104 protein-coding genes and 4 pseudogenes (2 of these 108 cut by a window edge) are annotated in these 112,825 nt (G+C 66.2%); 53 read left to right on the forward strand and 55 right to left on the reverse strand.

Translation table 11 applies throughout. The features are described 5' to 3' along the window. Positions 1–55: the 5' end (the start) of a hypothetical protein gene (locus E5P3_RS04015; protein ID WP_162584782.1), read on the reverse strand. 428 nt of this gene lie to the left of the window's left edge; the window shows 55 of its 483 coding nt (coding positions 1–55); its start codon is at positions 53–55; its stop codon lies off the left edge, out of view. Positions 56–137: 82 nt separating this feature from the next. On the opposite strand from E5P3_RS04015, the gene E5P3_RS04020 reads away from it, so the two are divergent. The 3 genes from E5P3_RS04020 (at position 138) to E5P3_RS04030 (ending at position 1,950) form a co-directional block, all read left to right on the forward strand. Continuing rightward, complete coding sequence (locus E5P3_RS04020) at positions 138–323, forward strand: hypothetical protein (RefSeq protein WP_162584783.1); 186 nt, start codon at positions 138–140, stop codon at positions 321–323. A 46-nt stretch (positions 324–369) separates the two neighbouring features. Further along, on the forward strand, positions 370–1,206 hold the full coding sequence (locus E5P3_RS04025; RefSeq protein ID WP_162584784.1) for an HDOD domain-containing protein: 837 nt from the start codon (positions 370–372) through the stop codon (positions 1,204–1,206). A 174-nt stretch (positions 1,207–1,380) separates the two neighbouring features. Further along, on the forward strand, positions 1,381–1,950 hold the full coding sequence (locus E5P3_RS04030) for a GAF domain-containing protein (protein ID WP_162584785.1): 570 nt from the start codon (positions 1,381–1,383) through the stop codon (positions 1,948–1,950). Positions 1,951–1,970: 20 nt separating this feature from the next. Here E5P3_RS04030 and E5P3_RS04035 read toward each other — a convergent pair whose 3' ends face one another. The 15 genes and pseudogenes from E5P3_RS04035 to E5P3_RS04105 form a co-directional block, all read right to left on the reverse strand. Continuing rightward, positions 1,971–2,351 (reverse strand): VOC family protein, encoded by a 381-nt coding sequence (locus tag E5P3_RS04035; protein ID WP_162584786.1) that lies wholly within the window; start codon positions 2,349–2,351, stop codon positions 1,971–1,973. Positions 2,352–2,373: 22 nt separating this feature from the next. After that, the gene (locus tag E5P3_RS04040; protein ID WP_162584787.1) at positions 2,374–3,837 is read right to left on the reverse strand and encodes an SRPBCC family protein; all 1,464 of its coding nucleotides are present in this window, start codon (positions 3,835–3,837) and stop codon (positions 2,374–2,376) included. After that, the gene (locus E5P3_RS04045) at positions 3,837–4,277 is read right to left on the reverse strand and encodes an SRPBCC family protein (protein ID WP_162584788.1); all 441 of its coding nucleotides are present in this window, start codon (positions 4,275–4,277) and stop codon (positions 3,837–3,839) included. Before E5P3_RS04045 ends, E5P3_RS04040 begins: the two co-directional genes overlap by 1 nt. A gap of 3 nt (positions 4,278–4,280) precedes the next feature. Continuing rightward, complete coding sequence (locus E5P3_RS04050; protein ID WP_162584789.1) at positions 4,281–5,981, reverse strand: flotillin family protein; 1,701 nt, start codon at positions 5,979–5,981, stop codon at positions 4,281–4,283. An 18-nt stretch (positions 5,982–5,999) separates the two neighbouring features. Further along, complete coding sequence (locus E5P3_RS04055; protein WP_162584790.1) at positions 6,000–6,830, reverse strand: phosphoenolpyruvate hydrolase family protein; 831 nt, start codon at positions 6,828–6,830, stop codon at positions 6,000–6,002. 5 nt (positions 6,831–6,835) lie between these two features. Further along, the gene (locus E5P3_RS04060) at positions 6,836–8,038 is read right to left on the reverse strand and encodes a Tm-1-like ATP-binding domain-containing protein (protein ID WP_232073422.1); all 1,203 of its coding nucleotides are present in this window, start codon (positions 8,036–8,038) and stop codon (positions 6,836–6,838) included. A gap of 579 nt (positions 8,039–8,617) precedes the next feature. Then, positions 8,618–9,115: pseudogene (locus E5P3_RS36120) on the reverse strand (ABC transporter ATP-binding protein); the annotation flags it as partial. Then, positions 9,115–9,930: an ABC transporter ATP-binding protein gene (locus tag E5P3_RS04070; RefSeq protein WP_162584792.1), complete on the reverse strand. Its 816-nt coding sequence runs from the start codon at positions 9,928–9,930 to the stop codon at positions 9,115–9,117. The pseudogene E5P3_RS36120 and the gene E5P3_RS04070, both read right to left, overlap by 1 nt. Before the next feature lie 22 nt (positions 9,931–9,952). Further along, the gene (locus tag E5P3_RS04075; protein WP_162584793.1) at positions 9,953–11,206 is read right to left on the reverse strand and encodes an ABC transporter substrate-binding protein; all 1,254 of its coding nucleotides are present in this window, start codon (positions 11,204–11,206) and stop codon (positions 9,953–9,955) included. Further along, on the reverse strand, positions 11,203–12,351 hold the full coding sequence (locus tag E5P3_RS04080; RefSeq protein WP_197893936.1) for a branched-chain amino acid ABC transporter permease: 1,149 nt from the start codon (positions 12,349–12,351) through the stop codon (positions 11,203–11,205). The genes E5P3_RS04075 and E5P3_RS04080 overlap by 4 nt, the downstream gene beginning before the upstream one ends. Positions 12,352–12,391: 40 nt before the next feature. Continuing rightward, entirely contained in the window at positions 12,392–13,333 is a 942-nt protein-coding gene (locus E5P3_RS04085; RefSeq protein ID WP_162584795.1) for a branched-chain amino acid ABC transporter permease, read from the reverse strand. Positions 13,334–13,403: 70 nt separating this feature from the next. Next, positions 13,404–14,687 (reverse strand): metal-dependent hydrolase family protein, encoded by a 1,284-nt coding sequence (locus E5P3_RS04090; protein ID WP_162584796.1) that lies wholly within the window; start codon positions 14,685–14,687, stop codon positions 13,404–13,406. A gap of 66 nt (positions 14,688–14,753) precedes the next feature. Continuing rightward, positions 14,754–16,043 carry a metal-dependent hydrolase family protein gene (locus E5P3_RS04095; protein ID WP_162584797.1) on the reverse strand — a complete coding sequence of 430 codons (1,290 nt, stop codon included), beginning with the start codon at positions 16,041–16,043 and terminating at the stop codon, positions 14,754–14,756. 4 nt (positions 16,044–16,047) lie between these two features. Continuing rightward, a complete protein-coding gene (locus E5P3_RS04100) occupies positions 16,048–16,845 on the reverse strand; it encodes an alpha/beta fold hydrolase (RefSeq protein ID WP_162584798.1) in 798 nt (265 codons plus the stop codon). Positions 16,846–16,857: 12 nt separating this feature from the next. Beyond that, positions 16,858–17,724, reverse strand: coding sequence for a fumarylacetoacetate hydrolase family protein (locus tag E5P3_RS04105; protein ID WP_162584799.1), 867 nt, complete (start codon positions 17,722–17,724; stop codon positions 16,858–16,860). Between the two features lie 175 nt (positions 17,725–17,899). Between E5P3_RS04105 and E5P3_RS04110 the strand changes: the two genes are divergently transcribed. Genes E5P3_RS04110 through E5P3_RS04120 form a run of 3 tightly spaced genes read left to right on the forward strand, consistent with a single transcriptional unit; the run spans position 17,900 to position 19,880 of the window. Then, positions 17,900–18,610 carry a TetR/AcrR family transcriptional regulator gene (locus E5P3_RS04110; RefSeq protein WP_162584800.1) on the forward strand — a complete coding sequence of 237 codons (711 nt, stop codon included), beginning with the start codon at positions 17,900–17,902 and terminating at the stop codon, positions 18,608–18,610. Between the two features lie 35 nt (positions 18,611–18,645). Further along, positions 18,646–19,581: an alpha/beta hydrolase gene (locus E5P3_RS04115; RefSeq protein WP_162584801.1), complete on the forward strand. Its 936-nt coding sequence runs from the start codon at positions 18,646–18,648 to the stop codon at positions 19,579–19,581. Then, positions 19,578–19,880, forward strand: a complete 303-nt coding sequence (locus E5P3_RS04120) for a hypothetical protein (RefSeq protein WP_162584802.1) — start codon at positions 19,578–19,580, stop codon at positions 19,878–19,880. Before E5P3_RS04115 ends, E5P3_RS04120 begins: the two co-directional genes overlap by 4 nt. Before the next feature lie 114 nt (positions 19,881–19,994). On the opposite strand, the gene E5P3_RS04125 is transcribed toward E5P3_RS04120, so the two are convergent. Further along, the gene (locus E5P3_RS04125; protein ID WP_162584803.1) at positions 19,995–21,122 is read right to left on the reverse strand and encodes a sensor histidine kinase; all 1,128 of its coding nucleotides are present in this window, start codon (positions 21,120–21,122) and stop codon (positions 19,995–19,997) included. Between the two features lie 37 nt (positions 21,123–21,159). After that, positions 21,160–21,318 (reverse strand): DUF3309 family protein, encoded by a 159-nt coding sequence (locus E5P3_RS04130; protein ID WP_162584804.1) that lies wholly within the window; start codon positions 21,316–21,318, stop codon positions 21,160–21,162. Positions 21,319–21,798: 480 nt separating this feature from the next. Here E5P3_RS04130 and E5P3_RS04135 point away from each other — a divergent pair, with 480 nt between their 5' ends. The 3 genes from E5P3_RS04135 to E5P3_RS04145 all read left to right on the forward strand — a co-directional run bounded on the left by E5P3_RS04135 (position 21,799) and on the right by E5P3_RS04145 (position 24,806). Further along, the gene (locus tag E5P3_RS04135) at positions 21,799–22,821 is read left to right on the forward strand and encodes an alpha/beta fold hydrolase (protein WP_162584805.1); all 1,023 of its coding nucleotides are present in this window, start codon (positions 21,799–21,801) and stop codon (positions 22,819–22,821) included. Between the two features lie 24 nt (positions 22,822–22,845). Then, entirely contained in the window at positions 22,846–24,297 is a 1,452-nt protein-coding gene (locus E5P3_RS04140) for an aldehyde dehydrogenase family protein (RefSeq protein WP_162584806.1), read from the forward strand. A 134-nt stretch (positions 24,298–24,431) separates the two neighbouring features. After that, a complete protein-coding gene (locus E5P3_RS04145) occupies positions 24,432–24,806 on the forward strand; it encodes a helicase SNF2 (RefSeq protein ID WP_162584807.1) in 375 nt (124 codons plus the stop codon). Between the two features lie 99 nt (positions 24,807–24,905). Here the strand turns inward: E5P3_RS04145 and E5P3_RS04150 are convergent, their stop codons facing one another. The 5 genes from E5P3_RS04150 to E5P3_RS04170 form a co-directional block, all read right to left on the reverse strand. Beyond that, positions 24,906–26,417 carry a tripartite tricarboxylate transporter permease gene (locus E5P3_RS04150; protein ID WP_162584808.1) on the reverse strand — a complete coding sequence of 504 codons (1,512 nt, stop codon included), beginning with the start codon at positions 26,415–26,417 and terminating at the stop codon, positions 24,906–24,908. Positions 26,418–26,430: 13 nt separating this feature from the next. Next, positions 26,431–26,919, reverse strand: a complete 489-nt coding sequence (locus E5P3_RS04155) for a tripartite tricarboxylate transporter TctB family protein (RefSeq protein ID WP_162584809.1) — start codon at positions 26,917–26,919, stop codon at positions 26,431–26,433. Between the two features lie 888 nt (positions 26,920–27,807). Next, positions 27,808–28,986 carry an acyl-CoA dehydrogenase family protein gene (locus E5P3_RS04160; RefSeq protein ID WP_162584810.1) on the reverse strand — a complete coding sequence of 393 codons (1,179 nt, stop codon included), beginning with the start codon at positions 28,984–28,986 and terminating at the stop codon, positions 27,808–27,810. Positions 28,987–29,075: 89 nt separating this feature from the next. Then, complete coding sequence (locus E5P3_RS04165; RefSeq protein ID WP_232072976.1) at positions 29,076–30,731, reverse strand: hypothetical protein; 1,656 nt, start codon at positions 30,729–30,731, stop codon at positions 29,076–29,078. A gap of 16 nt (positions 30,732–30,747) precedes the next feature. Next, positions 30,748–31,521 carry a type III pantothenate kinase gene (locus E5P3_RS04170; RefSeq protein ID WP_162584811.1) on the reverse strand — a complete coding sequence of 258 codons (774 nt, stop codon included), beginning with the start codon at positions 31,519–31,521 and terminating at the stop codon, positions 30,748–30,750. A gap of 183 nt (positions 31,522–31,704) precedes the next feature. Here E5P3_RS04170 and lysM point away from each other — a divergent pair, with 183 nt between their 5' ends. Beyond that, positions 31,705–32,169 carry a peptidoglycan-binding protein LysM gene (lysM, locus tag E5P3_RS04175; protein ID WP_162584812.1) on the forward strand — a complete coding sequence of 155 codons (465 nt, stop codon included), beginning with the start codon at positions 31,705–31,707 and terminating at the stop codon, positions 32,167–32,169. Between the two features lie 89 nt (positions 32,170–32,258). On the opposite strand, the gene E5P3_RS04180 is transcribed toward lysM, so the two are convergent. Beyond that, positions 32,259–32,723 carry a rhodanese-like domain-containing protein gene (locus E5P3_RS04180; RefSeq protein WP_162584813.1) on the reverse strand — a complete coding sequence of 155 codons (465 nt, stop codon included), beginning with the start codon at positions 32,721–32,723 and terminating at the stop codon, positions 32,259–32,261. Between the two features lie 163 nt (positions 32,724–32,886). Here E5P3_RS04180 and E5P3_RS04185 point away from each other — a divergent pair, with 163 nt between their 5' ends. From E5P3_RS04185 to E5P3_RS04235, 11 genes are all read left to right on the forward strand, one after another. Then, positions 32,887–34,002 carry a TRAP transporter substrate-binding protein gene (locus E5P3_RS04185; RefSeq protein ID WP_162584814.1) on the forward strand — a complete coding sequence of 372 codons (1,116 nt, stop codon included), beginning with the start codon at positions 32,887–32,889 and terminating at the stop codon, positions 34,000–34,002. A gap of 73 nt (positions 34,003–34,075) precedes the next feature. Further along, positions 34,076–34,696 carry a TRAP transporter small permease subunit gene (locus tag E5P3_RS04190; protein WP_162584815.1) on the forward strand — a complete coding sequence of 207 codons (621 nt, stop codon included), beginning with the start codon at positions 34,076–34,078 and terminating at the stop codon, positions 34,694–34,696. Further along, the gene (locus E5P3_RS04195) at positions 34,693–36,651 is read left to right on the forward strand and encodes a TRAP transporter large permease (protein WP_162584816.1); all 1,959 of its coding nucleotides are present in this window, start codon (positions 34,693–34,695) and stop codon (positions 36,649–36,651) included. The genes E5P3_RS04190 and E5P3_RS04195 overlap by 4 nt, the downstream gene beginning before the upstream one ends. A 52-nt stretch (positions 36,652–36,703) precedes the next feature. Then, positions 36,704–37,663, forward strand: a complete 960-nt coding sequence (locus E5P3_RS04200; RefSeq protein WP_232072978.1) for an extracellular catalytic domain type 1 short-chain-length polyhydroxyalkanoate depolymerase — start codon at positions 36,704–36,706, stop codon at positions 37,661–37,663. A gap of 115 nt (positions 37,664–37,778) precedes the next feature. Beyond that, positions 37,779–39,734 carry a DUF6600 domain-containing protein gene (locus tag E5P3_RS04205; protein WP_162584818.1) on the forward strand — a complete coding sequence of 652 codons (1,956 nt, stop codon included), beginning with the start codon at positions 37,779–37,781 and terminating at the stop codon, positions 39,732–39,734. Positions 39,735–39,820: 86 nt separating this feature from the next. Beyond that, positions 39,821–41,179, forward strand: coding sequence for a glutathione-disulfide reductase (gene gorA / locus E5P3_RS04210; RefSeq protein WP_162584819.1), 1,359 nt, complete (start codon positions 39,821–39,823; stop codon positions 41,177–41,179). 13 nt (positions 41,180–41,192) lie between these two features. Further along, on the forward strand, positions 41,193–41,540 hold the full coding sequence (locus E5P3_RS04215) for a hypothetical protein (protein WP_162584820.1): 348 nt from the start codon (positions 41,193–41,195) through the stop codon (positions 41,538–41,540). Positions 41,541–41,662: 122 nt separating this feature from the next. Continuing rightward, a complete protein-coding gene (locus E5P3_RS04220) occupies positions 41,663–41,839 on the forward strand; it encodes a hypothetical protein (protein WP_162584821.1) in 177 nt (58 codons plus the stop codon). Positions 41,840–41,857: 18 nt separating this feature from the next. Further along, entirely contained in the window at positions 41,858–43,141 is a 1,284-nt protein-coding gene (locus tag E5P3_RS04225) for a phospholipase D-like domain-containing protein (RefSeq protein ID WP_162584822.1), read from the forward strand. A gap of 74 nt (positions 43,142–43,215) precedes the next feature. Then, positions 43,216–44,733: an AMP nucleosidase gene (locus tag E5P3_RS04230; RefSeq protein ID WP_162584823.1), complete on the forward strand. Its 1,518-nt coding sequence runs from the start codon at positions 43,216–43,218 to the stop codon at positions 44,731–44,733. A 142-nt stretch (positions 44,734–44,875) separates the two neighbouring features. Next, complete coding sequence (locus tag E5P3_RS04235) at positions 44,876–45,868, forward strand: Bug family tripartite tricarboxylate transporter substrate binding protein (protein ID WP_162584824.1); 993 nt, start codon at positions 44,876–44,878, stop codon at positions 45,866–45,868. 34 nt (positions 45,869–45,902) lie between these two features. Here E5P3_RS04235 and E5P3_RS04240 read toward each other — a convergent pair whose 3' ends face one another. Continuing rightward, positions 45,903–46,595, reverse strand: a complete 693-nt coding sequence (locus E5P3_RS04240) for an ArsR/SmtB family transcription factor (RefSeq protein WP_162584825.1) — start codon at positions 46,593–46,595, stop codon at positions 45,903–45,905. Positions 46,596–46,601: 6 nt separating this feature from the next. Between E5P3_RS04240 and E5P3_RS04245 the strand changes: the two genes are divergently transcribed. Then, a complete protein-coding gene (locus E5P3_RS04245; RefSeq protein WP_332107366.1) occupies positions 46,602–47,804 on the forward strand; it encodes a cytochrome P450 in 1,203 nt (400 codons plus the stop codon). 16 nt (positions 47,805–47,820) lie between these two features. Here the strand turns inward: E5P3_RS04245 and E5P3_RS04250 are convergent, their stop codons facing one another. Then, positions 47,821–48,774, reverse strand: coding sequence for a pyridoxamine 5'-phosphate oxidase family protein (locus E5P3_RS04250; protein ID WP_162584826.1), 954 nt, complete (start codon positions 48,772–48,774; stop codon positions 47,821–47,823). Beyond that, positions 48,771–49,415 carry a glutathione S-transferase family protein gene (locus tag E5P3_RS04255; RefSeq protein WP_162584827.1) on the reverse strand — a complete coding sequence of 215 codons (645 nt, stop codon included), beginning with the start codon at positions 49,413–49,415 and terminating at the stop codon, positions 48,771–48,773. Before E5P3_RS04255 ends, E5P3_RS04250 begins: the two co-directional genes overlap by 4 nt. 106 nt (positions 49,416–49,521) lie before the next feature. Between E5P3_RS04255 and E5P3_RS04260 the strand changes: the two genes are divergently transcribed. The 3 genes and pseudogenes from E5P3_RS04260 (at position 49,522) to E5P3_RS04270 (ending at position 52,553) form a co-directional block, all read left to right on the forward strand. Continuing rightward, a complete protein-coding gene (locus E5P3_RS04260) occupies positions 49,522–50,406 on the forward strand; it encodes a LysR family transcriptional regulator (RefSeq protein WP_162584828.1) in 885 nt (294 codons plus the stop codon). A gap of 349 nt (positions 50,407–50,755) precedes the next feature. Then, positions 50,756–51,610, forward strand: a pseudogene (locus E5P3_RS04265) (ATP-binding cassette domain-containing protein); the annotation flags it as partial. Between the two features lie 103 nt (positions 51,611–51,713). Continuing rightward, positions 51,714–52,553 carry an ABC transporter permease gene (locus tag E5P3_RS04270; RefSeq protein WP_162584830.1) on the forward strand — a complete coding sequence of 280 codons (840 nt, stop codon included), beginning with the start codon at positions 51,714–51,716 and terminating at the stop codon, positions 52,551–52,553. A gap of 110 nt (positions 52,554–52,663) precedes the next feature. Here E5P3_RS04270 and E5P3_RS04275 read toward each other — a convergent pair whose 3' ends face one another. Together E5P3_RS04275 and argE are read right to left on the reverse strand one after the other, a co-directional pair. Further along, positions 52,664–53,767, reverse strand: coding sequence for a DUF445 domain-containing protein (locus E5P3_RS04275; RefSeq protein ID WP_232072979.1), 1,104 nt, complete (start codon positions 53,765–53,767; stop codon positions 52,664–52,666). A gap of 119 nt (positions 53,768–53,886) precedes the next feature. Then, positions 53,887–55,098 carry an acetylornithine deacetylase gene (gene argE / locus E5P3_RS04280; protein ID WP_162584831.1) on the reverse strand — a complete coding sequence of 404 codons (1,212 nt, stop codon included), beginning with the start codon at positions 55,096–55,098 and terminating at the stop codon, positions 53,887–53,889. Positions 55,099–55,373: 275 nt separating this feature from the next. On the opposite strand from argE, the gene E5P3_RS04285 reads away from it, so the two are divergent. Both E5P3_RS04285 and E5P3_RS04290 read left to right on the forward strand, forming a co-directional pair. After that, positions 55,374–56,588: a M20 aminoacylase family protein gene (locus E5P3_RS04285; RefSeq protein ID WP_162584832.1), complete on the forward strand. Its 1,215-nt coding sequence runs from the start codon at positions 55,374–55,376 to the stop codon at positions 56,586–56,588. Next, positions 56,585–57,709: a M14 family metallopeptidase gene (locus E5P3_RS04290; RefSeq protein WP_162584833.1), complete on the forward strand. Its 1,125-nt coding sequence runs from the start codon at positions 56,585–56,587 to the stop codon at positions 57,707–57,709. The genes E5P3_RS04285 and E5P3_RS04290 overlap by 4 nt, the downstream gene beginning before the upstream one ends. A 3-nt stretch (positions 57,710–57,712) precedes the next feature. Here the strand turns inward: E5P3_RS04290 and E5P3_RS04295 are convergent, their stop codons facing one another. Beyond that, entirely contained in the window at positions 57,713–58,837 is a 1,125-nt protein-coding gene (locus E5P3_RS04295) for an ABC transporter substrate-binding protein (RefSeq protein ID WP_162584834.1), read from the reverse strand. A gap of 71 nt (positions 58,838–58,908) precedes the next feature. Here E5P3_RS04295 and E5P3_RS04300 point away from each other — a divergent pair, with 71 nt between their 5' ends. From E5P3_RS04300 to E5P3_RS04310, 3 genes are all read left to right on the forward strand, one after another. Next, positions 58,909–60,939 carry a molybdopterin-containing oxidoreductase family protein gene (locus E5P3_RS04300; RefSeq protein WP_162584835.1) on the forward strand — a complete coding sequence of 677 codons (2,031 nt, stop codon included), beginning with the start codon at positions 58,909–58,911 and terminating at the stop codon, positions 60,937–60,939. A 69-nt stretch (positions 60,940–61,008) separates the two neighbouring features. Further along, positions 61,009–62,151, forward strand: a complete 1,143-nt coding sequence (locus E5P3_RS04305) for an aminopeptidase (protein ID WP_162584836.1) — start codon at positions 61,009–61,011, stop codon at positions 62,149–62,151. After that, positions 62,144–62,482, forward strand: coding sequence for a polyhydroxyalkanoic acid system family protein (locus E5P3_RS04310; protein WP_162584837.1), 339 nt, complete (start codon positions 62,144–62,146; stop codon positions 62,480–62,482). Before E5P3_RS04305 ends, E5P3_RS04310 begins: the two co-directional genes overlap by 8 nt. A 27-nt stretch (positions 62,483–62,509) precedes the next feature. Here E5P3_RS04310 and E5P3_RS04315 read toward each other — a convergent pair whose 3' ends face one another. From E5P3_RS04315 to E5P3_RS04350, 8 genes are all read right to left on the reverse strand, one after another. Continuing rightward, positions 62,510–62,767, reverse strand: coding sequence for an acyl-CoA-binding protein (locus E5P3_RS04315; RefSeq protein ID WP_162584838.1), 258 nt, complete (start codon positions 62,765–62,767; stop codon positions 62,510–62,512). A 72-nt stretch (positions 62,768–62,839) separates the two neighbouring features. Further along, a complete protein-coding gene (locus tag E5P3_RS04320; protein WP_174263034.1) occupies positions 62,840–63,670 on the reverse strand; it encodes a hypothetical protein in 831 nt (276 codons plus the stop codon). A gap of 7 nt (positions 63,671–63,677) precedes the next feature. Continuing rightward, the gene (locus E5P3_RS04325) at positions 63,678–64,352 is read right to left on the reverse strand and encodes a TetR/AcrR family transcriptional regulator (RefSeq protein ID WP_162584839.1); all 675 of its coding nucleotides are present in this window, start codon (positions 64,350–64,352) and stop codon (positions 63,678–63,680) included. A 113-nt stretch (positions 64,353–64,465) separates the two neighbouring features. Further along, positions 64,466–64,960: a phasin family protein gene (locus E5P3_RS04330; protein WP_162584840.1), complete on the reverse strand. Its 495-nt coding sequence runs from the start codon at positions 64,958–64,960 to the stop codon at positions 64,466–64,468. 94 nt (positions 64,961–65,054) lie between these two features. Next, positions 65,055–67,124, reverse strand: coding sequence for a hypothetical protein (locus E5P3_RS04335; RefSeq protein ID WP_162584841.1), 2,070 nt, complete (start codon positions 67,122–67,124; stop codon positions 65,055–65,057). Continuing rightward, positions 67,121–67,717 carry a hypothetical protein gene (locus E5P3_RS04340; RefSeq protein ID WP_162584842.1) on the reverse strand — a complete coding sequence of 199 codons (597 nt, stop codon included), beginning with the start codon at positions 67,715–67,717 and terminating at the stop codon, positions 67,121–67,123. Before E5P3_RS04340 ends, E5P3_RS04335 begins: the two co-directional genes overlap by 4 nt. Continuing rightward, positions 67,714–68,124: a GtrA family protein gene (locus tag E5P3_RS04345; protein WP_162584843.1), complete on the reverse strand. Its 411-nt coding sequence runs from the start codon at positions 68,122–68,124 to the stop codon at positions 67,714–67,716. The genes E5P3_RS04340 and E5P3_RS04345 overlap by 4 nt, the downstream gene beginning before the upstream one ends. Continuing rightward, entirely contained in the window at positions 68,121–69,068 is a 948-nt protein-coding gene (locus E5P3_RS04350) for a glycosyltransferase (RefSeq protein ID WP_162584844.1), read from the reverse strand. Before E5P3_RS04350 ends, E5P3_RS04345 begins: the two co-directional genes overlap by 4 nt. A gap of 224 nt (positions 69,069–69,292) precedes the next feature. Here E5P3_RS04350 and rfbB point away from each other — a divergent pair, with 224 nt between their 5' ends. The 19 genes from rfbB to E5P3_RS04445 all read left to right on the forward strand — a co-directional run bounded on the left by rfbB (position 69,293) and on the right by E5P3_RS04445 (position 90,255). Further along, positions 69,293–70,354 carry a dTDP-glucose 4,6-dehydratase gene (gene rfbB, locus E5P3_RS04355; RefSeq protein ID WP_162584845.1) on the forward strand — a complete coding sequence of 354 codons (1,062 nt, stop codon included), beginning with the start codon at positions 69,293–69,295 and terminating at the stop codon, positions 70,352–70,354. Beyond that, a complete protein-coding gene (rfbD, locus tag E5P3_RS04360; RefSeq protein WP_162584846.1) occupies positions 70,351–71,241 on the forward strand; it encodes a dTDP-4-dehydrorhamnose reductase in 891 nt (296 codons plus the stop codon). The genes rfbB and rfbD overlap by 4 nt, the downstream gene beginning before the upstream one ends. Positions 71,242–71,263: 22 nt before the next feature. Further along, a complete protein-coding gene (rfbA, locus tag E5P3_RS04365) occupies positions 71,264–72,151 on the forward strand; it encodes a glucose-1-phosphate thymidylyltransferase RfbA (protein WP_162584847.1) in 888 nt (295 codons plus the stop codon). Next, entirely contained in the window at positions 72,148–72,696 is a 549-nt protein-coding gene (gene rfbC / locus E5P3_RS04370; protein WP_162584848.1) for a dTDP-4-dehydrorhamnose 3,5-epimerase, read from the forward strand. The genes rfbA and rfbC overlap by 4 nt, the downstream gene beginning before the upstream one ends. Positions 72,697–72,766: 70 nt before the next feature. Beyond that, positions 72,767–73,456: a WbqC family protein gene (locus E5P3_RS04375; protein WP_162584849.1), complete on the forward strand. Its 690-nt coding sequence runs from the start codon at positions 72,767–72,769 to the stop codon at positions 73,454–73,456. Further along, positions 73,453–74,391: a glycosyltransferase family 2 protein gene (locus E5P3_RS04380; protein WP_162584850.1), complete on the forward strand. Its 939-nt coding sequence runs from the start codon at positions 73,453–73,455 to the stop codon at positions 74,389–74,391. The genes E5P3_RS04375 and E5P3_RS04380 overlap by 4 nt, the downstream gene beginning before the upstream one ends. Further along, on the forward strand, positions 74,388–75,218 hold the full coding sequence (locus tag E5P3_RS04385) for a phytanoyl-CoA dioxygenase family protein (protein WP_232072982.1): 831 nt from the start codon (positions 74,388–74,390) through the stop codon (positions 75,216–75,218). Before E5P3_RS04380 ends, E5P3_RS04385 begins: the two co-directional genes overlap by 4 nt. Further along, a complete protein-coding gene (locus tag E5P3_RS04390) occupies positions 75,215–76,045 on the forward strand; it encodes a class I SAM-dependent methyltransferase (RefSeq protein WP_197893938.1) in 831 nt (276 codons plus the stop codon). Before E5P3_RS04385 ends, E5P3_RS04390 begins: the two co-directional genes overlap by 4 nt. Beyond that, positions 76,038–76,676, forward strand: a complete 639-nt coding sequence (locus E5P3_RS04395; RefSeq protein ID WP_162584851.1) for a class I SAM-dependent methyltransferase — start codon at positions 76,038–76,040, stop codon at positions 76,674–76,676. Before E5P3_RS04390 ends, E5P3_RS04395 begins: the two co-directional genes overlap by 8 nt. After that, on the forward strand, positions 76,673–77,338 hold the full coding sequence (locus E5P3_RS04400; protein WP_162584852.1) for an acetyltransferase: 666 nt from the start codon (positions 76,673–76,675) through the stop codon (positions 77,336–77,338). The genes E5P3_RS04395 and E5P3_RS04400 overlap by 4 nt, the downstream gene beginning before the upstream one ends. Beyond that, complete coding sequence (locus E5P3_RS04405) at positions 77,335–78,255, forward strand: hypothetical protein (protein ID WP_162584853.1); 921 nt, start codon at positions 77,335–77,337, stop codon at positions 78,253–78,255. The genes E5P3_RS04400 and E5P3_RS04405 overlap by 4 nt, the downstream gene beginning before the upstream one ends. Next, a complete protein-coding gene (locus E5P3_RS04410; RefSeq protein ID WP_162584854.1) occupies positions 78,252–78,629 on the forward strand; it encodes an EamA family transporter in 378 nt (125 codons plus the stop codon). The genes E5P3_RS04405 and E5P3_RS04410 overlap by 4 nt, the downstream gene beginning before the upstream one ends. Continuing rightward, positions 78,622–80,232, forward strand: a complete 1,611-nt coding sequence (locus E5P3_RS04415) for a hypothetical protein (RefSeq protein WP_162584855.1) — start codon at positions 78,622–78,624, stop codon at positions 80,230–80,232. Before E5P3_RS04410 ends, E5P3_RS04415 begins: the two co-directional genes overlap by 8 nt. Positions 80,233–80,271: 39 nt before the next feature. After that, positions 80,272–81,420 carry a dTDP-4-amino-4,6-dideoxygalactose transaminase gene (rffA, locus tag E5P3_RS04420; RefSeq protein WP_162584856.1) on the forward strand — a complete coding sequence of 383 codons (1,149 nt, stop codon included), beginning with the start codon at positions 80,272–80,274 and terminating at the stop codon, positions 81,418–81,420. Positions 81,421–81,614: 194 nt separating this feature from the next. Further along, positions 81,615–82,667 carry a polysaccharide biosynthesis protein gene (locus E5P3_RS04425; RefSeq protein ID WP_162584857.1) on the forward strand — a complete coding sequence of 351 codons (1,053 nt, stop codon included), beginning with the start codon at positions 81,615–81,617 and terminating at the stop codon, positions 82,665–82,667. A 4-nt stretch (positions 82,668–82,671) separates the two neighbouring features. Further along, complete coding sequence (gene wbjC, locus E5P3_RS04430) at positions 82,672–83,799, forward strand: UDP-2-acetamido-2,6-beta-L-arabino-hexul-4-ose reductase (RefSeq protein WP_162584858.1); 1,128 nt, start codon at positions 82,672–82,674, stop codon at positions 83,797–83,799. Between the two features lie 11 nt (positions 83,800–83,810). Next, entirely contained in the window at positions 83,811–84,947 is a 1,137-nt protein-coding gene (wecB, locus tag E5P3_RS04435) for a non-hydrolyzing UDP-N-acetylglucosamine 2-epimerase (protein ID WP_162584859.1), read from the forward strand. A 173-nt stretch (positions 84,948–85,120) separates the two neighbouring features. Then, positions 85,121–88,498, forward strand: coding sequence for an O-linked N-acetylglucosamine transferase family protein (locus tag E5P3_RS04440; protein WP_162584860.1), 3,378 nt, complete (start codon positions 85,121–85,123; stop codon positions 88,496–88,498). 128 nt (positions 88,499–88,626) lie between these two features. Beyond that, entirely contained in the window at positions 88,627–90,255 is a 1,629-nt protein-coding gene (locus tag E5P3_RS04445) for a hypothetical protein (protein WP_162584861.1), read from the forward strand. Between the two features lie 40 nt (positions 90,256–90,295). Here E5P3_RS04445 and E5P3_RS04450 read toward each other — a convergent pair whose 3' ends face one another. The 14 genes and pseudogenes from E5P3_RS04450 to gmd all read right to left on the reverse strand — a co-directional run bounded on the left by E5P3_RS04450 (position 90,296) and on the right by gmd (position 103,253). Then, a complete protein-coding gene (locus E5P3_RS04450; protein WP_162584862.1) occupies positions 90,296–92,047 on the reverse strand; it encodes a sugar translocase in 1,752 nt (583 codons plus the stop codon). 31 nt (positions 92,048–92,078) lie between these two features. After that, positions 92,079–92,450, reverse strand: coding sequence for a GtrA family protein (locus E5P3_RS04455; RefSeq protein WP_232073426.1), 372 nt, complete (start codon positions 92,448–92,450; stop codon positions 92,079–92,081). A 9-nt stretch (positions 92,451–92,459) separates the two neighbouring features. After that, on the reverse strand, positions 92,460–92,963 hold the full coding sequence (locus E5P3_RS36415; RefSeq protein ID WP_443083279.1) for a sugar 3,4-ketoisomerase: 504 nt from the start codon (positions 92,961–92,963) through the stop codon (positions 92,460–92,462). After that, positions 92,952–93,068: pseudogene (locus E5P3_RS36420) on the reverse strand (WxcM-like domain-containing protein); the annotation flags it as partial. The pseudogene E5P3_RS36420 and the gene E5P3_RS36415, both read right to left, overlap by 12 nt. Next, a pseudogene (locus E5P3_RS36425) lies at positions 93,054–93,407 on the reverse strand (acyltransferase); the annotation flags it as partial. The pseudogenes E5P3_RS36425 and E5P3_RS36420, both read right to left, overlap by 15 nt. A gap of 3 nt (positions 93,408–93,410) precedes the next feature. Next, positions 93,411–94,346: a glycosyltransferase family 2 protein gene (locus E5P3_RS04465; protein ID WP_162584865.1), complete on the reverse strand. Its 936-nt coding sequence runs from the start codon at positions 94,344–94,346 to the stop codon at positions 93,411–93,413. A 9-nt stretch (positions 94,347–94,355) separates the two neighbouring features. Next, positions 94,356–95,447, reverse strand: coding sequence for a DegT/DnrJ/EryC1/StrS family aminotransferase (locus tag E5P3_RS04470; protein WP_162584866.1), 1,092 nt, complete (start codon positions 95,445–95,447; stop codon positions 94,356–94,358). Then, on the reverse strand, positions 95,444–96,793 hold the full coding sequence (locus tag E5P3_RS04475; RefSeq protein WP_162584867.1) for a glycosyltransferase family 4 protein: 1,350 nt from the start codon (positions 96,791–96,793) through the stop codon (positions 95,444–95,446). Before E5P3_RS04475 ends, E5P3_RS04470 begins: the two co-directional genes overlap by 4 nt. After that, positions 96,790–97,827: a glycosyltransferase family 4 protein gene (locus tag E5P3_RS04480; RefSeq protein ID WP_162584868.1), complete on the reverse strand. Its 1,038-nt coding sequence runs from the start codon at positions 97,825–97,827 to the stop codon at positions 96,790–96,792. Before E5P3_RS04480 ends, E5P3_RS04475 begins: the two co-directional genes overlap by 4 nt. Then, positions 97,824–98,858 carry a glycosyltransferase family 4 protein gene (locus tag E5P3_RS04485; RefSeq protein WP_162584869.1) on the reverse strand — a complete coding sequence of 345 codons (1,035 nt, stop codon included), beginning with the start codon at positions 98,856–98,858 and terminating at the stop codon, positions 97,824–97,826. The genes E5P3_RS04480 and E5P3_RS04485 overlap by 4 nt, the downstream gene beginning before the upstream one ends. Further along, on the reverse strand, positions 98,855–99,958 hold the full coding sequence (locus E5P3_RS04490; RefSeq protein WP_162584870.1) for a DegT/DnrJ/EryC1/StrS family aminotransferase: 1,104 nt from the start codon (positions 99,956–99,958) through the stop codon (positions 98,855–98,857). The genes E5P3_RS04485 and E5P3_RS04490 overlap by 4 nt, the downstream gene beginning before the upstream one ends. A 4-nt stretch (positions 99,959–99,962) precedes the next feature. Continuing rightward, positions 99,963–100,592: an acetyltransferase gene (locus tag E5P3_RS04495; RefSeq protein ID WP_162584871.1), complete on the reverse strand. Its 630-nt coding sequence runs from the start codon at positions 100,590–100,592 to the stop codon at positions 99,963–99,965. Then, positions 100,592–102,028 carry an FkbM family methyltransferase gene (locus tag E5P3_RS04500; RefSeq protein WP_162584872.1) on the reverse strand — a complete coding sequence of 479 codons (1,437 nt, stop codon included), beginning with the start codon at positions 102,026–102,028 and terminating at the stop codon, positions 100,592–100,594. The genes E5P3_RS04495 and E5P3_RS04500 overlap by 1 nt, the downstream gene beginning before the upstream one ends. Before the next feature lie 187 nt (positions 102,029–102,215). Then, on the reverse strand, positions 102,216–103,253 hold the full coding sequence (gene gmd, locus E5P3_RS04505) for a GDP-mannose 4,6-dehydratase (protein ID WP_162584873.1): 1,038 nt from the start codon (positions 103,251–103,253) through the stop codon (positions 102,216–102,218). A 205-nt stretch (positions 103,254–103,458) separates the two neighbouring features. Here gmd and E5P3_RS04510 point away from each other — a divergent pair, with 205 nt between their 5' ends. From E5P3_RS04510 to E5P3_RS04525, 4 genes are read left to right on the forward strand one after another with little or no spacing between them, the layout of a single operon-like run. Next, the gene (locus E5P3_RS04510; protein WP_162584874.1) at positions 103,459–106,092 is read left to right on the forward strand and encodes a glycosyltransferase; all 2,634 of its coding nucleotides are present in this window, start codon (positions 103,459–103,461) and stop codon (positions 106,090–106,092) included. Beyond that, complete coding sequence (locus tag E5P3_RS04515) at positions 106,089–107,237, forward strand: glycosyltransferase (protein ID WP_162584875.1); 1,149 nt, start codon at positions 106,089–106,091, stop codon at positions 107,235–107,237. Before E5P3_RS04510 ends, E5P3_RS04515 begins: the two co-directional genes overlap by 4 nt. A 54-nt stretch (positions 107,238–107,291) precedes the next feature. Further along, on the forward strand, positions 107,292–108,248 hold the full coding sequence (locus E5P3_RS04520) for a GDP-L-fucose synthase family protein (protein WP_162584876.1): 957 nt from the start codon (positions 107,292–107,294) through the stop codon (positions 108,246–108,248). Further along, the gene (locus E5P3_RS04525) at positions 108,241–110,388 is read left to right on the forward strand and encodes a glycosyltransferase family 4 protein (RefSeq protein WP_162584877.1); all 2,148 of its coding nucleotides are present in this window, start codon (positions 108,241–108,243) and stop codon (positions 110,386–110,388) included. The genes E5P3_RS04520 and E5P3_RS04525 overlap by 8 nt, the downstream gene beginning before the upstream one ends. On the opposite strand, the gene E5P3_RS04530 is transcribed toward E5P3_RS04525, so the two are convergent. The 3 genes in view from E5P3_RS04530 to E5P3_RS04540 are tightly spaced (at most 56 nt apart) and all read right to left on the reverse strand, a layout consistent with a single transcriptional unit that may run on beyond the window. Continuing rightward, positions 110,357–111,103: an ABC transporter ATP-binding protein gene (locus E5P3_RS04530; protein ID WP_162584878.1), complete on the reverse strand. Its 747-nt coding sequence runs from the start codon at positions 111,101–111,103 to the stop codon at positions 110,357–110,359. The genes E5P3_RS04525 and E5P3_RS04530 overlap by 32 nt on opposite strands. 7 nt (positions 111,104–111,110) lie before the next feature. Continuing rightward, positions 111,111–111,914, reverse strand: coding sequence for an ABC transporter permease (locus E5P3_RS04535; protein WP_162584879.1), 804 nt, complete (start codon positions 111,912–111,914; stop codon positions 111,111–111,113). Between the two features lie 56 nt (positions 111,915–111,970). Continuing rightward, positions 111,971–112,825: the 3' portion of a mannose-1-phosphate guanylyltransferase/mannose-6-phosphate isomerase gene (locus E5P3_RS04540; protein WP_162584880.1), read on the reverse strand. It continues 567 nt past the right edge of the window; only the last 855 of its 1,422 coding nucleotides appear in the window; its start codon lies off the right edge, out of view; it ends in the stop codon at positions 111,971–111,973.

Consider the following 112,825-nt stretch of genomic DNA (forward strand, 5'->3'; position numbering starts at 1 on the left):
CCCAGACGGGCGCGAGGCCGCCGAGTCCCAGGTTGAAGTGACGGCGATCGATCATGCAGTCCCCGCTTTCTGAAGAAGATGAGGTTGGGGAATCAGGCGCTCACGGTCTTGTGCGCGTCCTCGACCGGCATCTAGCCATGCGGTTCAGGTCGATGGCCTTCAAGCCGGCGATGCTGGTCACCAGCACCGGGAAGAAGGTGAGCATGCGGCCGAGCGCCGCCACCCGGCCCCGCAAGCCGCCCGTGGCCGCCAACGCCGGCGCACATCCACAGCGACATCCCTGGCTTGACCTGATGGCGTGCCGAAGTCCCCCGGTGGTGTAGGAGAATGGCGCCTTCTCCAAAGAAATTCACTCGAGCCCACCGAGACATGACCGCAGCAAGCCTGGACGAGCTGTTTGCCGAGAGCCATTCGCTTCCTTCGGTCCCGAAGGTGGTCCGCGACCTGATCGAGGTCTTGAGCAACGACAACGCCACGCTCTCGCAGGTGGCCCGCAAGATCGATGTCGACCAGGTGCTCACCGCCAGGATGCTGCGCCTGGCCAACTCGCCGTTCTACGGCGTGCGGCGGAAGATCTCGACGATGGAGGAGGCGATCCGGATGCTGGGCCTGTCGTCGATCCGGACCCTGGTCATCAGCTCCAACCTCACGGGAACCTTCAAGAAAGTCCCCCACGTGGACCTGCCGAAGTTCTGGCGCCATAGCCTGCGCGTCGCTTCCGCCGCCCGCCATCTGGCCGGCGCAAGCCGCGCCGCCGACCCGAACCTTGCCTTTACCGTGGGCAGCATGCATGCAATCGGGCACCTGATCATGTGCATCGTGATGCCCGACGAAATGGGGCCGCTCAACACGGCCTGCCCGGTCGACGCCATGGGCCGGCTCGAGGCCGAGGAGCAAGCCTTCGGCTACCACTTCGGCGATGTCAGCGCGAGGCTGGCCTCGCGCTGGAATTTCTCCGACGAGTTCGTCACCGCGCTGGGCGGGTTCGCGCGGCCGCTGCGCGTGCAGCCCTTCGATGCGCTGGCCGGCATCGTGCACCTGGCCGTCTGGCGCGTGGCGCTGGATCGCGACGGGCCGGCGCTGTCGTCCGACTTCGAGGCCTGGCCTTCGGAGGTCGGGCGCGCGGTCGGCCTCTCGCGGGAAAGCCTCGAGGACATGCCGACGCCCTCGGAGCTGGCCGCCGACCTCGAAGTCATGATCGCCTGAGCCACGAACGGACTGCCTCAGCCGTCTGCCGACCCACGCGCTAGAACTAATGCCCGACGACGGAAATCACGTCGACGCGACAAGTTGCAGCGCCGGCCAAATTTTTGCGTCGTCCTTCACACCCGGCGAAGCAAGCCTGCACTTACGATTGCCGCACTCTCCAGATCGTTATACATGGAAACCTACCCGGACCCTCGCACCAACCCCGCCCCGGAGGCATGGGTCGAGCAGTTGCGCATCGTCACCGCGGCCGGGCGCTTTCATGCCGGAGAGGTGTCGGTGCAGCGCGCGATCGGCGAATTGCTGAGCCTCGTGCGCGATCTGCTCCAGCTCGAGGTGGTGTTCGTCAGCGAGATCGTGGATGGCCGGCGCGTCTTCCGCCATATCGAGTCGCAGGACGGGACGGCGACCATCCGTCCCGGCCAGTCCGCCCCGCTCGAGAAGACCATCTGCCAGCGCATCCTCGACGGCCGCATGCCGAACGTGGTACGCGACGTCAACGCCGTGCGCGAGGCACAGGGGCTGCCGCGCAACTTCGAGGGCATGGGCACGCACATCGGGGTGCCGGTCCGGATGGCGGACGGCAGGCTCTACGGCATGCTGTGCGGCTTCAACATGAGAGGCGTGACCGAGCTGGACGAGCGCGACGTGCGGCGCCTCGAAGTCGCCGCGGGTGCAGCCGCGCGCCTGCTCGCGAGCGCGGATGGGCGCGAACACACGCCTTTCGATCCCGCGCTGAGCTAGCCCCGGCCTTCAGTCGGCCTTCAGTCGGCCTTCTCGGACGCGTCGAAGTCCAGCTCCACCTTGGCCCCGTTGGGGTCGTGGCAGAACAGCTGCCAGGTCCCGGCACCCGCCTGCCGCCGCAGCTCGTACTTCGTGCCGCTTTCATCGAAGCGCCCCTTCACCGTGCGCAGGTCGCGTGCCGTGAATGCCATGTGGTCGATCACGCCCGCGCGCTGCGCCGGCACGGGGCGGTCGAAGTAAAGGTGCACCAGCGCCTGCGGCCCCTCGCCGTAGAGCCAGGCCCCGGGGAAGCCGAGGTCCGGCCGGTGGCCGATCCGCAGCCCGAGCAGGCCGGTGTAGAAATCCAGCGTCTTCTTCTCGTCCTCCGCGATCACGGTGAAGTGGTTCATGCCGACGATCATGGGATGGCTCCTTCTTGGTTGTTCAGGGCAGCAGGACCAATGCGCCCAGCGTGGCGCGCGATTCGAGCCGCGCGTGCGCCTGCGCCGCGGCCTCCAGCGAATGGCGCTCGATCGGCGGCAACCGGATGCTGCCGTCGGCGAGCGCATCCCAGACGCGCTGCGCCCGCTCGGCCAGCTGCGCCTGGCTCGCCACGTAGTCGAACACCACCGGCCGCGAGAAGCTCAGCGACTTCGCGACCAGCGCATCGGGCGGCAGCGGCGCCAGCGGGCCGCTGGCCTGGCCGAGGCTGATCCAGTGGCCGCGTCGCGCCAGCGCCGCCAGGTTCTCGTCGCGGGCCGCATCGCCCAGGCCGTCGATCAGTACGTCGGCACCGCCGCAGGCGCGCTGCACGGCATCGGCGAAGCGGTAGTCGCGTGTGACGATCGCATGCTCGCAGCCGTGGTCGCGCGCGACGCGGGCCTTCTCCTCGCTGGATACCGTGCCCAGCACCGTCGCGCCCAGCCTGCGCGCCCAGGTGCAGACCAGCAGGCCCACGCCGCCGGCCGCCGCGTGCACCAGCAGCCGCGTGCCGCGCTGCACCCGGCCCAGGTCGTGCAGCAGGTAGTCGGCGGTGATGCCCTTGAGCAGCAGGGCGGCCGCGGTCTCGTCCTCGATCGCCGCGGGCAGGCGCACCACCCAGTCCGCCGGCACGCAGCGCACGCCGCAGTAGGCGCCGGGCGCCGGGCCGAGGTAGGCCACGCGATCGCCCGGCAGCAGTCCGCTCACCTGCGGCCCGACATCGAGCACGCTGCCCGCGGCCTCCATGCCCGGCACCAGCGGCAAGGCCGACGGGATCCAGCCGCGCCGCAGGTAGATGTCGATGAAGTTGACGCCGATCGCGCGCTGCCGGATGCGCACCTCGCCCGCGCGCGGCGCCGGGGCCTCGCCCTCCTGCGGGTGCAGCACCTCGGGGCCGCCGTGATGTTCGACCACCACGCGGCGCGTGGGCAGGGGCAGGGCGGCCGGCATCGCCTCCGAACTACCGCTCCCGCGCAGGTCGCCGCCCTGGCGCAGGTAGCGCCGCAGGTTCTCGAAACCCGTCTCGTACACGCCCTTCGCCACCATGTCGCGCAGCTCGCGCTCCATGCCGGGCGGCGTGGCAAAGCGCGATTCCCAATGCCAGAAAGTGCGGTTGCCGTCGGTCACCGTCTTCAGCGTGACGGTGGCCACGTAGCGCTGCAGCGGCACCGTCGCCTCGACGATGCAATAGGTGCTCTTGTGCTCGCTGTCCGACAGCGTCAGCAGCTGCTCGCGGATGCGGTTGCCGTCCCTGAGCGTGAAGCTGCGCACGCAGCCCACCTGGTCGCTGCGCTCGCCGCCCTCGATGCGGCTGGCCTCCACGGCCTCGTGCCACTGGTCGTGGCTGTTGAAATCGCGCAGCACCGCCCAGACGCGCTCGATCGGCGCATCGATGATGGTCGAGCGAACGACGCGCTGCAGCATCATCAGCGATGCCCGAAGTGGCGCTTCAGCGCCTCGAAGCCTGCCTGGAAGACGCCTTGCCCAATCGACTCGGCGAGTTCACGCTCGCGGCCCTCGTCGCACTCGAACTCCGCGCTCCACTCCGCAAAGCAGCGCCCCCCGTCCGTCACCGGCGTGAGCTTGAGCGTGGCGATGTAGTTCGCCACGCCCATCGGGCTCTCGAGGATCTCGTAGCTGCAGCTGTACTCGTAGTCCGACAGGGCCAGCAAGCGCTCGCGGATGGCGCCCCCGTCCTTGGTGTGGAACTGCCGGATACAGCCCACGCGGTCCGCCGGCTGCCCGTTCTCGATGCGGCTGTCCGCGATCGACGGGTGCCATTGCGGCAGGCCGTTGAAGTCGCGAATGCGCGACCACACGTTGTCGGCGCTGGCATCGATGACGCTCGAGACATAGACCTGCACCATCCCTCATTCCTTCTTCTTGCCGACGCCGGAAAGCAGCGCAGCCTGCGTGCCCGCGGGGTCGCCCACCAGGCGCTGGATATCGCCGCCTTCGATGCCGATCTCGCGTAGCAGCTGGTCCACCAGCGGCGCCTGCGCGCGGAAGCGCAGCGCGGAGTTCACCAGCCCGTCGGCAAAGCCCCCGTTCGCGTCGCCGTTGGGAATGCCCCCGTGCGACCCGCCTCCGCCCAGTCCCTCCACATGCAGGATCTTGATGCCCTCGATGCGCTCCATCGGCCGCACCGACTCGCGGATGATGGCCTCGGCCTTCTCCACCAGCTTCATGCGCAGCGCCGACATGCGGGCATCGGCCGACAGCATGTTGTGCGCCTCGTTCATCATGCGCTGCGCCTCGGCCTCGATCTCGGCGCGCACGCGCATCGCCATCGACTTGATCTTGTCCGCATCGGCATCCGCCTCGGCCTGGGCGCGCAGCGCGGCGCCACGGTCGGCGCTGGCCTCCTTCTCGGCCTGCGCGGCGGTCGTCAGGCGCAGCGCATCGCGCTCGGCCGCCTGGGCCGCGCCGATCAGCTCGATGGCCTTCCTGCGCTCGGCCATCTCCACCTCGCGTGCGGTGAACACCTTCTCCTCGGCAGAGACGGCCTGTGCGCGCGCGGATTCCGCCTCGGCCTGGGCCTCGCTCTGCGCCTTGCTCTCGCGCGCCACCGCGATTGCGCGCTGCTGCTCGGCCAGCTCCAGCGACAGCCGGCGCTCGATCTCGGCGCCCTGGATCGCGCGCTCCTTGGCGATGCGCTCCTGCTCGATGGTCTGCTCGGCCCGGATGCGGGCGGCGTCGATGCTCTGCTTGGCCGCGATCTGCGCGCCCTCGGCGTCCTGGTCGCGCTGGGCCCGCTCGGTCGCCAGTTCGGCGCGCTGGCGGGCGCGCGCGATCTCCACTTCGCGCTGCTGCGTGAGGCGCGCGTGCTCGCCCTCGCGGTCGATCTCCAGCGAGAGCTTCTCGGCTTCGAGGTTCTTGTTGCGGATCGCGATCAGCGTGTCCTGCTCGACATCGTTGCGCTGCTTCTTGCGATGCTCGATCTGCTCGGTCAGGCGCGTCAGGCCCTCGGCGTCGAAGGCGTTGCTCGGGTTGAAGAACTCCATGCCGGTCTGGTCCAGCTGCGTCAGCGAGGCGGCCTCCAGCTCCAGGCCGTTCTTGGTCAGGTCCTCGGCCACCGATTCGCGCACCGACTTCACGTAGGCGCCGCGCTTCTCGTGCAGCTGCTCCATCGTCATCTCGGCGGCGGCGGTGCGCAGGGCATCGACGAACTTGCCCTCGACCAGCTCCTTCAGCTGCTCGGGCTCCATGGTGCGCAGGCCCAGGGTCTGCGCGGCCGCGGCGACCGCGTCGGGATGGGCAGCCACCCGCACGTAGAACTCGGCGATCACGTCGACGCGCATGCGGTCCTTGGTGATGAGCGCCTTGTCGCGGCCGCGGCTCACCTCGAGCCGCAGCGTGTTCATGTTGACGGGGATCACGTCGTGCACGATGGGCAGCACGAAGGCGCCGCCGTCGAGCACCACCTTCTGCCCGCCCAGGCCGGTGCGCACGAAGGCCCGTTCCTTCGAGCTGCGCAGGTAGAGCCAGTGGAGCAGCCAGACCGCGATCGCGACCACGATCGCGACCACGATCAGCCCCAGGATGAAGTTGCCGAATTGAGCGCCTGACATGAATGAGGTCTCCTCTGTTTATCGCGTGATCTGGACGAAGCGGCGCGTGGTCTCCATCAGCGCCGTTTCGGTGGGCAGCCGCTCCATCGAGCTGGCGCCGTAGAAGCCGTGGCACGCGGGGCAGCGGGCGAGCACATGCCGCGCGTCATCGGGCGTGGCGATGGGGCCGCCGTGGCACAGCACGATGGCTTGCGGGTTCACCGCATGCGCCGCCGCCGCCCAGGCGTTGATGCGGCCCACGCAGTCGTCCAGCGTGAGCGCCGTCTCCGCGCCGATCGCTCCGCCGGTGGTGAGGCCCAGGTGGCACACGATGATGTCCGCGCCGGCCGCGGCCATGGCGTGCGCATCGGCCTCGCTGAACACGTAGGGCGTGGTCAGCAGGTTCATCGCGTGGGCGCGCGCGATCAGCTCGACCTCCAGCGCGTACCCCATGCCGGTTTCCTCGAGGTTGGCGCGAAAGGTGCCGTCGATCAGCCCCACCGTGGGAAAGTTCTGCACGCCGGAGAAGCCCAGCGATATCAGCCTCCGCAGGAACTCCTCCGGGATCATGAAGGGGTCGGTGCCGTTGACGCCCGCCAGCACCGGCGTGTGCTTCACCACCGGCAGCACCTCGTGCGCCATCTCGCAGACGATCTCGTTGGCGTTGCCGTAGGCGAGCAGGCCCGCCAGCGAGCCGCGGCCGGCCATGCGGTAGCGGCCCGAGTTGTAGATCACGATCAGGTCGATGCCGCCGGCCTCCTCGCACTTGGCCGAGAGGCCCGTGCCGGCGCCGCCGCCGATGATCGGCCGGCCGTCGGCAATCTTCGCGTGGAAGCGTTCGAGCAGCGTGGATCGGGCGATGCGGGGCATGGTCGTCAGGCGCGTCGCGCGCGGGTGGGGGTCATGGACAGCTCCTGCCAGGCCGCCACCAGCGCATCGGCGAAGGCCTCGTCGTTGATGTGCAGGGGCAGGCGCTGCAGCTTGCGATCCGCTCCCGCCCGGAACGATTGCTCGATGGCGGCGAACAGCGCCCGGTCGGCCTCGGGGTCGTGGAAGGGCTGCCCTGGGCGGTCGATCGCCGACACGCCGCCCTCCGGAATCAGGAAGCGCAGCGGCCCGCGCATGGCGTTGAGCTTGGCGGCGATGAACGCGCCGATCGCGCGGCACTCCTCGGGCGTGGTGCGCATCAGCGTGACGGTGGGGTTGTGGCGGTACAGCTTGCGGGCCCTGTAGCGCTCCGGCACCGTGTCCCAGGCGCCGAAGTTCACCATGTCGAGTGCGCCGCAGGAGCCCACGTAGGGCACGGCGTGGCGCGCGAACACGTCCATGCGCGTGGGCCCGGCGGAGAGCACGCCGCCTGCGATCTCGTCGGCGATCTCGGTGGTCGTCACGTCGATCACGCCCGCGAGCAGGCCCGAATCCACCAGCTTCTCCATCGACTGGCCGCCGACGCCGGTGGCATGGAAGATCAGGCAGTCCCAGGCCTCCCCGAGGCGCTTGGCGACGGCCTGCACGCAGGGCGTGGTCACGCCGAACATGGTGAGGCCGAGCGCCGGCTTGCTGTCGGCCGAAACGGTGGGCGGATGCGCGATCATCCCCGCCAGCGCATGCGCCGCATTGGCCAGCACGCGCTCGCTGATGCGATGGATGCCCTGCACGTCGGTGACGGAATACATCATGCAGATGTCGCTCGGCCCCACGTAGGGCCGCGTGTCGCCGCTGGCCATGGTCGAGACCATCACCTTCGGCACGCCGATCGGCAACGCGCGCATGCCCTGCGTGGCCATCGAGGTGTTGCCCGAGCCGCCGGCGGAGATGATCCCGCCGAGGTCGCGCCGCGTGCCCACGAAAGCCTCGAACGCCTGCGCCATGGCGGTTGTCGCGCTGCCGCGGTCGCCGCTGAAGACGGCCGCCTCGCCCTGCGGGTGGTGGCGCGCCACCTCGCGCGGGTGCACGCTGGCCGGCGAGGTCTTGCCGGAAGTCGAGAGGTCCACGGTGACCACCCGCAGGCCCAGCCGCTCGAGGCATTGGCGCAGGAAGAAGAGCTCGCGGGCCTTGGTGTCGAAGGTACCGGCGATGTAGGCGGCGCGGGTGCTGCCGGCGGCAACGGGAAAATCGAAGAGCTGTCCGGCGGGGCGGGCGCCGTGCGCATCCGCCGGCGCGGTGCTCCCAATCGCGCTTGCGGGAGCGGGCTGGGGCGAGGGCGCGACCGTTGGCCCCGCGCGCACGATGTCCACCACCGGCGCTGCCGCGCCGCCCGCATTCCAGCGCGTGAAGCCGCGCACCCTGCCCGGCGCGACGTCGTCGAGCGAGGGAGCGCCTTCGCCGTGCGCGCGGCGCACCGTGTAGACCTGCACCGGCGCGGGACCGCCGGCCTCTGCCTCCGGTCCCGGCTTGGCGGCTTCCTCGTCATGCCCGTTCGAGCGCACGCCCAGCAAGCGCTCCTGCAGCTCGCGGTCGCTGGCCAGCTGCGCGGCCGGCATCTGCTGCGTGATGCGTCCGTTGACCATGACCCCGATGCGGTCGGCCACCGAGATCGCGACGCCCAGGTTCTGCTCGATCAGCAGCACCGAGATGCGGCCCTCTGCCGCGAGCTCGCGCAGCGCCTCTGCCACCTGTTCCACGATCACCGGCGCCAGGCCCTCGGTAGGCTCGTCCATCACCAGCAGCCGGGGGTTCAGCAGCAGCGCACGCCCGATCGCCAGCATCTGCTGCTCGCCGCCCGAGAGCTGCGCGCCGCCGTGGCCGCGGCGCTCGGCCAGGCGCGGGAACATGGCGTAGATGCGCTCGACCTCGCGCCGGTGGGTGGCCACGAGCCGCAAGGTCTCGTCGACCGACAGCGAGGCCCAGACGCGCCGGCCCTGCGGCACGTAGGCGATGCCGCGCTTCGTGATCTCGTTCGGCTTGAGGCCCAGGATCTGTTCGCCCGCCAGCCGGATGCTGCCGCGGGCCGGCACCAGGCCGGTGATGGCGTTGCACAGCGTGGTCTTGCCCATGCCGTTGCGGCCCACGATGCCGAGCACGCCGCGCTCCAGCGCCAGGCTCACGCCCTGCAGCGCGTGGGCGCGGCCGTAGAACACATCCAGCGCTTCGATCGCCAGCACCGGTGCGGTGCTGCTCGCCGGTTTGTCGGGGGTGCTGCCGAACCAGGCCATCAGTGCCGGCTCCCCATGTAGATGGCCTGCACCTCGGCATCGTTCTCGATCTCCTCGGGGCTCCCGGTGCGCAGCGTGCGGCCGTTGTGCATCACCGTGACCTTCTCGGTCACGCGCAAGGCGATGTCGAGGTCGTGCTCGATCAGGACGAAGCTCATGTGCGCCGGCAGCGAGCGCAGCAGCGCCACCAGCTCGCGCCGCTCGGCCGGCGAGAGGCCGGCGGCCGGCTCGTCGAACAGGATCAGGCGCGGCGCCCCCGCCAGCGCCATGCCGATCTCGAGCTGGCGCTGCTGGCCATGGGCCAGGTTGGCCACGCGTTCATCGGCCAGATGGGCCAGCCGCGTGCGCTCCAGCAGATCCTGCGCCGCGAGCGTGGAGGCATGCCCCCGACCGGCCCGCAGGAGGCCGAAGCGGCCGCTCGCGACGCCGCGCACCGCGAGGAAGAGGTTGTCGCGCACCGTCAGTTCGCGGAACAGCAGGGACGATTGATAGGTGCGCCGCAGCCCCTTGCGGATGCGCTCGAAGGGAGGCAGCGCGGTGATGTCCTCGCCGAAGAAATGGATGCGGCCGGCGGTGGGCGGGAAGTCGCCGGTGATGGCGTTGAAGAGTGTGGTCTTGCCCGCGCCGTTGGAGCCGAGGATCGCGTACTTCTGGCCGGCCGCGACGGTGAGCGACACATCGTCGACCGCGCGCAGTGCGCCGAAGGCGCGCGTCACCCCCGCCAGGCGCAGCGCATCGCCCGACAGCAGCTGCGCGCCGCCGCCGCTGCCGCTGCTGCGCGGCACAGGCGGCCGCAGGGAAGTGATCGTGGCCATCGTGCCGCGCGCTTTCTCGCCCCTACTTGCGGCAGTCCGGGACGTCGCGCGTGCCCAGGCCCATCTTCTTGAACTCCGCTTCGGGCAAGCCCAGCGTCTGCGAGATGTCGGGGACCGACTTCACCACCTTGTTGTAGAAGGAGCCGTCCGGCGCCTTCGTCACCTCGGTGATGTAGGTGGTGCCGACGCCGTTGCGGTTGGCATCGATCTTCACCGGGCCGGCCGGGCCCTTGAAGTTCGTCTTCTGCAGCGCGTCCCGGTACGCCTTCTGCCCGCCGGAAAGATCGCCCTTGACCGCATCGAGCGCATCGAGTGCGGCCTTGGTGTTGATGTAGTAAAGGTACGCGAACAGCGACGGGCTGGGGAAGCCGTCCTTGAAGTTGGCCTTGTAGTCGGCCACGAACTTCTTCCACTCGGGCGTGTCGATCGAATCGGCCATCGGGCCCGCGGAGGCGGTGCCCAGCAAGGACTCGCGGCGCTTGCCCTTGAAGTTGAGCACCGTCTGGTCCACCGTGATGGAGCCGCCGATCATCGGCTTGTCGCCGCCGGCCTGCTCGTACTGCGTGAGGAAGTTCACCGCGTCCGAGCCGCCCAGCACCACCACCAGCGCGTCCACGTCCTTCGGGATCTTGGCGATCACCGAGGCATAGTCCTTGGTGCCGAGCGGCACCCAGGCCTTGTCCACCACCTTGCCGCCCTTGGCGCAATAGCTGGCCATGAAGCCCTGCACCTGCGAATAGGGGAAGCCGTAGTCCTCCGCGATCAGGAAGGTCTTCTTGTAGCCCTTGGACAGCGCGTGCTCGCCCAGGCCCACCATCCACTGCGCGCCCTCGGTGTTGAAGCGGTAGAAGTTGGGCGCCGGGTCGGTCAGCGTCGCCGCCTGCGCGCCGGAGGAGCCGTTGATGAAGGTGATGTTGGGCTGCGTCTTGGCGTAGTTCTTGACCGCGATGCCTTCGTCACCCGACAGCGGGCCGATCATGACCTGCACCTTGTCCTGCTCCACCGCCTTGCGCGTGGCGTTGACCGCCTTGTCGGGCGTGGCGTCGGAGGACACCTTGACGAACTCGATCTTCTTGCCGCCGGCCATGCCGTTCTTCTGCTTGAGCGCAAGCTCCGCGCCGCGCATGCCGTCCTGGCCCGGTGCCGCGAAGGGGCCTTCCAGCGAGGCCAGCAGGCCGACCTTGAGGGTCTCCTGCGCCTGCGCCAGGCCGACCGCCGCGATCAAGGCCGCGGCGCCGACGAGGCTGCGTCCGAACACTCTTCTGCTTGTCTTCATGTCTCGCTCCTGGTTGTCATTGATGAACGAATACGGCCGAGGCCGCGGGCGGTGAACGGGCCGCCTAGGCGCGTGCGCAGGCTCTGCCACAAACCCAGCAGCCCATCGGGGGAGAACAGGACGATGGCGAGGAACACGCCGCCGATGACGAGGTTGAAGCGCTCGCGGTCGACCAGGTCGATCGCGAAGTTCTGCAGGAGCACGAACACGATCGCGCCGACGAAGGCGCCGATCGGGTGCTTCATGCCGCCGAGCACGGCGATGATGAGGATGTTGATCATCGCGCCGGTGCCGACCGTGCCGGGCGAGATGCGGCCGTTGTACCAGACCATCAGCACGCCGCCGACTGCCGCGAGGAATCCCGCCACGGCATAGGCGGCGACCCGGTGCGCGGTCACGTCGTAGCCGAGCGCCGACATGCGGCGCGGGTTGTCGCGGATGCCTTGGAGCGCCACGCCGAAGGGAGCGCGCACCAGGTACTTGACGAAGAAGTAGCCGCCGAGCGCGCACGCCAGCGCCAGGAAGTAGAAGGGCAGGGGCTCGCGCAGGTCGAGCTCGAAGAGCGTCGGCGCCGCGATGCGGCTGAAGCCCTGGAAGCCGTTGAAGAGCGTGTAGTTCTGCTGAGCCAAGTAGAAGAAGGCCACGCCGACCGCCAGCGTGATCATGATGGTGTAGATGCCCTCTGTGCGCACCGAGAGCCAGCCCACCGCCGCGGCGAACAGCGTGGCGAGCGCGACGGCGATCCCCAGCGCCAGCCACCAGGGCCAGCCCAGGCTGATCGCGACGTTGCTGCTGGTGCCGAAGATGGCCAGCATGTAGGCCGCGAAACCCGCCACCGTCATCTGCGCCAGCGACACCATGCCGCCATAGCCGCCGAGGAAGGTGAGCGAGAGCGCGATCAGGCCGAGCGCGAGCGATTGCGCGCCGATCTGGAAAGTGAAGAAGGGCGAGGCGAAGAAGGGGTAGGCGAGGACGAAGGCCATGACGATGACATGGCGCGGGCGGATCGCGCCCAGCACATCGCGCAGCCGCTGCGCCCAGCCTGCGCCGGTCGGCACGGCGACCGCGCCTGGTGCCGGGGCCGGCCGCAGCGGCGCCGTGCCGGACGGCCGCCGCGCCGCGCTCGCCGCCGCCGAGGAATTCATCGCCCGTCGCCATTGAGCGGCGCTCATGGTGCCCCCACGCTCATGATGCCTTCCCCATCAGCCCGCGCGGCTTGAAGGCCAGCGCGACGACCATGATCACGAAGGTAAAGACCACGCTGTAGGTCGGCGCGTAGGCCTGGCCGAACTGCTCGGCGAGCCCGATCAGCAACGCGCCGATCGCGGCGCCCACCACGCTGCCCATGCCGCCCACGATCACGACCACCAGCGAGGCCAGCAGGTAGCGCGTGTCCTCGCCCGGCGAGATCGACAGTGCCGTGCCGCCGACCACGCCGGCGAGGCCGGCGAGGCCGGCACCGATCGCGAAGGTCAGGGCAAATACGCGCTGCACGTTGACCCCCGAGGCCGCGAGCATGCCGCGGTCGTCCACGCCGGCGCGGATCATCATGCCGATGCGGGTGCGCGCCAGCAGCAGCCACAGGCCGACGCCGATCAGGATCGAGGCGAGCAGCACGAACAGGCGATAGGTCGGAAACTTGTCGACCAGCGGCAGCGTGGTCGAGCCGTAGATCCAGGCCGGCGGGTCGAAGGTGTAGATCTCGGCACCCCAGATCCACAGCGCGACGTCGGCCAGCACGATCGAAAGGCCGATGGTCACCAGCGTCTGCCGCAGGTCCTGCCCCTGCATGTGGCGGAACACCAGCAGCTGCATGAGCAGGCCCAGCACCGCGGCCGACAGGAAGCCAGCGAACACGGCCAGCACCCAGGAGCCGGTGCGCTCGCCCACCATCCAGCCGACGTAGGCGCCGATCAGGTAGAGCGAGCCGTGCGCCAGGTTGACGTTGCGCATCAGCCCGAAGACCAGGGTGAAGCCGCTGGCGACCAGGAAGTAGAGGGAAGCCAGCGTCAGGCCGTTGAGCAGGGTCTTGAAGAAAAGCGGCGAGTTGTCGGCGACGGCCCAGGCCGCGAACACCGCGACGGGCAGGCCGAACAGCAGCCACGGGATCCAGCGCGACTTCTTCATGGAGTACCTTCGCCTTCGGCTGCGGTGCCGTGCTCCACCACGCCACAGCAGCGGGTTGACACAGGATGTCTCATGCGGCGCGCTCCCAGGTCCGCTGCGAGGCGACTTCCGGCGCCTTGGCGAACTCGCCGTCCTTCATCACCGCCAGGATGCGCTTCGGGTCGCGCAGGATCGCCAGGTTGGCCAGCGGGTCGCCGTCGACCAGCAGCAGGTCCGCGAGGTAGCCGTCCTGGATGGTGCCGAGCTCGTCGCCGCGCTTCATGATCTGGCCGCCGTAGAGCGTGGCGCAGCGGATCGCCTCCATCGGCGTGAAACCCAGGTAGCGCACGAAGAACTCCAGGTCGCGCGCGTTCTGGCAGTGCGGCGTGAAGGCGAAGCCGTAGTCGCCCCCGGGCAGGATGCGCACGCCGCGCCGGTGCATGGCCTTGAGCGATTCGAGCGCCGCATCCCATTCGACCTGGTAGCCCATCGCCACCGCCTTGTCGTGGGTGATCCCGAAGGGCTCGGCCTCGTGCAGCATGGCGTACAGGATGGCGATGCCGGGGGCGACGAAGATGCGGTCCTTCGCCGCCTCCAGCATGTCCAGCGTCTCCTCGTCGGTGAAGCTGGCGTGGTAGATCACCTCGATGCCGTGGCGCAGTGCCTGCTTGACGGACGCGGCCGAGCGCGCATGCGCGGTGCCGCGCTTGCCGCGCACGCGGACCTCCTCCATCGCGGCGGCCACCTCGGCGTCGCTCATCCAGGTGGTGTCGGCCGGCGAGTCGGGCGTGAAGTTGTCGCCCGAGAGGTTGAGCTTGATCGAATCGACGCCGTACTTGAGGAACATGCGCACGACCTTGCGCATCTCGTCCGCGCAGTTCACGTTGACGCCGAAGCTGAACTCGGGGAAGGGCAGGTGCGGCAAGGTCTCGTCGCCCAGGCCGCCCGGCACGGTGATCTCCTGGCTCGCCGCCAGGTAGCGCGGGCCGGGGATCTGGCCGGCGTTGATGGCATTGCGGATCACCACGTCCAGCCGCGGCTTGGCGCAGGCGGCCCCGACGCAGGAGGTGAAGCCGGCCTCCAGGTATCGCCTGGCGACCTTTGCGCACCACAGGACGTGTTCCTCCAGCGGCATGCGCTGGATCGCCGACAGCGTGGCCGCGTCGTTCCAGGAGAAATGCGTATGGGCCTCGCACATCCCGGGCATCAGCGTGGCGCCGGCGCCGTCGACCACCATGGCGCCGCCGGGTGCGATCGGGGCTGTGCTGCGGCCCACCTGGCGGATGCGGTTGCCGCGGACCAGCACGCTGCCGGTGTAGGGGTTCTGGCCCGTACCGTCGAGGATACGGACGTTGGTGAAGACGACATCGCTCATGTGCTTCTCCCGTTTGACTCCCTGTCCCGGAGGGAGAGGGAACAAGACAGCGAACCCGGTGCCATCTCAAGCCGCCCAGCGCGTCATGTGCGCGCGCCGCACCGGCGGCGCACGGTGGAACTCGCCGTCCTTCATCACCGCCAGGATCCGGGCCTTGTCCTGCAGCACCGTGATGTCGGCCAGCGGATCGCCGTCGATCAGCAGCAGGTCGGCGAGATAGCCTTCGCGCACATAGCCCAGCACCTTGCCCATGCGCATCATCGGCGCGCCCCAGGCGGTGGCCGACAGCAACGCTTCCATGGTGCTCATGCCGACGTACTTGACGAAGTACTCCAGGTCCCTGGCGTTGGTCCCGTGCGGCGTCCATGCAAAGCCGTAGTCGCCGCCGGGCAGGATGCGGATGCCCCGCTTGCGCATCGCCCGCATGCTCTCGACGGCGGCCTCGAGCTCGCGGTGGTAGCCCATGCGCCGCGTCACCTCGGGCGTCAGTCCCCATTCGCTTGCGTGATGGCAGGTGTTGATCAGCCAGGCCAGGCCGGGCGCGATGAAGTGCTCGAACTTGTGCGCCTCGAGCATGTCCAGCGCCTCCTCGTCGGTGAAGCTGGCGTGGTAGATCACCTCGATCCCGTGCCTCACGCACTGCTTGATCGACCAGGTCGAGCGCGCATGCGCCGCCACCCGCTTGCCCCAGGCCTTGGCCTCCTGCACGCACACCGTGATCTCTTCCTCGGTGAACTGGCTCATCTCGCTGGACATGCCGGTGATGGACTCGCCCGAGAGATTGATCTTCAGCGAGTCCACGCCGTACTTGGCGAACATGCGCACGCAGCGGCGCATCTCCTCGGCGCCGCTGACCACGGCGCCGAAGGCGAACTCGGGCTGCGGCAGGTGCGGCTGGGTGGTGTCTCCCAAGCCGCCCGGCACGGTGATCTCCTGGCTGGCGGCCAGGTAGCGCGGGCCGATGATGGTCCCGTCGGCGATGGCGTTGCGGATGACCACGTCAAGCCGAGGCTTGGCCGCGGCGGCGCCCACGCAACTGGTCCAGCCCATGTCGAGATAGCGCTTCGCGACCTCGGCGCACCAGAGGATGTGCTCCTCCGGCGGCATGCGCTGGATGGCATCCAGGCTGGGCTGGTCGTTCCACGAGAAGTGCGTGTGCGCCTCCACCATGCCGGGCATGAGGAAGGCGCCGGCGCCGTCGATCGTCTGCGCGCCCATGACCGGCGCGGCGCGCTGCCCGTAGCCCGTCTTGACGACGCGTGCGATGCGGTTGCCCTGCACCAGCACGTCGCCGGTGAAGGGCGCCTCGCCGCCGCCGTCGAAGACACGGACATTGGTGAAGAGAACGTCCGCCATGGTTTCAGCTCCTCGCGTTCGCGGCCAGGAAGTCGCGCAGCTCGCGCTGGCATTCGTCGGGACGCTCGACCGGCGTCCAGTGGCCGCAACGCGACAGCACCACCACGCGCTTGCGCGCCGCGTTGTGCAGCCGGTCGGCCATGGCGCGCACCGACTGCGGCGGCGCCACGCCGTCCTCGTCGCCGGTGACCAGCAGCACCGGCGCCTCGATGCGCTCCACTGCCGCGGCCTGCGCGCCGGCCAGCGCCTCGCAGCTGCGCGCATAGGCCTCGCCTTCCTGCCGCATCAGGCTCTCGCGCACGAAGGCCACGGCGAGCGGCAGGCGCTGGCGCGTGTCGGCGGAGACCGCGGCCTGGAGCAACCCCTGCGTGATCTCGTGCATCCCGGCCGCGCCTTCGCGGGCCCTGGCGGCGCGCGCCTTCATCGCCGTGCGCGCGGCGTCCGGCGGCGCGATCAGCGGGCCGAAGAGGGCGACGCTCGCCGCCAGCTTGGGGTGCGCGGCCGCGATGTGCTGGCAGACGATGGTGCCCATCGAATGCCCCACCCAGTGGGCGCGCGCGACGCCGAGGCGATCGCAGATGCGCAGCAGCACTTCGACGTAGCGTTCGATCGAGAGCTCGCCCTCGGCCCGCTGCGAACGCCCGCTGCCCGGCAGGTCCACGCGCAGCACGCGGTGCCGCGCCAGCGCAGGCATCAGCGGCGTGAAGCTGTTGGAGCTGCCGCCGAGGCCGTGGACGCAGACCACGGCCGGGCCTTCGCCTTCCTCTTCCACCGCGACACGGTCGATCAGTTGGAATGACATCGTCGGGCCTGCCTACTCGAAGGGGTTCTCGATGACGCCCACGCCATCGATCTCGATGCGCACCACGTCGCCGGACTTCAGCCACTGCGGCGGTGTCTGCCCCATGCCAACGCCGGCCGGCGTGCCGGTGGCGATCACGTCGCCGGGGTGGAGCGTGATGCCGCGCGAGCAGGTCTCGATCAGCGTGGGGATGTCGAAGATCATGTCCCGGGTCTGGCCGTCCTGGCGCAGCGCGCCGTTGACCCAGCCGCGCACGCGCGTGGCGCGGCCGTCGAGTTCGTCGGCCGTCACGATCCACGGGCCCATGGGGCAGAAGCCGTCGAAGCTCTTGCCCAGCTCCCATTGCTGGTGGCGCATCTGCACGTCGCGCGCGGTCACGTCGTTGACCACCGTGTAGCCGAACACATGGTCCATCGCGCGCGACCGCGGGATGTCGCGCCCGCCGCTGCCGATGACCACCGCGAGCTCCGACTCGTAGTCGATCTGCACCGAGGTGGCGGGCGAGGGCAGGCGCACCACGTCGCGCGGACCGATCACGCATTCGCCCAGCTTGCCGAAGACGATGGGCCAGGGGTCGCTCTGCGGCATGGACTCGCGGAACACGGTGCCGGCGAGCTCGCTGGCATGCGCGCGGTAATTGCGACCGACGCAGAACAGGCTGCGCAGCGGGCGCGGCAGCGGCGCGCGCAGCGTGAGGACCTCGACCGGCAGCCGGGCGCCGGAAGGGGAGGGCAAGGGTTCGTCGCGCGCGAGCGCCTGGATCAGCGGCAGCACGCCGGCCGATGCGTCGCGCACGGCCAGCGGCGTGGCCTCGCGGCCGTCGGCCGAGACCATGCCCGCGTAGTCGCGGCCGCCCCAACTCCAGCTTGCCAGGCGCATCGCCGTTGTCTCCGTCTTGTCTCGAATGTCATGCGGGGCTCGCGCCGCGCCGCCTCGAGATCAGGGAATCGTGGTTTTTGAGACTTGCGTCTCAAATCGGGATCGGTGCATCATACGTGCCGAGCTCGGCACTCCACAAGCAAGGCAAAGCCCTTCCGCACTCCGTACAAACCCCATGACGCGACTGAAGCACAAGCTGAGCGAACCTCCGGTGCCGCCCGAGCGCGGCGTCAAGGCGGCGACCTTCAAGCTGCTGCTCGATACCGCCATGGACATCATCCGGCAGAGCGGCCATATCCCTTCGGTGGCGGAGGCGGCGGCGCGCTCGAAGGTCTCGCGCGCCACGGCGTATCGCTATTTCCCGAGCCGCAGCGCGCTGGTCACGGCTGTCATCGACAGCTCGCTGGGGCCGGTGCGCAGGCTGGCTTCCGACAACCCGAGCGGCCGCGAGCGGGTGCACGAGCTGTTCCTGCAGACCTTCCCGCGCTTCAAGGAATTCGAGGCCCAGCTGCGCGCCGCCGCCCAGCTCTCGCTCGAGCAGTGGGGGCTCGAGCGCGCCGGGCTGCTGGAGGAGGAGCCTTACCGGCGCGGCCATCGCGTGCGCATCCTCGAGCACGCGATCGAGCCGCTGGTGCCGCAGCTGCGGCCCGCCGTGCGCAAGCGGCTGCACCATGCCCTGTCGGTGGTGTACGGCATCGAGCCCTACGTGATCCTGAAGGACATATGGGGCCTCGGCGACCGCGAGGTCGAGCGCACCGCGCTGTGGATGGCCGATGCGCTGATCGATGCGGCGCTGCGCGAGTCCGAGCAGAAGCCCGCGTCCAGCGGCCGCCCGAAGCCGAACGGTGCACGGGTGCCGGCAGCGGCCGCTGCGAAGCGGCGCTGAATGCGGCCGAAGTTTCGCCGCAGCTGTGCCTGAACATGGCCGAAGTCATCCCACCCCCTGCCTGGTACGACGCGCAGTACAACAACCGCGCGCGCATTCCCGGGCATCCCGCGATCCTGCAGCACTGGGCCGAGGCCTCGGCCCGCGCCTATGCGCGCCCGGGCTGGGTGCTCGATCTCGCCTATGGGAACGACGCCAGCGAGCGCCTCGATGTGCTGCCTGCCGCTCGACCGGGCGCGCCCGTGCTGGTCTACATCCACGGCGGCTACTGGCGCGCGCTCGACAAGCGCGACCAGAGCTTCGTGGCGCCGCCCTTCGCCGACGCGGGCGCGATGGTCGTGCTGGCCAACTACGCGCTGTGCCCGGCGGTCGCGATCGAGCGCATCGTGCTGCAGCTGGTCCAGGCCGTGGCCTGGGTCTATCGGAACGCGCCCGGGCATGGCGGCGATCCCGCCCGCATCGTGGTTGCCGGCCATTCGGCGGGCGGGCACCTGGCAACGATGCTGCTGGCTTGCGACTGGAAAGGCGTGGCGCCTGACTTGCCCGGGGACTTGGTGAAGGCAGCGCTCTCGATCTCGGGCCTCTACGAGCTGGAGCCGCTGCGGCATGCGCCCTTCCTGGCAGGCGATATCGGCCTGACAGCGGCATCGGCCCTGCGGCTCAGCCCCGCCGCCATGCCCGCGCCGGAGCGCGGCGCACTGGTCACCGTGGTGGGCGGCGACGAGAGCGAGGAGTTCCTGCGGCAGGCCGACCTGATCGCGCAGGCCTGGGGGCCGGGCGTGGTGCGCGCGTCGGAGTGCGTCCCAGGGCGCAACCACATGGACGTGCTGCACGAACTCGCGGACCCGCGCTCGCGCACGCACCGGCGAGCCCTGCAACTGCTCGGCCTCGAATCGTGGGACGTGACTGCCAACGGCAGCAGCGCGCCGACCGCAAAGCTCGACGCGGAGACTCTTCTCGAAATCCGTTGACGCAGATCAAGAACGGCTGCTCAGCGTCGATGGCCGTCGATGTTCAAGCGCTCTCGCAGGCAGACAATGGTGTGCGGCGCCGAGCCGAAGGAGTTGCAATGACTACAGAAGAATCGATCCCCACGTTGGAAGAACGTATCTCCAAAGCTGTTGCCGACTGCGAGGCATGGAGGCAAACCGGGTTCAGCGAAAGCTACATGGAGGCGTACGACCTTGTAGAGGCGTTGCAGTTGCAACTGCGAAGACGTCTGCGGCTACCTGCCGCTGCCGCTGCCGCTGGTGATGGGCGAGACCGTTAGCGTCAGGCGGGTCGCGCGCCGGCGCGGTCTCCGTACCGGCGCGCACGGCGATCGGCTCGATGGCCAGCCACACCGCATCGATGCCGACCAACGCGGGCGCTCGCGCACTCCTTGCTAGCCAAGCGCCCTGCGCGGAAGTTTGATGGTGAACACACACCCTGTGCCAGGTTCGTCCCGGACGGTCAAGGAGCCTCCATCAGCCGCAACGCTTTGTCGCGCGATGGACAGACCAAGTCCCAACCCGCTCTTGTTCTCGCCGACCTGAACAAAGGGCTGGAAGATGCGTGAGGCAGCGCCTGGAGGAAGCCCTCCGCAGTGGTCCCTGACGTCGATCAGAACATGGTCTCCCTCGGCGTAGGCGCCAAGTGTGACCTCGGTGTGGGCGTGGGTGAACTTGAATGCGTTCTGCAGCAAGTTCACCAAGGCCGCGAGGAGACGCTCCCTGTTTCCGGAGATGCCCAGTGCGGCATCGACATCGAGGACCGAGAACGTGCAGCCCTTGGCACTCGCGTCGAGTGCAGCGGCATTCGCGGCCTCCGCGACGAACGATGCGACTGAAAACGCAGGCTCCCGCGGCGGCTCGACCGTGCCCCTCACCTGGGACAGCGACAGGTTGAGCAGGGCCGTCATCGAAGTCAGGCTCCTTTTCAACACGGCGCCGATTGCACCATTGAATGGAACCTTTCCCGCTTCCAGGGCGGCGAAGGCAAGCGTTGCGGTATGCAAGTAGTTCCGCAGCTCATGCACCAGGACGCCGAGGCGCTCGTTCTCCTCGGCGGTCTGCTGAAGTGCGACGTGCGCATCCCGCCAGGCGTCGAAGTCCGTGACCGCATCGGCGACGGCGTTGTCGAGGCAACGACTCAACGTGCGGAACTCTTTGACGGAGAAGGGGGCATCGCGCTCAACCGCGAGGTCTGTTATGGCTTGGCACAGCGCTCCGTAGTCATGCACCACCTGGTCAACGGAAAAGCCGAGCTCCAGGAGTTTCTTGCCGTGCGCAGCGGCGCCCTGGTCCATCTCGGACAAGGCGACTGAGTCACCGCCAGCGGCACCTGAAATCCTGGAACTCTCGTCGACCTCACCCATCTCCTGTGACGCCAGTGTTCTGATCAACTGGTCCAGGAACATCGGAATGCCATTGGCGAGTTGCGCGGCCGTCGCGGCTCGCCGGGGCCGCTGGGCGACCTTGGCCTTGCACCGCTCGATGAGCTCGTCCCGATTGTTATGGAGGAATCGATGCATGGAGGGGTCCACGTCGGCGAAGCCCAGCCAAGGCTTCCTAGATGCGTCCCAGCACCAAAAGCACGATCAGCACCAGCAGCACGAGACCGAGCACGCCGCTAGGCGCATAGCCCCAACTTCTGCTGTGGGGCCAAGTCGGAATGGCACCGATCAGCAAAAGAATTAGAACAATCAGCAGAATGGTGCCTAAGGTCATGATGTTCCCTTGAACGGTTTGAGACGAAACTGCAGGCCAGCGCCCGCCAGAACCAGTCTAGAAGGAAGGCGGAGGGCCATCGGTACGCTACCGCACACAAGGCGACCCAACGTTGACGTGGATCAAACGGGGGGGCCTTGAGCCGACCCTACAAGCACGAACGACCAAGGCCGGGACCGCCGCGCCCAGTGCGCCGCCGGCGTGGCAATCACGTTCGTCCCTGGATGCCAGCCGGCCGGTCTTCCCCTGTAGGCGAGTGTGTCCTGGCTTCGTCCTGCGACCTTCATTTGCAAACGGCGTGCGCCTTGATGAGCGTCTGCATTGAAATTTAGTGTTTGCGACGCCGGGCTCAGATACAGAGGCATACGCAAACCGCCCGCCGGGCCGTCTCCCCGCCGAACAATCGCGCCATCAGTTCGGCAAGCGCATGCGATCCGGCTGACAACCCCTACTCAATCAATTCAGATCCAGGAGATCTCAATGACCGCTTCGCAACAGTTGCCCCGTCGCTCGTTCCTCGGCAAGGCCGCGCTTGGCATCGCCGCCGCCCAGCTGGCTTCGGTCGTGCCTGCTTTCGCCCAATCCGCCGGCCCAGGCAGCGTCAAGCGCCTCGAGCCGCTCAAGAGCATCGAAGCCGGTGGCCTGCGCATCGGGTATGTCGAGGCAGGGCCGGCCGACGGTGCCCCGGTGATTCTTCTTCACGGCTGGCCCTACGACATCCACATGTTCGTCGACGTCGTACCGCTGCTGGCCGCCGCGGGCTTCCGGGTGGTCGTGCCGTATTTGCGCGGGTACGGCAGCACCCGCTTCCTGTCGGCCGACACGCCGCGCAACGGGCAGCAGTCGGCGGTCGCCGTCGACATCATCGCCCTGATGGATGCGTTGAAGATCCAGGTCGCCACTGTTGCCGGCTGCGATTGGGGCGCTCGTACGGCGTGCATCATGGCCGCGCTGTGGCCGGAGCGCGTGAAGGCGCTGGTCTCTGTCAGCGGCTACCTGATCGGCAGCCAGGAGGCCGGCAAGATCCCCTTGCCGCCGCAGGCCGAGTTGCAGTGGTGGTACCAGTACTACTTCGCGACCGAGCGCGGCCGCGCGGGCTACGAGAAGAACCGCAACGACTTCGCTAGGCTGATCTGGCAGCTCGCATCGCCGAAGTGGAACTTCGATGCGGCCACGTTCGAGCGCAGCGCCGTGGCGCTCGAGAACCCCGATCACGTTGCCATCACGGTCCACAACTACCGCTGGCGCCTCGGCCTGGCCGACGGCGAGGCGAAGTACCAGGCGCTCGAGAACCGGCTCGCCAAGGCGCCGGTGATCGGCGTGCCGACGATCACGCTCGAAGGCGATGCCAACGGCGCACCGCATCCGGACCCCAGCGCCTATGCGAAGAAGTTCTCGGGGCGCTACGAGCATCGGCTGGTCAGCGGCGGCATCGGCCACAACCTGCCGCAGGAAGCGCCCCAGGCCTTCGCGAAGGCCGTGATCGACGTGGCGCGCGGGTGAGCCCGGGAGGCAGGGGAAGCGGCCATGTGGCACATCGATCAGGCATACATCGACGGCGCCTTCGTGCCCGTGCAGGGCAGCGAGCGGCTGGAGATCGGCAACCCGGCGACCGAGCAAGTCATCGGCACGGTGACGCTGGCGAATCGCGAGGATGCGAAACGCGCGATCGCTGCCGCGAACCGGGCCCAGCCGGCGCTGGCGCGAAGCACCAGGGCACAGCGCATCGAGATGCTCAGGCGCCTCGAGGCTGCCATGGTGGCGCGCACCGACCAGATCTGCGAGGCCACGATCGAAGAGTACGGCGGCCCGCTGGCCCGTTCGCAATGGGTCAGCAACTACGCCGCGCAATGCTTCGCCAGCACGGCGCAAATGCTGCAGGACTACGCCTTCGAACGCCGCCTGGGCGATGCCACGGTGGTGATGGAACCGGTCGGCGTCGCCGGCCTCATCGCGCCGTGGAACAGCGCTGCCGGCAGCATCTGCAGCAAGCTGGCTTCGGCCATTGCCGCGGGCTGCGCGTCGGTCGTCAAGCCCAGCGAACTGGGCCCGCTGCAGGCGCACGTCGTGACCGAGGCGCTGCATGACGCGCGTCTTCCGGCCGGCGTCGTCAATGTGCTGCTCGGGCGCGGCAGCGACGTGGGCGACGAGATTGCCACCAGTTCGGGGATCTCGAAGATCTCGTTCACCGGTTCGACGCAGACTGGAAAGCTCATTGCGCGCGCGGGCCTGGAGACCATGAAGCGCGTGAGCCTCGCGCTCTCGGGCAAGTCGGCCACCGTGGTGCTGGACGATGCCGACTTGGCCACCGCGTTGCCCATGGCGCTGAACGCCGCCTTCATGAACAACGGCCAGGCCTGCGTGGCCGGCACGCGCCTGCTGGTCCCGAGCCTGCACATGGCGCAGGCCATCGAACGCGTGCGGGCAGCGGTGGCCGCCCTGCGCGTGGGCGATCCGCGCGACGCCGCCACCGCGGTCGGACCGCTCGCGAGCAAGGCGCAGTTTGAGCGCGTGCAGCATTTCATCCGCCGCGGGCTGGCGCAGGGAGCGACGCTGGTGGCCGGCGGCGAGGGCCGCCCGGACGGTCTCGCCAAGGGTTGGTTCGCCCGGCCCACGGTGTTCGCCGGCGTGCGCAACGACATGGACATCGCGCGCGAGGAGATCTTCGGACCGGTGCTCTCGATGATCGGCTATGGCGACGAGGACGAAGCCGTCGACATCGCGAACGACTCGCCGTACGGCTTGCAGGCCTACGTCTTCTCGTCGCAGCCGCAGCGTGCCTTTCGCGTGGCCTCGCGACTGCGCGCCGGCACCGTGCTGGTCAACCGCATCGCACCCGAGTTGAGCGCGCCCTTCGGCGGCGTCAAGCAATCGGGCATCGGCAGGGAGTTCGGCGTCTTCGGCATGGAAGCTTTCCTGGAGCCGAAGACGGTTGCCACCGCGAACGGCCATGCGCAGACGACCCCTGCCACAGCGTGAACGACACCGCTGCATCGCCGCGCATTGTTTCCACGACATGAACGCCGGGGTGCGAAAACGCACATCCGCAAGGTGCCTTGCGGGCGCAAACTTCATTCCACACCAACCCATTCAACTCCTTGAAGGAATCCGACATGAACACCGCTTCCAAGCTCCTCTCCGGCTTTGCGCTCGCGATCCTCGCTGCCGCAGGCGTGCAGGCAGAAACCTATGACGGCGTCGCCAAGGTCACGTCGACCCAGGCCCGTGCCGCGGTCCGCGCCGAAGGCGTCGCGGCTGCGCGCAGCGGCGATCCATTCAGCGATGTGGCCGGGCAGGGCGTGACCAGCATCGCCAGTTCGGTCGAGCGTGCTTCGGTTCGCTCGGAAGGAATCGCTGCCGCTCGCAGCGCGAATCCGTACGCGGAAGGCTACGGCCAAGGCGTGACGCGTGTCGATTCGACCGTCGACCGCGCCAGCGCGCGCATCCAGGCCCGCGCAGCCGCGCGCGGCGATCGCCTGGCGATCTGAAGCGCAGCGCTCCACAAAGAGAAGAGCCGGGCTGGGCCCGGCTTTTTTGCGTGGAGGTGTTGCCCCGGAAGGGATGACGTGCCCCGCAAGTATGAGAGCCTAGTCCTCGACGAATGCCTCTTCGCGCTTCGCCTTGATCGACGGCAGCAGCACGATCCCCAGCAACAGCAGCGCCGCAGCCAGCAGCCCCGCAGACAGCGGCCGCGACACGAACACGCTCCAGGTCCCGCGCGACAGCAGCAGCGCGCGCCGCAGGTTCTCTTCCATCATCGGCCCCAGGATGAAGCCCAGCAGCAGCGGCGCCGGCTCGGTGCGCAGCTTGAGGAAGGCGTAGCCCACGAAACCGAAGATCGCGACCATCCAGACATCGAAGGTGTTGTTGTTGGTCGAGTAGACGCCGATCGCGCAGAACAGCACGATGGCCGGGAACAGGAACTTGTAGGGCACGGTGAGCAGCTTGATCCACATGCCGATCAGCGGCAGGTTCAGGATGATCAGCATCGCATTGCCGAGCCACATGGAGGCGATCAGGCCCCAGAAGAGTTCCGGGTTGCTGGTCATCACCTGCGGACCGGGCTGGATGTTGTGGATGGTCATCGCCCCCACCATCAGCGCCATCACCGCGTTGGGCGGAATACCCAGCGTCAGCAGCGGGATGAAGGAGGTCTGCGCGCCGGCGTTGTTGGCCGACTCGGGAGAGGCCACGCCGCGGATGTTGCCCTTGCCGAATGCGACTTCGCCGGGGCGCATCTTGATCTTCTTCTCCAGCGCATAGGCCGCAAAGGCCGCCAGCAGCGCGCCGCCGCCGGGCAGGATGCCCAGCGCCGAGCCTAGCGTGGTGCCGCGCAGCACCGCGGGCGCCATGTTCTTGAAGTCCTCCTTCGTCGGCCACAGGCCCTTGACCTTGGAGGTGAACACCTCGCGCTCGTCGTCGGGCTGGGAGAGGTTGCCGATGATCTCGCCGTAGCCGAACACGCCCATGGCGATCACCACGAAGCCGATGCCGTCGGTCAGTTCCGGGATGTCGAAGCTGAAGCGCGCCACGCCCGAGTTCACGTCGGTTCCGACGATGCCCAGCAGCAGGCCCAGCACGATCATCGCCACGGCCTTGAGCAGCGAGCCGGAGGCCAGCACCACCGCGCCGATCAGGCCCAGCACCATCAGCGAGAAGTACTCGGCCGGGCCGAACTTGAAGGCAAGTTCGGTCAGCGGCGGTGCGAAGGCGGCCAGGATCAGCGTGCCCACGCAGCCGGCGAAGAAGGACCCCAGGCCGGCCGCCGCGAGCGCTGGACCCGCGCGTCCCTGCCGGGCCATCTGGTAGCCGTCGATGCAGGTCACCACTGAGGACGACTCGCCCGGCAGGTTGACCAGGATGGCCGTGGTGGAGCCGCCGTACTGCGCCCCGTAGTAGATGCCCGCGAGCATGATCAGCGCCGACACCGGCGGCAGCGCGTAGGTGGCCGGCAGCAGCATGGCGATGGTCGCCACCGGGCCGATGCCGGGGAGCACGCCGATCAGCGTGCCGAGAATGCAGCCGATCAGGCAATACAGCAGATTGGTGAAGGTGAAGGCGACACCGAAGCCGGTCGCCAGGTTGTGGATCAGGTCCATGGCGCTCTCGTCCTCAGCCCGAAATGAAGGTCGGCCAGACCTGGATCTGCAGCTTGAGCGCCCAGATGAAGGCCACGTAGCTGCCCACCGCCAGGATGGTGGCGAGGACCAGCACGTCGCGCAGCTTGAAATGCGCGCCGGCCATGCTGGAGATGATCGTCAGCGCATAGATCGCGATGATCATGCCCATGGCCGGCAGGCCGATGGAGGGCAGGCCGCCGAGCAGCACGCCGAAGGCGAGGTTGGCGCCGAGCACGTAGGTGAGCGGCTTCCACGCCCACTTGCCGATCTTCTCGCCGTCTGCCGTTTCGATGACCAGGGCCTGGAACATGATGCCGGCGCCTAGGAGTGCCAGCAGGATGCCCAGCATGAGCGGGAAATAGCCGGGGCCCATGCGGGCGCCGTCTCCGATGTTGTAGCTGGTGGCGCCGATGGCGAAGCTCCCTCCGACCACGGTGAACATGACCCCCGAATAGAAGTCAGCCTGACTCTTGATACGCATTGTCTCGATCCTCGTTGTGAACCGTTCGAGGGTCGTCGGGGGCGGCTGACTGCTGGCTGACCGGGGGTGTACGGACTTCCACGTAGTGGGCTCTGCTGGCTTGCTCTTTCTTTTGGAGGCCGGGGGGGCCGTCGGGTTGTCGATTTCGTACGGTGCTGTTCTGTTGAGGCCGGAGCCGGGATTTCGCCCCGGCGGGCGAGTCACTTTCTTTGTCTCGCCAAAGAAAGTAACCAAAGAAAGGCGACCCCACTGCGCGCGTCCCTCCGCTTCGCTACGGGCAACCTGCGGTGCTCGCTTCAGGCGGGGTCCGCGCAAACTCGCTTCGCTCAAACACGCGCGGCCCTTTTTCCGCCTGAAGCTGCGCTTCTCGGCACGCGCAGAGGGGATATGGGACGGGCCTTTGCTTCGCTCGGCCATCAACGGCCTCGCTGCGCGAGGCCTCGAACAGGTGTGTGCGTATGGGTACGAACGTGAGCACGAGCACGAGCACGAGCACGAGCACGTGCGTGTGCGCGAGTGTCAGCATGAGCGAAGACCCGGAGCTCACGCCAACCTGCACACCACACAAGGACGCGCCATGGCGCGTTGGATTCCAAGTCCCCTCTGGCCGCGCCGAGGAGCGGAGCTTTTCGCGGATAAAGGGCCGCGCGTGTTTGAGCCGAAGGCGAGTTTGCGCGGACCCCGCGAAAAGCGAGCACCGCAGGTTGCCCGCAGCTTCGCTGCGGGTCGCGGCCAGTGGGGTCGCCTTTCTTTGGTTACTTTCTTTGGCGAGACAAAGAAAGTGACTCGCCCGCCGGGGCGAACTTCCGGCTCCTGCCTCAAACCCAAGCGCACCGTATGAAATCAGACTGAATCAGACGAACTCCCCCAAAGGGGAAGGGATCCAAGTCAATCGCGCAAAGGCCGCTTCGCAATCCCCATCGTCTTCGCCAGAATCCCCAGCATCACCTCATCGGCCCCTCCCCCGATCGAGGCCAGCCGCCCGTCCCGATAAAGACGCGAAACCCGGTTCTCCCACGTGAACCCCATGCCTCCCCAGAACTGCAGGCAGGTATCCGCCACCTCCCGCGTGAGGCGCCCGCACTTGAGCTTGGCCATCGAAGCCAGCGCGGTCACGTCCTCCCCCTGCACATGCAGGTCGCAGGCGCGGTAGGTCAGGGCACGCAGCGCCTCCACCTCGGTCTGCAGCTCGGCCAGCTTGAACTGCACCCACTGCTGGTCGGCCAGCGTGCCGCCGAAGAGGCGGCGCTCCTGCGCCCATTCGATGGTCTCGCGGATGCAGTCCTCCATCGGCTCGAGCGAGCTGGCGGCGCACCACATGCGCTCTTCCTGGAACTGCTGCATCTGGTAGACGAAGCCCTGGCCTTCCTCGCCGATGCGATAGCGCTGCGGCACCCGCACCTCGTCGAAATAGATCAGGCCGGTGTCGCTCGAATGCATGCCGATCTTGCGGATCTTCTTCGCACGCTCGATGCCGGGGCTGTCCATCGGCACGATCACCAGCGACTTGTTGCGATGAGGACTGCCGCCCGCTTCTCCCGTCCCGTCCCCGGTGTTGACCAGCATGCACATCCAGTCGGCCTGCAGGCTGTTGGTGATCCACATTTTCTGGCCGCTGATGAGGTAGTCGCCGCCGTCCTTGCGCGCGCGGCTCTTCAGCCCGGCCACGTCGCTGCCGGCGCCGGGCTCGCTGACGCCGATGCAACCCACGGTCCGGCCCGCGATCGCGGGGGCCAGGAATTCGCGCTTGAGCGCATCGCTGCCGAAGCGCGCCAGCGCGGGCGTGCACATGTCGGTCTGCACGCCGATGGCCATCGGCACGCCGCCGCAGCGCACATGGCCGAGCGCCTCGGCCATCGCCATCGCGTAGGAGTAGTCGAGGCCGGCGCCGCCGTAGTCCTCGGGCTTGTTGAGCCCCAGCAGGCCCAGCGCGCCGAGCCGCGCGAACACCGCGTGCGCGGGGAAGCTCTCTGCCGCCTCCCACTCGTCCACATGCGGGTTGATCTCCTCGTCGATGAAGCGCCGCAGCGTCTTCTGGATCGCGACGTGTTCGTGGGTGTACTGCATGCCCCACTCTAGGCGCGCCGCCGGCACGCCGCTTGCGCCAATTGGCTATGCGCGGCGCGGCGTGCCCACCTTAGGCTCATCCAGCGCGATCAGCGCTGCGGCCGGATCCGATAGAGCCCGTTGTCGCGATCGGCCGATAGGTAGATGGTGCCGTCGGCACCCACCGCCACGCCGGTCGGCACATAGGACGGCGGCAGGCCCGGGCCGCCGGCCAGGCCGATCGGCAGGTTCTCGGCAACCGTGCGGCGCGTGCCGTTCGCGGGGTCGATCTCCACCAGCCGCCGTGCCGCACTCTCCGCGACGATGAAGCTGCCCCAGGGCGTCTGGGCCAGGCCTTCGGGCAGCGCCAGCCCGTTGGCGACGACGCGCAGCGGGGCGCTCGCGTCGAGCGGGATGCGCGTGAGCTTGCCCGCGGCCTCCGTCAGGTAGAGCGCGCCGTCCCGACCCATCACCATCTGCACCGGCCCGCCCAGGCCGCTGGCGACGAGCTGGCGGGTCTCGAAGTTGGGGCCGCTCGCACGGGTCACGCTGCCGGTGGCGATCTCGGCATAGAGCAGGCTGCCGTCGGGCATCGGGATCGCATCCACCGGCGCCTTCAGGCCGTGCAGCACGGCCGTGGTCTTGAGCGTCCTGCGATCCACCAGCTGCACCGATCCGGTGAACCAGGAGGACAGCGCGATCTGCGAGGCCGACAGCCCCACGCTGAACGGATAGTCGAGCTCCGGGTCGCGTTGCATGCGGAAGATGTCGCGCACGGCGCCGGTCTTCGCATCGACCTGGCGGAAGCCGAAGATGTCGGCCACGAAGAGCGTATCGCCGTCGATCTTGAGGCCGGCCGGCACCGCCAGCTGCCCACCGGTCAGCAGGCGCGAGGTGCCGGTCTCCGGCTCGAAGGCCTCCACCGAGTTGTCGGCCATGTTCGAGACGTAGATCGTTCCTTCGGGCGCGATCGCGAGGTTGTCGATCGAGGGCTTGAACTGCTTCGCGACCGTCTTGCGCCCGCTGGCGAGCTCGACGCGCACCAGCTCGCCGCTGCGGGCGTCGACCACCCACAGGTTGCCCTTGCCGTCGAGGTTGGCAGCGGCCGGCACCTGGAAACCCTCGGCGATCACTGTGAGCCGGCCGTCGGCGGGGTCGATCTTCGCCACCTGGCCCTTGAACCACAGCGGACCGTAGAGCAGGCCGTCCGGCCCCACCTCGAAGCCGTTGAAGCCGCCCATGTCCTTCTTGATCAGGCGCGGCGGCTTCTGGCCGGCGACGTCGATCTCCCACAGCGCGTCGCCGAGGAAGACCTGCGAGGCGTAGAGCTTGCCGTTCCTGCGGTCGAAATCGAGCGAATTGATGCCGGGCAGGTCCTTGGCGAGCACGCGTATGGGCGCGCCGTCGTGCTCGCGCAAGCGCACCATGCCCGTCAGGTAGTTGGTCCAGGCGAGCTCGCCCCGGGGGCCGACCGCGACGTCGTCGGCCTGCCCGTCGGGCGCATCGATCAGCACACGCGCGGCGCCGGTCGCGCGGTCGACGACCCACAGCTGGCTGCCGACCACCGTGCCGGCGAGCAGGCGGCCCTGGCGATCGATCGCCAGGCCGTGGACGCCTGAGAAGGAAGAGGGCGCCACCAGCGCCTCCGGCGGGCCCCAGCTCGCGGGGCGGGTGGGTGCAGAGGTGGCGGTGCGCGGGGCCGGAACGGTGCAGGCGCCGAGCGCGAGCATCGAAGCGAGCAGGGCGGCGGCGAAGGCACGAGGCACTCTTGGCTCCTTGACATCAAGACGCCAGCAAGCGTTCCTGCGCGATCACCAGCAGCCCGTCCATGATCAAGCTGTCCACCAGCTCGAAGTTCCCGTTCATGCTCGGCGCCATCTTCCATGCCGCGCCACCCGTCATGTAGCAGGCCGGCTCGGCGCCGCCGTGTGCGCGCACATGCTGCACCATGCGCTCCACCGCGCCGGCGATGGCATAGGTGCCGCCGCTGGTCAGCGCGTCGCTGGTGTTGGTGGGGAACTCGCGCACCTCGCCGGTGGGCACATGCAGGCCGGCAGTGCCCGACTCGAGGGCGCGCAGCATGATGCCGTGGCCCGGCAGGATCAGGCCGCCGAGGAACTTGCCGTGGACATCCACCGCCTCCACCGTGACGGCGGTGCCGATCATCACCACCACCATCGGGCGCGCCGGGCCCTGGGCGAGCATGCGGTGGCGCGCGCCGATCATCGCGACCCAGCGATCGGCACCCAGCCGCGTCGGGTGGTCGTAGCCATTGACGATCCCGGCCTCGGCCGCGCTCGACACCACCCAGCGCGGCGAGCAATCGAAGCGCTCGACCACCTGTTCTTCCGCGCGCCGCCGCACCGCGTCGCCGGCCACCGCGCAGCCCAGCATCGACGAAGGTCCGGGCAGCTCGGCCCAGGGTCCGTCGGCCAGCCGTTCGATGTGGTCGAGGAACTCGGCGCCGTGCGCAAGCAGCGATGCACCCGGCCTGGCCGCGTCGTAGAGCGACCACTTGAGCCGGGTGTTGCCGATGTCGATTGCGAGGAATGCCATGCGGCGCATTATTGCGGCGTGGGCCGTAACAGTCGATTCGGGAGTGAAGGCAGGCACTTCCGAATTGGCTGTTGCGGTCCCTAGTCCTGACAGATGCTTGCAGTTGCGATGCCCGCCTACGTGGGGGCGTCACGGCCAGCCGTTACAGTGGGCGTCCCTCAACCTAGGCACAAGGAGAAACCCATGGGATTGCTCAGTTTCATCAAGGAGGCCGGAGAAAAACTGTTCGGCGGCTCGTCCGCCCAAGCCGCCGAGCCTGATGCCAACAAGGTGGCGGGCGCCGCCATCAAGACCTACATCGAGACGCAGAACCTCGGCCTCACCAATCTCGAAGTGACCTACGTCGCTGCCGAAGGCCTGGTGACGCTCAAGGGCAGCGCGCCCTCGCAGGAAGCCAGCGAGAAGGCCACGCTGGCCGCCGGCAACGTGGCCAACGTGACGAAGGTCGACAACCAGCTCGTCGCGCCTGCCGCCGACCCGGCGCAGTACCACGACGTGGTGAAGGGCGACACGCTCTCAGCCATTTCCAAGAAGTACTACGGCGACGCGAACAAGTACAACGCGATCTTCGAGGCCAACAAGCCGATGCTGACGCATCCGGACAAGATCTATCCGGGCCAGAAGCTGCGGATTCCGCCCCAGAAATGAGCGCAGCGTCGCGCGGCGGGTAGAGACTTCCACATGCCGCCTCGTCGGCGCACTGGATGGCCGGCAACTGGACTTCGGGTTTCTCGCGCCTAGTTCTGCTTCCAGGGCAGGCCGCGCAGGCGCCAGCCGCCCTTGCGCCCGCGGTGGCCCTCGGCGTCGGCGTCGCCCTCGAAGCCCTCGAGGATGTTGTAGGCCTCCAGGCCCAGCTCGGTGGCGCGGCGCGCGGCCGCGATCGAGCGCACACCGCTGCGGCACAACAGCACGGCCTTCTTGCCGGGCGGCACGGCAGCGCGCAGGCCAGCATCGAAGCCGGGGTTGAAGGCCATGCCCGGCCACTGCTTCCAGGCCAGGCCGATGGCGCCAGGCACATAGCCCACCCACTCGCGCTCCGCGTCGCTGCGCACGTCGACGAGCACGGCCTCGCCATGGGTCATCCAGGCGTGGGCCAGTTCGGGCAGCACGTCGCCGGCGTAGCCCTCCGCGGGCCGGATGTCCGGCTGTTCACCAGCCGATGTGCTGTCCGCGGCTGGCGAGTTGGAGGCTGCTGGGGTCATGGCGCTTTCTTCCTTTCAGTGGACTAGGGTTTGTGCGTAGAGCGGGGCACAGCCCGATAGATGATTTTTCACCAGTTCGTGAAAACCCTCTTTGTCACGCTTGTTCACGTGTCAAAGATGGGAGTCTGGGTTTTTTCCAGTCACATCTACGGAGACATACACAATGACCGACACCAAACCGAACCGCCGCCGCAGCCTCCTCAAGGGCGCAGCTGTGGCGGCCGGCGCCATGTCCGCGCCCATGGTCAGCATGGCGCAGACCACGTCCTTACGCTTCCAGAGCACCTGGCCGGCGAAGGATATCTTCCACGAGTACGCGCAGGATTTCGCCAAGAAGGTGAACGACATGGCGGGCAGCCGTCTCAAGATCGAGGTGCTGCCCGCCGGCTCCGTGGTGCCGGCCTTCCAGCTGCTGGATGCCGTGGCCAAGGGCACGCTCGATGGCGGGCACGGGGTGGTCGCCTACTGGTACGGCAAGAACTCGGCACTCGCGCTGTGGGGCTCGGGCCCGGGCTTCGGCATGGACGCCAACATGGTGCTCGCCTGGCACAACTACGGCGGCGGCAAGGCGCTGCTGGACGAGATCTACAAGGGCCTGAACCTGGATGTCGCCTCCTATCTCTACGGTCCCATGCCGACCCAGCCACTGGGCTGGTTCAAGAAGCCGGTGGCCAAGGTCGAGGATATGAAGGGCCTGAAGTTCCGCACCGTGGGCCTGGCAGTGGACGTCTTCACCGACATGGGCACGGCGGTCAATCCGCTGCCGGGCGGCGAGATCGTGCCTGCACTGGACCGCGGTCTGATCGACGCTGCCGAGTTCAACAACGCCTCCAGCGACCGCGTGCTCGGCTTCCCCGACGTGGCCAAGAACTGCATGCTGCAGAGCTTCCACCAGTCGGGCGAGCAGTTCGAGATCCTGTTCAACCGCTCCAAGCTCAACGCGCTGCCGCCCGAGCTGAAGGCGATCATCGAGTACGGCGTGCAAGCCGCAAGCGCGGACATGAGCTGGAAGGCGATCGAGCGCAATTCGGCGGACTATATCGAGCTCAAGAAGGCCGGCATCAAGTTCTACAAGACGCCCGACGCGATCCTGCGCGCGCAGCTCGCCTCGTGGGACAAGACAGTGGCCAAGAAGGCGACGGAGAACCCTGCGTTCAAGAAGGTGCTGGATTCGCAACGAGCCTTCGCGGAGCGTGCAGGCCAGTGGTACAACGACTACACCGTCGATTTCAAGATGGCCTACAACCACTACTTCGGCCGCCAGGCCAAGAAGTCCTGACCTTCACCGGCCATGGCAAGGGGCACTGCGGTGCCCCTCCTTTTTTCCGCGCCCCGGGCGCCAGGGTTTCTCAATGCAATCTTTTCTGTTGGCGGTCGACCGCTTCTCGACCTGGGTCGGCAAGACCTTTGCCTGGTGCGCGGTGCTGCTCACCGTGCTCATCAGCTGGGAGGTGTTCTCCCGCTACGCGCTCAACCGGCCCCATGCCTGGGTGCTCGACGCGCAGATCATGCTGTACGGCACGCTGTTCATGACCGCCGGCGCCTACACGCTCGCCAAGAACGGCCATGTGCGCGGCGACGTGCTCTACGGCTTCTTCCGGCCGCGCACGCAGGCGATCGTCGACCTGACGCTGTACATCCTCTTCTTCCTCCCGGGCATCGTCGCGCTGACCTGGGCCGGCTGGATCTATGCCGGGGAGTCGCTGTCGATCCGCGAGCAGACTTTCTCCGCGGATCCGCTCCCGCTCTATCCGTTCAAGTACGTCATCCCGCTCGCCGGCGTCACCCTGCTGCTGCAGGGCGTCGTCGAGATCGTGCGCTGCGTGCAGTGCATTCGCGACGGCGTATGGCCCTCGCGCGAGCAGGACGTCGAGGAAGTGGACGTCGCGAAGCTCAAGGAAATGGTGCACGTGGACGATGCCGACATCCGGGCTCTGGACGCGGTGGTGGTTGCCAAGGAGGCCAGGCCATGATCCGGCGCGAACTCTGGTTCGGCCTGTCGTTCATGGTGCTGATCGTCGCCGCGGCGGGGATCATGCTGCTGCGCGCCGACACGATCACCAACGGCCACCTCGGCCTGCTGATGCTGTCGCTGGTGGTGGTCGCGATCATGCTGGGCTTTCCCACGGCGTTCACGCTGATGGGCATGGGCATGATCTTCACCTGGTTCGCCTATGACAGGAACATCACGCACACGCTCGACCTGATGGTGCAGGCGGCCTACAAGACGATGGCGAACGACGTGCTGATCGCGGTACCGCTGTTCGTCTTCATGGGCTACCTGGTCGAGCGCGCCAACCTGATTGAGACCCTCTTCAAGAGCCTGCACCTGGCACTTGCCCGGCTGCCGGGCGCGCTGGCGGTGGCAACGTTGGTGACCTGCACGATCTTCGCCACGGCCACCGGCATCGTCGGTGCCGTGGTGACACTGATGGGGCTGCTGGCGTTGCCTGCCATGTTGCGCGCCGGCTACAGCATCCCGCTGTCCGCGGGGGCGATCACGGCGGGCGGCTGCCTCGGCATCCTGATCCCGCCTTCGGTGCTGCTGATCGTCTACGGCGCTACCGCCGGCGTATCGGTGGTGCAGCTGTACGCCGGCGCTTTCTTTCCCGGCGTTTTGCTGGCGTCGCTGTACGTGCTCTACGTGATCCTGGTCGCCAAGCTCAAGCCCGCCTGGGCGCCCCCGCTTTCGGCCGCCGATCGCGCGGTGCCGCTGCCGCCGCTGACGCAGCTGATCACGCCCGATCCGACGCGCCACGCGTTCGCGGGCTTGGTGGCCGGGCTCAAGGGCCGCCGCAATGCCGAGGTGCCCGCCGGGTTCCTGCTGCGGCAACTCGGCATCGTCTTGCTGCCCGGCCTGCTCTTCGCGCTGATGGCCGTCACCACCTATCGCGCCGTGACCACCGTGGAGGCGGCGGAGCAGTACGACATTCAGGAAATCGGTGCCCGGCGCAGCGCACCCGAGCCGGCCTCGGGCGGGTTGCAGGAGCCGCCCGCCGAGAACGAGGGCGGCCTCCAGGAGCCACCGAGCGAGGGCGGGCTTGCCGAGCCGCCAGGCGCCGGCGCCGTGCAGGAGCCCCCGGGTGCGGGCACACGCGCCGCGCAGCTGCCGTCCGGCAGTGCTGCGGTAGCCCCCGTCGCGAAGCCCGGCGCCGCGGAGGGCGCCACCACGCGGCCGGCGCCCACCTGGTGGTGGGTCTGCTTCGCGCTGATCGGTGCGATGGTCGCGCTGTTCTACCTGTTTCTCAGCTTCGCGCGGCTCGAGATCTTCAAGATGCTGCTGGCCTCGTTCTTCCCGCTGATGATCCTCATCGTGGCGGTGCTCGGGTCGATCGTGCTGGGCCTGGCCACGCCGACGGAGGCGGCAGCCATGGGCGCCCTCGGGGGCTTCCTGCTGGCCGCCGCCTACCGCCGGCTGACGCTGGATGTGCTCAAGGAATCGGTCTTCCTCACGGCCAAGACATCGGCCATGGTGTGCTGGCTGTTCGTGGGCTCGGCCATTTTCTCGGCCGCCTTCGCGCTGCTCGGCGGCCAGCAGCTGGTCGAGGAATGGGTCCTGAGCATGAACCTCTCGAAGGTTCAGTTCCTGGTGCTGAGCCAGGTGATCATCTTCATCCTGGGCTGGCCGCTGGAATGGACCGAGATCATCGTGATCTTCATGCCCATTTTCATACCGCTGCTGGACAACTTCGGCGTCGACCCGCTGTTCTTCGGGCTGCTGGTGGCCATGAACCTCCAGACTGCCTTCCTGTCGCCACCGGTCGCCATGGCGGCCTTCTACCTGAAGGGCGTGAGCCCGCCCCATGTGACGCTGAACCAGATCTTCCTCGGCATGCTGCCCTTCATGGGCATCCAGGTGCTGGCGATCCTCATGCTGTACATCTGGCCGCAGATCGGATTGTGGTTGCCGCAGCTGCTGTACAAATAGGCAGGCAGGGGGCACGAGGGCCGACAATCGGCCCTTTTTGCCCGCCCCTCCCTTGACATCCCTGTTCGAACGAATTGCACGCTGGGCGCGCGCCGTGCCGCGCGCCTTGCGGCGCATCGGCCTGCTGCCGCCCGCGGCGCCGGACCAGTGGCTCGATGGCCATTTCGAGCACCAGCACCGCAACGTGGACTACAAGCTCTTCGTCCCCGGGCGCGGTGCCGGCAGGCCCCGCCCGCTGCTGCTGATGCTGCACGGCTGCACCCAGGATCCGGAGGACTTCGCCACAGGGACGCGGATGAACCGGATCGCCGCCGAGCTCGGCTTCCTCGTGATCTATCCGACACAGACCCAGAGGGCCAACGCGGGCAAGTGCTGGAACTGGTTCCTGCCGCAGCACCAGCAGGCCGGGCGGGGCGAGCCCGCACTGCTGGCGGCGCTTACGCAGGCGGCCATGCGCGAGCACGGGGCCGATCCGGCACGCGTCTACGTGGCGGGCCTGTCCGCCGGCGGCTCGATGGCCGACATCCTGGGCCGGACCTATCCCGGGCTCTTCGCCGCCGTGGGCGTGCACTCGGGCCTGCCGAGCGGCGTGGCGCGCGACCTCCTCTCGGCGCTCGGCGCGATGAAGAACGGCCCGGGCAAGGCGAGCGCCGGCGGTCCGATGCGGCCGACCATCGTCTTCCACGGCGACGCCGACGAGACGGTGCATCCGCGCAACGGGGCGCAGGTGGCGGCGGATGCGGTGGGGGCGCTGCTGGGGGGCGGCGGTCATCCGCCGGCGCACGAGATGCGGGGACGCTCGGAGGGTGGCCGCGCCTTCACCCGCTGGACCTATGCCGATGCCCGCGGCGGCATCATGGTCGAGCACTGGCTGCTGCACGGCACCGGCCACGCCTGGGCCGGCGGCAGCGCCGACGGCTCCTTCACCGACCCCGCCGGGCCGGATGCGAGCGCCGAGATGCTGCGTTTCTTCCTCAGCCATCCGATGAGCAACCGGACTGGGATGCGATAAGCCCCTTGCTTACACGCGGTTGCGCCGCTCGCGGGATAGTTCCAAAGCTTTGCAATGCAGTTGCCAGCGCCGGCCCGCCCTGGCGCGTTGCAGGGTCTGGACCCGAGGACCGATCATGAAACATCGCACCACTTCACACGGCGCCCGCCGCGCCGTCGGCTGGCTGCTGGGCCTGGTGCTGCTGCTCGCCGCCGGCGCCGCGGCCTGGGCGCAGCAGGACCCCCCGGGCCGCGTGGCTCGCCTCGACGAGCAGCAGGGCACCGTCAGCTTCTCGCCGGCGGGCGACGACAGCTGGTACGACGCAGTGCCCAACCGGCCGATCACCACCGGCGACCGGCTCTGGACCGACCGCAACGCGCGGGCCGAGCTGCATGTGGATTCGACCGCGCTGCGCCTGGACGACCAGACGATGCTGGTGGTGTCCGAGCTCGAAGACGACAGCGCCCGCTTCACCGCGACCCGCGGCCGCCTGCAACTGCGCGTGCGCGAGGCCCCGGCCGGGCAGCGCCTGGAGATCGACACCGCCAACCTGGCGGTGGTGGTCGAGGCCCCCGGCGACTACCGCATCGAGGTCGACCCGGCCGCCGGCACCACGCGCGTGGCGGTCGCTGCCGGCGGCCTCACGCTTTATGGCGAGAACGGCGAATCGGTGGCCCTCGGCGCCCACCAGCAGCTCACGGTGTCGGGACGCCAGCTGGCGGCGGTGAGCAGCACTCCCGTGCGCGCCGGCGACGCGTTCGACCGCTGGGTGGCCGAGCGCGACCGGCTCGAAGACCAGTCGATCTCTGCGCGCTATGTCTCGCGCGACGTGCTGGGCTACCAGCAGCTCGACCGCTATGGCGACTGGCAGAGCGATCCCACCTACGGCAACGTCTGGTATCCGCGCAGCGTCGATGCCGACTGGGCGCCGTACCGCGACGGCCAATGGGTGGACATCGCGCCCTGGGGCTGGACCTGGGTCGACGCCGCACCCTGGGGCTTCGCGCCTTCGCACTACGGCCGCTGGGCGCGCATCGGGCCGCGCTGGGCCTGGGTGCCGGGGCGGGCGAACACGCGGCCGGTGTATGCGCCGGCGCTGGTCGGTTTCGTGGGCGGCGGCGTGCATGCCAACGTGGCGGCTGGCGGACGCCCGGGCGTCGGGTGGTTCCCGCTCGCGCCCGGCGAACCGTGGCGCCCGGGCTACCGCGCCAGCCAGCGCTACATCGACGAGGCCAACCGTGCCGTCGCCTACCAGCGGCAACTTGCGCGCGCGGACTACCTGCACCGCAATACGCCGGGTGCGCTCTCGCTGGTGCCGGTGGACATCTTCGGCCGCGGGCCCATCGCCCGCCGCGACTTCCTGCGCACGCCGGAGGGTGCCACTGCGCAACTGCCGATCGTCGCCACCGCGCCGATCCCGGCGCGCGGCGACCGGCATGTCGGCGGCTTCGGGCGTTCGGCGAGCGCCCTGCCGCCGCCCGACCTGCGCGGTCGACAGCAGCAGTTCCAGCAGGCGCAGCAGTTGCAGCAAGCCCAGCAGGCGCACCAAGCCCAGCAGGCGCAGCAGCAACTTCAGTTTCAGCAGCGCGCCGTCCAGGCGCAGGCCCAGGCACAGCAGCAGCTTCAGTTGCAGCAGATGCAGCGCTTCCAGCAGATGCAGCAAGCGCAGCAGCCGCAATCCGGCCAGCAGCTCCAGCAGATGCAGCAACGCGATGCGCTGCGCCAGCAGCAAGAGTTCCAGCAGCGCGCCGCGCAGGCTCAGGCCCAGCAGCAGTTCCAGCTGCAGCAGCAACAACAGCAACAGCAGGCGCTGCGCGCCCAGCAGGAGATGCAGCAGCGCGCCGCCCAGGCCCAGGCCCAGCAGCTCCAGCTGGTTCAACAGCAGCAGGCCCTGCGCGCGCAGCAGCAGATGCAGGCTCAGCAACAGATCCAGCAGATGCAGATGCAGCAACAGAACACGCTGCGCCAGGCGCAGGAACACCAGCAGCGTGCCTTGCAGCAACAGCAACAACAGCAGCAGCGTGCGGGCGGCAGCGATCCGCGGCAGCGCTGGACCTCGCGGGATTCCGGGCCGCAGTTCGACCGGCCCTGAGAGGCTGTGAAAGCGTGAGCGAACCCGCTCATGCGGCGGCAGCATTTCCTTCGGCCGGCTACAGTCGGCCGCAAGGAGCGGCTTCCATGCAAACATTCGACTTCGACCTCTTCGTGATCGGCGGCGGCAGCGGTGGCGTACGCGCGGCACGCATGGCGGCCCAGCGCGGCGCACGCGTTGCGCTGGCCGAATGCGCGGAGCTGGGCGGCACCTGCGTCAACGTGGGCTGCATTCCCAAGAAGCTCTACAGCTACGCGGCCGGCTATGCAGAGTCCTTCGAGGAGGCGGCCGGCTACGGCTGGACGCTCGACGGCGCCCCGCGCTTCGACTGGAACCAGCTCAAGGCCAATCGCGCCAAGGAGATCGCCCGCCTCAACGGCGTCTACCGCAACCTCCTCGAGGGCGCGGGCGTCAGGCTGATCCAGGGCTGGGCGTGCCTGGCCGATGCGCACACCGTTCAGATCGGCGAGAAGAAGCACACTGCGCGCCACATCCTGGTGGCCACCGGCGGCATGCCCTTCGTGCCGGAGCTCCCGGGCCGCGAGCTCGGCGTGGTGTCGGACGCGATGTTCGACCTCGACCCCTTCCCCAAACGCCTGCTGGTGGTGGGCGGCGGCTACATCGCCTGCGAGTTCGCCTCCATCTTCAACGGCCTGGGCGCGCAGGTCACGCAGCTGTACCGCGGGCCGCACCTGCTCAACGGCTTCGACGAGGACGTGCGCCAGTTCCTGGCCAAGGAGATGGGCCGCGCCGGCGTCGACATCCGCTTCAACTGCGAGATCGACATGATCACGCGCCTCGACAGCGGCCTGTGCGCGCTGCTCTCGCGCGGGGAGCGCGTGGAGGCCGATGTCATCCTCTATGCCACCGGCCGGGTGCCCAACACCGAGGGCCTGGGCCTGCAGGCGGCCGGTGTCGAGCTCGACGAGCGCGGCGGCGTGGTGGTCGATGCGCACTACCGCAGTTCCGTGCCCTCGGTCTACGCCGTGGGCGACGTGTCGACGAAGCAGCAGCTCACCCCGGTGGCGCTGGCCGAGGCCATGGTGGTGGTGGACACCCTGTTCGGCCCGGGGCCGCGCGAGCTGGACTACGAGTTCACGCCCACGGCCGTGTTCACCCATCCCAACATCGGCACCTGCGGCTACACCGAGGCCGAGGCGCGCGCGAGGTTCGGCAAGGTCCGGGTGTTCTCGAGCGAGTTCAAGGCGCTGCGCCACACGCTCTCGCAAAGCGGCGAGCGCACCTTCATGAAGCTGGTGGTCGAGCGCGACACCGACCGCGTGGTGGGCCTGCACATGGTGGGGCCCGATGCGGGCGAGGTGGTGCAGGGCTTCGCGGTCGCGATGCGCGCGGGCGCGACCAAGCGGTTGTTCGACAGCACGATCGGCATTCATCCGACCGTGGCGGAAGAGTTCGTCACCATGCGCGAACCGATGCCGGGGTAGAGGCTTCGTCCCGATGACCCCCTCCGAGGAAAGTGCCCGCGCGGGCTCGGTCTGGATCCGGTTCTGGTGGCCCAATGCCGCGTTGGAGCCGACGCCGGCGCATGTGAGCGCGCCCGAGCGTGCGGCGATCAGGACCCGGAACTACGTGTGGCTGAAGACGTACATGGACATCTACATCCTCCGCTGGGGTTTGCTGTGGGCTGCCTGCCTGGTGCTCGCGCTCCTCGCGGCGGACGATGCGGTTCCAAGTGTCCTCTTCGCCGGCGCGCTGACCGCCACCATGATGTCCTTCTTTGGCCTTTTTTCCATGATCCTGATCTATCGCCGGGCAAGCAGGGCGCTGGAGGACCGGGCCGTGTAGCTGACGCACGAACTTCTTCTTGCCTGACAGCGCGCCGCCGTCGCCTTGACGATGCTGTGGATGCGCCGGAGGATCCGCACGATGCCACGCTGCGGACCGGGCGCCCACCTGAAGGAGCTGCCATGAACACGAAGGAGCCGTCGCAAACGACCGACCGCGAGAGCGTCAAGGACAACATGGAGAAGAGCACCGAGAAACAACCCGGCGAGTTTCGCGACGAGGCCAACGAGGACAAGGTCGTGGAGATCGGGAAGGATGTGCGGAAGGATCCGATCAAGGGCATCGATCCCAAGCGCTGACACGCGGCTGCGGTCGGCATGGGCCCCGGTTTGCTCGATTGGCTGAGGTCCGGGTGGGCCCTGCTGGCGCTGGCAACGCTCGTCGTCGTGCTCGGGCTGGTCATCTGGTCCATCCGCAGGCATCGTGATCCCCGGCTGGTGGTCGAGTGCGATGCTTCCATCGCCGACCTCCTGCCGTCGCTTTCGGGCTTGACGCAGGGCACGGTCTACGAAGGCAACGCGGTCGAACTGCTGGAGAACGGCGCGTTCTTCGACGCGATGTTCGAGGAGATCGCCAAGGCCCGGGCTTCCGTCCACTTCGAGACCTTTCTCTGGAAGGAAGGCAAGCTGGGTGAGCGCCTGGCGAACGCGTTGATCGAACGCCGGCGTGCCGGCGTGAAGGTGCGCGTGCTGGTCGATGCCGACGGCGGCAAGGAGATGGGCCGCGATGCAGAGTGCCTGCGCTCCGGAGATTGCAATCTCCGCATGCATCACCCCCGGCACATACGCAACATCGGCGTCTTCAACGACCGTGATCATCGCAAGCTGCTGGTCGTGGACGGCCGCGTGGCGATGGTGGGCGGCCATTGCATCGTGGACAGCTGGCTCGGCAACGGCGAGAGCCGCGAGCACGTGCGCGACCTGGGCGTGCGTCTGCGCGGGCCGATCGTGCATGCCGTGCAGGGCGCCTTCAGCGAGAACTGGGTGGAGGACACCGGCGAGCTGTTCGTCGGTGACGAGGTGTTTCCGCCGCTCGCCCGTGTGGGCGAGGTTGCCATTCACGTGGCCAGTCTCAAGCCGGAAGGGTCCCCGCCGGCCGTGAAGATCCTGCACCACCTGGTGCCGTGCATCGCGCGCAAGCGGATCTGGATCCAGAACCCCTACTTCCTGCCGGACAGCGAGGCGATCGAGGCCTTGTGCGATGCGGCGAAGCGCGGCGTTGACGTCCGGGTGATGGTGCCGTCCGCCGAAGCCTCGGACATGCCCATGGTCCAGCATGCGGCGCATCGGAACTTCCACCTCCTGCTGGCGGGCGGCGTGCGGATCTTCGAGTATTCGAAGTGCCTGCTGCACCAGAAGGTGATGACCGTGGACACGGCGTGGTGTGCGATCGGATCGAGCAATTTCGACGACCGGTCCTTCGAGACCAACGACGAGATCACGCTCGGCCTGCGCGACGACGCCCTGGCCGCGCAGCTCGAGGCGATCTTCGAGCGCGACATGCATGACTGCAGCGAGCTGAACGGCGACGCATGGGCCCGGCGTGGACTGCGGCATCGGTGCAAGGACAACCTGCTGTATGTCTTCAACGAGCTGCTGTGAGGCGGAGACAGCGCGGGCGCCGAGCACTGCGGTGCACCCGGATCAGGCCCCGGCACTGGCGGCACAATCGTGCCATGCCCTACATGCCCACCTTCATCGCCCCGGCCCGCTTCGCCGATCCCGTCGCCGTGCTCGAGCAGGTGCGGCTGATCTATGACAGCGGCCTCGCGCACCTGCGAGAGGCGATGCAGCGCTTCGTCGCCGGCGAGAGCCTGCCGGGCCGGGTGCGCGCCTGCTATCCCTTCGTGCGGGTGCACACCCACACGGTCTCGCGCCGCACCCCGGCGGCCAACGCCTGGCTCAGCTATGGCTTCGTGGCCGGCCCGGGCCGCTACGAGACCACGCTGACGCGTCCCGACCTCTTCGAGCGCTACTACCGCGAGCAATTCCGCCTGCTGCTCGAGAACCATGAAGTCGAGCTCGAGGTCGGCACCAGCACCCAGCCGATCCCGATCCACTTCTCCTTCGCCGAGAACGAGCACATCGAGGGCACGATGAGCGAGGAGCGGCGCGTGCTGATGCGCGACGTCTTCGACCTGCCCGATCTGGCCGCGATGGACGACGGCATCGCCAACGGCACCTTCGAAGCCCGGCCGGGCGAGGCGCAGCCGCTCGCGCTCTTCACTGCCGCGCGGGTGGACTACTCGCTGCACCGGCTGCGCCACTACACCGGCACCGCGCCCGAGTGGTTCCAGAACTTCGTGCTCTTCACCAACTACCAGTTCTACATCGACGAGTTCGTGCGCCTGGGGCGCGAGGCCATGGCCGACGAGAACAGCGAGTACATCGCCTTCATCGAACCCGGCAACGTCGTCACGCGCCGGCGCGGGCTGGCGGCGGGCTCGAGCGCCTTCTACGGCGCGTTGCTCGACGGCAGCCAGGGCACGCCGCCCGGGCGCCTGCCGCAGATGCCGGCCTACCACCTCGTGCGGGAGGACTGCAGCGGCATCAGCATGGTCAACATCGGCGTCGGCCCGGCCAATGCCAAGACCATCACCGACCACGTCGCGGTGCTGCGCCCGCATGCCTGGATGATGCTGGGCCATTGCGCCGGCCTGCGCCAGGGGCAGCAGTTGGGCGATTACGTGCTGGCCCACGCCTACGTGCGCGAGGACCATGTGCTCGACGAGGAACTGCCGCTGTGGGTGCCGATCCCCGCGCTGTCGGAAATCCAGCTCGCGCTGGAGAGCGCGGTGGCCGATGTCACCGGGATGCAGGGCACCCAGCTCAAGAAGATCATGCGCACCGGCACCGTGGCGAGCACCGACAACCGCAACTGGGAGCTCCTGCCCGGCAACCAGCCGCAGCGCCGCTTCAGCCAGAGCCGCGCGGTGGCGCTGGACATGGAAAGCGCCACCATTGCCGCCAACGGCTTCCGCTTTCGCGTCCCGTACGGCACCCTGCTGTGTGTCAGCGACAAGCCGCTGCACGGCGAGATCAAGCTGCCGGGCATGGCCAACCATTTCTACCGCGAGCGCGTCGAACAGCACCTGCGCATCGGCATGGCGGCGATCGACGTGTTGCGGCGCGAGGGCTCGAGCCGCCTGCACAGCCGCAAGCTGCGCAGCTTTGCGGAGGTGGCATTCCAATAGCCTCCGTACGCCGCCCCGATTCCGAGATTTTGTTGGCAGGCGGCGGCTGTTTCTTCACGACAGCAGCCGTGGCGATTTCGCAAGCCGTCGGTACGATTCCTTCCGTTGCAACAAATTGACACACTTGTCAGGGAGGACTCGAATGGTGGATTCAACTCGACGCATCTTCACTTCGTGGCTCGCAGCCACGGCAGCCGGCATCGCACCGGCATCGGTGCTGGCCCAGGCCTCGAAGCCCGCGGCCGCCGCAGTTGCGATACCGCGGCTGCGCATCATCATTCCCGCCAACGAGGGCGGCGGCTGGGACCAGACGGGCCGCGCGCTCGGCGCGGCGATGATGGCCGCCGGCGCGGTGGCGCAGGTCGAGTACGAGAACATCGGCGGCAAGGGCGGCACCATCGGGCTGGCGCGCTATGTCGAGAAGTACGACGCCGACCCCGATGCCGTGCTGATGAGCGGCATGGTGATGGTCGGCGCCATCGCGCTGCAGAAGCCCGCGGTGGACATGAGCCGCATCGCGCCGCTGGCGCGGCTGACCAGCGACTACGAGGTGGTGGTGGTGAAGGGTGACTCGCCGATCGTGACCGCCAAGGACCTGATCGCGAAGATGCGCGCCGATCCGGCCAATACCGCGATCGCGGGCGGCTCCGCCGGCGGCGTCGATCACATGTTCGCGGGCATCCTGTCGCGCGCGGCCGGCAACACCTCCGCGCTGGTCTACCTGCCCTTCCCGGGCGGCGCGCAGGTGGTGTCGGCGGTGGAGTCGGGCAAGGCCATCGCCGGCATCTCCGGCTACAGCGAATTCAGCGAGCACATCGCCAGCGGCAAGCTGCGTGCGATCGGCGTGTCATCGCGAAGTGCGTTCATGGGCGTGCCCTCCGTGCGGCAGCAGGGCGTCGACGCCGACCTGGCCAACTGGCGCGGGGTGTTCACCGGCAAGGCGGTGCCGACATCGCGTCAGGCCGTGCTGCTCGACGCCGTGAGGCGCGCGGTCGCCACCGACGTCTGGCAGAAAGCCCTCAAGCGCAGCAACTGGGACAGCTACTGGATGGAAGGCTCGGACTTCCAGGGCTTCCTCGATCTCGACCAGTCGATGGCCGGCGTGCTGACCTATATCCTGAAGCTGAAAAGCTGAACCATGTGGACGGCTCGATCAATTCCCTGGATCTCTAGTCGAGCCCGAACAGCTCAGGCATCTCGCGCTGCGCCTTGGGCGTGAGCGCGAGCGCGCGACCGTCGAGCGCCTGCCGCACCCAGCCGCGGCGCAGCGACAGCTGCAGGCAGGCGGCGCCCAGCGCGCCACCGAGATGCGGCCGCCGCTCGCTCCAGTCGAGACAGGCGCAAGCGAAGCGTCGGCGCGAACGGCGCGCGCCGTCGATGTCGATGCCCAGGCTCTCCAGCGCCACCGCGCCCTCGGCCGTGAGCTCGTAGTCATCGCCTTCGGCTGTGGCCCGCAGCCAGCCCTGGGCATGCAGCCGGTCGTGCAGCGCGACGCCGGCCGTGCCGGCCATGTGGTCGTAGCAGGTGCGCGCGGCGCGCAGCCGGCTCGGCGTGCCGGGCTGGAACTTGCTGCGCGGCGCACCGGCCACCACCAGCAGTCCCTCGAGCACCGCGGCCACCTCGCTGCCGGCAAGACGGAAGTAGCGGTGCTTGCCCTGCGCGACCGATTCGACCAGCCGCTGCTCCTTCAGTCGCGCCAGGTGTGCGCTCGCGGTCGAGGCCGCGACCTCGCCGACCGCCGCCAGCTCGGTGGCCGTGCGGGCGTGGCCGTCCAGCAGGCAGCAGAGCATGCGCGCTCGGGCCGGCTCGGCGATCGCGCCGGCCAGGCGCGCCAGGTGCGTGTCGGCATTCGATGCATCCATACTTCGATGCTAAGCGAAGTGTGGATGTGCGAGAAGGCCGACACTGCGCATATGCAGCAACCGCACATCGACCCGCCCGCCGGCGCCATCGCCGCCGTCACCCACCCCGACCCCTATCCCTGGTACGCGCGCTTGCGGGAAGGCCCGGCGCTCGCGCGCGACGAGCGCCTGGGCCTCTGGGTCGCGAGCCGGGCCGAGGTGCTGCGGGAGGGCTTCGCCAACCCCGCGCTGCGGGTGCGCCCGCCGGGCGAGCCGGTGCCGCGCGCCATCGCGGGCGCGCCGGCCGGCGAACTCTTCGGCCAACTGGTGCGCATGAACGACGGCGCAACGCATGCCGCCCACAAGCCGGTGCTGCAGAAAGCGCTGTGCAGCCTCGATCTCGGCGGCGTGCGCGCGGCCATGCCGCGCATCGCGGCGCAGGTCCCGGCATCCACCGTGGCCGAGGCCTGCTTCGCCTGGCCGGTCGCGGGCGTGGCCCATCTGCTGGGCTTCGCGTACGAAGAACTGCCCGTTCTCGCGGATTGGACGCGCGATTTCGTCGCCTGCCTCTCGCCGCTGTCCACCGAGGCCCAATTGGGCACCGCCAGCGAGGCGGCGGCCGCTCTGATGGCGCGCTTCGAAGCCCTGGTGACGAAACGGCCGGCGCACGAGGGCAGCCTGCTGGCGGCGGTGCGCGCGCAGGGGCCCGGCGATGTATCGCGCGCGCTGCTGGCCAACCTCGTCGGCCTGTTGTCGCAAACCTGCGAGGCCACGGCCGGGCTGGCGGGCAACAGCCTGGTGGCACTGGCGCGCGAGCCGGGCCTCGGCGATGCGATCGCCGTGCGTCCGGAATGGCTCCCGGCGCTGGTGGAGGAGACGGCGCGCCACGACCCCTCGGTCCAGAACACCCGCCGCTTCGTCGCCGAGCCGACCACGGTGGCAGGGACGCGGCTCGAAGCGGGCGACGCGGTGCTGCTGGTGATGGGCGCGGCGAACCGCGATCCGCTGCTGAACGCGCAGCCCGAACGCTTCTTGCTCGAGCGCGATGGTCGCCGCATGCTGGGCTTCGGCCGCGGCCCGCATGGCTGCCCCGGCCAGGCGCTGGCTTGCGCGCTGGCGGCGGCCGGCGTCGAGGCGCTATTGGCGCGCGGACTCGATCTTGCCGCGCTGCGCGAGCGCGGCTGGCACTACCGGCCCTCGGCCAACGCGCGCATCCCCGTCTTTCATTGAGGCGGAGCGCATCCCGTCAGGGCTCCTGCGGCCAGCGGCCCGTCGCCTCCAGAAAGGGCGAGAGGTGCGCAGACCCGAAACGCAACGGCAGCGCTGCCCGGGCGTGCTGGGCAGCCAGCACTTCCATGCGCAGCAGCCGCTCGGCGCCCGCGAAGGCATCGACCTCCGGTCCGTCCCAGAGGATCTCGGCCCGCACCGACAGCTGCAGCAGGTCGCCGGTCTCGAAGTCGACGAAGAGCAGTCCAGCCACCGGATTCAGCGCAATGTTGCCGAGGGTGTTGAAGAAGGTGTTGCCGGTGAAGTCCGGCACGGTGAGCGTGCCTTCGCCTTCGACCCGCACGAAGCCCGGCCGTCCGCCGCGGTGCGAGACGTCGACGCCTTCGGCCGGCGAGCGCGCATCGCCGGCCGAGGGATGCGCCGTGGCGATGAAGAAGGTATCGGCCGCGCGCACCATGCGTCGGGCTTCCGCGTCCAGGCCATGCACACGCGGCCCGAAGCCCGCCGCCGACGCGCCGCCGACGAACACCGGCTCGCGCGCCTGGATGTACTTCGGGCAATTGCCGAAGCTCTGGCCCACCTCCACGGAGAAGCCCCGCGCATCGAGCGCATCGACCGCGCCGTTCATCCGGTTGCGCCGCCGCGTATGCGGCTCGATGCCGAGCAGCCCGACGGGCGCGCCGACCGTCAGCGCTGCCGCCAGCGGATCGTTGGTCTGCGGCAGCGCGTCGATGCGCAGATGCCGCGGGTCGGGCGAGTGCGCAAAGCCGGGCGGGGCCGCCAGCACGCTGGCCCAGGGCCGGCCTTCGCCGTCCAGGCTGCCCGCGATCAGGAAGGGCAGTTGGGCGAAGAAGCTGCGGTGCTGCTCCGGCATGTGGTCGCGCAGCACGCGAGGCCCGATCTCGGCCATGCGCTCGGCGATGCCGGCACGCGCTTGCAGCACGCGCTCGCCTTCATGCCAGGCGGCGGTCATGCAGCCAGCCCGATGCGAGATGCCGCCATCGGCACGAACCCCGGAAAGGCCTCGATGCGCTGCAGCCACTGGCGGACCTTCGGATAGTCCTGCAGCGACACATTGCCTTCGGGCGCGTGGGCCACGTAGCTGTAGTTGGCGATATCGGCCAGGGTCTCGCTTTCGCCGGCGAGGAAGGGACGATTGCCGAGCTCGCTTTCCATGACGCGCAGCAGGTTGTGCGATCGCGCGATCACATCGGAGGGGTCGGTGGCGAGGCCGAACAGCACGATCACGCGCGCCATCGACGGCCCCTGCGCCAGCGGGCCGGCGGCCACGGAAAGCCAGCGCTGCACGCGGGCCGCGCCGAGCGCATCGCGCGGCATCCACCGCGCCGGGTCGGGCGCGTAGCGCTCGTTGAGGTAGTGCAGGATCGCGTTGGAATCGGCGAGTGTCACGTCGCCATCCTCGATCACCGGCACCTGGCCGAAGGCATTGCGGCGCAGGAACTCGGGACGGCGCTGCTCGCCCGCGCGCAGATCGACCTCGACGGTCTCAAAGGGCAGATCCAGCAGCGACAGGAACAGGCGCACGCGATGGCTATGGCCGGAAATGGACGAGCTGTACACCTTGATCGGGCGAGCGGGACGGATGGCGGTCATCGGCTTATCCTGGTGGGTTGATGAAGCCGATTGTTCGTTGATCCGAAAGCCGGAGTAATGGGGCAGGCTGCATTTCACTGCTCCGATCTGCGGTCTAATCGCGCCCATGGACCGTCTCAAAGCCATGCAGACCTTCGTGCAGATCGCCGAGCAGGGCAGCCTGACCAAGGCTGCCGATGCGCTGGAGAGCTCGCTGCCCGCGGTGGTCCGGTCCCTGGCTGCTCTGGAGGCGCACCTGGGCGTGCGCCTGTTCCACCGCACCACACGCCGCATCTCGCTGACCGAGGAAGGCCGCCAGTACCTGCAGAGCGCGCGCGAGGTGCTGGCCGCGGCCGACGCCGCCGACCGGGCGCTGAGCCTGGAGGCGGCCGAGCCTGCCGGCCAGCTCACCGTCACCGCGCCGGTGCTCTTCGGCCACATGTACGTGGCGCCGGCCATCGTGCGTTTCCTGAAGCGCTACGACAAGATGCGCTGCAGCGTGCTGCTGCACGACCGCACGGTGAACCTGCTGGAAGAGGGCATCGATGTCGGCATCCGGATCAGCCCGCTGGAGGACTCCTCGCTCGTGGCCCAGCAGCTCGGCACCATCCGCCGGGTGGCGGTCGCGAGCCCGGACTACCTGCGCGCCCATGGCACGCCGCGGCATCCGCGCGAGCTGCTCGAGGCCAACTGCGTGCGCATCCAGCCGGGCGCGCCGGTGCACTTCCGCGAGAACGGTCGCAACTTCGCGGTCGCGGCCCGCGGCAACCTGGAGTTCAACCACATCGCGCCCGCGGTGGAGGCCTGCGCCGCGGGCATGGGCTTCGGCTTCTTCTTCTCCTACCAGGTGCTGCCGCTGGTGCGGGCGGGGCGGCTTCGCATCGTGCTCGAGGACTTCGAGCAGGCGCCGCGGCCGGTAAGCGTGATCTATCCGCATGCGCGGCTGCTGCCGGCGCGCACACGGGCCTTCATCGACTGGATGAAAAACGAGTTCGAGGGCCTGCATATCTAGCTCGCCCCCAGGTTGGCTCACTTCGTGTAGCCGCCCACCCCCTACCGGGGGCAACACCGGCGGCCCGGCAAAGCCGCGGTGGGGATGTTGCTCGCCCCCAGGTTGGCTCACTTCGTGTAGCCGCCCACCCCCTACCGGGGGCAACACCGGCCGCCCGGCAAAGCCGGTTCCGCGGTGTTCCCCGAATGTTTGCGCGTTTCATGGGTCGGCGAAGACGCGTAGCTTCATGGAGCCCGGTGAATTTGGCCCCTTGCGCCACAATGCCCCGGTGCCCAGCCCTTCCGCCCCTCTTTTCCAAGCGAACCACCTGCACAAGCGCTACGGCGCGACCACCGTGGTCGACGACCTCTCGTTCACCATCGCGCCCGGCGAATGCCTGGGTGTGATCGGCCCCAACGGCGCCGGCAAGACCACCACCATCCGCATGTGCCTGGGGCTGACCGCGCCCGACGGCGGCAGCATCGAGGCGCTGGGCGGGCTCTCGATGCCGCGCGACGCGCGCGCGATCAAGGCGCAGCTCGGCGTGGTGAGCCAGTTCGACACGCTGGACCCCGACTTCAGTTGCGCCGAGAACCTGATGGTCTATGCCCGCTACTTCGGGATGAGCCGGCGCCAGATCACGCCGCGCATACCGCAGCTGCTGGAGTTCGCGGCGCTGTCGCACAAGGCCGACGCCAAGCCGGGCGAGCTGTCGGGCGGCATGCGGCGCCGGCTGTCGCTGGCACGGTCGCTGGTCAACGACCCGAAGCTGCTGATGCTCGACGAGCCCACCACCGGCCTGGATCCGCAGGCGCGCCATCTCATGTGGGAGCGCCTGCAGCTGCTGTTGCAGCAGGGCAAGTCCATCCTGCTGACCACTCACTTCATGGACGAGGCCGAGCGGCTGTGCTCGCGGCTGATCGTGATCGACCACGGCCGCAAGATCGCGGAAGGCCGGCCACGCGACCTGATCGCCGAACATCTGGAGCCCGACGTGGTCGAGGTCTACGGCAACGGCGCGCTGGCGCTGGCGCAGTCGCCGCTCAAGGACTACGCCGCGCGGGTCGAGGTCAGCGGCGAGACGGTGTTCTTCTATACGCAGGATGCGCGTGGCCTGCTGAACGCGCTGGATGGTCACAAGGGCTTGCGCACCTTTCATCGGCCGGCCAACCTGGAGGACCTGTTCCTCAAATTGACGGGCCGGCAGATCCGCGAAGACGGTTGAAATTAAGCTCTCCCCCAGGTTGGCTCACTTCGTGTAGCCGCCCACCCCCTCACCGGGGGCAACACCAGCGGCCCGGCAAAGCCGGTTCCGCGGTGTTCCCCGCATGGAGAAATACGTGAGCGCCCTGATCAATGACGCGTTGCCGCCCCCACCCTCCGTGTGGCGCCCGCCCGAGCTCTCGATGCGCTGGTGGCCGGTGTTCCTGCGCAACCTGCTGGTGTGGCGCAAGCTTGCGATTCCCAGCCTGATCGGCAACATCGCCGAACCGCTGATCTGGCTGGTGGCCTTCGGCTATGGCATGGGTGCGCTGGTGGGGCAGGTGTCGGTGGATGGGGTCCAGGTGCCATACATCCTCTTCCTTGCGAGCGGCTCGATCTGCATGAGCTCGATGAATGCCGCTTCCTTCGAGGCGCTCTACTCGGCCTTCTCGCGCATGCACGTGCAGAAGACCTGGGACGGCATCATGAACGCGCCGGTGGGGCTGGACGACGTGGTGCTCGCGGAGATGCTGTGGGCCGGATTCAAGGCCATCTTCACCACCACTGCGATCCTCTTCGTGATGCTGGGGCTGGGCATCAGCCACAGCCCCAAGCTGCTGGTCGCGTGGCTGGTGCTCGCGGGCGTCGGCGTGACGTTCTCATGCATTGCGCTGATCTTCAACGCGCTGGCGAAGGGGTATGACTTCTTCACCTACTACTTCACGCTGTTCATGACGCCGATGATGTTCCTGTCCGGCGTGTTCTTTCCGCTGGAGCAGCTGCCGGAGATGGTGCGCGGGGTGGCGAGCTGGCTGCCGCTTGCCAATGCGGTGGCGCTGGTGAGGCCGTTGTTCATGGATCAGTGGCCGAAGGATTGGTGGTGGCCTGCGGTCGTGCTGGTGGTCTATACGGTGGCGGCGTTCTGGGTGGCGTTGGCGTTGACGCGGAAGCGGTTTAGGGCTTGATGCCTTTTTGCTCCCTCTCGCTGAGGTGAGGGGAAGGCACTCGTTTGCTTGACTTCGTTCGAATCGCCAGCCCGCGCACCTTCACCTCTTCAAGGAGCAAGAGAGCGAGTTCAAGCCAGCGCCTGCGTGACCCAATGGATCAGCAGCCCCACCAAACCCCCCACCAACGTCCCATTGACCCGTATGAACTGCAGATCCCGCCCGATGTGCTTCTCCAGTTCCACGCTCATCTCCTCGGCATTCCATTGCCCCACCCGCTCCACGATATAGCGCCGGATGTCCTCCCGGTACCGCTCGATGGCGCGAGGCGCGGCATCCACGATCTGCTCATTGATCCAGCGCCGCATCGCCTCGTCGGCCTCCAGGCGCGCGCCCAGCGTCCCGGCCATTGCGACGATGCGCCGCCGGATCTCCGAGTCGCTCTTCGCGAGGTCCTCGTGCAGCCAGGCCAGCAGCTCGCTCCAGAGCCCGTGCAGGTATTCGCCGATGGCCGGGTGCGCCTGCAGCTCCGCACGGATGGCTTCGCCGCGGCGCTTGAACTCGGGGTCGGTCTTGAGCTTGTGGACGAACTCGTGCATGAATGCGTCGAAGCGCTGCCGCACCGGGTGCGCGGGATCGCCCGCCATCTCGGCGACGGTTCGCGCGGCTGCGGCCACCACCTTGCGCGTGGCCAGCCGGGCCGTGACCTGGTCGAGGCCGACGTAGCGCAGCGCCCGGATCTCGCGCGCGATGGCCTCGGTGATCTGCACCTGCACCTCCTCGCCCTCGACCGCTGCCGCGACCTGGGCCAGCAGGTCGTCCAGCAGGGCCTGGTGCCGCCCGTGGGCCGTCAATGCATCCAGGGCCTGGCCCGACAGCCGCGCGATGTCGACCTGGGCCAGGCCCGCGGCCGCCGCGCGGCCCAGGAATTCGCGCACGCGCGCGTCGTCGAAGGCCGCCAGGCCGTAGCGCGCCGCGCTCACCAGGTGGTCGCCGAGCGTCGCGGCATGCGCGGGTTGCGAGAGCCAATGGGCCAGCCGCGCGGCCGGGTCGAGCTGCTCCAGCTTGGCCAGCACCTGCTGCGTGCTCAGGAAGTTGTTGCAGATGAAGCCGGCCAGACGCGCGCCGATGCGGTCCTTGTTGGACGGGATGATCGCCGTGTGCGGGATGGGCAGCCCCAGTGGGTGGCGAAAGAGCGCGACCACCGCGAACCAGTCGGCGATCGCGCCCACCATCGCGGCTTCTGCGAAGGCCGCGACGTAGCCCCAGGCGGGATCGGGATGACGCGCCGCGAGCGCCGTCGCCGCCGCATAGAGCAGGGCGGCGGCGCCGAGCAGGGCGAGGGCGACGCGCTTCAGCGGATCTCCCGGGTCTGCGCGAGCCCCTGCAGGAACTGCTCGCAGCGCGCGAGTTGGGCCAGCGTCACGTACTCGTCGGGCTGGTGCGCCTGGGTGATGCTGCCGGGGCCGCACACCACCGTCGGAATGCCGGCCTGCTTGAAGAGGCCGGCCTCGGTGCCGAAGGCCACGAGCGTGGTGCCGGCTTCGCCCGCCAGGCGCTGCGCGAGGCGGGTGACGGGGTCCTCGGCCGTGGTCAGGAAGCTGGGGATCTCGCAGATGGTCTCGAAGCTGAAGCCCGCCTCGGGCGCAATCTTCTTCATGCCGGCCTCGAGGCGGTTGGCGTGCAGCCGCATTTCCTTCTGCATCTTCTGCGCGTCGGCAGTGGGCAGGTCGCGAAACTCGTAGCGGAACTCGGCGTCGCGCGGCACCACGTTGTCCGCGATGCCGCCGTGGAACTGGCCGACGCTGGCGGTGCTGTAGGGCACGTCGAAGCCCGCGTAGCGAGGCTCGTCGCGCTCGAAGCCCTCGGCCATGTCGCGCAGCTTGCCGACCAGGCGCGCCGCCATCTCGATCGCGTTGACCGACCGCGGCGTCAGCGAGGAATGCGCTTCCTTGCCCCGCACGCAGCAGCGGTAGCGGTAGACGCCCTTGTGCGCGATGGCCGGCACCATCATCGTCGGCTCGCCGACGATGCAGGCCAGCGGGCGGATCCCCTGCTCCTTCATGTCGGCGATCAGCTCGCGCACGCCGAAGCAGCCCACCTCCTCGTCGTAGCTGAAGGCGAAGTGCACCGCGAAGGGCGAGTCGCTCTCGATGAAGCGCTGGGCATTGGCCAACGCGATCGCGATGAAGCTCTTCATGTCGGCCGAGCCGCGGCCGTAGAGCCGGGGCTCGACCTGCATCGCCTCGCCGTCGTGCTCGTCCTGGGGCCAGTCCTGGACCAGGGCCGAGAGCGGGTCCACGCTCCAGGCCTGCCCGTCCCAGGGCACGGTGTCGGTGTGGCCGGAGACGATCACGCCCGCCGGCTTGCCCGCGCCCAGCGTGGCGAACAGGTTGGCCTTGGTCCGGTCGGCGTTGTAGGTGAGGCGGCTGCGCACGCCCAGCCCGGCCAGGTGCTCCCGCGCGAACTCGATCAGCGCCAGGTTGCTGCGGGTGCTCACGGTGTTCATGCGCACCAGGGTCTGAGCGAAATCGAGGCTGCGGCTGGAGAGGAGGGGGGTCGGCATGCCGGCGATTGTCCCCGGAAGTCCCGCTTCGGCGCGCCGACATTCGGGAACACCGCGGAACCGGCTTTGCCGGGCCGCTGGTGTTGCCCCCGGTAGGGGGTGGGCGGCTACACGAAGTGAGCCAACCTGGGGGCGAGCAACATGCCCACCGCGGAACCGGCTTTGCCGGGCCGCTGGTGTGCCCCCGGTGAGGGGGTGGGCGGCTACACCAAGTGAGCCAACCTGGGGGCGAGCTTAATCTGGCACGTACTTTCGGCTGAGCCTAGACTCCTCTTATGAAACTCATCGACTCATTGGTCACCCAGGCGGCCGGCATTGCCACCGTCCGCCGCGACCTGCATGCCCATCCCGAACTCTGCTTCCAGGAGCAGCGCACCGCCGACGTGGTGGCGGCCAAGCTCACCGAATGGGGCATTCCCGTCCACCGCGGCCTGGCCACCACCGGCGTGATCGGCATCGTGAAGAACGGCAGCAGCCCGCGGGCCGTCGGGTTGCGCGCCGACATGGACGCGCTGCCGGTCACCGAGCTCAACACCTTCGCCCATGCCAGCAAGCACCCCGGCAAGATGCACGCCTGCGGCCATGACGGCCACACCGCGATGCTGCTGGCGGCAGCGCAGCACCTGGCGAAGCACCGCAACTTCGACGGCACGGTCTACCTGATCTTCCAGCCGGCCGAAGAGGGCGGCGGCGGAGCGCGCGAGATGGTCAAGGAAGGTCTCTTCGAGCAGTTCCCGATGGAGGCCGTGTTCGGCATGCACAACTGGCCCGGCATGAAGGCCGGCCAGTTCGCCGTCAGTCCCGGGCCGGCGATGGCCTCGAGCAACGAGTTCACCATCACCATCCGCGGCAAGGGCGGTCATGCAGCGCTGCCGCACACCGGCATCGATCCGGTGCCGATCGCCTGCGAGATGGTGCAGGCCTTCCAGACCATCATCACCCGCAACAAGAAGCCGACGGAGGCCGGGGTGATCTCCGTCACGATGATCCACGGCGGCGAAGCCAGCAACGTGATCCCCGACTGCTGCGAGCTCAAGGGAACGGTCCGCACCTTCACGCTGGAGGTGCTCGACCTGATCGAGGCGCGGATGAAGAAAATTGCCGAGCATGTGAGCGCGGCGCACGAGGCCGAGTGCGACTTCCATTTCCATCGCAACTACCCGCCCACCATCAACACCGCCGCCGAGGCGAACTTCGCGCGCCGCGTGATGGCCGGCATCGTCGGCGAGGAGAACGTGCTGGTGCAGGAGCCCGCGATGACGGCGGAGGACTTCGCCTTCATGCTGCAGGCCCGGCCCGGCGCCTATGCCTTCATCGGCAACGGCGACGGCAGCCACCGCGACCTGCACCACGGCGGCGGCCCCTGCATGCTGCACAACGCGAGCTACGACTTCAACGACGACCTGATCCCCCTGGGCGCGACCTGCTGGGTGCGGCTGGCCGAGGAGTTCCTCGGCGGCCCCGCGCTGCCCGGGGAGCGCGCTGCATGATCGGCGTCGGCGAAGCCTTTGCGCCCCGCTACGCGCTGGCTCGCCAGAAGTTCCTGCAGGGCTGCGCCGCGGCGGGACTGGCGGTGCGCTCCCATGTGCACCCGCTCCTGGGCCGCGATGGCGAGGAGCTGGCCATCGACGTGGCGCTCGACGGCGACGCGCAGGCCGAGAGCCTGCTGATCGTGAGCAGCGGCTGCCACGGCGTGGAGGGCCATTGCGGCAGCGGCGTGCAGGTGTTCGCGCTGCACGACGCCGAGTGGCGCGAGAAGGCGCGCGACCAGGGCGTGGCAGTGCTGTACGTGCACGCGCTGAACCCGTACGGCTTCTCGCACAGCCGGCGCGTCACGCACGAGAACGTGGACCTGAACCGCAATTTCCTCGACTTCTCGCAGCCGCTGCCGGTGAACGAGGCCTACGCCAGCCTGCATGCGCTGCTGCTGCCCGAGCAGTGGCCACCGTCGGCGGCCAACCAGGCGGAGATCGATGCCCTCATCGCGCGCGAGGGGCTGGGCTTCTACCAGGCCGCCGTGACGCGCGGGCAGTACCAGTTCCCCGACGGTCTGTTCTACGGCGGCAATGCGCCCACGTGGAGCAACAGGGCCGTGCGCGAGGTGCTGCGCACGCATGCGGGCCGGGCGCGTCGCGTCGGCTGGATCGACCTGCACACCGGCCTGGGGTCCAACGGCATCGGCGAGCGCATCTTCGCCGGCCGGGACGACAAGGTCGCGTATGCAAGGGCGAATGCGTGGTGGGGCACGGCAGCGGCGCCGGTCACCTCGATGTATGACGGCTCCTCGACCTCCGCCTACCTGACCGGGCTGATGTGCTACGCCCTGGACGACGAATGCCCCCAGGCCGAGCACACCTCGATCGCACTGGAATACGGCACCGAGCCGATGCTTGAAGTGACCGCGGCGCTGCGCGGGGACCATTGGCTGCATCGCCACCCCCGGGCACCGGCCGAGCTGGCCGAGGCCATCCGCACCCGCATGCTCGCCGCCTTCTACAGCGACACCGACGCCTGGCGCGGGCAGGTGATCAGCCAGGCGCGGCAAGCGATGTTCCAGGCGGTGGATGGCCTGGCGGGGGTTGCTCCCTCTCCCGCAGAGAGAGGGAGTTGAACCTCAAGTCCGGATGCGACCGTCGCCCGTGATCATCGACAGCTCCACGAACTTCGACGCGACGTGGTTGCGCGGCGAGAAGGAGACCTCGAAGCCGCCGAACTGCTGCCGGTCGATGCTCTCCAGCCCCGCGATCAGGCCCTCGCGCGTGAGCTTGCCGGGAGCGCGGCGCAGGCCCTCGGCCAGCACCTTGGCGGCCAGGTAGCCTTCCATGCTCGAGAAGTTGGACTGCACCGTGCCGCTGCTCTTCTTCACCGCCTCGTTGAACTCGCGCGTGATGCCGTTCGCCGCGTAATAGGGAGAGGGCACGACCTGCGTGACGACCACCCCGGCGCCGTCCTTGCCCAGTTCGTCGGCCAGGGCCTGCGTGCCGACGAAGGACACGTTGTAGAAGGTGCCGCCATAGCCCGCCTTGCGCGCCTCGCGGATGAAGGCGGCGCAGGACTTGTAGGCGCTGACCTGGACCACGGCGTCCGGCTTGGCCGCCACGATGGTCTTCACCGCCGCCGCGACGTCGACCGTGTTGCGCTCCACCGTGGCCAGGGCCGCCGGCTTCAGGTCGAGCTGCGAGAGCGCGAGCGTCACGCCGTCCAGGCCGGCCTTGCCGTAGGCATCGTTCTGGTAGAAGACCGCGATCTTCTTCAGGCCCAGGTGGGTGAGCTGCTTGACGATCAGCGCCGTCTCGTCGTTGTACGAGGCGCGCAGGTGGAACACGTTGCGGTGGAAGGGCTCGCGCAGCGCCATCGCGCCGGTGAAGGGCGCGATGAAGGGCACCCTGGCATTCACCGCCAGCGGCAAGGCGGCCAGGCTGGTGGGCGTGCCGATGTAGCCGAAGAGTGCGAATGCCTCCTCGTCGATCAGCTTCTTCGTGTTGGCGGCGCAGCGCTCGGGTTCGTAGCCGTCGTCCAGGAACTTGATCTGCACGTCGCGGTGGCCGGGCTGCGCGTTGTACTGGTCGAGGTACAGCTTGGCGCCCTGGTGGAACTGGATGCCCAACTGCGCCGCCGGCCCGCTGAAGGGCGCCGACTGGCCCAGCATGACGGGCGCTTCGCTCTGGGCCCTCGCAATGCCGAAGCCGCCGAGTGCCGCAGCACCCGCCGCGATTGAAAAGTGCCTGCGATGGATCATCGTGAAAACTCCAGAGCGCCGCCGCGGCGCAGAACTTAGACTCGACCGGTCCACTCATCGCCCGGCCACCCATGAATTCCCCGACCCAGGTGCTCGGCGCCTGTCCCCACGACTGCCCCGACACCTGCTCCCTCGTGACCACCGTGCAGGACGGCCGGGCCGTCAGGCTGCAGGGGAACCCGGCGCATCCGCACACGGCCGGCGTGCTTTGCACCAAGGTCTCGCGCTACATCGAACGAAACGACCATCCCGAACGGCTGCTGCAGCCCTTGAAGCGGGTCGGGCCCAAGGGCGGCGGCCGGTTCGAACCCGTGAGCTGGGACGCGGCCCTCTCCGACATCGCCGAACGCCTGAATCTGCTATGGCGTAACAATTCGTCAGAATCGATTCTGCCCTACAGCTATGCGGGAACGATGGGTCTTGTGCAGGGCGAGTCGATGGATCGTCGTTTTTTCCACAAGTTAGGTGCGTCGCTGCTGGACCGCACCATCTGCTCGACCGCCGGGGGTGAGGCTTTAAGTTTTACTCTGGGTGGCAAGGTCGGCATGCGCGTCCAGTTCTTCGCCGAGGCGAAGCTGATCCTGATCTGGGGCAGCAACTCGATCGCCAGCAATCTGCATTTCTGGCGCCATGCGCAGGCCGCCAAGCGCGCGGGTGCCAGGCTGGTGTGCATCGACCCGCGCCGGACCGAGACCGCCGACAAGTGCGACGAGCACATCGCGCTCCTGCCGGGCACCGATGCGGCGCTGGCCTTCGCGCTGATGCACGAGCTGATCGTCAACGACTGGCTGGACCACGACTACATAGAGCGTCACACCCTCGGCTGGGAGCAACTGCGCGAGCGCGCCCTGCAATGGTCGCCGGCCCGCGCCGCAGCGGTCTGCGGCGTGCCCGAGGCACAGATCGTCGCGCTGGCCCGCGCCTACGGCACCACGAGGCCGGCGGCGATCCGGCTCAACTACGGCATGCAGCGGGTGCGCGGGGGCGGCAATGCGGCGCGCGCCATCGCCTGCCTCCCTGCGCTGGTCGGCGCCTGGCGCGAGCGCGCGGGCGGGCTGCTGCTGAGCAGCTCGGGCCAGTTCCCGGTGGACCGCGCCGCGCTGCAGCGGCCCGACCTGCTGGCGGGGCGGCGGCCGCGCACCATCAACATGAGCGCGATCGGCGATGCGCTGCTCGACACCGCAAACCCGATCCGGGCGCTGGTGGTCTACAACAGCAACCCGGTGGCGGTTGCGCCGGATTCGGCCAGGGTGGTGGCTGGCTTCGCGCGCGAGGACCTGTTCACCGTGGTGCTCGAGCAGTTCCAGACCGACACCGCCGACTACGCCGACTACCTGCTGCCGGCCACCACCCAGCTCGAACACTGGGACATCCACACCAGCTACGGCCACACCGATGTGCTGCTCAACCGGCCCGCGCTGGCGCCGCGCGGTGAGGCGCGCAGCAACGCCTGGGTGTTCCGCGAGCTGGCGCGCCGCATGGGCTTCGACGAGCCCTGCTTCTCCGACGACGACGAGACGCTGTGCCGCACCGCCTTCGCGCCCGGCGCGATCGACGTCGAGGAACTGCAGGCCCAGGGCTTCACCAGCCTGAAGCTGCCGGAGGCGCCGTTTGCCGAAGGGGGCTTTCCCACGCCCTCGGGCCGCTGCGAATTCTTCAGCGCGAGCCTCGCGGCCCAGGGCCAGGACGGCCTGCCCGACCACGTCCCCAACTACGAGCCGGCCGGCAGCTCGACGGAGTTTCCGCTCGCGATGATCTCGCCGCCGGCGCGCAACTTCCTCAACTCGAGCTTCGTGAACGTGAAGAGCCTGCGCGCGATCGAGGGCGAACCGCTGCTCGAGATCCACCAGGACGATGCTGCCGCGCGCGGGATCGTCGACGGCGCGATGGTGCGCGTGTTCAACCGCCGCGGCGAGCATCGCTGCCGCGCGGAGGTCTCGCGCCGCGCGCGGCCCGGCGTGGTGCACGGGCTGGGGATCTGGTGGCGCAAGCTCGGTGCGGACGGCACGAACGTCAACCAGCTCACCAGCCAGCGGCTGACCGACATCGGTCGCGGGCCCACCTTCTATGACTGCCTGGTCGAGGTCATGCCCGATGCCTGAGGTGCCGGCATGAGCCCCCGCCCGGCCGCTCCGAAGCGGGCTCGTGCCGGAGCCGAAGGCGGTTGCCTGATGAGCAAGGGGCGCGCGGCCTTTGCTGCCGTGGCCGTGCTGGCCCTGGCCGGCTGCGCCGACCTGGGCTACTACTGGCAGTCGGCCAGCGGCCATCTGGCGCTCATGCGCGCGGCGCGGCCGGTGCCGGAGTGGCTGCAGGACCCGGCCACCACCGACGCGCTCAAGGCCAAGCTGCAACTGGCGGAGCGCATCCGTCGCTTCGCAGTCGCCGAGCTCGGCCTGCCGGACAACCCCAGCTACAAGGCCTACGCCGACCTGCACCGGCCGGCCGCGATCTGGAACGTGGTGGCGTCGCCCGCGCATTCGCTCACCCTCAAGACCTGGTGCTTCCCGGTCGCGGGCTGCGTCGGCTATCGGGGCTACTACGACGAGGCGGCAGCCCGCGCGGAGGCCGCCACGCTGGTCGCCCAGGGGCTGGAAGCGGCCGCCTACCCGGTGCCGGCCTACTCCACGCTGGGCTGGATGAACTGGGCCGGCGGCGATCCGCTGCTGTCCACCTTCATCGGCTACCCGGAAGGCGAACTGGCCCGCATCGTGTTCCATGAGCTGGCGCACCAGGTGCTCTATGTGCCCGGCGACACGATGTTCAACGAGTCCTTCGCGACCGCGGTGGAGCGCATCGGCGGCGCCCGCTGGCTGCAGACCCAGGCCGGCGATGCGGCGCGCGTCGAGTACGCGCAGTTCGACCGCCGGCGCCAGCAGTTCCGCGCCCTCACCGCCGACACGCGCCGGGTGCTCGCGGACATCTACGCCTCGAAGGCGGCACAGGCCGGCGACTGGGCGACGGTCGATGCGCAGAAGAAGGCCGTGATGGAAGACTTCCGCCAGCGCTACGCCGCCCTGCGGGCCGGCTGGAGCGGCCCACGGCAGGGCGCCTACGACGGCTGGGTGGCGCGGGCCAACAACGCCCTGTTCGGCGCGCAGGCCGCGTACGACGAACTGGTGCCCGGCTTCGAGGCGCTGTTCGAGCGAGAAGGCCGGGATTGGCCGCGCTTCTATGCGGCAGTCAAGCGCCTGTCCGCGCTGCCCAAGGACGAGAGAATGCTGGCGCTGCGGACCGGGGACGCCACGGCGCCCGCGGCCCGCAGGCCGACCGAAGAACCCGGCCAGCACGGCCGACAGGGAGGGCCCGGTGCCTGATATCCACATCGAACGCAGCCATCAACTCGGCATCGAGGCCGCGCGCGCGATCGCGCGCAAATGGGTCAGCCAGGTCGAGCAGGACTATGGCCTGGCCTGCAGCTACGAGGAAGGCCAGGCCCGTGACGTCGGCCGCTTCAGCCGCGCAGGCATCGACGGCAGTGTCGAGGTCAGCGGCGGCAGCTTCACGCTGCGGGCGACCCTGTCCGGCCTGTTCGCCGGCTTCAGCGGGCAGATCGAAGAGCGCTTGCGGCGGAAGCTGGACGACCTGCTGGGCCGGCCCGACGATGACGATGACGACGACGCCTACAACGACAAGGACTGGCGTTGAACGCCGCGCCGGCGCGGCCGTAGGCGTTCAGCCGCGCAGCGACTCGATCAGGTCGATGTACTTCTGCTTGGCCTCGTCCGCGCTCAAGCCCTTCCGGGCGGTCCAGGCGTCCCACTTGGCGCGCGCGACGATGTCGCTGAAGCTCGGCTTCTTCTCGGTGTTGTCGCCCAGTGTCGCCTGCTTGAAAAGGCCATAGATCTTGAGCAGCGTCGGGTTGTCCGGGCGCTCGGCGAGCAGTTTGGAGTTGGCCTGGGCGGCTTCGAACAGGGCGTTCAGGTCGGACATGATGGGGATGGTGTGGCTGGGGCTCGCATCTTAAGTGACGATTTCGTTGATAAAGCGGGCGAATCAGTCGGATCAGTCGGACAGCCCGGCGCGCGCCAGCTCCACGTCGAGCCGCTCGCGCGCATCGGCCGGTTCCGTGGCGGCGGCCCGCTCGTAGAGGCTGGTGGCCTCGGCCAGGCGCGCATCGCCTTCCAGCATCAGCATTCCGCGGGCGTATTCCATCATCGCGCCGGGCGAGCGCGGATGGAGTTCCAGGCCGCGCTCGAAGAGCTCGATCGCGGTCTCGGCGCGCACGCCGTAGGTCATGCGGCCGACCAGCGCGCCGACCTTGTCGATGACCTCGGCGTGGAAGGCCGCGAGCGCCACATGGGCTGCGGCATGCCGCGGCTCGAGCGCGATCACGCGTTCGAGCGCGCCCTTGACCTTGGTGCCCAGGCCCTGCGCCAGCGCCCGTGCCACGCTGATGCCCTGGCTGTAGCGGCCAAGGGCATAGGCTTGCCAGTAGAGCGCGTGGCAGTTGTCCGGCTCCTCCGCCGCCTGGCTGGCAGCGCGCTCGGCCACCTGCTTGAACAGGGCCTGGCGCATCGCCTCGCGCGGCTCGAGGTAGTTGGCATAGATGGCCGTGGCCTGGTTGGCCAGCATCAGCCCCTCGGCGCCGTGCCGCAGTCCCAGCTTGGCCGCGCGTTCGAAGTCACCGCTGTGGTAGAGCGCCCAGCCCTCGGCCAGTGGACCGGGTGCCGGCGGCGGCAGCCCGTGCCCGCCGTGCAACCTGCCCCATTCCTGCAGCACTTCGGCGGCGTCGAAGCGCGGCGCGTCACGGTAGGGCATCGGGACCCATGGCTCCGAAGCGGGCACCGTGCCGGTAGCCAGCAGCGAGAGAGGTTGGAGATCGGGATGGGCCATGCGATGCTCAGACGGTTGTCGGCTGATCTTCGCCCGCGTAGGCGTTGCTCAGCGTAAGCAAATGCTGTCGCTGCTCGGCCGCGAGGTAGGGCGCGAGCAGATGGAGCGTGTGGTGCGCGCCGCGCAGCAGGGCGCTCTGGGCATGGCCCGGCTCCAGCGCCTCCCGCGGGTTGCGCACGTACTCGTAGCTCAGCCAGTAGGTCAGCACCACCACCATGCTCTGGGCCAGCGGATCGACCTCGGGCGCGTCGATGTCCAGGTGGCCGGACCGGCTCATGCCGGCGAGCAGGGTCCGGATCGCGCGTGCCTTGTTCTGGAGCACCAGCTGGAACTGGGTCTCCAGGTGCCGGTTCTTGGAGAGCAGGTCGTTGAGGTCGCGGTACAGGAAGCGGTAGCGCCAGATCAGTTCGAACAGGCTGTGCATGAAGAACCAGGCATCCTCCACGTCGCGCACGCCTTCGCTCGCGTGGAGCAGTTCGTTGAGCTCGGTTTCGTAGTTCTCGTAGAGCCGGTTGATCAGCTCATCCTTGGCGGGGTAGTGGTAGTAGAGGTTGCCGGGACTGATGTTGAGCTCACCCGCCACCAGCGTGGTCGAGACGTTCGGCTCCCCGAACCGGTTGAACAGGTCCAATGCGGCTTCGAGGATGCGTTGTGCAGTGCGGCGTGGCGCCTTCTTGGCCATGAACTCGTAGCCCCCGGTTGTCTCCTGAGGCCACTCTAGCGCAAGTCCCGGGCCGCGGGGCGATTGCTGCACTGCGGTGCGCGTCGCGGGCGGCCGATCAGGGCCGCCGTGGATCAGGCGTCGCTGCCCGGCTTGCGCCGCCGAGAAGGCTTGGCCGCGGCTTCGGCCGGATGGCGCGCTGCCGTCTTGCGTGGCGTCCGTGCGGGCCGGTCGGTCGAGTCCTTGCGCCTGAGCTGGGCTTCGAGCGCCTCGACCCGCGCCTGCAGTGCCGCCACCTCCTGCGCCGAGGGCATGCCGAGCTTCTCGAGCGCGCGCGCCACGCGGTCCTCGAAGATGGATTCGAGCTTGCCCCATCCACCCGCGGCCTTGGTGCCGAACTCGCTGGCGAACCCGGCCATGCGGGCCTGGGCCTGGGCCAGCGTTTCCTCGGCGGCGTGCTGGGTCTTCTTCTGCACGCCGAGGCCGTCCTTCACCAGCGCCTCGAAGGCCTTGCTGCCCTCCTGCTGCATCTTGGCAAAGGCGCCGAGGCCCGCGAGCCAGATCTGCTGGGCGGAGTCCTTGATGCGGTCGGTCTTGTCGTCGGGTTTGTCGTCGTCCGTGCTGGCCATGGTCCGTTCCTGAGAGTGAATGGCGAAACTCTAGCTGCGCCTGCGGCCCTGCGTGTAGAGCCCGCGGCCTAGCGGCGCGCCGATGGGCATGCCCCTACTTGGCGGCAGGGCCGACGGCGACGGGGATGTGCGGGACCGGCATGTCCATTTCATGCAGGTACCGATAGCCCTCTGCAGCAATCGAGAACTGCAGGTCGTAGGTGCCTTCGGCCGAGGGCTTGGGAATCATGACGCTGATCGCTTCCTCCTCGCCGGGGGCAAGGGAGAAGTTCAGGTCCTGCCGGGCCAGCCATGCGGGTGCAGGCGCGGCAGCCGCTGGATCGGCGGAGGCGGGTACGAAGCGCCAGGTCAAGCGCAACGGATGCCCGACGCGCGACAGCGAGTGGAGAGGCTGCGCGCCGTCGTTCCGAATGCGCACGGCTACCTTCAGCTCGCGCGCGTCGGCCTCGGTTGCCGTGGGAGTGAGTTGGATCTGCCTGGCCTGTGCCTCGTCCGGGGGGCGAGGCGCGGCGTCGGTGGGCAGGTGGACCCCCGGGCAGGGCTCGAGCGACACCCAGGCCGTTCGCGCCAGCAGCGCATCCGGGACGAGCCTTCCTGCAGCCCATGGCGCCGGCGCCATGCTGTAGATCCGCGCCGCGGCCGAATGGCAGGGCAAGGGGTGGATGTAGCCCGGCGGCGCATTGCCCGAATAACCGTTCAGGGTCGGCATCCTGCGGTCCTGCGCGAAGACCATGCCGTCGAGCTCGGTCATGTAGAAGGGCTCGTTCGCGCGTCCGGTGAGATACAGCACGGCATCGGGCTTGAAGGCCGTGGCGCCAGCTGCCTGCTCCACCGCGGCCATGCGGCCGCGCCACTGGTCGAAGCCGGTGAAGTACGGACGATAGGCCAGGGTCTCGAGGGAGAACGCGAGGACGATCAGGCTCGAGACCAGCCATCGGAGGCCGCGATGCCGCTGCAGGTGCTCGACGCCGATGGCCGCCATGACGGCGACCGGCAGTGCCATGACCAGGACGACGCGGCTCACCGCCCGCAAGGAAGAGATGCCGGGCAGCGCCATCGCGTGCTGGTACAAGGACTGCCCGTTCACATGCAGGGTAAAGGCCACCAGCAGTGCCAGCGCCGCCAGCGAAAGCCCGAGAAGCCGGCGCCAGCGCGCCGCCGCTTCGGTTGTTGCCGTGACCAGCGCCCAGAGGGCGAGCACGAGCGGAACGAAGCCGATGAACATCTGGTGCTCGTTGCGGGCCTCCAGGCCGGACACCGCAGCCCCGAGCCATCGGTAGCCCAGCACCGCGTCCGCCAGCAGGTAGCTCTGCGGCCGGGGCAGCATGACCAGCACCTCGTCGGGCATCCGGCTGAAGCCATAGATGCGGCTGATGGCGTGGTACTTCAGCAGCAGGTAGCCGACCGCGGCAGCGGATGCCGCGATGACCAGGAGCGCTGTGCATTCGAACAGGCCTGCGGAGGTCCCGGGCCTGCGCCGGGCAGCTGGCGGACGGAACGCGGGGACCAGCATGGCCACGGCCGTTGCCGCGAGCAAGTAGGCCATGAAGACGCCCAGATAGATCGAGCAGTAGAACTGCAGCGCACCCCACGCCGCGAGCCGGGCCAGATGCGTGAGGCGCCGCTCCTGGACGAATTGCAGCAGCGCCAGCCACGCCAACGGGATGGCAAACCGGTAGGTCAGCTGCGCATGGGATTCCTGCGCCAGGGCCGGCAGCGAGAACGTGTAGACGAAGGCGGCGACCGATGCGCCCAGGGACGAGAAGCCCAGCCTGCGCATCACCAGGTACATGGCGACGAAGTCGAGCCCTAACCCGACGGTCAGCCAGGCATCGAGGGCAGGCTCGCGGGCGAGTCCCAGTGCGCGGAAGAGAACGTAGACGAGGCCGGAGCCGAAGTGGTTGTCACTGAAGGCCAGCGCGCCCGGGGCCGGATAGAAGAAGCCCGGCGACCACAGCGAAGGCCAATCGCCGCTCGCCCGCTGGAACAAGTGCTCGAGGATGACGCTGTTGAAGCGCGCATCGCCCAGGTCGCCCGGCACCGCGGTGAACCAGTTCGTCGCCCGCAGGATGTAGAAGCAAAGTCCCACCGCCGCCAGGACCAGCGGCGCGAGTCGATAGCCGGGGGCTGCATGCCAGTCTCCGTGCGTGGCCGTCGATCTCATCGGCAGGTGTAGTCCTTCTGCGGGGCGCTGTTGCGGAAGGGGTCCGTCAGATCGTCGCTGTACTGGCCCATCAGCAGCCGCTGCTTGGGCAGCAGGTGCCGCCGGAAGAAACGGCTGAAGCTCGCGAGCCCGTCGCCCTTTGGGGTGAGGCGCACGCAGCCGTTCTCGATGCGGATCGTGCCGGATTCCAGCTGCTCGGTCAGCCGCACATCCACCAGGCGGTGCTCCTTGAGGTACTCGTCGGTAAAGACTTCGGCGAAGCGGCTCTGCTGGATGCCGCCGCCGCGCTGCTGCAGCTTCTCGAGAATGTAGAAGGACAGTGAGCGATCCAGCACCGTGGGCACCGAGATGGCGAGCGCATAGGCGGCCAGCAGCCAGATGATCAGCATCTGAAGCTTCTCGAAGCCGCTGAACAACGAGAAGGACCGCAGCGCCATGACCAGTCCCGCGGTGATGAACGCAGCCAGCACGCCGTCGACGATGGCGCTGTAGAACACCACGTTCACGTGCATGAAGGAGATATGCACCCAGTAGATGAAGCAGGCCAGCACGAGAAAGAAGGCGCTTGCCGCGGCGAATCGAATGATTTTCATGGTCCCGAGAACACGAGGAGCTTGTTGCCGACGTAGCTCAGCAGGGTCTGGAGCACCGTGGCGATCAGGAATCCAATGCTGTAGTCCAGATGCAGGACGTCGGTCCACGCGAAGAGCAGCAACCCGTGCAGGCACGCGATCGAGGCATACAGGATGAGAAAGCGCAACGCCTGGTGCGCCCAGGGCGTGCTCGCCTTGCGGAAGACGAAATAGCGGCTGCCGATGAAGGAGGCCGCGATGCCGAACCAGGCGGCCACGAAGTTGGCAACGCCGGCGGACGGCATGCCCAGTACCCGGAGATTGAAGCTCAGCACGCCATAGTGGACGGCTGTTGCGATCAGTCCGTTGAGGATGAAGCGCCCCAGCTCGGCGAGGCGGGGATCTGCCAGTCGGGCGCGCAGGATCATGCGGGGCGGCCGGTGTGCGTCACCGTATCGACGAAATCGGTGTAGGCGGCCTGCAGCGAGGCGCCCGACCTGCTCACGCCGGTGAGCATGAGGCTCATCAGGGCCAGCGTGCCTGTCTGCAGGAACACCAGCAGCAGGATGCCCAGCGCCACCGAGAACCAGCCGGGCGTGGCGTAGCCCGACACCTTGAGCACCACGGAGGCCAGGCCGCCCAGGATGGTCAGCGTGCCCAGGAGCGCCGCGGCGATGCCGACGCGCACGAGCACGTCCTCGGCGAAGACCATGATGCCGCGGAACCCGTGCAACGTCAGCCCGACGAAATTCATCTTGCTCTGCCCGGCGTAGCGAGGGCCCCGGTCCAGCGCGCAGGTGGCGATGCGCAGGCGGGAGCCGAGCACGCAGCTGGCGACGTGCGTCCAGAGTTCCTGCATGGCGGCCAGGCGCTTGACCGCATTGGGCTTGAGCGCCATGAAGTTGCCGAAACTGATGCTGCGCCCGGTGAGCAGCTTGAAGAGCCGCCGGTAGACCGCGTAGAAGAGCTTGAAGCGCAGTGTCTCGACGCGCGTGCGGCGCTGGGCGACGACCACGTCGATTTCGTCCGGTTCCAGCGTGCGGAGCAGTTCGGGAATGGAGGCGGGAAGGTCTTCGCCGTCGGAATCCATCACCACGACCCGCTGGACCTCGGCCAGGTGCTCGGCCGCGTAGCCGAGGCCGACGGCGATCGCGCGTTGATGGCCCACGTTGCGCCGCAGACGGATCACGGTGCCGCTGAGGCCGATGGCCTCCAGCTGCCGGATGTCGACCGGCTGCCGGACCGAGCCGTCGTCCACCGCCACCACGTGCACCTGCTCGCCGAAGGCATCGAACAGTTCGTGGAACAGGCGGGTGGAGGCTTCGCTGTCCTCGAAGACAGGCGTCACGACGACGAAGGGGAGGGCGCTCATCAGGGGAGGAAGAAGAACAGGGAGCAGAGGGGCGACGAGGCCGCGGCGCTGGGGCTGGGGCCGGGGCCGATCAGCGGCGGGTATTGTGCCCCATGCCCTTGCTGCCGTTCGAGGCGCGGTCCGCGCCGGGGGGAGCGCTGGCGCCTTCCGCGGCATGCCGCGATGGGATAATCCCCGATTGCCGGCCGGCAGGCGGCCTTTTCATTTGCACAGCGGGGGACTTCATGATCCTGGTTACCGGCGGCGCCGGATTCATCGGCGCCAACTTCGTTCTCGATTGGCTCGCCCAGAGCGACGAGGCTGTGGTCAATCTCGACAAGCTCACCTACGCCGGCAACCTCGAGACCCTGGCCTCGCTCAACAACGACCCCAGGCACATTTTCGTGCAGGGCGACATCGGCGACAGCGCCCTGGTCGACTGCCTGCTCGCCGAGCACCGGCCGCGCGCAGTGCTCAACTTCGCAGCCGAGTCGCACGTGGACCGCTCGATCCACGGGCCTGAGGACTTCGTGCAGACCAACGTGCTGGGCACCTTCCGCCTGCTCGAATCCGTGCGCGGCTACTGGGGCTCCTTGCCGGCGGAGCAGAAAACGGCCTTTCGCTTCCTTCACGTCTCGACCGACGAGGTCTACGGCTCGCTCTCGTCCAGCGACCCGGCCTTCACCGAAGAGCACAAGTACGAGCCCAACAGCCCCTACTCGGCCAGCAAGGCCGCCAGCGACCACCTGGTGCGCGCCTGGCACCACACCTACGGCCTGCCGGTGCTCACCACCAACTGCTCGAACAACTACGGCCCCTTCCATTTCCCCGAGAAGCTGATCCCGCTGATGATCGTCAACGCCCTCGCCGGCAAGCCGCTGCCCGTGTACGGCGACGGCATGCAGGTGCGCGACTGGCTTTACGTGAAGGACCATTGCAGCGCCATCCGCCGCGTGCTCGAGGCCGGCAAGCTGGGCGAGACCTACAACGTCGGCGGCTGGAACGAGAAGCCCAACATCGAGATCGTGCACACCGTGTGCGCACTGCTCGACGAACTGCGTCCGCGCGTCGACGGCCGCGGCTACAAGGAGCAGATCACCTTCGTGACCGACCGCCCCGGCCACGACCGGCGCTATGCCATCGATGCGCGAAAGCTCGAACGCGAGCTGGGCTGGAAGCCGGCGGAGACCTTCGACAGCGGCATCCGCAAGACCGTCGAGTGGTACCTGGACAACGCCGCGTGGGTGCGCAACGTGCAAAGCGGCGCCTACCGCGACTGGGTGAAGAAGCAGTACGAGGCCGCATGAAGGTATTGCTCCTCGGCAAGACGGGGCAGGTGGGCTGGGAGCTGCAGCGCAGCCTGGCGCCGCTCGGCGAACTGGTCGCGCTGGACTCCAGGAGCACCGAGCTCCATGCCGACTTTCGCGATCCCGGACGCGTGGCGCAGACGGTGCTCGCGCTGCGGCCCGACGTGGTCGTCAACGCCGCCGCGCACACTGCGGTCGACAAGGCCGAGAGCGAGCCCGAGCTGGCGCGCCTGCTGAATGCCACCGCGCCCGGTGCCATTGCCCAGGCCGCGCAGCAGGTCGGCGCGCTGATGGTGCACTACTCCACCGACTACGTGTTCGACGGCAGCGGCGAGCGGCCCTGGCAGGAAGACGATGCCACCGCGCCGCTCAGCGTTTACGGGCGCACCAAGCTCGAAGGCGAGCAGTTGATTGCCGCCCATGGCCCGAAGCACCTGATCTTCCGCACCAGCTGGGTCTATGCCGCGCGCGGCGGCAACTTCGCCAAGACCATGCTCCGACTGGCCAAGGAGCGCGAGCGGCTGACCGTGATCGACGACCAGTTCGGCGCTCCGACCGGCGCCGAGCTGCTGGCCGACGTGACGGCCCATGCCATCCGCGACACGCTGCGCGATCCGGCGAAGGCCGGGCTGTATCACCTCGCGGCCGGCGGCGAGACCACCTGGCACGGCTATGCGCGCTTCGTGCTCGAGCAGGCCGAGGCGGCCGGCGTCGCGCTGAAGGCCGGGCCCGCCATGGTCGACGCCGTCCCGACCAGCGCCTTTCCCACCCCCGCCACGCGGCCGCACAATTCGCGCCTGGGTACCCTCAAGCTGCGGTCCACCTTCGGCCTCAGCCTGCCGTCCTGGCAGACCGGCGTCGCGCGCATGCTGCACGAGACGCTCTGACTCACCACCGGAAAACAATCCCATGACGCAACGCAAAGGCATCATCCTGGCCGGCGGCTCCGGCACACGCCTGCATCCGGCCACGCTGGCGATCAGCAAGCAGCTGCTGCCGGTCTACGACAAGCCGATGATCTACTACCCCCTCAGCACCCTGATGCTGGGCGGCATGCGCGACATCCTGGTCATCAGCACGCCGCAGGACACGCCGCGCTTCCAGCAACTGCTGGGTGATGGGAGCCAGTGGGGCATCAACCTGCAGTACGCCGTGCAGCCCAGCCCCGACGGGCTGGCGCAGGCCTTCATCATTGGCGACAAATTCGTGGGAAATTCGCCGAGCGCGCTGGTGCTGGGGGACAACATCTTCTACGGGCACGACTTCTTCCACCTGCTCTCCGATGCCGACGAGAAGGAGAACGGCGCAACGGTGTTCGCCTATCACGTGCACGACCCGGAGCGCTATGGCGTGGTTGCCTTCGATGCGAACGGCAAGGCCAGCAGCATCGAGGAGAAGCCGGCCAAGCCCAGGAGCAGCTATGCGGTGACGGGGCTGTATTTCTACGACAACCAGGTGGTCGACATCGCCAAGGCCGTGAAGCCCAGCGCGCGCGGCGAGCTGGAGATCACCGCCGTCAACCAGGCCTACCTGGAGCGCGGCCAGCTCAACGTGCAGATCATGCAGCGGGGCTATGCCTGGCTGGACACCGGCACCCACGAGAGCCTGCTGGAGGCCGGGCAGTTCATCGCGACGCTGGAGCACCGGCAGGGGCTCAAGATTGCCTGTCCGGAAGAGGTGGCGTGGCGCAATGGGTTCATCAGCACCGAGCAATTGGCGAAGCTGGCTGGGCCACTGGAAAAGAGCGGGTATGGAAAGTACCTCAATCATTTGCTTGGCGAAGGGGTTCGCTCATGAAGGTCACGCCTACAACAATTGCAGACGTCCTGATCATTGAGCCCAAGGTCTTCGGCGATGCGAGAGGATTCTTCCTGGAGAGCTTTAATCAAAAGGCTTTCGACGAAGCGATTGGTGAGCACGTCGAATTTGTCCAGGACAATCATTCGCGCTCCGTCAAGGGCGTTCTTCGTGGGTTGCACTATCAGATCGAACAGCCTCAGGGCAAGCTCGTCCGCGCGGCTCGTGGAGCGGTGTTCGATGTCGCAGTGGACCTCAGAAAGTCATCGCGCACCTTCGGCCAATGGGTTGGCGTGGAACTGAGCGAGGACAACCACAAGCAAATGTGGGTGCCCGCAGGCTTTGCACACGCCTTTCTCGTGCTAAGCGAGTCAGCGGACTTCATGTACAAGACGACCGACTACTACGCGCCGGCCCATGAGCGCGCGATCGCCTGGAACGATCCGGAGTTGGATATCCGCTGGCCTGATGTCGGCGGACCCCCGAAACTGTCGGCCAAGGATTCCGCGGCGACGGCATTCCGAATGGCAGAGGTGTTCGTCTGACGGCCACCCGTCGCATGCACGGCCTGGCGCCGTGCGCGGTGCCTTGAGAACTTTGAGTGAGAGAGACGAATTGAAGAAGATTGCCATCGTTCAGTCGAACTACATCCCTTGGAAGGGCTATTTCGACCTCATCGGCGCAGTCGACGAGTTCATTCTTTACGACGAAATGCAGTACACCAAGCGGGATTGGCGCAACCGGAACCAGATCAAAACCCCGCAAGGGCTTCAGTGGTTGACGGTCCCGGTTCGCGTGAAGGGGAAGTACGAGCAAAAGATCAGGGATACGGAAATCGATGGACAGGGTTGGGGTGCCACGCACTGGAAATCGCTGGCCCAGAACTATGCGCGTGCCGCGCACTTTGAGGAGATTGCCGAATGGATCGAACCGTTGTATGGGCAGACGTATTCGCACCTGTCCGATTTGAACAGGCGGTTTATCGAGACGATCTGCCAGTACTTGGAGATCGGCACGACCATCAGTGATTCGGCGCAGTATTCCCTGGTCGGGGACAAGACCGAGCGTCTGGCAGACCTGTGCGTGCAGGCCGGTGCCACCGAATACATCTCCGGCCCGTCGGCCAAGAGCTACGTGGACGAGGAAGTCTTCCGCGAGCGAGGCGTTGCGCTCGCCTGGTTCGACTATGCAGGCTATCCGGAGTATCCGCAGTTGTGGGGCGAATTCGTCCATGGCGTGACTGTCCTCGATCTCCTGTTCAACTGCGGCAAGGATGCGCGGCGCTACATGAGGTCTGCAGCGTGAAGCTCTCGATCGTTGCGACGCTGTACCAATCGGCGCCTTACATCGCCGAATTCCATCGGCGCGCCACTGAGGCAGCCCGGCAACTGGTGGGCGAGGCGTTCGAGATCGTCCTCGTCAACGACGGTTCCCCGGACGACAGTCTTGCGAGAGCCGTCGCGCTCACGGAGGTCGACCCGCATGTCGTCGTGGTCGATCTCTCGCGCAACTTCGGACACCACAAGGCCATGATGACCGGCCTCGCGGCCGCCAGGGGCCAGTACATCTTTCTGATCGACAGTGATCTGGAAGAAGAGCCGGAATGGCTGATCCCCTTCGCTGCCCAAATGGAGGCGGCGTCGTGCGACGTGGTCTATGGCGCCCAGTCCAGCCGCCGCGGCGGCTTCTTCGAGCAGGTGAGCGGCGCCGTGTTCTATCGGGCCTTTCGTCTGCTGACCGGCGTCGCGCAGCCCAACAACATCGTGACGGCCCGGCTGATGTCGCGAAGGTACGTCGACGGGCTCCTGCGGCACGAAGAGCGAGAGCTCAACATCGGTGGGCTTTGGGTGACGACCGGCTTCAAGCAGGTGCAACTCACGGTCCAGAAGCATGCGACGAGTCCGACGACCTACTCGCTGTCGCGCAAGCTCAGTCATCTGGTCAATGCAGTGACTTCGTTCAGCAGCCTGCCCTTGGTGTTCACGTTCTATTCGGGGTTGCTGATCTCGATGACGGCCGTGTTCTACATCCTGTATCTCGGGGGGCGGTACTTCTCCTCGTCGGCACCGCCGGACGGCTATACATCGATCATCGCGTCGATCTGGCTCTTTTCTGGGCTCATCATCTTCTTCATCGGTGTGCAGGGCATCTACATTGCCAAGATATTCTCGGAGGTGAAGCAGCGGCCGTACACCATCGTGCGACAGGTGTACGGCCGGGAACAGGAGGGCCATCCTTGAACCAGGAAGCGCGCGAGATTCCATCGGCTTGCTACGGTGTTCTGGAGCGGGTGGCGGCGGAAGGGCCGCTCGCGGAAGCGGCGGAGCAGGTGCGCATCCTCGGATACGCCACGATCGATTCGGGCTATAAGCAGGCCGAGCTCCAGGTCCTCTCCCAAGCCTTTGATGAGATCCGGGAGGCCTACATCGCTCGCCACGGCCAAGCCTATCTCGAGAGCCTCGACGAACTGAACAATATTCGCCTGATGCTGGCCTACGGCGACGGCGCCTTCCTGCGGCTGGCATTGAACGAACACGTACTGAAAACCGTCGCCATGCTGATCAGCGGAAAGTTCGTACTGAATCAGCAGAACGGCGTGATCAACCCGCCCCTGGAGACATACAACCAGGGCGCCTGGCACCGGGACTTGCCGTACCAGCACTTCGTGTCAACCACGCCCCTGGCCATCAACGCCCTGTTCTGCATGGACGATTTCACGGCCGACAATGGCGCGACCTTCGTGCTGCCTGCGTCGCACAGGAACGGGCCCTTTCCGTCGCCGGGCCACGTTCGCAAGAATGCCGTGCAGGTCGAAGCCAGGGCGGGCCAGTTCATCCTTCTCGATTGCATGGCCTTCCATTCGGGCGGCTACAACCGCAGCAGCCGGGCACGCCGCGCCGTGAACCACGTCTACACCATTCCTTACTTCAAGCAGCAGATCAAGATCGCGGGCGTCCTCGATGGCGACCTTTTGCCGCCGCACGCGCGGGAGATCCTGGGCTTTGATTTTCAGGAGCCGCTCTCAGTGGACGGCTATCTCGAGTCGCGCAGGAAGCCAGGCGCTTGAACGATCGCGAGAGGCCCGTTCCTGACATCGAAGGTCGCAGCATGGCGGTATTGCCACCCGGAACCATTCTTCAACTGATGTACCTCGACGAGAGGCTGCGGCGGCTTCCGCCCGGCCGCTTCATCGAGATCGGACCCGGCAGCGGCGAGATCACGCAGGTGCTCCTGCGTCGCGGCTGGACCGGGTGTTCCTACGACCTGGAGCCCAGGACGATCCGCAGACTGCAGGAGCGCTTCGCTGCCGAGGTTTCCGAACATCGATTCTCGGCGGTCAACCAGGACTTCCTTTCGACCGATGAGGAGAGCAAGGCGGACCTCGTCATCTCGTGCATGGTGATGGAGCACCTGGAAGATCCGATGCAGTCCCAGTTCCTGCGGGTGGCCGAGCGAGTCTTGAAGCCGTCGGGGCTGATGATCGGCCTTGTCCCCGGATCGCCCGCGCATTGGGGCATCGAGGATGACATCGCCGGGCACTGCAGGCGATACACGAGGTCGAGCATCGAGGCCTTGGCCGCTGCCAACCAGTGGAGCTTGCAGCACCTCGCAGGACTGACTTTTCCTGTCTCGAACCTCCTGCTGCCGATCTCGAACTTCCTGGTGAAGCGAAGCGAGAGTTCCAAACTCGGCATGTCGCAACTGGAGCGTACGAAGGAATCGGGCCGCCGCCAGGTCAAGTTCAAGACGCACTTTCCATCCGTACTCGGCATGGTTCTCAATCGGAGCACCATGTTGCCTGCCCACCTGATTCAGAAACGCTTCTCGCGGTCCGAGAAAGCCCTGGTCCTGTACTTCGAGGCCAAACCCCGATCTGGAGCGCGAAATGGTTGAAGAAGGCAATCAGAATCTCTTGGCGGACGTGGCCGCCTACTACTCGGGCAAGCTGGCCGAGCATGGTCTGAGCCCACGAGGCGTCGACTGGAACGGGGAGGAAAGCCAGATCCTGCGTTTCCGTCAGCTTTGCAGAATCATCGACCGGCCCGGGGAGGTGTCCGTCAACGACCTGGGCTGTGGCTATGGTGCCCTGTTCGATCTTCTGGCGGCGGATCGCCCGGAGATCAGTTATCTGGGCGTCGACGTCTCTGCCAGCATGATCGATGCGGCACGCGAGCGACTGAAGGACCATTCCAATGCGCGCTTCATCCAGGCGAGCGTTCCGGACGTCATCGGGGACTATGGGGTGGCGAGCGGGATCTTCAATGTCCGGATGGAGCGTACGGATGCGGAGTGGCAGTCGTACCTGGAGGCGACCTTGGACCAGCTCGACCGGACAAGCCGGCTCGGCTTCGCGTTCAACTGCTTGACCTCGTACTCCGACGCCGATCGCATGCGGCCAGACCTGTATTACGCGGATCCTTGCCGTCTTTTCGACCTGTGCAAGCGCCGCTACGCAAAGAACGTGGCCCTGCTGCATGACTACGGGCTGTACGAATTCACCATTCTTGTCAGGAAGCAGGTATGACCAAGCGTCTTGTCATCTTCGGAACCGGCGACATTGCCCAGTTGGCCCATTACTACTTCAGTTCGGATTCCGATTTCGAGGTCGCGGGCTTCACGGTGGATGCGGCCTTCGTGACTGCGCCGACCTTCTGCGGACTGCCGGTGATCCCCTTTGAGGACGTCCTCGACCGCTATTCCCCGGCTGATTTCGAGATGTTCGTGGCGCTCAGCTACTCCCGCTTGAACGCGGTCCGCAAGGAGAAGTACCTGGCCGCCAAGGCAAAAGGCTATCGCCTTGCAAGCTTCATCAGCCCGGCGGCGACCGTGCGCAACGATGGGCAGATCGGGGAGAACTGTTTCATCTTCGAGGACAACACGATCCAGCCCTTCGTGCGGATCGGCAACAACGTGACGCTTTGGAGCGGGAATCACATCGGGCATCACTCGACGATCAAGGACCATTGCTTCCTCGCCTCCCATGTGGTTGTCTCGGGCGGCGTCGAGATCGGGGAGCAATGCTTCGTAGGTGTGAACGCGACGCTGCGGGATCACATCAAGGTCGGCGAGCGGTGCGTGATCGGCGCCGGCGCGCTGCTGCTGGCCGATGCCGAAGCCGAAGGGGTCTACATCGGTCCGGCCACAGAGCGATCACGCGTGCCGAGCACCCGCTTGAGAGGCATATGACGATTGCTTGGAAGAAGCTGGGCTGTCTCTACTGCCCTGGCGGAGACCGCCATCCCAAGCTCCTGACGCATGCGGCCAACCCGTTGGCGGTGCCACTGGCCGGGGATATCTACCGCGTGTTCTACAGTGGCCGCGATGATCGGCAGCGCTCATCGGTTGGTGCGGTCGACATCGACATCGTGAAGCGGCGGGTGCTCCACGAGCACTTTACACCGCTGTTCGAGCATGGCCCCGCCGGCAGCTTCTACGCAGACGGCGTGAGCATCGGGAACTGCTATCAGACGAGCTCCGGGCGCTACATCCTCTTCATGGGCTGGCAGAACCCGCCCGACGCGCACTGGCGCGGCGAGATCGGGCGCCTGGCCGTCGACCGCGATCTGCGGCTCGCATTGGACGGAGAAAGCGCGTTCATGTCGCTGGATGTGGTTGATCCGGTCAGCCTTTCCTATCCGTGGGTCATCAACGACGGGCCAGGCGACCGATGCCGCATGTGGTACGGCTCGACGCTCACATGGGACGGCGGAAATGGCGAGATGGTCCACGTCATCCGCCATGCCTCGTCCGAGGATGGCAACCATTGGCGTCGGGACGGCGTCGCCGTGCCCTACGCGTTAGACAAGGCTCAGGCCTTCTCGCGCCCTACGGTCGTGAAGGATGCAAAGGGCTATCACATGTGGTTCTCGTATCGCAGCGGCACGGGCCAGACCTATCGAATCGGCTATGCGTCGAGCGAAAACGGATCCGACTGGATGCTCCGGCTGGACGATGCGGGCATCGACGTCTCGGAGGAGGGATGGGATGCCGAGATGATCGAGTATCCCTTCGTGTTCGAACATCGGGGCTCGAGATACATGCTTTACAACGGCAACGGCTACGGGAAGAGCGGTTTCGGGCTTGCCGTGCAGGACGGCTCATGATTGCGCGGCTCACCGATTACATCTATATCGCAGCGACCATCGGCTTCACTGTCTACGGTCAGCTCGTCCTCAAGTGGCGCGTCGGATTTCACGGCCACCTGCCTGCGGAGTTCGCAGACAAGATCCGCTACATCTTCGGTGTGCTGATCGATCCCTGGATCGTTTCCGGGTTGGCGGCGGCCTTTCTTGCATCGCTGACATGGATTGCGGCTATGACCAAGTTCCAGCTCAGCCATGCCTATCCCTTCATGAGCCTGAACTTCGTGATCGTCCTGGTCCTCAGCGCCTGGCTACTGAATGAGCCGATCACGCTTGCGAAGGTGTTTGGCGTCGCGATGATCGTGATCGGTACGGTGGCGATTGCGCGTGGTTGAAACAGACCGGGAAGTGCGGCGCTCGCCGGCGCGGCTCGCGTTGACGACGGCGCTCGCAACTGCATCGGCACTGCTGGTCGTCTTGTACATGCTCTCGCCGCCGCGGTGGGAGACCAACGACGACGTCGCCATGTCCATGGTGACGCACGGCTACGGCATCGCTGCGCCGGGCGCACCTCCCTACCTCATGTTCTCGAACGTGTTGTGGGGCTACATGGCGCGCAGCATTCCAGCTTTCGGCGGACTGCTGGGCTACTCGACCGCGACGATCGGGGCCCTCTCCATCGCGTGCGCCGCCGTGACGTACGGGATGCTGCGTCTCGGTGCGGGTTGTGTGCCGAGCCTGGCAGCCGCCGGCCTTCTGTTCGTGCGCCCCATGCTCTTTCCCCAGTTCACGGTCAACGCGGGCATGCTCATGGTCGCAGCAGCGATCCTCTGGTGCGTGCATTCGGTCGAACGCCCCGCCTGGGCGCTGGCGGCGAGCGCGTTGCTCGCCCTCCTGAGCTACTTGATTCGGAGTCAGGAGTGTCTGCTCGTGCTGGCGGTCGCCCTTCCGCTTCTTTCCTGGCGCCCGCTGCGATCCAGGCGCGTGCAGGGGGTCCTGCTGGCAGTCTGCTGTGCCATTGCCGCGGCTGCGATCTTCGATCATCGCGCGTACCAGGCTAAGGAATGGCAAGAGTTCAATGCGCTCAACCCCGTTCGCGCACGACTGACGGACTTTCGTGCCGGGGAGTCCTTGCGCAAACGCCCGGACATCGTCGAGCGGCATGGCTACAGCCTCAACGATGTTGCCTTGATGGAAAAGTGGTTCTTCGTCGATCCAGGGATCGCCGATCCGGTAAAGCTGGACGCCATGCTGGCAGAGGCCGGTCCTCTGCCGCGCCAGGATCACGCGTGGGCCAATGCGCTGATCAGTCTGAAGGCGCTCGGACATCCATCGCTCTGGGTTTTCGTCGTCGTCGGAGTGCTCGGTGCCATGCTGCGGCCGAGCCGAGGGTTGTTCATGGCGTGGGCGATCTTCCTCGCAGCGATTGTCGCGATGGGTTTCCTTGGCAGGCCCGGTATCATTCGCGTCTACCTGCCGGTGGTCAGCCTCCTGGCGATCGCTCCGCTGCTGCAGCGGACTAGCGCTGGCTCGGTTCGCAATCGGGCCCTTTGCGCGGTGCTCCTCCTGGCGGCGGCGGCAAATGCTTTCAACGTTCTCTCCGAGTCGAGGTCGACGAACACAGCCGACGCGCACGCGCGCGCCCGCGTCGCCGGGTTCCCTGACTATCCGGTGGTGATCTGGGGCGGAGGCTTTCCCTTCGAGGCGGTGTACCCGGTCCTCGGCGCCTCGCAGACAGTCTTGGACTACAAGCTTTACGGATTGGGCGTGTCGACGCTGGCGCCATTCTCTGTCGCCCGCGCGGAAGACCGCGCGGGCCGAGGCATGATTGCGCGCCTGCTGGCTGGGGAGGGGGTGCCGCTGGTCGCCTCGGACGAGGAAATCCGCCTGCTTGGCGTTTACTGCCGGGAGCACCACGGTGGACAATTGCAGCAAACCGAAAGACCTCTGAAGGCTGGCGGCGGGCCGAGTCGTTATCGTTGCGTCCAAGGACGCTGACGCGGCACCGGATCGGTCGCCAGCAAGCAAACAATCGATATGGCAAACAGCAAGATTCCCTTCAATTGGCCGTACATGACGGGCAAGGAGCTTTACTACATCGCCGAGTCGCACTTCAACGGCCGGCTGGCAGGAGACGGGCTGTTCACGAGCCGCTGCCACCGATGGATCGAAGAGCGCACCGGCTGCAGCAAGGCGCTGCTCACGCATTCGTGCACTGCGGCGCTGGAGATGGCGGCGCTGCTGATGGATGTGAAGCCGGGCGACGAGATCATCATGCCGTCCTACACGTTCGTATCGACGGCCAACGCATTCGTGCTGAGGGGTGGCGTCCCTGTGTTTGTCGACATCCGCGCCGACACCCTGAACATCGACGAGTCGCTCATCGAGGCGGCGATCACCCCTCGCACCCGCGGCATCGCGGTGGTTCACTATGCAGGCGTAGCCTGCGAGATGGACGCGATCATGGCCATCGCCGAACGGCATGGACTGACGGTGGTCGAGGACGCCGCCCAGGGTGTCATGGCGAGCTACAAGGGCAGGCCCCTGGGCAGCATCGGCCAACTGGGGGCCTACAGCTTCCACGAAACCAAGAACGTGATCTCCGGGGAGGGCGGGGCGCTGCTCGTCAACGACCCCGCCCTGGTCCAGATGGCGGAGATCATCCGCGAGAAGGGCACCGACCGCAGTCGCTTCTTCAGGGGCGAGGTGGACAAGTACACGTGGCAGTCGGTCGGGTCCTCCTTTCTCCCGGGCGAACTGATCGCCGCCTTCCTGTGGGCGCAGTTCGAGGAGGCCGAGCGCATCACGCAGATGCGCATGGATGCCTGGGACCGCTACCACGTCCTTGTGGAGCATCTGGAGACAGCCGGGGCTCTCCGGCGGCCGCGGGTGCCCGAGGGTTGCCGGCACAACGCCCACATGTACTACGTGGTGCTTACGCCTCGGATCGATCGGCAGAAGGTGCTGGACGCGCTCAAGCGGGCCGACATTGCGGCTGTCTTCCATTACGTTCCGTTGCACTCCTCGCCGGCGGGACGCCGCTATGGCAGGGCCCACGGCACATTGGATGTCACCGATCGCCAATCCGAATCCCTCATCCGCCTCCCTCTCTGGGTGGGGCTGACGCGGGAAATGCAAGATGGCGTCGTCCAGGTGCTGGCAGACGCGATCTCAGCGCAATCCTGAGGGCGCTTTCGCAGCCTGTTCAGGGCGGCCGTGGCGGCGCGTGCGCGCAAGCCGCGGTTGGAGATTGCGCTAAAGTGCGCGATTGGTTGCCGCCATCTCGGACAAGTGACGCTCGCGCGGCCCGGCCTGACAGGCTTTCCCCTCGCCGACCCAGTCGACCACTTCCTACATAGAACCTCGAGCCCCAATTTCAGATGCAAACGCCATTCAGCAACAAAACCTTATTGATTACAGGCGGGACGGGGTCCTTCGGTAACGCCGTCATCAAGCGCTTTCTCCAGACGGACATCGGTGAGATCCGGATTTTCAGCCGGGACGAGAAAAAGCAGGACGACATGCGCAAGCGTTACAACAACGCCAAGCTCAAGTTCTACATCGGCGATGTGCGCGATGCGCACGGCCTGGCCGCCGCCATGCGCGGCGTCGATTACGTGTTCCACGCGGCCGCCCTCAAGCAGGTCCCGTCGTGCGAATTCCATCCGATGCAGGCGGTTCGCACCAACGTGCTGGGCGGCGAGAACGTCCTCGAGGCCGCGGTCGCCGCGGGCGTCAAGCGGGTTGTGTGCCTGAGCACCGACAAGGCGGTCTATCCCATCAACGCCATGGGCATCAGCAAGGCAATGATGGAGAAGGTCATGGTGGCCGCGAGTCGAAACCTCGAAGGCACCGCGACCGTGATCTGCGGCACGCGCTACGGCAACGTGATGGCCTCCCGTGGGTCGGTCATTCCGCTGTTCGTGCAGCAGGTCCTCGACGGCCAGGACATCACGATCACTGACCCGGACATGACGCGCTTCATGATGACGCTGGCGGACGCGGTCGACCTGGTTCTCTACGCCTTCGAGCACGGGCAGAACGGGGACATCTTCGTCCAGAAGTCGCCTGCCGCGACCATGGAAGTCCTCAGCCAGGCCATCCTGGACCTGATGGGGAAGAAGGACCATCCCATTGCCATCATCGGGTCGCGGCATGGCGAGAAGCTGTTTGAGTCGCTGCTCAGCAAGGAGGAGCGCGCCTGCGCGGAAGACCTTGGCGACTACTTCCGTGTGCCGCCGGACGGACGCGACCTGAACTATGCGAAGTTTGTCGAGCAGGGCGAAAGCCGCATCACGCGAGCCCTTCACGGCGAGGAGTACAACTCGCACAACACCACGCGCCTGGACGTCGAGGGCATGAAGCAACTGCTTCTGAGGCTCGAGTTCATGCAAAAGGTCGCTCGCGGCGAGCCAGCCGTGCTGGAAGGGTGATCCGGTGAAGGTGCTCATCACGGGTGCCGGCGGTTTTGTCGGCAAGAATCTCCGCCTGGCGCTCTCCGAGCGCAAGGACGTGGAGGTTGTCGCTTTCGAATCCGGTGACAGCGTCTCGAAGCTGCCGGAACTGCTGCGCGGCGTGGCGTTCGTGTTCCACCTCGCGGGGATCAATCGGCCGCAGGACCCGAAGGAGTTCACCACCGGAAACCTCGAGCTGACGCAATCGCTGTGCGACGCGGTTGCCAGGGAGATCGAGGCGAGCGGCAGGAAGATCCCCTTTGTCCTGACCTCTTCCATCCAGGCTGAACGGGACAACGCCTACGGGCAGAGCAAGCGCGGAGCGGAGCAGGCTGTCTTCGCCGCCGCGAAGCGCCATGGATTCCCGGCGCATGTCTTTCGCCTTCCCAATGTGTTCGGCAAATGGTGCCGTCCGAACTACAACTCAGCCGTGGCCACCTTCTGCCACAACATCGCCCGCGGGCTGCCGATCGAGGTGCGCGATCCGGCAGCGCCTCTGACGCTCGTCTACATCGACGACCTCGTGGCGCGTTTCATTGAATTGCTCGACGGCGCCAACGCTTCGCTGGATGCTGCCGGCTTCGCAACGATGACGCCCCAGTACTCGACCACCGTGGGCGAGGTGGCGGAGCTCATCGTCCGCTTCAAGGAAAGCCGGAAGACCCTGGTGACCGAGCGCGTCGGGACGGGGCTCGTGCGGGCCTTGTATTCGACCTATGTCAGCTACCTGCCAGTGGATGCGTTCAAGTACGGCGTCCCGCGCCATGGGGACGCGCGTGGTGTGTTCGTGGAAATGCTCAGAACGCCTGACAGCGGCCAGTTCTCCTATTTCACCGCCCATCCGGGAATAACCCGTGGCGGCCACTACCACCACAGCAAGACCGAGAAGTTCCTGGTCATCAAGGGCCATGCGCGCTTCAAGTTTCGCCACATGCAAACCGGCGAGACTTACGAGTTGACCACCAACGGCGACGAGGCCGAGATCGTCGAGACCGCGCCGGGCTGGACACACGACATTACCAACATCGGGCAGGACGAGATGATCGTCATGCTGTGGGCGAATGAGCTCTTTGACCGCGCCAAGCCAGACACCTACGCCAGTCCGCTCTGACACTCTGAGTTATGAAGAAGCTGAAAGTCATGTCGGTGGTCGGCACGCGACCCGAGATCATTCGTTTGTCCCGTGTGTTCGCCGCGCTGGACGAACACTGCGAACACGTGCTGGTCCACACGGGGCAGAATTACGACTATGAGTTGAACCAGGTCTTCTTCGATGACCTGAAGCTGCGCAAGCCGGATCATTTCCTGAACAGCGCAACCGGCAGCACGAGCGCGGCGCATACCATCGGCAATCTCATCATCGAGGTCGATCGCGTGCTGGCAGAAGTGCAGCCCGAGGCGATGCTGGTGCTTGGCGATACCAATAGTTGCCTTTCGGTGATTCCCGCCAAGCGACGCAAGATTCCAATCTTCCACATGGAAGCCGGCAATCGGTGCTTCGATCTGCGGGTGCCGGAAGAGATCAATCGCCGAATAGTCGATCACACTGCCGACATCAATCTCACCTACAGCACGATTGCGCGCGACTACCTGCTGCGAGAGGGATTGCCGCCCGACCAGGTGATCAAGACCGGCAGTCCCATGTATGAGGTGCTGCACCATTACATGCCCCAGATCCAGGCTTCCGACGTGCTGCAGCGCCTGGGCCTGACCGAGGGCAACTTCTTCGTGGTCAGTGCGCATCGCGAGGAGAACATCGAGTCAGAAGGCTCATTCGGCAAGCTGGTCTCCACCTTGAATGCGATTGCCGAAGACCACGACCTGCCCGTGATCGTTTCCACGCACCCCCGAACGCAGAAGCGAGTCCAGGCCACATCGACCAGCTTTCACCCTCAGGTCCGCCTCCTGAAGCCTCTCGGCTTCCACGACTACGTGAAGCTGCAGATGTCCGCCAAGGCCGTCCTTTCGGACAGCGGCACCATCAATGAAGAGTCCTCCATCCTGAACTTCCCGGCCCTCAACCTGCGCGAGGCGCATGAGCGGCCCGAGGGCATGGAGGAGGCCGCCGTCATGATGGTGGGGCTCGGCGTCGAGCGCGTCCGCCAAGGCTTGGCTGTCCTGAGTTCGCAACTACGGGGCGCCGATCGCAGCTTGCGCCTGGTCGCCGACTACAGCATGCCCAACGTTTCCGACAAGGTGCTTCGGATCATCCACAGCTATGTGGACTACGTGAACCGGGTAGTGTGGAAGAAATATTAAGCAGCGTCGGGTCCGACTCGGGGCTTCCAATAATTGCAGCGGGGTAGCTTGATCGCCTCGCATCCCTCGGTCCGCTTTGACACAAACTGGCGATTTCATCTCAGCGCCTGTTTGCGTCAAGGGGATCGCTGAAAGAACAATGGTCAAAATCGGCACATCGACAGGCCCGTACCATGAAATTTAAAGCATTCATCAATCGGCTGCTGTCCGGTTCCCGGAGCGCGCAAGACCAATGGGTGCAGGCCGACCTGGCTGCCGCCAATGGAAACCCATCGGAAGCTCTTGCAATCTACCGCGACCTGGCCAGCATCACGCCGCGCAGCGCCGATGACTATTGCTATTCCGGCCTTTCACAACTGAGGCTGGGCGAGCCGAAGCGTGGGATCGAAAATCTGGAAGCGGGCTTGGGAAAGTTTCCGGAGGATCGGCGGTTGCTCGAGCACTACGTGCGCACCTGTTCCGAGCTCGGGCAGATCAATCGCGCGATTCAACGGTTCACGAATGGCACGACGAGCAAAGCGGGGGCATGCGAAACGCTTTTCGCCCAGGTCCCGCATTCGAACGTCCAAGTCAGTCTTATTGAGTATTGCCTCAACAATGCTATGACAGAACTCGCGGACGCGAGGTTCCAATCCGTCCAGGAGAATCTCAGCGACACCACATCGGCTTGGCGGCTAGCCGATGCGCTGCTGCAGAACCGGCGCAGCAAGGAGGCCGAAGTCATCTATCGGCGACTCGCAGTCCGCCCGGCTGAAAATTCAGAAGCCGTCATGCATTCCGCACTCGCGGAATACAGATTGCATAATCCTGGTCGAGCGGTCGACCTGCTAGAGAAAGGGCTGGCAGACTATCCCGCGGCGCACAATCTGCGCGAGCACATGGTTCGGATCTGCTCCGAGTTGGGACAGATGGATCGGGTCACCCGTGTGCTGGTGCCGAACGCGGCCAATGAGACGCAGGCTTGCGAAGCACTCTTTGATGCATACAAGGATCCGCAGATCCAGGTCAATCTCATCGGTTACTGTCTCCGCAGTGGATTGATCGAGCTCGCTGAACGCAAGATCCGCTCTGCCATCGAGGACATCGTGGACAGCGAAGCACTTTGGAAGCTTTCCGATCTCCTTTTGCAGAACGGACGGACAGGAGACGCGGAGGCGATCTATCGTCACCTGACTACGCAGCAGGCCAGCAGTCCGGAAAGCGCGATGTACGCCGGCCTCGCCGCATACCGGCTCAGAAATCCGGAACAAGCTGCCGACTTGCTGGAGGCGGGCCTCGAAAAATTCCCGAAGGCCGAGCAACTGATGGGGCATTTCGCGCGCATCTGCATTGAGATCCACAAGGTGAGTCGTGTCGCCCGCTTCGTGGCGCCAGAAGCCAAGACTGAAGCCGATGTTTGCGAGGTTCTTTTTGAAAAATTCGTCCATTCACCCGTTCAGGTCAGCCTTATTGAATACTGCGCAAAAAATGGTCTGGCAGAGCTTGCAGAGCAGAAGCTGATATTTGTGCAGCAAACCTCCAGGGATGCGACCACGCTCTGGAATGTTGCGGAATTGCTGGCGAAACTTGGCCGACGCAATGAAGCAGCCGAGATCTACAAGGCGTTGGTTGCACGTGATGTTGAGAGTGCCGAGGACTACTACTATTCATCCTTGGCATCGCTCAGGCTCGATGATTTCATCAAATGCCTCGAAACTCTTGAAAATGGACAACAAAGGTACCCCGCGGACGGCGACATGTCGGCGTTGTACATGCAGGTATGCGCTCGTCGTCTGGAATATGATCGCTACCTGAGGTTTGTCGAGAATTCAGGATCCATGGCTCGCTCGTCGGCTCTGTCGATGCTGGATTTCTATCACTGGTTCAGCAAGCGCGCGCCCGTTGATTTCGTCGTCAATTTCAAGGAACTCGAATCAATGCTCCCCGCCGGCATGGTCGATACCTTGAGAAAACGCTTCATCCTGTTTCTTCGAGAAAATCCGCAGCCGATGGAATTGGCCCGGATTTTAGTGTTTTTTACGAAATATCTCGATCTCAGTGCTGATTTCGCTGCCGAGATACTGAACACAATTCTTGATTCTCACAGGGCCGACAATGAGCAGTTCAGGGCAGATGAGAGGGCGCTGCGCATTCTTCATGACCTCTCTCCCCCGATGATCCCCCACTATCAGATGGATCCTGGATGGGTGCTGCGTCAATTCATTTTTGCCAGTCAGTCCTTGGCGGAAAGTCCAATCGAACTCACGAATCCGATTGTCGACATGACCATCAATTGGATGCCGTGGCAGTTGCTTTTCTGTCAGGCGAAGCCAGAGTTGTATGGTGAGGCGATGGCCGCGCTTGAAAAGATGGTTTTCAAGACTTGGCCGAAGTTGAACTTTGTCGCACCGCACATCGGCCGCAGGTTCGCTGCCACCGGCGAGAAACGAAATAAGATCCGCGTTGGCTTCAATGTCCACGATTCGATGCCAATGATGTCGGGGCTGCTGACGCAATTGAATCCGGACATCTTCGATACGGTATTCCTGCGTCCCGGAAAGCCGGGACAGACACCGGCTGCGAAGAGCTGGGTCGAACGTGCGGGAAAGACTGTCGAATTTTCCGATCTCGACACGTACGCGGCAGTCGAAACGATTGCAAGCCAAGAGTTGGACATCATCGTAGCCGGTCCAGCCATCGCCACATCTTTTTATCCAATGATGGCCAAGCTCGCGCCCCTCCAGATGATCTTGCTGGAACCGAACTGGACCGACGGGCTGACGAATTCGGATTACTACATTTCGTGGCGACAAGCCGAGCCCGAGGATCCAGCCGCCTACTACAAGACCGCTGTCTCATTCCTCGAGCACCCTCCTTACTGGATAGAAAAGCCGGCGCTATCCAGCAATGCCTGGCCAGTACCTCCAGCGATACGGGCCGAAGTCCGACGGCGCTTGCTGAACTGCGGTCCTGACGTCCGTGTCTATCTTTGCGCCAACACGCCTCCCAAGGTTCATCCGGAGATGGACGAGATTTTTCGCGACCTGCTGGAGCGCGACGGATCCGGCGTCCTGGTATTCCTGCGCGCGGAGTACAAGAACCTCAAGATCAGGTTGCGGGAAAAACTTGGGAAAAGTTTTGAAAGGGTCATATTCCTGCCTGCGCTCAGCAAGGATGATGCACATTTGCTGCTGCAATCGGTGGACTGCTGTCTGGATTCATACCCGCTCTGCGGAATGTCGTCCAGTTTCGATGGAGCGATGCTTGGCGTCCCGATCGTGACCCTTCCTTCGGAAATTCCGTTTGGGCGCTGGACTGCAGCGATCTATGAGTACATCGGCGTGACCGGTCTCACGGCCAGGGACAAGCATGACTACATCGACATCGCGGTGAAATTGGCGAAGGACTCAGCCTGGAGAAACGAAAAGGCCACCGAGCTGAGGCAAAAGTCCTCACTCTATGTCGAGAGCCTGGACAGCAGCAGGGAATTCGAAGAATTCCTCATTGAAGCTTGGGATAGAAAGCTCCAAGGCTTGGAGCCGACCAACTGGATCAATGGCCGGTGGCAGTAGCAGGCTGCCCGCACGTCATCGGCTTGAACTTTCAGCCCTCCGGGCGCGGTTGGCACGGACGGTGCCGTCGGCCCTAAATGCCAAGAGCTCATCTTCAAGCGCCTTCGACGATCCGGCTGAATGACTGGATGTCTTTAGCCATCGCGGCGCTGGCAATGGCGACTTTCATCGTCGCCATGTTGATCCCGATCTACTCCGACGAGATCGCGATTCAGATGGCACGCGCGCGTTTCTTCATCGAAGGAGGCGCGCTGCTGAACCTGTTTCCCCAATGCCGTCCGTTGCTGGCACCCATACCGGCATCGTGGTATCCAGGTGCAGTCTTCAACGCCATCGTGTACTCAGGTGCGACGGGCATCGGTCTCCGGATCAGGGGAATCGCGCTGTGTGCGGCTTGGCTGCTGCTGCTGTGGATCTGGGCTGGCCGCCATCCGCAAACGCTTGTTCCGAGGCGGCGCTTCCAGGCGCTGATCCTGTCGTTCAACATGCTTGGCGTGCTGCCCTTCGTGCTCGTCCTCGCGCGGTCGGAGCAACTTCTGGTGCTGGGGCTTGTCGCGTACTGCATGCTCGCACTCTTCTGGCCCGCAAAGGCATCGGACGGCTTGCCCATGAAGAGCCTGAAGGGCGCGGCGCTCTTCCTGATGGGATCGGTGTTCCTGCTGACGCATCCCAAGGCCTTGTTTTTCGCGCCGCTGATGGTGGCTTCGACCTGGCTGGTCTTTCGAAATGCCGGGCGGCAGTGGGTGGCTGGCGCCATGCTGGTGACCGGCTTTGCCATCTTCCAGTCGTTCCAGTATGCCCAACTGACTGCGAGCTGTCCGGGCGCGCCCGAGATGGCGAAGGTGCTCGCGCAGCACACATTGGACTTTCGTCTGCTTGCGAGTGACAAGCCTGCTCTTTTGCTGGAGGCTTTGCGCAACCTGGCGTCCTCGCTCGGACTGGTGATGGATCGCATGCCGGTGACGATCGCATATCAATCAAGCTGGCTGCCGGCGATCCAAAGCGAATGGATAGCGCCCTGGCTGAACCGTTTCGGAATGCTGCTCAAGGCCAGCCTGTACGCGCTGGCGCTGACGTTGCTCCTTGCCGCCGTCCTCCGCTTAGCGGTGCAACTGGCGGGCAAGCGGCTCGACAAGACGATCCTGCTCGGCTTCGCGCTTGTCGCGGGGTTGGTGTTACACGGCAGCGTGTACAACCCGAATGCCTGGCATTTCTACACGCCCGGCCTGATCGTGCCCGCGTTGGTCGTGCTGCTGTTGCTGGTGCTACCCACGGCGATGGCGGCACCGAACTGGATGCGGTCGGCCTCGGGTGCTTTTGCGTTCTACTGGATGTGGCTCGCGATAACGAGCATGGTGCTGTTGCTCGCCCTCCAGACGCCCGAACTGCTGAGGATTGCACGAATCGGCAACAACGTGATCACGGGGCAACTGCTATCGACACCGGCATTCGTGCATGAGGACGAGCGTGCCCGTCTGCTTGCACTCGCCAGGCGCTGCGACATCAAGGATGGCGATGAACGGCTGGTGCTGGACGGCCCCGCCTACTTTCTCTTCCAGCAAGGACGCCAACCGATCAACGTGTTCTACGTGTCCGACTTCGCCTTCGGCATGGACATCGGACCGCAGCTTCCGGATTTTTTGAAGAAGATCGACAGCGGCGGCGTCCTTTCGCGCTGCGAGTTCCTGCCGAAGGTGTTGCGCGACAGGGCGACTGTGTCAGACAAGATGTGTTGCGTTTCAAAGTCCGACCTATAGCCCCGATGATGTGCCGGCCCGCGATCCACCGCGGGCGAACTCAGACCAGAGAGAAGAATACGACTTCACCATCGCTCCGGACCAAGGTGGCCGGTTTGTTCAGCAGCCGCGTCAGGCTGTCGATCACCTCGACCCCTCCGTCTGCATAGCCCCGCTTATCGACATAGACCCCCGCGAAGCCAAGCGCTCGCGCCGTTTCGATCTGGACAGAAATCGGCGCGGCGGAAAGCTGGCGATAGAACTTGTCCCCTTTGCGGCCGGCCATGCCGCCACCGCTCCAGCGCAGTTCCTTCGAATTGAGGAATCCGACCAACTGATCGTAGCTGTGCATGCGATGAACAGGTGGACTTTCGGGGAACGAGATGTACGGGATCTGGAGGATGCTGGCCCCCCTTGGCATCAGGGCTTCGATCCGCCCGACGAACTCCTTGTCCGACTCGAACCTGGCCCGGCCGCTGAGGGCCTCGTTCTCCCCGAACCTGGCCGTCTGGTCCCACACGCCGACAACAATGACAAGGCCGACAAGCAGGACGGCAGGCCTCGTCGAAACCTGCCTGGCTGACAGAAGTCGGTCAAGCTTGACGAATGCGGCGAGCAGAACGAAGAAGCCGACGAAGACACCCATTCGATCCCAAGCCCTGATCGTCGGAGACACCAGCAAAGCGAAGAACACGTTGAATCCACCGACCGTAGCGACGAGGAGGATCAGGAGGGTCAGGACGGTGATGACGCGCTGGGTCGGTTCTACCCGTTGGCCGGCCGCCATCTGAATGGCATGGAAGAGAACGATGAACAATCCCGCCAGACCGACGATGCCGACGTAAGACACCGTGTTCGACAACGGAAATGCGGTGGCGTACTGCGCGGCGAAATCGCCGAGGAAATTCAGCCGGTGCTGCAAATGCGGCATTACGAGGTGGGTCAGCTTGAGAGCATAGATCTCGGTCTCCACGGGCATGCGTTGAGCGACCTCCAGATTGACGCCGTTCTTCCAGGTGTAAATGACATTCGGCAGTACGTTCAGGCCGACACCGAGGGTGATCACCGCCCCCGCGGCCAGAGGAGCCTTGAGCACGGCCAGCGTCCGATGGGCGGCCACGCCCATGAGCGCGAAGAGGGCAAGCAGGATCAGCCCGAAGAACGCGAAATACACGCCGAAGGAACTCAGTGCGACCAGCAAGAGCGCCACGCCGACCAGCCCTGCGCGCGAGGACGCCAGCGGTTGCAGTCTGAAGCACCGATACCCGATGTAGAAATAGATCGGGACAGCGAAATACCATGTGTAGAACAGATGGCCCATCAGCAGCCGAGCGAAGTGGAACGGCAGCAGAGTGAAGAGCAGGGCACAGGCGAAGGAGCTGTCGTTTCTCAGGTCGAGCTTCTTGCAGACGACGAAAGTGGCGGCAAAGGTCGCCGGAAAGCTCAGCAAAAAATAGAGGTTCGCGGCCGAGTAGTAATTGCCTAGCAGTCTGCCGAGCAGTTTGAGGATCAGGAGGTTCCCGCTGTCCGATCCGGGGTAGTCCAAGAAGGATGATCCGAAAGGAAAGCCGCTTCGGCTATTGGCGAAGATCCAACCTTCCGACGCGCGTTGAGCAAGCCACAGGTGACTCAGTGCGTCGCCTGCATAGACAAAGGGGTGATCGAGATTAGGAATGAGAGCGCCTTTCCATCCGGACATGATGGCGCTGGCGAGCACGAACGACAGCACAAGGCCAAGAAGGAGGAGCGCATTCGTTGCGTTCGCCTCGATTCGAAAGGAGTGGCGTTCCCTCGCGCGCGGGTTGGCATTCATGAGCTACGTAAGGATCACGGGAGGTGGTGGCCTACTTGAAGAGCCATCTGCTCCCGGCAAAGGTCAAAGGCAACGTCAGCGCGATGCTCGCCAGCGGCGCGAAAGCGGCAGGCCAGCGAAATGTGTCGACCCATGCATAGACGGTCAGCGCACCAAGCGCGTACTGCCCCAGATAGACCAGCGGCAGCATCGCGGCCTTCTTTTCACTCCGCGGGGCCCCGAAGACGAAGAACCGGTTGAGCACGTAGGCCAGCGCGATCCCAGAGATGAAAGCAATCGCATAGCTCAACCAGTACGGCATGAACACAAGCAATGCCAGGTACAAGAGGTAGGTGCCCAGCGTGTTGACGCCTCCCGAGACGAGGAAGCGCAGAAATGGCGATGGGATCTGTCGGGCAACCATCGTAGGCAATCAGTTCCGCTCCTTCCCGGCGGCCTTCAGACGCAGGAACTCGGCATGATCCCTGATGTAGTCGTTGCCGTCGTAGTATTCGGACGCGAAGACCAGGAGCGCGGCGTCCGACGAGTAGCGGTACTGGATGCCCCACGTCATCGGCGGCAGATAGATACCCACCGAAGGCCTGTCGAGCTTGAATTCCTGGCGCCTGGTTCCATCATCAGCGACCACGCTGACCTCACCTTTCACCGCGATCAGGAACTGGTGGCACTTGTGGTGCGCATGCTCCCCGCGAGTTTCAGCAGTCGGCACGTCGTAGACGATGAAGTAGCGCATCGGCTTGAACGGAATATCGCGCTCGAACTCGCCCACGGAAAGACTGCCTCGCATATCCGGCACCGCCCGCAACTGGTGCAGCGTAACGCCAGTAACGGAAGTGACCGTGACTCCCGGGGCGGCAATGTCCTGGGTGTCATGTGTGCTCGCCGCATGCGTGTCGGTATCGACATATCCGGTGATGCGCGCCGGATTCCCGACGACGATGGCATTCGGCGGCACAGAGCGCGTCACCACTGCACCGGCGCCAATCATCGCGTGACGGCCGATGGTGATGCCAGGCAGGATGGTCGAATTCGCGCCCAGTGAGGCCCCGGTCTGAATGGTGGTGCGGCCAAAGACTTCCGGATATTGCTTGCTGCGCGGAAAGATGTCGTTGGTGAAGGTGACGTTCGGCCCGATGAAAACATCGTCCTCAATGCGAACGCCGTCCCACACCTGCACCCCGCACTTGATCGTGACGCGGTCACCGATGACTACGTCGTTCTCGATGAACACGTGGTCGCAGATGTTGCAGTCGCCGCCGACGCGCGCCTGCGGCAACACGTGGGCGAATGCCCACACCCGTGTCCCGGGACCGATCTGGCTGCTTTCGCACAACGCGTTGGGATGAGTGAAGTAGTCCATGGCTCAAGCTCTCTTGTTGAATTCGTGGAGTCGCATCATGACCGTGTGGGGCCGCCCCTTGGTGTTCTCGTAAATGCGCCATGCGTAAGCCCCCACCACGCCGAGCCCGAACAGGTTCACGGCACCCAGGAATACGATGGTGAGGATCGTCATGGCATAGCCGGGCACGTCGATCAGACCCATCAATCGACCGATAGCGACGATGACTCCGAACAGCCCTGCAAGTATGGCTGTCGCGCCGCCAACGCGCACCAGCAGCCGGATCGGCAGATCGGTGAACGAGAACACGCTGTCCATTAGGTAGTTGACCTTCTTGCGCAGAGTCCAGGCCGACTTGCCGTGCTGGCGCGGCTTGCGCGAGTAGTAGATCAGCTTGCGCTGGAAGCCGAGCCAGAAGAGCTGAGCGATCAGAGAGCTGTGGCGCTCGTCGAGTCGCAGCAGGTTGTCCCGAAACTCGCGGTTGCATCCGAACACATCGACGCCCCCCGGAGGGACCTCGGGCACCACGTACTTTCGGTAGAGCCACCAGAAGAGCTGCGCCGGCAGGCGGGTCATCAACGGATCCTCCCTCCCCTGGCGCGTTCCGACGACCACGTCCACCGGCTCGGTGCGCAGCGCCTTGTCCATCTCGAGCACCAGTTCCGGCGGCTCCTGCAGATCCGCGGCCATGACCGCATAGCGCTCTGTCTCCGACAGCTCCAGGCCGGCGCGGATCGCCGAGAAGGATCCGAAGTTGCGCGACAGCAGCGCGAGCTTGGAGGCGAAGGGGCGCGCCGGCAGTGCGTCGCGCAACAGCTCGAAGCTGCGGTCGGGGCTGCCGTCAATGACGAAGACGGCCTGGATCTGGCCATCAAGATCGTGGTGCAGGCCGCTGACGGCGTCCAGCAGGTCCGGAATCGAGCCTTCGTTCCGGTAGACGGGGATCACGAGGGTCAGCACGGCTCCGCCTCAATGCGGGAAGAATGAGCGCACGGCATGGATCACCTGGACAACTTCGCTCTCCGACAGACCCGGGAAACACGGGAGCGAGACAACCGTGCGGCACGCTCGCTCGGTGAACTCCAGCGAACCGGCGCCTTGCGCGGCGGGATACGCGGGCTGCAGATGATCGGGTACGGGATAGTGCACGTCGGTCGATACCTCATGCGATCGCAGATGTTCCCTGAACGCCTCGCGTGAGTCGACACGAACGACATAGAGATGACCGACGTAGTCGTCGCCGGTGGAGGGCGGAAGCGCAAGTGGCAGGTCTGCGAAAGCCGCGTTGTACCGAACTGCGATATTGCGGCGCTGGTCATTCGACGCGTCCAGCCGCGGGAGTTTGGTGCGAAGGACCGCCGCCTGGATCTCGTCGAGTCGGCTGTTTCGGCCATGCGGCGTCAACACTTGATATTTGGTTGACCAGCCGTACTGGCGAAGCGTTCGCACCGCTTGTGCGATCTCGGGCTCGTGGCACACCACGGCGCCGCCGTCTCCGAGCGCGCCCAGATTCTTGGTCGGATAGAAGCTGAAGCAGCCGACGTCGCCGAAGCTCCCGGCGCGCCGCCCCTTTAGCGTCGCTCCGTGTGCCTGTGCGCAATCTTCGATCACAGCCACACCGGCTTTCCGCGCCAATTTTGCGAGCGCCTCGATGTCCGCGAGTTGCCCATAGAGATGCGTCACGATGATCGCCTTGGGCTTGTGCTGGAGTGCTTCTGCCAGGGCGGCGGGTGCCATGTTGAGCGATCGTTCCTCGACGTCGACATAGAGCGGCGTGGCGCCGACGGCGTGGATGGCGGTACTGCCATAGAAACCGGCGTTGGCGACGCAGACGACCCGGTCCCCGGCAGAAACGCCGACGGCGCGCAGGGCCAGTTCGAGGGCATCTGTGCCGTTGGCAAGCGACACGCATTCGGCCGTTCCGATGTACGCGGCAAACTCCCTCTCGAACGCGCTGACCTCGCTGCCGAGGACGTACCAGTTGCTCTGGACGACTCGCATCAGGGCTGATTCGAGATTAACACCTGCGTTGGCTGCACTTGCTGAGAAGAGAGGGATCATGGCTTGGTACCTTCTTGACTTAGAGGCCCGGTGGAATGCGAGCCTGCTTCCCGCGGGGAGGTTGTAAACAGCGCCAGCGGACCGGCAATCTCCTCGGCATCGATCAACGTCGACGAGGCGCCCCAATCGGCCAGCCGCCTGCACAGAGTGTTCGCCATATCCAGTATGGGTCTCGCGGTCGCGACGAGTTGCGACATCTCGACGAGGCCGCGGGCGTAGCCATCCGCGCGGAACGTCTGCCGTGCCCAGTGCTGACCTCGCGCCGCCATGTCGTGTCGCGCCGAAGGGTCGCTGATGAGTTGCTCGATCACTGACCTCAACTGAGCGATTTCGTCATCCGGTGAGATCTTGCACACGCAGTTATCGGGCAGTTCGCCGTAGAAGCCGGTGTTGGTGACCACCACTGGCTTGCCATAGAGCAGGCCTTCTATCGCGGTTGCGGATGCTGCCTCCAGGCTCGGCCAGCGCAGGCAGCAAACGATGTCGGCGTCATTCATCGCTGCCTGCAGCACGGCATCTTCCGCTTCGCCCGTGATCGTGAGTACAACGCGGAGCGAGCGTGCGAGCTGTGCGAGCTCCAACGCATAGCGCGGGTCGATGAGACCGCACAGTCGATACTGGACGCGGCTGCGCAAGAAGGCGCTTGAACCGATGGCGCGAATCACGCTCTCGATGCGCTTGTTCACGTTGGCGTGGCCGACGGTCAATATCTGCACCGGTTCGGACCCGGCGGGTTGATCGGCCACGGACAGGACTGACGGCGCGTTGTAGGCCAAGGGTACGACGCGCACCGGCCCCGCGCAGGATCGGACGACCCGAGGCATCCCCCAATGACTGTGGGAAACCACCCCGTGTGCCATGGCGCAGACCCACTCGGTCATGGGATGATCGCGACTTGCCGAGTCGATGAACTCTCGATGGTCACGGGCGGAGAAGAAGCCGCGAAGCACGGCGTCGCCGTACCAACTGCCGAGCACTTGCTCAGCCTGTGCCCGACGCGTCTCGGCCCATGCGGCAAACAGGTGCGCAACGACGAAATCGTGGAGGCACACGATGCCCGGATGCTTTGAAAGCCAATGCAGGCCGCCACAGTGGTACTCGTAGCTGTTGCCGATCTGGTACACCAGGGCATCGGCAGCCTCGACGGCTTCGTTGACTGCTGATTCGTCCGTCCAGTCGATGACCGGTGCAGCCACAGCATGCGGCGGCACGCCAAGGAGATGGGCCTGCTCGGTGCGCACCACCGTCAGCTCATGCCCCAACTCCAACAGCGGCGGCGCAATCAGCGCCGTGACACGTCCTATAGCTGACGTGTTGGCGAGTGGACTGAACAGGATGAACTTCATGACATCAGGGCGGCAACCGTCGCGGGCCAGGTAATGCCGTGGCTTTCCCAAAGGGACTTCGCGGCGACGCCGAACTTGCGCGTGCGCGTGACGTCTGCATAGACGGCGCTGATAGCTGAAGCCAGCGCCTGGGCGGTCGGCTCAACAACCCAGCCCGTCTCGCGATGTCTTGCAAGGCCCAGCACGCCGCCACTGTCTGTGGTGCTGAGCAAGGCCTTTTCCGCGGTAGCTGCCTCCATGGCAACGTAGCTGAAGGACTCTTCGTCGAAAGGCAGAGAGGCAACGGCGAGTGCCCCGTTGATGTAGTCAGCATACTCCTGACGACCGAGGTAGCGCAGGTCGAGGCGAACGCGGTCCTGGAGGCCCAGGCGCTCCACTGTTTCGTGTAGCACCCGCGCGTCCCCCGGAGTATCAGGAGGGCCTCCGACGATGAGCCGGACCTGCTTCGAGGCATGCGCGACGGCTTCGACGAGCAGATGCTGGCGTTTCGCGCCGTTGACACGTCCGCCTGCGAAGATGTAGCCCTCGGAAGGCCCCCCTGTGAACCGCTCGGGATCGTTGATCGGTGCGCGCAGTATCTCGGCATGCGGGCCGTTGTAACGCCGAAGACGCTGTTGGGTGACGTCGGAGATCGCGAAGATGCGCCGTGCTCCCTTGAAACATTCATCGTCCGCATTCTTGATGAGCTTGCGGATATCGACGCCGATCTGTCCGTCCGGCAGGTTGGTCTGGCCTGCGTCATAGAGATCGTAGGCCTGCCTGTACTGGTGGACCAACCAGAGCGTCTTGCGGGGATGCTGGATCAAATAGGCGGGAAACTTGAGAGCGATGACGTGGTCGACGTTCTGCAGCTCGAGCGAACGCGCCATCAGCATCTGCGACGGGATGCGCGTGGCCGGTTCCCATTGGAATGGCACACGGAGCAACTCGGCCTGGTGCCCGGCGATCTCGAGATTCTTCAGCAGATGTTCCGCGAGCGACTCGGCACCGCCTCGCACGAAAGGGGCCATGTTGTTGACGACAAGCACCTTCACGCCAAGAGCCTTTCGATCACATGAGGCCAGGCGATGTTCATTTCGGCGATGCGCGCGGTGGCGGCTTCTCCGAGACGCCTTGTGGCGATGCGATCCTCGAAGAGCTGATCCATCGCGCTTGCCACAGATGCGGGATCGGGCTCTGCCACCAATCCATTGGCGCCATGCGTCACGAACTCGAGCACGCCACCCGCATCGCTCGTGGTCAGCACAGCTTTGCCGGCATGCGCCGCCTCGATCGAAGGATAGCCATAGGAGTCTTCGTCGACGGGAAGGTACGCCGCCGCGAGGCAGTCCGCCAGTAGTTCCGCCTTTTCATCTTCCGTGATCCATCGGTCATCGATCGTCACGCGATCAGTCACACCAAAGACGCCCGCCAACCGTGCCACTTCAGTCGAGAAGCCGGAGCCGGCACTCATGCCGCACAGCCGCAGCCGAACAGGGGTGCGGCAGTACTTCAAGGCTTCCACCAGCAGTTGCTGGCGCTTGTGGTGCTCGATTCGGCAGATGCAGACGATCTCGTCGTTGAGGGCGCGGAAGCGAAAGCGCTCAGGACGAAGCACTGGCGGGAAGAGCGGTTCGCTTTCGATGCCGTTGAAGCGCAGGAGCCGATCGCCGACCACGCGGGAATTGGAAAAGACACGCCGTGCCTCCCGCAGCGCCGCGGTGTCGGCCGCGCGCAGTGCGTCCCGGATTCCTCTGTGCTTGACGTCGTCGGGAAACCCGCGGTACTCCGTGTCCCAGAGGTCGTAGAAGGCGCGCAGATGGTGGATGAACCAGACGATCTTGTTTGGATGAGGGATGAGGTGCGCTTGCGGGCGGAAGCAGATGAGGCGGTCTGCCGCCGAGAGATCGACGAACCGGAACGCCGCCATCTGGCGGAACAGCAGATCGGGGGAGTCGACCTCAGGCAGGTATATCCGTTCGACCTCGTGCCCGGCTTCGAGCAGCATCGTCTCCAGCCACTCGACGATGTTCCTGTAGCCGCCATTGACGAAAGGAACGAACGACGAACAGAGCGCAATCCTCATCGAGCCAAAGCCCGCTTGAGGCTGCCTGCTACGCGGCTGATGTCCGCCGGCGTCAGGAACTGGTGGGTAGGGAGGTTCATTCCACGCTGCGCCCATTCATCTGCGACCGGGTAGGCGGTCGACTCGCGGTAAGGCGGCAACACATGCATCGGATGAAAAACGGGGCGTGTCTCGATGCCGTCGCTGTCCAGCGCCTTCATGACCGCGTCGCGTCGCGTCTCGTCACCTTCGCGCAGGAAGACCGTGTACATCCAATAGACGTGGTGCATGTTCTGATGCACGGTGGGCAACACGAGCGAATCGCGCAGGGGGGCCAGTGCCTCGTCATAGATGCGCGCGAGCGTCTGACGATCGGCCAGCGCAGCATCCACTGTTTCCATCTGTGCGAGGCCGATGGCAGCCTGGATGTTGGTCATCCGGTAGTTGTAGCCTACCACCGGGAACCAGTAGCGGCGCTCGGGGTCGACCCCTTGGCCTCGGTAGAGCCTCAGTCGTTTGGCCAGTTCGTCGTCGTTGGTGGTGACCATGCCCCCTTCGCCGGTGGTCACGATCTTGTTGCCGAAGAAGCTGAAGGTTGCGCAATCGCCCAGCGAGCCTACGCGCTTGCCATTCACCTCCGCACCATGCGCCTCGGCCGCGTCTTCGAGCAGCCACAGGCTATGCTGCTTGGCGATGGAGGCGAGTGCGTTCATGTCGGCCGGATGGCCGTAGAGATGCACGGGAATGATGCCCCGGGTGCGGGTCGTGATCTTGCGTGCGACTTCTGCGGGATCGATGTTCATCGTGTCGGCGCAGACGTCGACCAGAACCGGCACAGCGCCGCAGTAGCGTACGGCGTTTGCGGTTGCAATGTAGGTCACCGTCGGGATGATGACCTCGTCGCCGGGCTGCAGCCCAAGCGCAACCAGTGCGAGATGCAATGCGGTCGTGCCATTGTTTGCCGCCACGGCGTGCTTCACGCCGCAGAATTTGGCAAAGGCTTCTTCGAAGGCGGCAATGTACTTGCCGTTGGACGAAATCCAGTTGGTGTCGAGGCAGTCCAAGACATACTTCCGTTCATTGCCTTCGAGTTTCGGGTGAGCTACTGAAATGCGGTCCATCGGTCTATGCCCTCTTGTTCATTACTTTGGCCGGCACGCCGGCAACTCTTGATTTCAATTCGACATTCTTGACAATGACTGATCCGGCTCCTGCCAGGACATCGTTGCCAATGGTGATGTCCTGAATCACCTTGCAGCCCACCCCCAGGAAGCTGCGCTCGCCGACCGTCACATTGCCGGCGAGTCCGCAATGGGGTGCGATGTGGACCGCATTGCCGATCCGGCCATCGTGGTCGACGCTCGCGAGGGTGTTGATGATGGCAAGGTCGCCCACCACGCATTCGGCATTGACGACGGCGCCCGCCATGATTGCAACGCCGACTCCGATCTTCGCGGTCGGCGAAATCACGGCCCGCGGGCTGATGGCATTGACGAGGCGGAAGCCGAGCCCGGTCGCGAACGCGGCCAGCCGTTGGCGAAGGGCATTGGCTCCGATGGCAACGAACACCTCTTCGTAGCCCTGGCTGCGCAACTCCTTCAGGTACTCATCGCCGTGCAGAACTGGTACGTCCAGGCATTCACTACCGCTTTCAGGGGCACCGATGCAATAAGCAACAGATGCTCCTGCCGAGCGCAGCAGTTCAATGCAGACTTTGGCATGGCCACCCGAGCCCAGGACGATGACTCCCGGCATCACGCGTCGCCTCGTGCGCGAACCCAGACCTGCGAAGCCGGTCGCGCAAACAGGAGGTTGACGGAGTCCACCGCTTCAAGCTGTTCGGGCGTCCACTCCAGCAATGAGCCGCTCGTGGGCTCGATGGCACGAAACTCCAAGCCGAATTTCTGGAGCACGCCCAGCCAGGCGCCCGTGGAACGGCCCGTACGGCGGACATGCGAATGGCCGAACTCCACAATGATTCCTACGTCGGCGTTGCGCCCGATCGTGGCTGCCGCGCCCTCGATCACATCGAGTTCGGCGCCTTCGACATCGATCTTGATCAGGTCCACCGAGGTGCTGGCGTCGATCATGTCGTCGATGCGGGCCAGTGGCACGTCGATCGTAGTGGCGGTTTGGTCGGCATCTTCGAACGGGTAGAGCGAGTGGTGTCCACACGTAGCTCCGAGATGGAGCGGGAGGCGTCCCGACCGGTTGGAAGCAGCGACCTGATGCGTATCGGTCATGCCGGCGAAGCCATTCAGCACGAGAGACTTGCGCAACAGGTCGTGCGTCATGGGATGCGGTTCGAACGCGATGACGCGGCCGCGTGCCTGCATCGCCGCTGCTGCAGCGAGCGTATGCATGCCGATATTGGCGCCGATGTCTACAAAAGTTTCTCCCGGCCGCAATAGCTTTTGAATAAGCAGACGCGTCCCCACTTCGGCATCAAGCTCACCCGCATCGACAAGAGTTGCCAACAGCGGATAGTCGGACGCCGGGCAAAGCAAATAGCCCACCGATGAGCGAACCAGTACTTCCCCGGGCGCGCCGGGAACGGCCACGCGCCGGGCCGATGCGTACGCATACTGTTCGATGCGCTCTAGCCGAGCCGTGAACTCCGCGTCGGTACGCTCCAGGCGAGCCGTGAACGCCTCCTCGATACCTTCCAGCCGGGTCACGACCGCCTTATGGGTGCGTTCGAAATCTGCCAGGAACGTTTCGAGACGTTGCTGCCGCTGGTTCTGGGTCTGCGTCAACAACTCTAGAGCGAACTGGGTTTCTTGAATGACCTGCAGGCCGACCGACGCCAGTTCGTCTCGCTGCGATTGCTTGTTGTGCTCGATCAGCAGGCGCAGGGAGTGCAGTCCGCCAAAGATGGCGCGGTGGCGCTCCTGTCCGGCCCCTTGGATTTCGGTGAGGAGCGGCGCGACGAGGTAGGCCCGCAGGCGAAAGGCTGCCGGCCGGAGCACCGGCTTCGCGGCGCGGTACAGCCTCCCGACCGCCGACCGCAGACGTGCCTTGATCGACGGCCCTCCGCCGCCGCTTGCCCATCCGCCAAGGACTGCCTTTGCGAACGACGAGCTCGACGGCTTCTGCTCGGGCCCGGCTTCAATCGGCTCAGGCGACAGCTCACGGGCAGCAGCAGTGAGCGCCACGCGGATGTCGGGCCCTGTTCGTTCTGTGTTGTTCATCGAAGATGATCCTGGCCGTTTTCCTGGGCCAAGCGTGCATCGACCTAGCTGTTGTCGAACCGGGGCACCGGCACTGCAGCGGGACCTGTTCCACAGGACGCGGGCGGCACGAGGGGGATGAAGAAGCCCAGACCGCATGCGAACTGGCGGGTCTGGCTTTCGTCATGGGCCCAGTCCATCACAACCCCTAGAAGGAGCGTCCTTCCGCATTCCGGCGCAGATCTGCCTCGACCATCATCGTGCACAGCTCCTCCAGGGTGGTCTTCGGCTCCCAGCCCAATTTCTCCTTTGCCCGTGCCGGATTGCCGATCAAAAGATCGACTTCCGCGGGTCGGTAGTACTTGGGGTTCACCCGTACCAGCGTCTTGCCGCTCTTCACGTCGATGCCGACCTCTGCCTGTTCCTCGCCTTCGAATCGCAGCTCATAGCCGCCGGCCTTGAAAGCCATGTCGACGAACTCGCGCACCGTCTCGGTCCGGTTGGTCGCCAGCACGAAGCTGTCCGGCTCCTTGGCCTGCAACATCATCCACATGCCCTCGACGTACTCCTTGGCAAAGCCCCAGTCGCGCTTGGCGCCGAGATTGCCGAGCTCGAGCACGCTGGACTTGCCCAGCTTGATCTTGGCTACCCCATCCGTGATCTTGCGCGTCACGAACTCGCGGCCGCGCAGGGGACTTTCGTGGTTGAAGAGGATGCCGCTGCAGCCGAAGATGTCGTAGCTCTCGCGGTAGTTGATCGTCATCCAGTGGGCAAACAGCTTGGCGACGCCGTAGGGGCTGCGGGGGTAGAAGGGGGTGTCTTCCACCTGGGGAATAGCCTGCACCTTGCCGAACATCTCGGAGGTGGAGGCCTGGTAGAAGCGGATTTTCGGATTGGTGAGCCGAATGGCTTCGAGCAGATGCAAGGCGCCCATCGCGGTGATCTGGGCGGTGGCGTCGGGTTGGTTGAAGCTGACGCCGACAAAGCTCTGCGCGGCCAGGTTGTAGACCTCGTCGGGGGCCGCTTCCTTCATCAAGGTCAGTGAACTGCCGAGGTCGGTCAGGTCGTATTCGATCAGGTGCAGGTCGGGGTGGTCCTGAATGCCAAGCTCCTCGATGCGCCAGAAGTTGACGGAGCTGGTCCGACGATACGTGCCGTACACAACATAGCCCTTGGTCAGCAAGAGCTCGGCAAGGTAAGCACCATCCTGGCCGGTAATGCCCGTGACTACAGCACGTTTCTTCATGAGGTCCTTCCGATAGATACAGGTGCGCCATCTGCTTGGCGCTGAACCCTGGGATTTTGCCCTAAAGCCCTGGCGCTCCCTTTTCCGCCGGGCTGCGACTTGGAGATCTAGGCCTTTCCGCGTCGACTTAAAATCGCGGGGGTGCCGAAGAGGCGAATAGGCGGCGGCTCTGGATTGCAGGGACATCCAGTGGCTCGATTCAACGATGCATCGGCGCCCCGCGCGCTGGAGCACCCGTGCACGCTCCGTACCGCTCGATACATTTCGTCCGATATTTTTGATTTTGACCGGGCAGGAGCTCGGTGTGCTGTGCCTTGTGTCCCAGTCGGATGCGTCGCAGTGGGAGGTGCGTGCGGTGTGCGAACGTCGTCGTTCGTCCGTACCCCGCACGTTGGCTTGGACCTTTTCGATGATGAATAAGATGACACCACGCCTGGCGCTGGACATGTATGTGCTCGCACAGGGTGTGAAGACGGGCGTTTATCGCGTCTGCGATGAGCTCTATGGGCGGCTGGCCGCTTCTCCGCGGTTCAGCCCGCGCCTGCTTGTCAGGCCGGGCGATGAAGCCAAGGCCGGCGAGTACATCGCCACAAACAGGCTGCCAGGCGTAGTGCTCGACGGCAGCCTTTCGCCCCCTTCCGCCAGCGCAGACATTCTTCTTTCACCTTTCGGCGTGGCGCCGCCTCAGTGGCTCGATGACCACCACGTGCTTAAGGCGCACATCATCCATGATCTGATCGCGATCTACCGGCCCGAGTACTTCAGCCAGGAGGCGTCCGCGGAAGTGCGGGCGATCATTGAAAGCCTGGATGAGCGCACCGTGATTTTCGTGAACTCCGAGCACACGAAGAAGGAGTTGCTGGCCTATCGCCCCGAATTGAGCCCCGGGCAGGTCACCTTGATTCCCCTGGCCGCGGGCTCACGCTTCAAACCCTGCGGTGATCCGGAAGTGCGGTCTTCGATGCGGGCGAAGTACGGCATTCCCAGCGAGGTGCCGTATGTGCTGAGCTTGGCAACGCTGGAGATCCGGAAGAACCTGGACCAGGTGGTGAACGCCTTCGTACGGTATCTCGAGCAGCACGAAGGCAGCCCCATGCGTCTGGTGCTAGCCGGCATGTCCGGCTGGAAGCTTGAGAAGCTCGATGCCGCGCTGGCAGCGGCTGGTCGATGGCGTGATCGCATCGTCCTGACGGGCTTTGTGGCCGATGAAGACCTGTCTGCGCTCTACAGTGATGCACTTTGCTTCATCTACCTGTCACGCTACGAAGGATTCGGCCTACCCCCGCTGGAGGCGATGGCTTGCGGCGCGCCTGTGATCTGCGCTGACAATTCGTCGCTCCCGGAGGTCGTGGGTGGTGCAGGCGTGATGCTGGATGCCGACGATGCGCAGGGCGTGGTGCAGGCCATCCAGCAGATTTCAGATTCTGGTGCGTTGAGGGAGGAGCTTTCCCGCAGGGGTATGCAAAGGGCCTTGCTCTTCAACTGGGATCGCTGCGCTGAAATCGTCATGGACACCCTGTCTGCCGCTTACGAACGACACGCCGCTCGGCCCCCAAACCTGAAGCGCCGGGCCACGGTTCTTCCGGCGACGCCGGAAGGGTTGGCTGCCGTCAGCGTCGACAGCATGCCCGAGGCCAGCTTCTTCGGCTACAGGAATGGCAGCCTCGGGCCCAGCTTTGCCGCCCATGGGGCACCACTCTCGAATCGCGCGGATGCGGCATGGCCCATATGGTCTGAGCGCCTGCCGATCTCCACGGCCACGCCGGCCGATCGACCAGAGGGCGGCTTGCGCACGCAGGGCCATTCGAAGTTCGGCACGTCCGACACGCCGCTCGTTAGTTACGTGACAGTGGTGCGCAACAACAAGGCCACGCTGGCGCGGACCATCGAGAGTGTTCAGCACCAGACCTATGGCAACGTCGAGCACATCGTGCTGGATGGTGCCTCGACCGACGGCACCCTGGACGTCATCCTCGAGTACGCGCATCGCCTCGACTACTACGTGTCCGAGCCCGACGCCGGCTTGTACGACGCGGTCAACAAGGCTGTCCCGCTAGCCAGGGGACAGCTGATCTGCGTTCTTAACTCCGATGATTGGCTCGAGCCGCACGCCGCCGAGATTGCCGTGCGCCGCATGCATGGAATGTTCGAAGAGCCCGCACTGCTGATGACGGCTGCACTGGTGCGCGATCGCGACATCCTCCACGAATGGCATCCTGCGTTCGTCCATCCCGGCAGCTATTTCATCTGCGCCAACGATTGCCACAACGGCATCTATGCCACCCGTGCTGCCTACGAGCGCTCCGGCCCCTACGACAGCTCCTACAAGATCGCCGCGGATTTCAAGTGGATCATGACGTGCCTGGAATCGGGCTCGAAGTTCGTCTACACCAAGGAGCCCACGGTGAATTATTCGCTGGGGGGCACGTCCAGTGATCAGCGCCAGCACAGCATGGATTGCATGCGCGTTGTGAGCGAGCGCTTCGATTTTCTCTCGCCAGTCGAAGTGAGCGGGCTCTATCACAGCTTCTTCATGTTCACGGGGGCCTTCTCGGCGGACGAGGGCAGCCGTCCAAATAACCACACGCAGTTTCTGCGCAGGGTGTTCGCGGCCCATGAGAGCAAGCCTGATTTCGTGAGCGCTCTCGGCTGGGCAGCGATGGCGACGCTGCAACACCCGGTCGATGCGGCCGTTGCGACTCAGCCGGCACCTCCGGCCCAGGCGCCTGCGGTGCCGAGCTTCAGGCGGTCGGTCAAGGAACTCGCCAAGAGCATTCTCCACAAGCATCCCGGCCTCTACGGCGCTGCCGCGCGCGGGTATCGGCGCCTGAGAGGATGAGCGACGTGGCCCGAATTGCCTATATCGACCACTCGTTCCATCGAACCACACGCTCGACAGAATTTCTTCCGGAGATCCTGAGCCGTCACGGGCACGTCGTCGACAATTTCTGGGACGACGCTTGGCAGGGTGGCAAGGCCGTGGCCTGGAGCGATGTCGCCCCGTATGACGTGGTGATCATGTTCCAGTCCTTCTGTCGACCGGAGGGGGCGTACTTCAGACGATACCATCCGAATGTCGTGTACATCCCGATGCTCGACCAGTTTGGGCTGTGGCAAGGGCCGATCTACAACCTCTCGGCGTTCTGGGAGCCATTCCAAGGCTCGAAGGTGCTCAACTTCTCGAACGCCCTGCAGTCGATGACGACTGCTTTCGGCATCGCGAGCCACTTCGTTCGCTACTACCAGCCCGTCACCGCGTCGCCAGCCTCCGGGCGAAACGGCCTCCATGGCTTCTTCTGGCTGCGCCGGGAGCTGCAGTTGCCGTGGAAGACCATTCGCCAGCTCATCGGGGGCGTTCGCTTCGACAGCTTCCACATCCATCTCGCGACCGATCCCGGCACACCGGCGCCGCAGCTGCCTTCTGATGAAGACATCGAAAGGCATCACATCACGACCTCCACGTGGTTCGAGCACAAGGCGGATCTCCATGCCGTGATGGAACGTGCCAACGTCTATTTCGCACCGCGCGTGGAGGAGGGAATCGGCCAGTCCTTCCTTGAGGCCATGGGGCGGGGGCAATGCGTCGTGGCACCCAACCAGGGCACCATGAACGAATACATCCTGCCCGGTCTCAATGGCCTGCTCTTCGACATCCACAATCCGAAGCCGCTGGATTTCTCCGAGCTTGCCCGGTTGGGCCAGCGAGCCAGGGAAAGCACGATTGCCGGCCGCGCAGCGTGGGAGAGCGCCGAGGAAGAGCTCGTGCGCTTCATTCTCACGCCCAGCGAGGCCCTCTACGCCGGGCGATACCAGCACCCGTTCGTGGCGGGCGCCCCCTCGGAGCCTCCGCCCGACGCCGCCCAGCCCGTCGCCTCACCGATGGCGCGTTTGCGGGCCCTCTCCCAGCGCCACGCGTTCTTCCGATCCACGCGTTTCATCTGGTATCCGATGATCCGCCTGGCCCGGCAACTGGTCGGCCGTTGAGGGTGGCGATGCGCTACCCTTCATCGCACCTGTTCGAAGTTCATGAAATCCACGATGGAAAAGAAAAAGGTATTCGTTGCCGGCCACAGAGGGCTCGTCGGCACTGCCACCCTGCAGGCGCTGAGTGATCGGCCTGACTACGAGATCGTCACGCGCACGCATGCCGAGCTGGATCTCGAAGACCGCGACGCCACCCGGGCGTTCTTCCTGGAGCACCGCCCCGACCATGTCGTGATGTGCGCGGCCAAGGTAGGAGGCATCCTGGCCAACTCGAATTTTCCGGTCGACTTCCTGCACAACAACCTGCGCATCCAGCTCAACGTCTTCGACGCGGCTCACGAGGCCGGGATCGATCGAATGATCTTCCTCGGCTCGTCGTGCATTTATCCGCGCGACTGTCCGCAGCCCATCAAGGAGGACTACCTCCTGACCGGCCCGCTGGAGCCCACCAATCGCCCTTACGCGCTGGGCAAGATCGCTGGCGTGGAATCCTGCTGGGCCTTCAATCGCCAGTACGGCACACGCTACCTGGCCGCCATGCCCACCAACATGTACGGCCCGGGCGACAACTACCACCCCGAGCACTCGCATGTGCTGCCCGCGCTGATCCGCCGCTTTCATGAAGCCAAGATCAAGGGCGATCCCGAGGTGGTCGTCTGGGGCTCCGGCACGCCGCGCAGGGAATTCATGTATTCCTCCGATCTCGGGGAGGCGATCCTCTTCCTGCTGGAACTCCCCGAGGAGCGCTTCGCCGAGCTCACCCGTGCGGACGCGACGCCCCTGATCAACATCGGCGTGGGCGAGGACGTGACCATCCGCGAGGTGGCCGAACGCGTGAAGGCGACGGTTGGCTACGCGGGCGAGCTCAAGCTGGACGCCTCCAAGCCGGACGGTACGCCGCGCAAGCTGCTGGACGTGGCGCGGCTTCGCTCCCTTGGCTGGAAAGCCCGGACACCGCTCGACGTTGGTCTCAGCAACGCGTACAGCGACTTTCTCCAGTGTCATGGCTGAACAGATTTTGAGACGCTATGCGCGGCGCGTTGCCAAGGGCGCCTGGTGGCTTGCCACGCCTTGGCGCATGGGTGAGCGCCTGGAGTTCCTGCGCCAGCGTGCGGAAGCACAGGCGCGCGCGACCGAGTTCGCGCTCCTGGTCGACGCAGAGCGGATGCGGCGCGCGTCGCGCGAGAGAGGAATCCCGATTCCTGCGGTCGAGCCCCTCGATCTGTTTGACGATGCGGCGGTGTGCAATGCGGGCGGATTGCCCCTGGACAGCATCCTGTGGTCGCCCGTGGCGCCTCAGGACGTAACGGACGGTTGGTCGGCCGCGCGCTTCCTGATCGACCTGTGGCGCAAGCGCGGCGACCTGCGATCGCGTTACCCGCTTGCGCTCGAGGGCAACCGGCAGACCGACTTCGCGCGTTGGTTGCAGAACGAAGGTGCAGCCGAACTGCACCTCGGCGAGGCGGCGTTGGAGCTGATGCTGGACGTACTGGATGCCGGCATGGCCGATCGCGCGCGGCAGTCGCTGCTCGCCAACCAGATGGTGGCGCCCGTGTGGCCGCATGGCTTGACCCCGGCCGGCATGCCGCGCCTTTTCCGATGTCTCATGCGGCACAGCGCCGGCGAACAGGGTTCGCGGCGCGAAGAGCTCTGGTGGCTGTTTTTGCAGGCGGCGCAGAACCCGGCGCGCGAGCTGATGCTGGCTTATTCCTTCACGCCTGCATGGCAGGAACTGCACCCCGATGGCCTCACGGTCTTCGGGCGCGAGGCCTTTTGCGCCTGGTTCGCGTCCGAGTACGGCGCCTCGGGCCGCTGGGTCGATTCGTCAACTTGGCCAGATTGGGAGAAGCCGGCATTGCAGGTCCGAACGGCGTACTGGGCTCGCGACATGTGGCGCGCGGCCCATCCTGATGCGTTGGTGGATGAAGACGCCGGGCGCGCGCTGCTCGATTGGCTGTTGTCGCCGGCAGCGCGCCTGTCCGATGCAGCCCGCATCTGGTGCGCCCGCCTCGATGCAAGCTCCGTCGCTCGTGAGCTCGTCCGTCCCGGCGTCAACATGATGGGCCACTTCTGCTATGCCTCCGGGCTGCGCGTCTCCGCCGAATCCATGGTCGAAGCCATGGGACGCGTCGGGGTGTCCGCATCATTGCGCGACGTGTGGACCGACGCCAAGGATGACCCCCATCACGTCGACTTTCACGGCATGGAGGTGCACGACGTCACCATCATCCACACCCAGCCCGAACCCTTCTTCGACGAGGCCTACCAGCGCGCCCACCTGTTCGAGCGCAGCCCCCGAACCTATCGCATCGGCTACTGGTACTGGGAGTTCGACTCCATCCCCGAGTCATGGATCGGGCATGCCGAGAAGGTCGACGAGGTGTGGGCCGCGACCGAGTTTGTTGCCCGTGGACTGCGGGAGCGGCTTTCCGTTCCGGTTCGCACCCTCTTCCCCGGCGTCAAGCTGGCGCCCTATGCGAAGCGCGGCAAGAGCTACTTCGGACTGGAGGAGGGGCCCTTCACCTTCCTCTTCACGTATCACATGATGAGCGTGATGGAGCGCAAGAATCCGAAGGGGCTGATCTGCGCCTTCAAGCAGGCTTTCCGGCCGGACGAACCCGTGCGCCTGGTGCTCAAGAGCTCCTACGGCGACCGCCATCCGGCGCAGATGCAGGAACTGCGCGATGCCGCCGCCGGCGCCAATATCACCATCATCGACCAGGTCCTGAGTCCCGACGAAGTCCTCTCCCTCATGGACGCCTGCGATGCCTACGTCTCCCTCCACCGCAGCGAAGGCCTCGGCCTGACGATGGCCGAGGCCATGCTCATGGGCAAGCCGGTGATCGCCACCAACTTCTCCGGCAACGTGGACTTCATGGACGACAGCAACAGCCTGCTCGTCCCCTACAAGCTGGTGAAGCTGGGCAAGCCTATTCCGCCCTACGACGCGGACCTGGAGTGGGCCGAACCGTCGATCGAGCACGCTGCGCAGCTCATGCGCCGCGTCTACGACAACCAGGCCTGGGCGCGGGAGGTGGGGGTGCGCGGCAAGGCGAGCGCCGAAGCCAATCTGTCGCTGGACGCCGCGGGCCGGCGGATCGCCGCCCGGCTCGAGGAGATCAGATCGCTGCGGCGGCGAGCGGCTGGCTGACGGGTTCGCTCGAAGACCGGTCGACGATCCGCCCGTGCTCCAGGTGGATCACGCGGTTGCACTCCTTCGCGATCAGGTCGGGCGAGTGCGAGGCCAGCACCAGGATGCCGGACTTGGCCACCACGTCCTTCATCCGCTGCTCGGCCTTCTCGGTGAACTCGGCGTCGCCCACCGAGAGCCACTCGTCCATCAGCAGGATGTCGGCCTGGACGCTGGTCGAGATCGAGAAGGCCAGGCGCATCAGCATGCCGGTGGAATAGGTGCGCACCGGCATGTTGACGTATTCGCCCAGCCCGCTGAACTCGCAGATCTCGGGCGTGAGCGCGTCGATCTGCTTCTTGCTCATGCCCATCACCAGTCCGCGCAGCATGATGTTCTCGATGCCGGTGGCATCGTGCTCGATGCCGAGCGCAGGATCGATCAGGCTGGAGACGGTGCCCTGGCGGACGAACTCTCCCGCGGACGGCTCGTAGACGCCCGCCAGCGTGCGCAGCAGCGTCGACTTGCCCGCGCCGTTGTGGCCCACCAGGCCGAGGCGGTCGCCGCTCTTGAGCTCCAGGTTGATGTTGCTCAGCGCCTGCACCACGTTGACGCCGGTCTCCTTGCCGAAGCGCCCGCCGGTGACGGAGGCGGCCAGCGTCTTCTTCAACGATGCGGCGCCTGCGCCGTAGATGGGGAAGTTGACCGAGACGTTCTTGAGGGAGATGGAAGCCATTGTTTCTTCAGAGCCAGTAGACGACGCGGCGGCGGTACTTCGCGAACAGCAGGCCCGACACGACCACGCTCGCCACCGTCCACCCCAGGATGCCCCACCAGTTGTGGGCATCGGCAACGCCGCCCATCAGGGGCACGCGCAGCAGCTCGAGCATCTGCGCCAAGGGGTTGTACAGGATGTACTGCGCGCGGCCGGGGAGGCTCTCCGGGAGCCAGAAGACCGGCGTCAGGAACATCAGCATCTGCATCACGCTGGTGACGATCTGGGTCACGTCGCGAAAGCGCGTGCAGATCAGCCCCAGCGCCAATCCGAGGGCCTGGGCGTTGATCAGCAGCAGCAGGAAGGCCGGGATGAAAAGGAGTGCCGACCAGGACAGCGAGATGCCAGCCCACAGCGCCACCGGCACGTAGAGCACGATCTGGTGCGCGAACTGGATCAAGTTGCGCGCCATGCTGCGCCAGACGAACAGGCTGATCGGGAAATAGCCCTGCTTCAGGTAGTTGCTGGAGCCGATGAAGGCATTGCAGGCATCGGTCACCATGCTGGAGAAGAAGCTCCAGAAGATGATGCCCAGCGCGAGGTGCGGGAAGAACTTCGACAGCTCGGTGCCGAACAGCGAGCTGTACAGCGGCCCCATGCCGCCGATCATGGCGCCCATGCTGAGGGTCAGCCACAGCGGCCCGAGCATCGAGCGGCGGTAGCGCAGCACGATGTCGAACCAAGCCAGCGTCCACCAGATGTCGGTGCGGCGGGAGCCCTCCCACCAGTCGGACCACGCGCTGCGATGAAGATTGGAGTGCGCCTGGGTCACTGGAGTACCTTCGCTTTTGGGTGCGATGCTATTCGCCTTCGGAGCGGCCGTGCTGCTCATACGCGTCCGTAGGTGTCCACCAGGCGCACGATGTCGTCCTCGCCGAGGTAGCTGCCGCACTGGACTTCGATGAGAACCAGTTCGTCCTGTCCGATGTTCGTCAAACGATGCTTCTCCTTGAGCGGGATGTAACGGTATTCGCCGGGCAGGGTCTTGTGTTCCGCGTCGCCAATCTGGACGATGGCGGTGCCCTGCACCACGACCCAGTGCTCGGCGCGCTGGTGGTGGTATTGCAGCGACAGCGCCTCGCCCGGCTTCACCGTGATCCGCTTGACCTTGTAGCCGTCTTCTTCCTTGAGCGAGGCGTAGGTGCCCCAGGGGCGGTTGACCACGGCGGGCAGTTGCACCGTCTCGTGGCTGCGCGCCTTGAGGATGTCCACCACCTTCCGGACCTGCTGGGCGCTGTCCTTGTGGGCCACCAGCAGCGCATCGGGCGTGTCGATGATGACCAGGTCGTGCACCCCCAGCGCAGCGACGATCTTGGGCCCGTGGCTCTCGACCTGGATGTGGGTGCCGGTGGTGTCCACCGCGACCACGTGGTCGTCGGGAAAGGTGTTGCCGCTGGCATCGGAGGGCTGGGCCTTGGCGACCGCAGGCCATGATCCCACGTCGTTCCAGGCGAACTTGGCGGGCACTACGCGCACGTTGTCGGCGCGCTCCATCACCGCGTAGTCGATGCTGATGTCCGGCTGCAGGCCGAAGGCGTGCAGGTCGAAGTTGATCGCGTCGCCTTTCGCCTGCGCGCTTCCCAGCGCGTGACGGGCCGCGTCGAGCACTTCGGGCGCATGCGACTCCAGCGCCGAGATGATTCCGGCCGCGGTGAAGCAGAACATGCCGCTGTTCCAGTAGTA

Origin of the sequence: Variovorax sp. RA8 (assembly GCF_901827175.1) — a bacterium.
Taxonomy (GTDB): Bacteria; Pseudomonadota; Gammaproteobacteria; order Burkholderiales; family Burkholderiaceae_C; genus Variovorax.

Bases quoted from the DNA above. Each gene is read 5' to 3' on its own strand.
- E5P3_RS04020 (WP_162584783.1), top strand. From the start codon at position 138: ATGCGGTTCAGGTCGATGGCCTTCAAGCCGGCGATGCTGGTCACCAGC.
- E5P3_RS04025 (WP_162584784.1), top strand. From the start codon at position 370: ATGACCGCAGCAAGCCTGGACGAGCTGTTTGCCGAGAGCCATTCGCTT.
- E5P3_RS04030 (WP_162584785.1), top strand. From the start codon at position 1,381: ATGGAAACCTACCCGGACCCTCGCACCAACCCCGCCCCGGAGGCATGG.
- E5P3_RS04035 (WP_162584786.1), bottom strand. From the start codon at position 2,351: ATGATCGTCGGCATGAACCACTTCACCGTGATCGCGGAGGACGAGAAG.
- E5P3_RS04040 (WP_162584787.1), bottom strand. From the start codon at position 3,837: ATGATGCTGCAGCGCGTCGTTCGCTCGACCATCATCGATGCGCCGATC.
- E5P3_RS04045 (WP_162584788.1), bottom strand. From the start codon at position 4,277: ATGGTGCAGGTCTATGTCTCGAGCGTCATCGATGCCAGCGCCGACAAC.
- E5P3_RS04050 (WP_162584789.1), bottom strand. From the start codon at position 5,981: ATGTCAGGCGCTCAATTCGGCAACTTCATCCTGGGGCTGATCGTGGTC.
- E5P3_RS04055 (WP_162584790.1), bottom strand. From the start codon at position 6,830: ATGCCCCGCATCGCCCGATCCACGCTGCTCGAACGCTTCCACGCGAAG.
- E5P3_RS04070 (WP_162584792.1), bottom strand. From the start codon at position 9,930: ATGGCCACGATCACTTCCCTGCGGCCGCCTGTGCCGCGCAGCAGCGGC.
- E5P3_RS04075 (WP_162584793.1), bottom strand. From the start codon at position 11,206: ATGAAGACAAGCAGAAGAGTGTTCGGACGCAGCCTCGTCGGCGCCGCG.
- E5P3_RS04080 (WP_197893936.1), bottom strand. From the start codon at position 12,351: ATGAATTCCTCGGCGGCGGCGAGCGCGGCGCGGCGGCCGTCCGGCACG.
- E5P3_RS04085 (WP_162584795.1), bottom strand. From the start codon at position 13,333: ATGAAGAAGTCGCGCTGGATCCCGTGGCTGCTGTTCGGCCTGCCCGTC.
- E5P3_RS04090 (WP_162584796.1), bottom strand. From the start codon at position 14,687: ATGAGCGATGTCGTCTTCACCAACGTCCGTATCCTCGACGGTACGGGC.
- E5P3_RS04095 (WP_162584797.1), bottom strand. From the start codon at position 16,043: ATGGCGGACGTTCTCTTCACCAATGTCCGTGTCTTCGACGGCGGCGGC.
- E5P3_RS04100 (WP_162584798.1), bottom strand. From the start codon at position 16,845: ATGTCATTCCAACTGATCGACCGTGTCGCGGTGGAAGAGGAAGGCGAA.
- E5P3_RS04105 (WP_162584799.1), bottom strand. From the start codon at position 17,724: ATGCGCCTGGCAAGCTGGAGTTGGGGCGGCCGCGACTACGCGGGCATG.
- E5P3_RS04110 (WP_162584800.1), top strand. From the start codon at position 17,900: ATGACGCGACTGAAGCACAAGCTGAGCGAACCTCCGGTGCCGCCCGAG.
- E5P3_RS04115 (WP_162584801.1), top strand. From the start codon at position 18,646: ATGGCCGAAGTCATCCCACCCCCTGCCTGGTACGACGCGCAGTACAAC.
- E5P3_RS04125 (WP_162584803.1), bottom strand. From the start codon at position 21,122: ATGCATCGATTCCTCCATAACAATCGGGACGAGCTCATCGAGCGGTGC.
- E5P3_RS04130 (WP_162584804.1), bottom strand. From the start codon at position 21,318: ATGACCTTAGGCACCATTCTGCTGATTGTTCTAATTCTTTTGCTGATC.
- E5P3_RS04135 (WP_162584805.1), top strand. From the start codon at position 21,799: ATGACCGCTTCGCAACAGTTGCCCCGTCGCTCGTTCCTCGGCAAGGCC.
- E5P3_RS04140 (WP_162584806.1), top strand. From the start codon at position 22,846: ATGTGGCACATCGATCAGGCATACATCGACGGCGCCTTCGTGCCCGTG.
- E5P3_RS04145 (WP_162584807.1), top strand. From the start codon at position 24,432: ATGAACACCGCTTCCAAGCTCCTCTCCGGCTTTGCGCTCGCGATCCTC.
- E5P3_RS04150 (WP_162584808.1), bottom strand. From the start codon at position 26,417: ATGGACCTGATCCACAACCTGGCGACCGGCTTCGGTGTCGCCTTCACC.
- E5P3_RS04155 (WP_162584809.1), bottom strand. From the start codon at position 26,919: ATGCGTATCAAGAGTCAGGCTGACTTCTATTCGGGGGTCATGTTCACC.
- E5P3_RS04160 (WP_162584810.1), bottom strand. From the start codon at position 28,986: ATGCAGTACACCCACGAACACGTCGCGATCCAGAAGACGCTGCGGCGC.
- E5P3_RS04170 (WP_162584811.1), bottom strand. From the start codon at position 31,521: ATGGCATTCCTCGCAATCGACATCGGCAACACCCGGCTCAAGTGGTCG.
- lysM (WP_162584812.1), top strand. From the start codon at position 31,705: ATGGGATTGCTCAGTTTCATCAAGGAGGCCGGAGAAAAACTGTTCGGC.
- E5P3_RS04180 (WP_162584813.1), bottom strand. From the start codon at position 32,723: ATGACCCCAGCAGCCTCCAACTCGCCAGCCGCGGACAGCACATCGGCT.
- E5P3_RS04185 (WP_162584814.1), top strand. From the start codon at position 32,887: ATGACCGACACCAAACCGAACCGCCGCCGCAGCCTCCTCAAGGGCGCA.
- E5P3_RS04190 (WP_162584815.1), top strand. From the start codon at position 34,076: ATGCAATCTTTTCTGTTGGCGGTCGACCGCTTCTCGACCTGGGTCGGC.
- E5P3_RS04195 (WP_162584816.1), top strand. From the start codon at position 34,693: ATGATCCGGCGCGAACTCTGGTTCGGCCTGTCGTTCATGGTGCTGATC.
- E5P3_RS04205 (WP_162584818.1), top strand. From the start codon at position 37,779: ATGAAACATCGCACCACTTCACACGGCGCCCGCCGCGCCGTCGGCTGG.
- gorA (WP_162584819.1), top strand. From the start codon at position 39,821: ATGCAAACATTCGACTTCGACCTCTTCGTGATCGGCGGCGGCAGCGGT.
- E5P3_RS04215 (WP_162584820.1), top strand. From the start codon at position 41,193: ATGACCCCCTCCGAGGAAAGTGCCCGCGCGGGCTCGGTCTGGATCCGG.
- E5P3_RS04220 (WP_162584821.1), top strand. From the start codon at position 41,663: ATGAACACGAAGGAGCCGTCGCAAACGACCGACCGCGAGAGCGTCAAG.
- E5P3_RS04225 (WP_162584822.1), top strand. From the start codon at position 41,858: ATGGGCCCCGGTTTGCTCGATTGGCTGAGGTCCGGGTGGGCCCTGCTG.
- E5P3_RS04230 (WP_162584823.1), top strand. From the start codon at position 43,216: ATGCCCTACATGCCCACCTTCATCGCCCCGGCCCGCTTCGCCGATCCC.
- E5P3_RS04235 (WP_162584824.1), top strand. From the start codon at position 44,876: ATGGTGGATTCAACTCGACGCATCTTCACTTCGTGGCTCGCAGCCACG.
- E5P3_RS04240 (WP_162584825.1), bottom strand. From the start codon at position 46,595: ATGGATGCATCGAATGCCGACACGCACCTGGCGCGCCTGGCCGGCGCG.
- E5P3_RS04245 (WP_332107366.1), top strand. From the start codon at position 46,602: ATGCTAAGCGAAGTGTGGATGTGCGAGAAGGCCGACACTGCGCATATG.
- E5P3_RS04250 (WP_162584826.1), bottom strand. From the start codon at position 48,774: ATGACCGCCGCCTGGCATGAAGGCGAGCGCGTGCTGCAAGCGCGTGCC.
- E5P3_RS04255 (WP_162584827.1), bottom strand. From the start codon at position 49,415: ATGACCGCCATCCGTCCCGCTCGCCCGATCAAGGTGTACAGCTCGTCC.
- E5P3_RS04260 (WP_162584828.1), top strand. From the start codon at position 49,522: ATGGACCGTCTCAAAGCCATGCAGACCTTCGTGCAGATCGCCGAGCAG.
- E5P3_RS04270 (WP_162584830.1), top strand. From the start codon at position 51,714: ATGGAGAAATACGTGAGCGCCCTGATCAATGACGCGTTGCCGCCCCCA.
- E5P3_RS04275 (WP_232072979.1), bottom strand. From the start codon at position 53,767: ATGGTGGGCGCGATCGCCGACTGGTTCGCGGTGGTCGCGCTCTTTCGC.
- argE (WP_162584831.1), bottom strand. From the start codon at position 55,098: ATGCCGACCCCCCTCCTCTCCAGCCGCAGCCTCGATTTCGCTCAGACC.
- E5P3_RS04285 (WP_162584832.1), top strand. From the start codon at position 55,374: ATGAAACTCATCGACTCATTGGTCACCCAGGCGGCCGGCATTGCCACC.
- E5P3_RS04290 (WP_162584833.1), top strand. From the start codon at position 56,585: ATGATCGGCGTCGGCGAAGCCTTTGCGCCCCGCTACGCGCTGGCTCGC.
- E5P3_RS04295 (WP_162584834.1), bottom strand. From the start codon at position 58,837: ATGATCCATCGCAGGCACTTTTCAATCGCGGCGGGTGCTGCGGCACTC.
- E5P3_RS04300 (WP_162584835.1), top strand. From the start codon at position 58,909: ATGAATTCCCCGACCCAGGTGCTCGGCGCCTGTCCCCACGACTGCCCC.
- E5P3_RS04305 (WP_162584836.1), top strand. From the start codon at position 61,009: ATGAGCAAGGGGCGCGCGGCCTTTGCTGCCGTGGCCGTGCTGGCCCTG.
- E5P3_RS04315 (WP_162584838.1), bottom strand. From the start codon at position 62,767: ATGTCCGACCTGAACGCCCTGTTCGAAGCCGCCCAGGCCAACTCCAAA.
- E5P3_RS04320 (WP_174263034.1), bottom strand. From the start codon at position 63,670: ATGGCCCATCCCGATCTCCAACCTCTCTCGCTGCTGGCTACCGGCACG.
- E5P3_RS04325 (WP_162584839.1), bottom strand. From the start codon at position 64,352: ATGGCCAAGAAGGCGCCACGCCGCACTGCACAACGCATCCTCGAAGCC.
- E5P3_RS04330 (WP_162584840.1), bottom strand. From the start codon at position 64,960: ATGGCCAGCACGGACGACGACAAACCCGACGACAAGACCGACCGCATC.
- E5P3_RS04335 (WP_162584841.1), bottom strand. From the start codon at position 67,124: ATGAGATCGACGGCCACGCACGGAGACTGGCATGCAGCCCCCGGCTAT.
- E5P3_RS04340 (WP_162584842.1), bottom strand. From the start codon at position 67,717: ATGAAAATCATTCGATTCGCCGCGGCAAGCGCCTTCTTTCTCGTGCTG.
- E5P3_RS04345 (WP_162584843.1), bottom strand. From the start codon at position 68,124: ATGATCCTGCGCGCCCGACTGGCAGATCCCCGCCTCGCCGAGCTGGGG.
- E5P3_RS04350 (WP_162584844.1), bottom strand. From the start codon at position 69,068: ATGAGCGCCCTCCCCTTCGTCGTCGTGACGCCTGTCTTCGAGGACAGC.
- rfbB (WP_162584845.1), top strand. From the start codon at position 69,293: ATGATCCTGGTTACCGGCGGCGCCGGATTCATCGGCGCCAACTTCGTT.
- rfbD (WP_162584846.1), top strand. From the start codon at position 70,351: ATGAAGGTATTGCTCCTCGGCAAGACGGGGCAGGTGGGCTGGGAGCTG.
- rfbA (WP_162584847.1), top strand. From the start codon at position 71,264: ATGACGCAACGCAAAGGCATCATCCTGGCCGGCGGCTCCGGCACACGC.
- rfbC (WP_162584848.1), top strand. From the start codon at position 72,148: ATGAAGGTCACGCCTACAACAATTGCAGACGTCCTGATCATTGAGCCC.
- E5P3_RS04395 (WP_162584851.1), top strand. From the start codon at position 76,038: ATGGTTGAAGAAGGCAATCAGAATCTCTTGGCGGACGTGGCCGCCTAC.
- E5P3_RS04400 (WP_162584852.1), top strand. From the start codon at position 76,673: ATGACCAAGCGTCTTGTCATCTTCGGAACCGGCGACATTGCCCAGTTG.
- E5P3_RS04405 (WP_162584853.1), top strand. From the start codon at position 77,335: ATGACGATTGCTTGGAAGAAGCTGGGCTGTCTCTACTGCCCTGGCGGA.
- E5P3_RS04410 (WP_162584854.1), top strand. From the start codon at position 78,252: ATGATTGCGCGGCTCACCGATTACATCTATATCGCAGCGACCATCGGC.
- rffA (WP_162584856.1), top strand. From the start codon at position 80,272: ATGGCAAACAGCAAGATTCCCTTCAATTGGCCGTACATGACGGGCAAG.
- E5P3_RS04425 (WP_162584857.1), top strand. From the start codon at position 81,615: ATGCAAACGCCATTCAGCAACAAAACCTTATTGATTACAGGCGGGACG.
- wecB (WP_162584859.1), top strand. From the start codon at position 83,811: ATGAAGAAGCTGAAAGTCATGTCGGTGGTCGGCACGCGACCCGAGATC.
- E5P3_RS04440 (WP_162584860.1), top strand. From the start codon at position 85,121: ATGAAATTTAAAGCATTCATCAATCGGCTGCTGTCCGGTTCCCGGAGC.
- E5P3_RS04445 (WP_162584861.1), top strand. From the start codon at position 88,627: ATGTCTTTAGCCATCGCGGCGCTGGCAATGGCGACTTTCATCGTCGCC.
- E5P3_RS04450 (WP_162584862.1), bottom strand. From the start codon at position 92,047: ATGAATGCCAACCCGCGCGCGAGGGAACGCCACTCCTTTCGAATCGAG.
- E5P3_RS04455 (WP_232073426.1), bottom strand. From the start codon at position 92,450: ATGGTTGCCCGACAGATCCCATCGCCATTTCTGCGCTTCCTCGTCTCG.
- E5P3_RS04470 (WP_162584866.1), bottom strand. From the start codon at position 95,447: ATGATCCCTCTCTTCTCAGCAAGTGCAGCCAACGCAGGTGTTAATCTC.
- E5P3_RS04475 (WP_162584867.1), bottom strand. From the start codon at position 96,793: ATGAAGTTCATCCTGTTCAGTCCACTCGCCAACACGTCAGCTATAGGA.
- E5P3_RS04485 (WP_162584869.1), bottom strand. From the start codon at position 98,858: ATGAGGATTGCGCTCTGTTCGTCGTTCGTTCCTTTCGTCAATGGCGGC.
- E5P3_RS04490 (WP_162584870.1), bottom strand. From the start codon at position 99,958: ATGGACCGCATTTCAGTAGCTCACCCGAAACTCGAAGGCAATGAACGG.
- E5P3_RS04495 (WP_162584871.1), bottom strand. From the start codon at position 100,592: ATGCCGGGAGTCATCGTCCTGGGCTCGGGTGGCCATGCCAAAGTCTGC.
- E5P3_RS04500 (WP_162584872.1), bottom strand. From the start codon at position 102,028: ATGAACAACACAGAACGAACAGGGCCCGACATCCGCGTGGCGCTCACT.
- gmd (WP_162584873.1), bottom strand. From the start codon at position 103,253: ATGAAGAAACGTGCTGTAGTCACGGGCATTACCGGCCAGGATGGTGCT.
- E5P3_RS04510 (WP_162584874.1), top strand. From the start codon at position 103,459: ATGCATCGGCGCCCCGCGCGCTGGAGCACCCGTGCACGCTCCGTACCG.
- E5P3_RS04515 (WP_162584875.1), top strand. From the start codon at position 106,089: ATGAGCGACGTGGCCCGAATTGCCTATATCGACCACTCGTTCCATCGA.
- E5P3_RS04520 (WP_162584876.1), top strand. From the start codon at position 107,292: ATGGAAAAGAAAAAGGTATTCGTTGCCGGCCACAGAGGGCTCGTCGGC.
- E5P3_RS04525 (WP_162584877.1), top strand. From the start codon at position 108,241: ATGGCTGAACAGATTTTGAGACGCTATGCGCGGCGCGTTGCCAAGGGC.
- E5P3_RS04530 (WP_162584878.1), bottom strand. From the start codon at position 111,103: ATGGCTTCCATCTCCCTCAAGAACGTCTCGGTCAACTTCCCCATCTAC.